Origin of the sequence: Rhizobium sp. 862_C5_N1_2 (genome assembly GCF_051811205.1) — a bacterium.
Lineage (GTDB): Bacteria > Pseudomonadota > Alphaproteobacteria > Rhizobiales > Rhizobiaceae > Rhizobium > Rhizobium leguminosarum.
Genome location: NZ_JBPWPT010000001.1, coordinates 2642995 through 2753523, shown reverse-complemented (window position 1 = coordinate 2753523; position 110529 = coordinate 2642995). Strand labels below are relative to the sequence as shown.

Here is a 110529-nt window from a genome sequence, read left to right as displayed (position 1 = left end):
GGCTTCCTGCAGACGAAGCTTGCGCTTGCCGATTCCGATCTTTCCGGCGTCGTCTGGCTGCGCGACGGCGCGCCGATCGCCAACGGCAAGTTCGGATTGTCGCTGTCGATGGAGGCCTCGGGCAAGACGATCGGCGAGATCGCCAGCTCGCTCAATGGTTCGGGCGAACTGAAGCTCGGCGATACCAGCATACGCGGGCTGAATCTTGCCATCCTTCCGCCGCTGCTTGCCGCGACCGATACGATGCAGGAGCAGATCAATGCCGGCAAGGTGCATCCGATCATCGAAACGCTGCTCAGCAACGGCGAGGCGAAGCTGCCGCCGCTCGGCGTCCCCTTCAACATCACCGACGGGACGCTGAGGGTGCAGAATGTCACCGTCGCCAACGATCTCGCCCGCATCACCGCCGATGCGCAGATCGCGCTGCCGGAAGAGCGGGTCAGCGCGACGCTGGGTGTCGGGTTCAATCCGGGCACCGAAGCGCTTTCTGGTGCGGAGCCGGCGCTCAGGCTGAATTTTTCCGGCATGCTGCCATCACCCGGCAAGACGATGGATGTGACCGATATCACCAGCTATCTGTCGCTGCGCGCTTTCGAGCGCGAGCGCCGGCGGGTCGAACGGCTGCAGGCGATCGTGCTCGAAAAACAGCGGCTGCGCCGCGAGGTGGCGCTCTATCGGTTCAACGACGCCGAGCGCATCAAGGCGGCCGAGATCGAGCAACAACGGCGGGCGGAGGAAGAGCGGCTGCGTGCACTGGCGCAGCAAGCAGCCGCTGTGAAGGCTGCTGCCGAGGCAGAGGCTGCACGCGCGGCGGAAGCCAAAGCGAAGGCGGATGCGCAAGCGAGGGCTGCCGCCGAGGCGGAAGCGGCACGGCGCAGCGGGCAAGCACAGCCGGGTCCGCTCAATTTTGACCAGTTGCCGGGCGTTCAGGCGCAGTGAGATTGCATAGAATTTGATTCATGCAAGGCGTATCAGATCTCTGTTTTCATTGATTTTTCGCCCAAAATCGCCCCACGGTTTTGTGCAGCGTGCATCAGGCCCGGGTCACGGCTGGCGGTCGCCCTCAGCCTTCAGCCAGGAAAGCACATGCAAGCGCAGCGCCGAGGACAGGTTGCTGTCCGGCGGGCGGTGGTCGTCGATTTTGGAGATCAGGGCGGCGAGCGGTATCGAACGGCCCGCGGCAATCATCTTCAGCTCGGCCCAGAACTCATCTTCAAGCGAAAAACTGGTGCGATGGCCGTGCAATGTCGCCGAATGCTTGCGGATCATGGAGCGCCTTCACATCCCGGTTAGAGCGCCGAGCGTCCGCGAGGACGCGCTCAGGACGTTTTGTCAAATCATGCGTGGGTTGGCAGATCGATTCAAGGAAACCGCGCAAGTGGCTGATCGCAGAATCCATTCCAGCTTTCAAGCTTTGCGTGAAACCCTCACGCGCCGTCGTCATCAGTCTCGATCCGGCCGTCGCGATGGGTCTTGTCGGCCTTGTCGTTCAGGCTGCGGGTCAGTTGCTTTTCGGCCTTGACGCGGCCGAAGGAAATACGGTTCTGTTCGGCCTGCTTCTCCTTTTCGGAGCGAGCCTGCTTCTTGCGGAACTGGCGCAGATTGATGATTTCGGCGCTCATGCGTTTGCCTGAATTCCCTATGAAAAAGGGAGGCTTGGCCTCCCTTCAAATCACTGTTTCTTGCGGAAGGAGTCGAGTGAGACGACGGAGCCCGGTTTCTTCTCTTCGCCATCGACGGGTTTTGCGCCCGCAGCGTCATCCGACTTTCCAGCCGCATCCACCGGATAGGCGGTGATTTCACCGGACGGCAATTCCTCGCCATCGGCGAGAGGCACGTCGAATTCGAGCTCGAAGTTGACGGAGGGATCGTAGAAGCCGCGGATCGCATTGAATGGGATGACCAGCTTTTCCGGAACGTCGGAGAAGGAAAGGCCGATCTCAAAATGCGTTTCGGTGATCTTCATGTCCCAGAACTGGTGCTGGATGACGATGGTCATCTGCTCGGGGTATTTCGACTTCAGATGCTGGGAGATGCGCACCCCGGTCGCGCCCGTGAGGAAGGTGATGAAGAAGTGATGATCACCGGGCAGGCGGCCCGTGGCTGCGACTTCCGCCAATACCTTGCGGATGACGCCGCGAAGTGCATCCTGTGCCAGAATGTCGTAGCGGATATGATCCTGCCCCATGCTTTTCCTGTCTTTCGTCGGTTCGGAGTCTTTTCACAAGGTTGTATGCCACGTCCGGGCGCCTTGGGAAAGACCGGAGCCGAGTCACGTTTTTAAGCAGCATACATGATTTCGGCGGCAGGGAGAAGGTGAAGGCTTCTGTTGCCAGGTGCCTTCGGACCCCGCCTAGAGGTGCGAACCACTAGGACTTTGATTGAAGTGTCACACCGCGATTAAGCAGCGAGACGAGCTTCCGCATAGTTGTCGTTTGCAACTACAATTTTAGCCCGATAACGGCGGTACAATGCCGAGCAAAAAGACGATCTTTACACCCTTGTCGATCCTGTTTCGCCCCCATCAAAAGCCGGCCTTCGAGACCGCCGGTTTTTGGTGGAGGCGCCGGGTACCGCCCCCGGGTCCAATAGGTTTATTACACCGCTCATTTATCGCCATAGCCGGCCCGAAAGCCGGCATGGGTGATATAGTGGTTTCCTCAGCCCAAGGAAAGGGCAAACGTCATAAAAGCGTTATGCGACCTATCAGAAACATTGGGAAAATGCCCGGCGGTGATTGGTTTCCCGGTTCTGAAGGCTTAAATTAGCCGAAACGGAATCAGCGCGACATGAAGCAATATCTCGATCTCTTGAATCATGTGATGGAAAAGGGCTCCGACCGGGGCGACCGCACCGGCACCGGCACACGCTCAGTCTTCGGCTACCAGATGCGCTTCGACCTGGAAGAGGGCTTCCCCGTCCTCACCACGAAGAAGCTGCATCTGCGCTCGATCATCCACGAGCTTCTCTGGTTCCTGAAGGGCGAGACGAATATCCGCTATCTCAAGGAGAATGGCGTTTCGATCTGGGACGAATGGGCCGATGAAAACGGCGATCTCGGGCCTGTTTACGGCGCCCAGTGGCGCTCCTGGCCAGCGCCCGATGGCGGCCATATCGACCAGATCGCCAATCTCGTCAAAGGCATCGTCAACAATCCGAATTCGCGCCGCCACATCGTCTCGGCCTGGAATCCGGCCGAAGTGGACGAAATGGCGCTGCCGCCCTGCCATTGCCTGTTCCAGTTCTATGTGGCTGATGGCAAGCTTTCCTGCCAGCTCTACCAGCGCTCGGCCGATATCTTCCTCGGCGTGCCGTTCAATATCGCTTCCTATGCGCTGCTGACGATGATGGTGGCTCAGGTGACCGGACTGAAGCCTGGCGATTTCGTCCACACGCTCGGCGACACCCATCTCTATCACAACCATTTCGACCAGGCGAAACTGCAGCTTGCACGCCGGCCGAAGCCGCTGCCGTTCATGCGCATCAATCCTGAGGTGAAAGACATTTTCGGCTTCACCTTCGACGATTTCGAGCTGATCGGCTACGAGGCCGATGCCAGCATCAAGGCGCCGATCGCCGTCTGATCCAGGATATTCCATGGCCGACATCCGCAGGACCATTATCGCCGCCGTTGCCCGCAACGGCATTATCGGCCGCGACGGCGACATGCCGTGGCGGCTTTCGAGCGACCTCAAGCGCTTCAAGGCGCTGACATTGGGCAAGCCTGTGGTGATGGGCCGCAAGACCTACGATTCGATCGGCAAGCCGCTGCCGGGACGGCCGAACGTCGTCATCTCGCGGCAGGCGGCGATAGACCATCCTGATGTCTCCATGGTCCATACGCTGCCGGAGGCGATGACGGCGGCCGAAAGGCTGGCGCTCGAAACCGGCGTCGACGAAATCTGCATTCTGGGCGGCGGGCAGGTCTATGCCCAGGCGATCGGCCTTGCCGACCGGATGTGCATCACGCATGTCGAGGCTGATCTCGATGGAGACGCGTCGTTTCCCGTGATCGATCCCGACACCTGGCAGGCGGGGGAGGCGATCGCGGTTCCGGCCGGCGAAAAGGACAGTTATCCCACGCGTTTCATCGTCTACGAACGCCGTCACGCCTGAAAATGAACTATTTTCCAATTAAATTGACCAAGTTTCTCACGCTGCGTTGAAAGCCGATGCGGCGATACCTATAACGGTCACCAACGCGTCCGCCGGTCAGCCCCCACGGTTTCGGATGCGTGGAGACTTAACGAACAACGAGGTTTTGATGCCCTGGAGCAATCAGAATGGCGGCGGCGGCCCTTGGGGCGGCGGCGGCGGTAATAATCAGGGACCATGGGGACAGGGGCCGAACCGGCCGCGCGGTGGCGGCGGCAAGGGCGGACCGCCTGATCTGGAAGATATCATCCGGCGCGGCCAGGACCAACTGCGCAACATCATTCCCGGCGGCTTCAACGGCGGCGTGGCGGTGATCGTCGTGGCGATCGTCGCCGTCTTCTGGCTGATCCAGTGCATCTATGTCGTGCAGCCGGACGAACGCGGCGTCGAACTGCGGTTCGGCAAGCCGAAGGCCGAGATTTCCATGCCGGGCCTGCATTTCCACCTGTGGCCGATGGAGACCGTGGAGACGGTCAAGGTGACCGTGCAGCAATTGAACATCGGGGCGACTTCGGCATCGTCTTCGAACGGCCTGATGCTGTCCAGCGACAAGAGCGTCATCAACGTGCAGTTCGCTGTCTTCTACACCGTCAGCGATCCCAAGGCCTATCTCTTCAACGTCGAAAATCCGGCAGAGACGCTGCAGCAGGTTTCCGACAGTGCCATGCGTGAAATCGTTGGCCGGCGTCCGGCGCAGGACGCCTTCCGCAGCAATCGCCAGCCGATCGAAGTGGATGTGCTCAATATCCTGCAGGACACGATGAACCGCTATGGCGCGGGCGTGACCGTCACCGGCGTGACGATCCAGAACGTGGCGCCGCCGCGGGAAGTCGCCGATGCTTTCGAAGAAGTGCAGCGTGCCGGCCGTGACCGCGATAGCACGATCGAAGAGGCCAATCGCTACACCAACCAGAAGCTCGGCCAGGCGCGAGGCGATGCGGCGCGAATCCGCGAAGATTCAGCCGCCTACAAGGACCGTGTGGTGAAGGAGGCGGAAGGTGAAGCGCAGCGGTTCACGGCGATCAACGACGAATATTCCAAGGCGCCCGACGTGACCCGCAAGCGGTTGTACCTCGAAACGATGGAGCAGGTGCTGAAGAACTCCCGGAAGGTCATCATCGACGAGAAGCAGGGCGTCCTGCCCTATCTGCCGCTCAATGAGCTCGGCAAGCCGGCGCAGCAGGGAGGTTGAGTCATGACATCGAACAGACTTCCCATCATTCTTCTCATCCTCGCCATTGTGCTGGTCGGGCTTTATTCGTCCATCTTCGTGGTGAATGCACGTGAGCAGGCCATCGTCGTCCGCTTCGGCCAGATCCAGTCGGTCAAGACCGAGCCTGGGATTTATTTCAAGCTGCCTTTCGGCTTCATGGATGCCGACCGCGTTCAGCTGGTCGAAAAGCAGGCGCTGAGGCTCGATCTCGACAATATCCGCGTTCAGGTCCAGGACGGCCAGACCTTCGACGTCGATGCCTTCGTGATCTATAACATCTCGGATGTTCGCCGTTTCCGCGAAACAGTATCGGGCGATCGCGAAGCCGCGGAAGCGCGGTTGAGGGCGCAGCTCGATTCATCGCTTCGCCGCGTCTACGGTCTGCGTGACTACAATGCCGCGCTCTCGGAAGAGCGTGTCGCAATGATGCTGGAGATTCGCGACGATCTGCGCACGGATGCCGAAAATCTCGGCCTGCATATAGACGACGTTCGCATCCGCCGCACCGACCTTTCGCCGGAGGTTGCGCCGAACACCTATAATGCCATGCGTTCGGAACGCCTTGCCGAGGCGGAGCGCATCCGTGCCGAGGGCAATGAGGAAGGCCAAAGGCGGCGCGCCATCGCCGACCGTCAGGTTGTCGAGCTCACCGCGGGCGCCCAGCGTGATGCGGAAATCCTTCGAGGCCAGGGCGATGCGGAACGCAACCGCGTCTTCGCCGAAGTCTTCAGCAAGGATCCAGCCTTCTTCGAGTTCTATCGCTCGATGGCGGCCTATTCCTCCGCTCTCTCATCGCAGGACACGACGCTGGTGCTGTCGCCGAATTCGGAATTCTTCCGCTATTTCGACAATGCCGCCGGCACCCTGCAGCCGTCGCCAGCAAGCCCGGCAGTGCCGGCTCCGGCAGCGCCTGGGGCACCTGCCCAGCCGACGAATTGAAGCAGGGGATACCCCGATAATCCTGGAAGGGCCGGCCCGAGTGCCGGCCCTTTTTTCGTGGAATGGTCGCGATAATTGGGCTTTTGCGAGGCCACGTCACATTGCACGGGGATTTCGCGAAAAGGTGATTTCGCCCTCCATCATTCCGCCTTATGCTGGTGCTCAATGTGCGCATGACCCCTTATGAGGAAGCTTGATGGCCCCCACGATTCGCTCGCCCTTCAGACGAACGCTCGCGCTTATGGCCAGCGCTGCAATTCTTGCGCATGCCGGCATGAACGGGGTCGCCTACGCCCAAACCGCGCCTGAGACGACAGCACCCGGGGTTGTGACGCCCGCTCCGGTTACTCCTGAGCCGGCTGCTCCCGCACCCACACCGCCGGCCGCGGCTGCACCGGGAACAGCTGCTCCCGCTCCTACGCCTCCCGTACCCGCCGCACCGCAGCAGGCCGCCGCGAGCCAGGCCGTCGTGCCGAATAACGGCCCGGCTTCGGTCGCCGATCTTGCCGAGGGGCTGCTCGACGCGGTGGTCAACATCTCGACCTCGCAGAATGTGAAGGACGACGAGGGTGCAGGCCCGGCGCCGCGCGCGCCCGACGGCTCGCCTTTCCAGGAATTCTTCAACGATTTCTTCAACAAGCAGCAGGGCAACAAGGGCGGCAACCACAATGTCAGCTCGCTCGGCTCCGGCTTCGTTATCGATCCGGCCGGCTATATCGTCACCAATAACCACGTGATCGAGGGCGCCGACGACATCGAGATCAATTTCGCCAACGGTTCGAAGCTCAAGGCGAAGCTGATCGGCACCGATACGAAGACCGATCTTTCGGTGCTGAAGGTCGAGCCGAAGGCACCGCTGAAGTCCGTGAAATTCGGCGATTCCAGCAAGATGCGCATCGGCGACTGGGTGATGGCGATCGGCAATCCGTTCGGCTTCGGCGGTTCGGTGACGGTCGGCATCATTTCCGGGCGCGGCCGCAACATCAATGCCGGCCCCTACGACAACTTCATCCAGACGGATGCGGCGATCAACAAGGGCAATTCCGGCGGCCCGCTCTTCAACATGAAGGGTGAAGTGATCGGCATCAACACGGCGATCATTTCGCCGAGCGGTGGCTCGATCGGCATCGGTTTCTCGGTGCCGTCGGAGCTTGCCTCCGGCGTTGTCGACCAGTTGCGCGAATATGGCGAGACGCGGCGCGGCTGGCTCGGCGTGCGCATCCAGCCGGTGACTGACGATATCGCCGACAGCCTCGGGCTCGACACTGCAAAGGGCGCGCTGGTCGCCGGCGTCATCAAGGGTGGCCCAGTCGACGACGGCTCGATCAAGGCGGGTGACGTCATTTTGAAATTCGACGGCAAGACCGTCAGCGAAATGCGCGACCTGCCGCGTGTCGTGGCGGAAAGCACAGTCGGCAAGGAAGTCGATGTGGTGGTGCTGCGCGACGGCAAGGAGCAGACCGTCAAGGTGAAGCTTGGCCGGCTTGAGGACAGCGATCAGGCGGCTGCATCCGATGATGCGGCGCCTGATGGTTCGCAGGATGACGGCGTGATCACCCCGGACCCCGGCGAGAACAACGACATGGACCAGCCGGATACCGGCGATCAGGCCCAACCCGCACCTGATACACCCGACCAGCATAAGGGCCAGGTGTCGCCGGATGCTGCAACGCCGAAGAACGTGCTCGGGCTGTCGCTGTCGCTGTTGAGCGCCGAGACGCGCAAGGCCTTCGGCATCGCCGAGAGCGTCGACGGCGTCGTCGTCACAGAGGTGACGCCCGGCTCCGCCTCCGCCGAAAAGGGGTTGAAGCCCGGCGACGTGATCGTCGAGGTGGCGCAGGAGTTCATGAAGTCGCCGGATGCGGTCGCCGCCAAGGTGCAGGCGCTGAAACAGGAGGGCCGCCGCAACGCCCAGCTGATGATCGCATCGGCGAATGGCGATCTGCGGTTCGTGGCGGTGCCGATGGAATAAGGGAGCTACGGCGGTAGTGAATTAGCCGCCGTACTCTCCAACTCTCCCTCATTCCTCTGCTTGTCACAGGAATCCAGTGCGCCCAAGTCCTTGGGCGCAGAAAACTCTTCTCTCCTGACGTAAGTCACTCACCGCGCAGACGCGCGGTGGCTGGTTTGCTGTGACGAGCACAGGAATGAGGGCGGAGAGGGTGTGCCGGGGGGCCTTTCGAAACGGAATCGGTGGCCTAACGGCCCGGAGATGACAGGCTATTTGGCGGGTTTACGGAGGTTGCCTTCCGTACGAGCCACCAGCGATCAGCCCCGATTGGGAATGTCGCTGGTATCGCCTTCATGCCGTCACGAAATCCGTCTTCCGGTAGCCCTGGATGTAGAGCAGTGCGGTCAGGTCGCCGTGGTTGATGCGCATCTGCGCTTCGGCAGCGACTGCCGGCTTGGCGTGGAGGGCGACGCCGGAGCCTGCAAGGTGCAACATGCCGAGATCGTTGGCGCCGTCACCAACGGCGATCGCTTCTTCCGGCGAAATGCCGAGGCGAGCCGAAATCTCGTTCAGCGCATCGACCTTCGCCTGCTTGCCGAGGATTGGTTCGGCGACGAAGCCGGAGAGAATGCCGCCGTCTTCGAGCAGTGTGTTGGCGCGGTTCTCGTCGAAGCCGAGAGTGGCGGCGATGCGGCTGGTGAAGACGGTGAAGCCGCCGGAGACAAGCGCGGTGTAATGGCCTTTCGACTTCATGGTGGCAAGCAGTTCCGGGCCGCCCGGGGTGAGCGTGATGCGCTTGGCGATCACCTCGTCGACGACCGATATCGGCAGGCCCTTCAGCAGCGCGACACGCTCACGCAGGGCAGGCTCGAAGGCGATCTCGCCGTTCATGGCGCGGGCGGTAATGGTCGCGACCTTGTCTTTCAGGCCGACTTCGGCGGCGAGTTCATCGATGCATTCCTGGCCGATCATCGTCGAATCCATGTCGGCGATCAGCAGCTTCTTGCGGCGGGTTTCCTGCTCCTGGATGACGAGATCGATCGGTGCGTTTGATATGACGGCAAGGATATTGGCCTCGGCCGCTTGCGCATCGGTGCCGTCGCGCAGCGCGATGTCGCAGGCAACGCCATCGGCCAGCCAGTAGAGACCGGAAGCTTTCACGGCCTCGGCCGCCTGCTCGGCGATTTCGGGTGTCAGCACGGGATTTGACGGATTGGCAACAAGCGTGGCAACGAGGGCCATGATGGAAAACCTTCTGAGCACAGTGAACGCGATCCTGATAACCGGGCCGACCGCCAGCGGCAAGTCCGCGCTCGCCGTCGAATTGGCCAAGCGCCATGATGGCGTGGTCGTCAACGCCGACAGCATGCAGGTCTACGACACGCTGCGGGTGCTGACTGCGCGCCCGTCGGAAGAGGAGATGCAGGGCGTGCCGCATCATCTCTACGGCCACGTGCCGGCCGGTGCGGCCTATTCCACAGGCGGCTGGCTACGGGATGTCTCGGCATTGCTGCCGACGCTCAGGGCCGCAGGGCGGCTGCCGGTCTTCGTCGGCGGCACGGGGCTTTATTTCAAGGCGTTGACCGGTGGTCTCTCAGATATGCCCGAGATACCGGAGGCCCTGCGGAAGGCACTCAGGTCGCGGCTGCTGGAGGAGGGCACGGACGGGCTCTATGCCGAACTCGCGGTGGCCGATCCCGCCATGGCGGCAAGCCTCAACCGCCAGGATGGGCAGCGGATCGTGCGGGCGCTGGAGGTGATGAAGGCGACGGGGCGGTCGATCGCCGATTTCCAGGGCCAGTCGGGACCGGTGATCATCGACGCCGCCCAGGCCCGCAAGATCGTCGTGCTGCCGGATAGGGCGGTGCTGCATCAGCGCATCAACGGGCGTTTCGAAAAGATGCTGCAGCAAGGCGCGGAAGACGAAGTAAGGGCGCTGCTTGCGCTCGACCTGCCGGCCGAGGCGCCTGTGATGAAGGCAATCGGCGTGTCGCAGATTACGGCGATGGTCAGGGGTGAGATGACGCGCGACGAGGTGCTGGAGAAGGGGGCTGCGGCGACGCGGCAATATGCCAAGCGGCAAATGACATGGTTCCGCAACCAGATGGACGATAGCTGGGAACGGCTGACAGTTTAGGTTTCAGTTTGTTGCGGGCCTCCCGCTTGAGACATCTGCTGGCTCAACAGTTCGACGAGTTCGCCAACCGCCGCCTGTAGCTGGTCCGCCAGAAATCCGCCGAAGCCCAGCATCAGGCCGGGGCGTGCCGGCCGCGCGGAATACATCGGGGAGATCGCGCGCACGGCAAGGCCGGCCGACAGGGCACGGGCTGCGAGTTGCACGTCATCGACCTCCTCGGGCAGCCATAGAAGAATATGCATGCCCTGGTCGCTCTGCTGGACGCAGCACCCCTCCGGCAAGGCCCGCTCGAGCGCCGAGAGCAGAACAGCGCGGCGTTCGGCATAGAGGCCACGGATGCGCCGGATATGCGCTTCGAAATAGCCTTCCCGCATGTAGGCCGCCAGAACGTGCTGTTCGGCGATCGGCGAATGCCGGTCGAGAATGGCACGGGCGCCGGCAAAGGCTTCTGCGAGTGGAGGAGGGGCGATGACGTAGCCGAGGCGCAGGGAGGGAAAGAGCACCTTGCTGAACGTGCCGAGATAGATGACGCGTGACGGACGCAATCCCTGCATTGAGGGAAATGGGTGTCCGGCATAACGCAGCTCGCTGTCGTAGTCGTCCTCGACGATCCAGGCACGATTTTGGTCGGCCCAGGCTGTCAGGGCATTGCGTCGGGCCATGCTGAGCGGCATGCCGATCGGATATTGGTGCGAAGGGGTCACGAATGCGGCGCGCGCCTGGGGACATAGCTCGAGGCCGCGTTCCACGTTCATTCCCTGTGCATCGACCGGCAGGCGGTGCGTCCGGACGCCGAGATCGTCGAGCACTGCCGTCAGACCGGGATAGGCCGGGTCCTCGGCCCATACCGGATCGTCACGCGAGAGAAGGACCCGCCCCGCCATATAGAGACCTTGCTGAGTGCCTGATGTGACGATGACCTGTTCCGGCTCGCAATGAACGGCCCGCGCACGGCGGACGTGGTCGGCAATGGCAAGCCTGAGTTCGAGCAGACCCATCGGGTCGTGGTAACCCGAGGGTGCGGCCTGTCTCGACGCGCGCACGCGGTTGCCGAGACGGCGCCAGTTGTCGTCGGGCGCAATGCCGGAAGCCGGGACGGCGATGGCAAAGGGAACGGGCGGGTGCGGGGTGAGCGCACGGGCGATGGCGATCAGCCGAGCAGCCTGGGAAGGCAGATCGACGGCATCCACGGCAGACGGCACCGCCGGTGCAGGCGGGGGCGCCGGCGTGGTGTCAATCAGATCAGCGGCAACACGGGTTCCGGCTCCGACCCGCGCTTCGAGATAGCCTTCGGCGGTCAACTGATCGAACACCTCGACGACAGTGCCGCGCGCGATCTTCAGCGAAGCTGCAAGGCTACGCGTCGAAGGAAGGCGTTCGCCTGGCCTCAGATCACTGCAGGCGATTGCGTTCCGCAGGGCCTGCGCAAGCTGGCGACCGACATTGTCCGTTCGGTCGATTGCGTTGAGCGATGGGATTTCGATAGTGCTGCGCCGTTTGGACATCGCAAAATGGTCCATAGAGATTCTTCAAAAATGGCGCTTCATGGTGAACCAATTTTCGAAGAAAAGGAAGCAGATCGTCGGCTTCCCGATGGCGCATTCTTCGTCTTCGCGGTCGTGCCGTGCGCGGGCGCAAACTTCTGGAAAAACGCAAATGCAGGATCTTCTCGTCGTCTACATCGCCTACGCAATCGCTGCAGGCAGTCCCGGACCAAGCAACATGGCCATCATGAACGTGGCGATGCGGCAAGGGCGTCGACCGGCGCTCGCCCTTGCTGCCGGGGTTATAACGATGTCGACATGCTGGGGGCTGGTCGCTGTCACCGGCATTTCCACACTCCTGGTCCGCTATGCCCATGCGCTGCTGTTCCTCAAAGTCGCAGGCGGGCTTTACCTCCTCTGGCTCGCCTGGAGGGCGGCCCGCTCGGCAGCCACCCCGGATAGGCCGGCAAGCGAGGCCGTCCAACCTGCCGCGCAACTCGGCGCGCTCTATCGTCGCGGCGTTCTGATGCATCTCGGCAATCCGAAGGCGGTTCTGGCCTGGGTCGCGATCATGTCTCTCGGCCTCAAGCCCGGCGCTTCACCGGAGATGGCCGTCACAGCTTTCGGCGGCTGCGTGCTGCTCGGGATCTCGATATTTACCGGCTATGCCGTGCTCTTCTCGATGGCCCCGATGGTGCGCGGCTACGCCCGTGCGCGGCGGTGGATCGAGGGAAGTCTCGCCGTCTTCTTCGCGGGCGCCGGATCACGTCTTCTGTTCTCACATTGACCGATTTTTCAGGATCGCATCATGTCTGTCGTTTCTCCGTTTCATGGACTTTCGGCCTTTCCGCCAACGCCTGCCGATAGGGGTGGCCGGGTCGACACGGAAGCCCTCTGCCGCCTGCTGGAACGCCTGTGTGATGCCGGCGTCGCTTCGATAGGCCTTCTTGGCAGCACCGGGATCTACGCCTTTCTCACACGTGAGGAGCGACGGCGAGCCGTCGAGGCCGCGGTCGAGTGCGTGCGCGGTCGTGTTCCGATCGTCGTCGGTGTCGGTGCTCTGAGGACAGACCACGCCCAGGCCCTGGCGAGTGATGCCGAGGCCGCTGGTGCTGACGCGCTCCTGCTTGCGCCGGTGTCCTACACGCCGCTTACTCAGGAGGAGGCCTATCAGCATTTCCTTGCCGTCACGCAGGCGGCGAAGCTGCCGCTTTGCATTTACAACAATCCCGGCACGACCCACTTCACCGTCAGCCGGGATCTTCTGCAGCGCCTGTCGGACATCGAGACGATCAGGGCGGTGAAGATGCCTCTGCCAGTTGACGGCGATTTCGCAGGCGAACTGGCGGCATTGCGTGAGAAGAGCAAGCTTGCGATCGGCTATAGCGGCGACTGGGGCGCTGGTGAAGCGCTGCTTTCAGGTGCCGACGCCTGGTACAGCGTCATCGGCGGCTTGCTTCCGCGCGTCGCTTTTGCCCTGACCAAGGCCGCGATTGCAGGCGAGGACGGCGAAGTGCGTCGGCTCGATGATCTTCTCCAGCCGCTCTGGCAAACGTTCAAGGCGTTCGGAAGCCTTCGCGTGATCTATACGCTGATCGACCTTCTCTCGCTCGCCAAGGCCGAGCTCCCACGCCCTCTCTTGCCGCTCGGACCGATGGATCGGCAGCGGGTACTCGCGGCGGTCGAGCCTCTGATCGCACTGGAGAGCGAGTGGAAGGCTTATTCCTTGTTGTAAAGGCTGCTCAGCGGTTTTTTCAAAATGCTTTCGCGCAGCGACGTGCCGGGCTCGCGGCGGGAGATCGCAGGCTGATCCGTCGCGGGTGCCGGCCGGGGAAAGACCGGCTCCTCGCGGCGCATTTCGCGACGCAGCGCGTCCAACCGGGGATCGATCGCCGGCACCGCAGCCGGGTCCAGCCGCGGCGTTTGCGGCAGCAGTTCCCGCCGATAGGTTTCGAGCGGCGCAGCGGTGGAGGCGGGTGGCGCGTACGGCTTGGCGTCGAGATCCTCGTCGGCCGGATCAGCCTCGTCCAAGCTTGCCACGGACGCGGCATAGCTCTGCTGAAAATTCGAAATGTCGGGTCCGACCGTCACCGCCCGCATGCGGGTGACGATCTTGCGCAGATCGACCGTATCCGGATCTTCCTCGCTCTGCTTGCTGTTGGCGCTGCTGGCCTTCGGCAGGAGGTTTTCGTCGACGCGGGAAAAGCGCATGCGCATCGGCACGCTGATCGCCTCGCCGAAAGCGATCGCCTCGCCGTTGCCGATCGAGGAGATGAAGCTCGTCGTCGAGATCGACGAATTCGGAATGGCCGAGCGGATGATTTCCTGGTCTCGGTCGTTGGCGAGGCGCATGGCAAAGAGCGTCGAACACTGCGACAGGATCGTCTGGTCGAGTTCGCCCGGCCGCTGGGTGATGATGCCGAGCGAGACGCCGTATTTGCGGCCTTCCTTGGCGATGCGGGCGATCGCCTGGCGCGTCGGCACGAAGCCGAGGCTCGGATCGGAGGGGATGTAGCGGTGCGCTTCCTCGCAGACGACGAGCATGTGGATGGCGCCCTCGCTCCACAGCGCCACCTCGAAGGCCATGCGGCAGAGCACGGAAGCGACCGAATTGACGACTTCTGAGGGGATGCCGGCAAGCTGGAAGGTGCAGATCGGCCGGTTCTCGCCGGGGATGCGGAAGATCTGCGCGATGGTTTCGGTGATCGTGTCGCTGATCGTGTTGTTGGAGAACATGAAGTGATAGCGCGGATCGTTGATCGCAGCGATGAGGCGCATCTTCAGCGACCGCAGGAAGGGCTTTTCCGAGCGGCCTTCCAGGCGGCCGATGCGCTCGTCGATCAACGCCAGCAAATCGGCCATACGGTAGGGGACCGGCGTATCGGCGGTGATCGAACTCTTTTCGGTCGTGCGGCGCACCAGCGAGTTGTCGCTGCCGCGGAAGGCGCGTTTGGCCTCCGGCAGGATATCGCGCAACATGTCGAGCTCTTCGGGCACCGGCGGGCGGCCGCGAAACACGACCTCGGCAAATTCCTCGAGCCGCATCAACCAGAAGGGCAGGTCGAGCGTATCGGTATCGATGGTGACGGCGTGCTCGGGAAAGGCGGCCGCGAATTCATTATGCGGATCGAGGATCAGCACGCGCAGCTTCGGATCCGCCGCGATCGCCTTGTGCAGGAGCAGCGAGACAGCCGTCGACTTGCCGACTCCGGTGGAACCGACGACGGCGAAATGCTTGGAGAGCATTGAGGGGATGTGGATCGCCGCATCGATGCTTTCGTCCTGCGTCAGCTTGCCGATAACGGCGGTCGTACCCTCGCCGGCGTCGTAGATGCGCATCAGGTCGGCGGATCGGATGCGGTGGGCGATGGCGCCGAGATAGGGATAACGCGAGATGCCGGTCGAGAATTCCTCGCGCCCGTCCTCGTCGACACGGACTTCGCCGAGCAGTTCCGTCTCGATCCTGAACGTATTGTCTTCGCCTTCGCCCCAGGCATGGCTGCCGGTGTTCATCTGATAGACGAGGGCGACGACGCGGTTGCGGCCGACGCTGATCGAAATCAACCGGCCCACGGACCACAGTTCCGTCAGATCGGTGCCGCCCTGTTCGGCGACGGCGGCGATGGTCGCCCGCGAACCGCTGCATGCAACGACGCGGCCGAGAAAGCGGTTCCCCGGTGTATGGCCATCGCGGCGATCCTGTTCACCCGCCTTACCAGGCGCGTGCAAGTCGTTGTTAAGCAAAGGGCCTACTCCTGCAATGGGAAGCGAGAATAAAGCCCTTCCTTTAACAAATCCTTCCGGCCATGGATTTTAGGGATGCGGGGAGCCGGGAGTTTTTTATTGCGGCATGCGTTGACGCTGCGAAATTTTCTGTCTATCACTTCCGACCATGAAAATCGCAACGGCTCTTATCGTGGTGGGAAAGCGCATGGGCAGGATGGTGTAACCATCCGGCGATAGCCACCCATGCGCTAGATGACAGGCTCCTCCGGGGCCTTTTTTTATGCCCGAAATTCGGGCTTCCGGCCACAAACGCAATCCCAGCATCAAACGGAACAGACAGATGAGCACGGACAATCAGGCGGCAGGCAATCGGATGACGGGAGCGGAGATCGTTCTCAAGGCGCTGAAGGACAACGGTGTCGAACATATCTTCGGCTATCCCGGCGGCGCGGTCCTGCCGATCTACGACGAGATCTTCCAGCAGGAGGATGTCAAGCACATCCTCGTCCGCCACGAGCAGGGGGCAGGCCATGCGGCCGAAGGTTACGCCCGCTCCACCGGCAAGGTCGGCGTCATGCTGGTCACCTCGGGTCCGGGCGCCACCAATGCGGTTACGCCGCTGCAGGACGCGCTGATGGATTCGATCCCGCTCGTCTGCCTGACCGGCCAGGTTCCGACCTCGCTGATAGGCTCCGACGCTTTCCAGGAATGTGACACGGTCGGCATCACCCGGCCCTGCACCAAGCACAACTGGCTGGTCAAGGACGTCAACGAGCTCGCCGCCGTCATTCACGAGGCTTTCCGAATCGCCCAGTCCGGCCGTCCAGGACCTGTCGTCGTCGATATTCCGAAGGACGTGCAGTTTGCGACCGGCACCTACACGCCGCCCGCCGACTACACGATCCAGAAGAGCTACCAGCCGAAGATCCAAGGCGACCTCAACCAGATCCATGCGGCGATCGAGCTGATGGCGAATGCGCGCCGTCCCGTCATCTATTCCGGCGGCGGCGTCGTCAATTCCGGCCCCGAGGCTTCCAAGCTGCTGCGTGAGCTGGTCGAGCTCACCGATTTCCCGATTACCTCGACGCTGATGGGCCTCGGCGCCTATCCGGCTTCGGGCAAGAACTGGCTGAAGATGCTCGGCATGCACGGCTCCTACGAGGCCAACATGGCGATGCATGACTGCGACGTCATGGTCTGCATCGGCGCCCGTTTCGATGACCGCATCACCGGCCGTCTCAATGCCTTTTCGCCGAACTCGAAGAAGATCCATATCGATATCGATCCATCCTCGATCAACAAGAATGTCCGCGTTGATATCGGCATCCGCGGCGATGTCGGCCATGTCCTCGAAGACATGGTTCGCCTGTGGCGGGCGCTGCCGAAGAAGCCGGAAAAGGGTCGCCTGGACGACTGGTGGACCGATATCGCCCGTTGGCGGGCACGCAACTCCTTCGCCTATACGAAGAGCAATGACGTCATCATGCCGCAATATGCGCTGGAGCGGCTCTTCGCCCACACCAAGGACCGCGATACCTACATCACCACCGAGGTCGGCCAGCACCAGATGTGGGCGGCGCAGTTCTTCGGTTTCGAGCAGCCGAACCGCTGGATGACCTCGGGCGGCCTCGGCACGATGGGCTACGGCCTGCCGGCCGCACTCGGCGTGCAGATCGCCCATCCCGATAGCCTCGTCATCGACATTGCCGGCGATGCCTCGATCCAGATGTGCATCCAGGAAATGTCGGCGGCGATCCAGCACGATGCGCCGATCAAGATCTTCATCATGAATAACCAGTATATGGGCATGGTGCGCCAGTGGCAGCAGCTGCTGCACGGCAACCGCCTGTCGAACTCCTATACGGAGGCGATGCCTGACTTCGTCAAGCTGGCGGAAGCCTATGGCGCCGTCGGCCTGCGCTGCGAAAAGCCGGATCAGCTCGACGACACCATTCTGGAGATGATCGAGGTCAGAAAGCCTGTCATCTTCGATTGCCGCGTCGCCAATCTCGCCAATTGCTTCCCGATGATCCCCTCGGGCAAGGCCCATAACGAAATGCTGCTGCCGGACGAGGCCACCGACGAAGCGGTCGCCAATGCGATCGACGCCAAGGGCCGCGCGCTCGTCTAATAAGGGAAGGGACCAAGGACATGAACGCTCACCTACAGCCCACGGGCTCCGCTTACTTCATTTCGCCGGAAACGGCGGCCGTCGAAAGCCACACGCTTTCGGTTCTCGTCGACAACGAACCGGGGGTTCTTGCCCGGGTCATCGGCCTGTTTTCCGGCCGCGGCTACAATATCGAGAGCCTGACGGTCTCTGAGACCGAGCATCAGGCGCATCTTTCCCGCATCACCGTCGTCACACGCGGCACGCCGCAGGTGCTGGAACAGATCAAGGCGCAGCTGGAACGCATCGTGCCGGTGCATCGCGTCGTCGACCTGACGGTGCGCGCCCGCGAACTCGGCCAGGACCGGCCGATCGAGCGCGAAGTGGCACTGATCAAGGTGATCGGCGAGGGCGAGATGCGCGCCGAGACCCTGCGCCTTGCCGATGCCTTCCATGCCAAGGTGGTGGATGCGACGGTCGGTCACTTCATTCTGGAGATCACCGGCAAATCGTCGAAGATCGATCAGTTCGTGGCGATCATGAAGCCGCTTGGCCTCATCGAGGTCTGCCGTACCGGTATCGCGGCGATGAATCGCGGCGTGCAGGGCATGTAAAGATTACAGCCCGGGCATGTAAGCCCGTTTCGCATGCGGACGCCGGTTTCGGCGTCCGTTTCAAATCTTCTCGTTCACCGGCGACGTGCGCGGATCGATCCAGTCATGCTTGACGATCAGGTCGCCGACTAACGGCCTATTTCTCATCTCCAGGCCGTTGGCCCTTTCGCCGCGATAGATCCGGAAATGCGTTTCCTCTTGCGGACTTAATATCGGCTTATATTCACCGAAGACGCAATTGTATGAAATGCAGTGAATCCGGATGTCGTCGCGATTGGTGTTTTCATTGCCCAAATTGATGGTGATCTGCATGTCGCCACCACTGGCGCCGTAGACCACACAATTCTCGCGAAGCTTGCAGGTTGTTTCAGAGAGGATTTTCTGGCCACTCTCCAGCAACAGGGCATATCTGACCCGATAGCTATCTCTCTTTACGCTGTCGGCATGCGCCGTCGCGACGAGGCTGCCGCTAAGGCTCAGCAATATGGGAATTAGGCCACGAACCATCCCTGTAACGCATTCCACGATGATAACTGACTACCGTTTTTATTCAGCTTTATGGCGAAATTTCATCGGGTTCGCTTAGAGCATCTCCAGCGGTTTTTTTCTTGCCGGCGGCGGAAAGGTGGCGTCGAGGGCATCCCAGTCGTCGTCGGTGATATCGAGCGAGACGCAGTCGCGGTTTTCTGCCGCGCGTTCGGCATTCGAGGTCTTCGGGATGACGATGACGCCGTCGCGTTCCAGCAGGAAGGCGAGCGCCAGCTGGGCGGGTGTCGCCTGATAGGCCTTGGCGATACGGATCAGTTCGGGATGGTGCAGGATATTTCCCTGTTCGATCGGGGAATAGGCCATGACGGGAATGCCGCGGCTCTGGCACCAGGGCAGCAGATCGAATTCGATGCCGCGGCGGGAAAGGTTATAGAGCACCTGGTTGGCGGCGACATTGGCGCCGTCGGGCACTCTAAGCAGTTCCTCCATGTCATCGGTGTCGAAGTTAGAGACGCCCCAAGCGCCGATCTTGCCCGATGCCTTCAACGTTTCGAAGGCCGCGACGGTCTCAGTGAGCGGATAGTTGCCGCGCCAGTGCAGCAGATAGAGATCGATGCGGTCGGCGCCCAGCCGTTCGAGACTGCGCTCGCAGGCTTCGACCGTGCCTTTCAGGCTGGCATTCCAGGGATAGACTTTGCTGACGATGAAGACCTCGTCGCGCCGTCCCCTGATCGCCTGACCGACGATCTCCTCGGCGCCGCCGTCGCCGTACATTTCGGCGGTGTCGATCAACGTCATGCCGAGATCGATGCCGGCCTTGAGGCTTTCGATCTCGGCCTTGGCATGGCCGGCATCCTCGCCCATGGCCCAGGTGCCCTGGCCGAGCGCCGGCACCTCAGTGCCGTTCGGAAATGTGATCGATGGAATCGGGTCGTTCTGCATGGGTTTCTTCCTACAGCGCCGCGCGTCCTTGAGATGGACGCTGTAGCACTTTGAATTGCTGCATGATTTTATCCTTAAATCGATGCCGATTTAAGGAATTATGCAGTCGGCAAGAGATTGGGCCGGGTCGCCATCTTTCAAGTAATCCTGTCACCATGACAATGATGCAATGGTATCGGCGGTTTAGGACAGTTATGCTGACCTAAATAAACAGGCCGCGGAAAAGCTGGCTTCGGGAGGTCGCATGCCGCTGGATACATTTCTCGCTCTCGTTCTGTTTGCCTTCACGACCTCGATCACGCCGGGGCCGAACAATATGATGCTCTTCGCATCGGGCGTGAATTTCGGCTTCCGCAGGACGATTCCGCATATGTTCGGCATCGGCGTCGGTTTCTTCTCGCTGCTCATCGGCGTCGGCCTTGGGCTCGGCGCGCTGCTGCACACGGTGCCTGTGGTCTATACCGCGTTGAAATTTGCGGGCGGCGCCTATCTCGTCTGGATCGCCTGGAAGATCGGCTCGTCGCGCTCGCTCAGCGAAGGCAGGAGCGGCGTCGAGCCGATGTCCTTCCTGTCGGCGGCTGCCTTCCAGTGGGTCAATCCGAAAGCCTGGGTGATGGCGGTCACGGCGATGGCGACCTATACCAGTCCGCAACTCTACCTCGTGAGCGTGCTGATCGTCGGTCTCGCCTTCGCGGCGGTCAATGTGCCCAGCGTTTCGACCTGGGCAGGCTTCGGCTCGGCGCTGAGGGAATGGCTTTCCGATCCGGTGCGGTTGAAGTGGTTCAATATCAGCATGGCGATACTCTTGGTGCTAAGCCTCTGGCCGATGCTAAAATAAAGTGATCGCCGGCTTCGTCAGCATCAGCCAGAAAATGCCGAGGACGGCTGAGAAGGCTGGAAATCCGAAAGCAAACCAGATGCGGTAGAGGCTGAAATAGGCTGGCGGCAGGGCTTTTCCCGCCGCTGCTGCGGCGCGGGCGAGGTCGCGCAGCCGGATCTGGATCCAGACGACCGGCAGCCAGAACAGGCCGGTGACGACATAGAGCAGCAGCGACAGCCCAATCCAGCCCTCCGACAGGTCCCAGCCGATCGATCGGGCCAGCAGATAGCCGGTCACCGGCTGGAGGATGGCCGCGGTCGCGGTGAAGATCGTGTCGGCGATGACGACGGTGCCGGCGACATGCGCAATCAGTCTGGGATCGCGCGTCCGGTGCGCCATCACCATGAAGAAGGCGATGCCGGCGCCGGTGCCGAAGAGTACGGTCGCGCCAATGACATGGGCGAGCAGTAGCCATTCTTCAAGCATCAGCGTTCATCCAGGGTGGCAAGGGCTACGAGCGTCAACAGGATCGACGGCAGCACCTTGACGAGGACCCCGAGCGGATCAAGTCACAGCGCGGGTTCGAGTAGGCTGGCGCCGGCGAGATAGGCGAGCGATACGGCCAGCATGCCGAGAAGGGCGCGTTTCGCCAGGGGACGGACAAGGACGGCGGCACCGAGGACGACGTCGGTCAGGCAGGTCGCAAGCGTCAGCGCCGTTGCCGAGGCCTCAGGCATGAACGGCAAGAAGCGAGCAGACGTCTTCTCCAGTGCCAGCAGCGGGATCAGACCGGACAGCAGCCAGAAGACGGATAGGCCCGATATGACGAGTGGCTTCAGGAGATAGAGCCTGGCAAACCAGAGATCCTGGACGCCGGAGGGATTGGCCGAGAGCGCTGCGGCCGCGGATGTCGCAGCAAGGCGGCTTCCTGATTTCGAGCTTCGCACGCCTTCCGACATCACTGTCAGCGCTGTCGAGCGCAACGGCGAACGCCAGCCGAGCAGGCCCGATAGATCGGCGAACCACGTCACCGGCCTGGCCAGCCAGGGGGCAAGAGAAAACACGCGGGCGGGCGGCAGGCCCAGCCATTGCCGGTGCAAGCGGACGAGATCGGCGAGCGTCAGGACTTCATTGGCGGCGAGATCGATATACTTTGAAGGAAGGCCGCCGGAGACTGCCCGCGACACGGCTTCCGCCACATCGTCCACCGAGAGTGTTTCGACCGGGCTTTCGGCATGGACCAGGGGCAGCACCAGGGGAAAGGCGGCAAGCGCCCGCAGCAGCGCCGAGCCGCCATGGGCATTGCGGCCGAGCACGAGGGCAGGGCGCAGGATGAGGTAAGGCAGGCCGCTTGCCCCGAGCGCCTCGTCGGCGCGGCGCTTCGTGGCGAGAAAGGGAAGGTCGCCGGCCGCTCCTGCCGTCCTTGCCGATATCTGCACGATGAGCGGGCGCGACGAGCACTTTGCTGCAGCATAGAGCGCCAGCATCGCCGCTGCCTGGGTGGCCGCCAGATCGTCCGACATGCCGTCCTGCAGGGCGCCGGCGCAATTGACGACGACATGCTGTTCCTTGAGGATATCGTCCCAATCCGCGGGTTTCGTCATGCGCGATAGATCTGCGCGCCGCCAGTCGATCGCCGGCTGTTTCAAACGGGCACGTACGGGATTGCGGCCGAGCCCGGTTACGACGTGGCCGTCGGCAACGAGCCGGGCCGCGACGACGGAGCCTATGAAGCCGGTTGCGCCGAGAATCAGGATGTTCATGGCAGGAGATTAGCGGAAAAGCGCATGAGAAATAGAAGGGCTTGGCGGGCCTGCGGCATATGTTAGAAAGAGCGGGCAGTTTCGGGAGGGCATCGCTTTGCACGACCATGACGACGACCACGCTCACGCAGATGAGCACGCCCATGGGCACGATCATGACAATCATTATTCCGACATGCAGGCGCGCGTGAAGGCGTTGGAAACGCTGCTGACGGAGAAGGGGCTGATCGATCCGGCGGCGATCGATGCGATCGTCGATACCTACGAGACCAAGGTGGGACCGAGAAACGGCGCCCATGTCGTCGCCAGGGCTTGGAGCGATGCCGATTTCGCCGACTGGCTGAAGCGCGATGCGACGGCGGCGATATCAAGCCTCGGTTACACCGGTCGGCAGGGCGAGCACATGCGTGCCGTCTTCAACACGGCCGAGACCCATAACCTCGTCGTGTGCACGCTTTGCTCCTGTTATCCCTGGTCGGTGCTCGGCCTGCCGCCGGTCTGGTACAAGGCGCCGGCCTATCGCTCGCGCGCCGTCATCGATCCGCGCGGCGTGCTGGCCGAATTCGGGCTGACGCTACCGGAGAACCAGAAGGTCCGCGTGTGGGATTCGACGGCAGAGTTGCGTTATCTCGTCATCCCGGAGCGGCCCGAAGGTACGGAAGGCATGGATGAGCAGTTGCTTGCCGATCTCGTCAGCCGCGATGCGATGATCGGCACGGCCATTGCCCGCAGCCCGGAGGCTCTCGCATGAACGGACCGCACGATCTCGGCGGGCAGATGGGCTTCGGGCCTGTCGCGCCTGAGAAGGACGAGCCCTATTTCCATGCCGAATGGGAAAAGCGGGCACTCGGCATCACGCTTTCCTGCGGCGCTTTCGGCGCATGGACGATCGATGAAAGCCGGCATGCGCGCGAGAATATTCCGCCGGCCGATTACCTCGCCGCCAGCTATTACGAGATCTGGATCCGCGGCATCGACAAGCTGCTCGAACGGCACGGCTTTGCGACGCGTGAGGAGCTGCTTTCGGGGCGGAAGCTGCAGGACGGCGCGTGCCAAAGCGGGTGCTGAAGGCGGACATGGTGCCCACCGTGCTGGCCAAGGGTGGGCCTTGTGATCGTCCTGTCGAGACCGCGCCGCTCTTCGTGGTCGGTGAGACGGTGAGGACGAAGAACTTCAATCCGGCGACGCATACGCGCCTGCCGCGTTATGCCCGCGCCAGGACCGGTGTGGTCGAGGCGGTGCAGGGTTCGTTCGTCTTTCCCGACGACAATGCGCATGGCAAGGGCGAGAACCCGCAATGGCTCTATACGGTCGTTTTCGACGGTGCGGAGATCTGGGGCGAGGATGCCGATCCAACGCTGACGGTGTCGATCGATGCCTGGGAGGGCTATCTTGAGCCGGCATGAGACATCGCCGCTGATGCAATCGTCCGGGCTGCCGAGGTCGCCGAAGGGCGAGCCGGTTTTTCCCGAGCCGTGGGCGGCGGAAGCTTTTGCCATGACCGTGCACCTGCACGCAAAAGGCCTCTTCAGTTGGAGCGAATGGGCTGAAACGCTTTCCGCGCAACTGCACAAGCCTGGCCGGGCCGAAGATGGCAGCGACTATTTTGACTGCTGGGTGGCTGCTCTCTCGGACCTCATCGTCAACCGCGGCATCGCCGATGCGGATACGATCCAGGCACTGCAACAGAGTTGGCAGCGGGCGGCGGAAGCGACGCCGCACGGCCGGCCGATCGAGCTCGGCAACGATCCCTCACGCTGATCCTCACGACGGGAATTGCTTGTAGCACTCTTCTGCTACCTCCCGCAGCGTCTCGCGGGAGATTTCGCCGGTGACGGCATAACCGAGTTCGCCGTCGATCCAGTAAAAGGTCTCGATATTGCCTGATGAGGCGAAGCGGAAGCTCGTCGTGCTATTTTCCGTGTTGCGGCCAACCAGGACAGTCAGGCGCTCGCCAGCCTGGTTCTCGTACATGAACATGGCGCCTGGCCGGCCATCGACCGGCAGCAAGCGGCCGCCAACCAGCTTGAAGCCGAGCGGCTGCAGGTTCGGGATCTTGAGATTCTGGATTGCCAGACGCTTGCCGAGCCACGTGGCAAGATGAGCCTCCTCGTCGGCGAAGACCTCGACGGGGTGGCGAACCTCGGCGGCATAGACCGTGAAGGCGGTCTCAGCCTGTTTCGGCAGGGTTTCGGAGCCGGCAAGCTGCAGCTCCGGCTTTTCCAGAAGTGCCGGGCCATAATGGCCGCTGAGGGCGCCGAGCGTGAAGACGAGGAGGGCTGATGCGGCGATCGCCCAGCGTTTCGGCCCCGATGAGACGGCGCGCGGTGGGGCGACGAGCAGACGATCGGTGTCCTTCGCCTTCTCATAACCGGCAAACAGCGACCGGATGGCCCCATTCTGCGCCTGCCATTCGGCGAGCATCGCCGCCTCGTCGGGATTGTCGGCCAGGAAGGCCTCGATGCGGGCGCGCGCCGTTTCCGGCAGTTGGCCGTCGGCATAGGCGTGGAGGTCGGCTTCGGTGACGCTCGGATTGGTCTCGTTCATTTCGGTCTCCGAAGCGTAATGATGTTGTCGGCCTTCAATCGCTCGGCGACGCGCCGGCGGGCGCGTGACAGGCGGGACATGACGGTGCCGATCGGGATATCGAGCGCGGCGGCGACCTCGCCATAGGTGTATCCTTCGATGACCACGAGCATCAGCACGGCGCGGTGCTCCTCTGAAAGGCTGTTCAGCGCATCATCCAGGCGGGCGCGCTCCAGCGGATCGGCCGGCGGTTCGGACGCGGCCAGATCCTCTGCGGCGTCAAGCTCGACGAGGCCGTCGCGCGCCTTGCCGCGTCGGCCGTTGCGGTAGAGATTGGTCATGATGGTCAGGACCCAGCCGCGCAGGTTGAGGCCGCGCCATTGGCCGCGGCGCGTGAGAACCTTCTCGACGCAATCCTGGAGCAGATCCTCGCCATCGGTATCCGAGCGTGTCAGGCTGCGCGAATAGCGCCTGAGCGAGGGCAGGAGGGCCAGGATCTGGCCCTCGAAGGTTTCGGGTGCGGGTGTTTTCACGCCGGCAGCTTTCTTGTGATCGGGGTCTTCGCGATCAAGGTTTGGCAAGATCCCAGTTGCCGCCGACGCCATCGCCGGTGATGTCGCCGGCCTTCTTGTCCTTGACCCAGAAATAGAGCGGCATGCCGTCCTTGGCCCATTGTTTCGTGCCATCCTTGCGATCGACGATCGAATATGCACCATCGGCCTTGGCATCACCAGCGGCCATCAGCGGCGGCCAGTTCTTGGCGCAGTCGTCGTTGCAATTGGAAACGCCCTTGACGTCCTTCTTGAAGGTGTAGAGCGTCATGCCGTTTTCGCCGGCAAGCACCTTGCCCTTTTCGGATTCGACTGTTTTGACAGGAGGCGCGGCGAGAGCAGCGGTCGCGGCAAAGGTGGCAGCCGCCACGACGGACAGAAATTTCACGGATTTCATGGTGTCTCTCCTCAGATTGGGCACGCAGTCTTGCGATACCTGAGATGAGACACGAGGCGAGGCGGTTTTATTCCATAGCGTCGGAAAAGTTTTGATGGCGGGCGTGGTGGGCCGAAGGCGGTTTCGTCGCGCACATCGCGCCCGGCGCCTTGCCGGCTATTCTCCAGTGGCGGCCGCCGCCGCCATGTCGACCCACACTGCTTCGAATATATGGCCATCGGGATCCTCGAAGGCGCGATTATAGAGCCAGCCCATGTCCGTCGGCGCGCGCGGATCGGCCTTGCCGCCGGCCACTCCGGCCGCCTCGACGATGGCGTCCACATCTTCACGGCTGTCCATCGTCAGCGCGATCAGCACCTCGCTTGCCTTCTGCGCTTCGGCAACAGGTTTTGGCGTGAAGCTCGCGAAGAAATCGCGCGTCAGCAAGTGGAAGATAATCGCCTCGGACCAGACCATGTTCGACGCCTGGCGATCGCTGAACTGTTCATTCTTGCTGCACCCGATCGCTTCATAGAAGCGGGTGGCAGCAGCAAGGTCTTTCACCGGCAGGTTCACGAAGATCATCTTGGGCATGGCAGTTTCCTCCTCTTCCTTCCCCATTCGGGGCGACGGTTTCTTCTCACACAAACTCCTGCACGATCGTATCGCTGGCATGAATGCAGACGATTTCGAGCCGTCCGGTGCCGACATTCTCGAAACGGTGGGGAATGTTGGCGGCTACTACGACGATATCGCCTGGAAAGGCGCGGGTTTTGGCGTCGCCTACGGTGAACTCGGCTTCGCCCTTCCTGACCGCCCATGTCTCGGAATAGGGATGGACGTGCAGGTCGGGCCCCTGGCCGGGCTCGTTGTCGACGAGGAAGAGCGATATCTCGCCGCCATAGTCGCGGCCTTCGAAGCGGACAGTGCGGCTCTGATTGGGTCGCACTTCCTGGTGGCGAAGAATCCTGAACATCACGTGCCTCCCGCTCGTTCTGTCTATGAACACAAAACTATCTTCGCGAGAAGATATATTCTTAAAACTATCTTCTTGTCAAGATATCTTCCGTGACTCGGGTGGAAGGTGTATGTCTCGTTTGTGGTGATATGAGGCAGAGAATGATGAATGGAACTGAACGGGACCGCGACCGCCCGGGGGACGAGGACCGCCCCGGGGATGACCATGTCGACCGGCTGCGCCGGCAATGGGCGGTGGAACTGCCGGACCTCGACACGGAGCCGATGGCGATCCTGGGGCGGGCCTTTCGGTTGTCGAACCTGGTGCGCCCCAGCATCGAGGCGACCTTTGCCGATTTTGGCCTCGACCGTGGCGAATTCGACGTGATTGCAACGCTTCGCCGTTCCGGAACGCCTTACCGGCTGACGCCGACGGAGATGTATTCGGCGCTGATGATCTCCTCGGGAGGCCTGACCCACAGGCTTGACCGGCTGGAGAAGGCGGGGCTGATCCGCCGGGAGAAATCACCACGCGATGGGCGCAGCGTGCTGGTGGCATTGAGCGAAGCGGGTGCGGCACTCGCCGAACAGGCTTTCCGCACCGACATGGCGAGCGAAGCTTCTTTTCTGCAGGCTCTTGACGGAAAGGAGCGCGAGGCGCTCGCTGCGCTGCTGCGCAAGCTGATCGCCGGAATTGAAAATGAGCAGGCGCGGGGAGAGGATGAGAACGCGGGCTGAGGGGAGATCGGAGCCCGCATCGCCGTTCAGGCAACAACACACTGCTTTTGCAGCTCATTTACATCGTGCCGGTTTTCGGATATGATATGTCCTTAATTCAATTGGCAGAGCCAGCCATCACACGAGTTGCTAAATGATCCTGAAAAGCCAGGTCGAGTGGGCGCTTCACTGCTGCGCCATTCTCGCGGGCCTGCCGGAGGGCAGGTATCTTTCCACCAAGGCGCTCGCCGAGCTTCATGGTCTGCCGAAGGAATATCTCTCCAAAGCACTGCAAAGCCTTTCGCAGGCATCGCTTGTCGAGACCACCCTCGGCCCGAGTGGCGGCTACAGGCTTGCCAAGACCCCCTCGGATATCAATTTTCTCGAGATTGTCGAGGCGGTCGAGGGGAAGGCCCGCAGCTTCACCTGTACGAACATCCGGGCGAACAATCCCTGCCGGCCGGAAGGATACTGCGACAGCAAGCCATGCGCGGTCGCGCGCATCATGTGGGAGGCCGACGAGGCCTGGCGGGATACGCTGAGGCGCGTCCGGCTTTCCGATCTGGTCGGCACCTTGTCCGAGGAAGTGCCGGCCGACATTTGGCGCAGCACGTTCGAATGGGTGCTCAAGCGCGCCGGCTGAGCGGGGGTGCCGATCTCTACGCCTTGAAGATGGTCCTGATGGTCTTCAGGATGGCATGCGCACTGCGGGCATGTTCCGGGGGCAAGGAGGCGCCGTTGCGGAAACGCTCGGCGCGGCTGGCGAGATGGTCGGCGACTTCTTCCGCCAGCGCGGGGCGTTCGCTTAGCAGCGGCGCGAAGGCCTCTTGATCGATTTCATACGCGGTCACGGAGGTCAGAGCTTCCAGGGTGCAGGCTTCCTGCATGCCGGCGAGCAGGCCGGTCTCTCCGAAAAAATCACCCGGCGCGAGGCGCCCGCGCTCCTCATCTCCGTGCCGCGCCGCGATGATGCCCGCCCGCACCATCATCAGCGACGGGAGCATTTCGCCCTCCCGCACGAGGACATCGCCCTTGCGGAATTCCCGCACGGCCGTGGTCTCGGCGAGTTTCTGCTTTTCATCTGATGTCAGCGTCGCAAAGATCGGAATGGCCTCGATCAGTTCGAGCGGCGTTACACGGGGCGGCCGTGCGCTTTCTTCGGTCGGCAGATCGCCCGTCAGGACTGAGGCCGCGGCCGGAACAGCCAAAAGCAGGCCGGCCGATTTGCACTGACGATAGACGAGATCGAGCACCTCGTTTCGTGCCGGCACCCGTTGGCTCGGGCTCGTCACCCGGAACTGCAGCTCGACCTCCAGCGCCGTGGCATCCAGCCCCTTGAGCGCCACGACCGGCGGCGGCTCGCGCACGATCGAATTGCAGCTCGCCAGCGCCGTTGCCATGACTTGGCGGACCGATGCCGGCATCCGCGTCGGAGCGATGCGGATAGTGAGGACCAGGAGATGGGTCTCGTCCGGCCGGCTTACATTCGTGAGGCCGAGCTTTGCCAGAAAACTGTTCGGCAGAACGACAACATTGTTTGCGCTGGTCAGGATGTGTGTCGCGCGCCAGTTGCTTTCGACGACGCGCCCCTCCGTACCGTCGCTGAGAAGGATCCAGTCGCCGATGATGTAGGGCCGGCCGAGCGTCAGCGCGATGCCGGAGAAGACGTCGGCGAGCGTGTTCTGGAGCGCCAGGCCGAGAATAATGGCGACGACGCCCGAGGTCGCGACGAGCGTGCCGATCGGCACGCCGAAGACGAAGGCCAGAACTGACAGGGCCATGCCGATATAGACGACGCCGATGACGAGATCCTGGAGCAGGCGGGCCTCTCGCGGACTGCCCTCCAGCACCAGATACAGCCTGATGAAACCGATGACGGCCCATGCCAGATGGATCCACCAGAGCGATTTCGCGACGATGACGAGCAAAGCCTGCGGATCCTCGGACTCATATCCTTGAAACCGGTGTGGTTCGATGCCGCTGACGACGAGGATCAACGTCATCATCGCGAAGAAGAGGATTTGCACCACCAGTCGCGTCGTCGGCCGTTGGCGGGAGAGAAGATGCCAGACGACGATACCGGCCAAACCTATCGTAATGAGGGATATCAGAGGTTTACCGAAGAGCGCGTCGTCAATCATCTCTCTGTCTCCGGAATGGGGCGAGCCGCCCATGATTCAGCATCTAGACCGCCCGCGCAAGCATCGGGGCTTGCGCAGGCGGTATCGCATCGGCCCGAAAATCGGAACCGGTTTTTGGAAAGCACGATGCGAGGGTTGAAAATGTTACAGCGTCCTTTGCGCGTCTGAAAGACGCGCGGCGCTGTAATGCGGATCATCACTTCTTGAGCGGATAGGTCAACTCTTTCTGCTTGGTATCGACGACAAAGACGGCGAGCAAGCGGGCTGGCTTCGTTTTGCTGCCGTTGGCGCTGACACCATGGCGGTCGCCCGGCATTTCGGAGAAGCTCTCTCCGGCATGATAGACCTTGACGGGGCCGTCGTTGACCTGGCTGCGGATCGCTCCTTCGAGCACGGTGGCGTAGATGAAGGCCGTATCGGGATGGGTGTGGCCTTCGGAGAAGCCGCCTGGGCCGTACTCGACCAGCACGCCCTTGATGCTCTTGCCCGGTACGTTTGGAAGTTCGTGTTCATAGACGAGCGTCACCTTGGCAGCTTTGCTGCCCTCATCGGCGCTAGCGCCCGTGGCTGCCAGAAGGGCGAGCGCACCGGCGAGGAATGATGTTCTGATCATCGGAATCTCCATGGTTGCAGGGTTGGGGCAGGATGCGCCCGAGTGGCCGCGTCCTCAGGGCAAGTCGGATCACTTTGGTTGGGCGGACTTTGCGAACCACTGCTCGAAGGTGATCGAGCCGAGCCGCGGGTTGTTGTCGGAAACGAGCGACTGATCGTTGAGTCTCGCGCCGAAATATTTCGCCTCGGCATCGGCCTCGACGGTGCGCGAATCTTTCATGGCCTTCAGATACCGGGCGACGAGTTCGCTGAGGCGCGCCCGTTCCGGACCTGATATCTCGATCGTCGCATTGGCGGGCGGTGCGAGAGCCACATCCGCCATGACATCGGCGACGTCGTCGGAAACGATGGGCTGCACATAGGCCGGCGACAGGCGGACCGTCTGGCCGACCGTCCCCGATTGGGCGATGCCGCCGAGGAATTCCATGAACTGCGTCGAATGCACGATGGTATAGGGAATGCCCGATGCCTTGATCAGCTTTTCCTGAGCGAGCTTGCCGCGGAAATAGCCGCTTTCCTGCAGACGCTCGGTGCCGACGACGGAGAGGGCGATATGGTGCCTGACGCCGGCGAGTTTTTCGGCGGCGAGAAGATTGCGGCCCGAGGTCTCGAAGAATTCGAGCACGGCCTTGTCTTCGAAGGAGGGCGAATTGGCGAGGTCGAGCACAACTTCGGCGCCTGAGAGCGCCTCCGCCAATCCTTCCCCGGTGATTGTGTTGACGCCGGAGTTCGGCGATGCGGCAATCACGTCATGTCCGCGCTTGCGCAGGCGTTCGACAGTCTTCGAACCGATGAGGCCGGTTCCGCCGATGACAACGATTTTCATAATGGATCTCCGTTCGCCGCCGGGGTGCGGCAGCGTCCAAGGTGAATCTTCTCAAGGAATTGCGCGGTTTAGTTCAGGCCGGCCTTATCGAGGCCGTAGGCCTTGTCGGCCGTGCCGGGCACGGTCTTGAAACCGACATTGACACGGTTCCAGGCATTGATGGCCATGACGACAAAGGTCAGGTCCGAGATTTCCTTCTCGGAAAGCTGGCCGCGAACCCGTTCGTAAATCTCGTCTGGAATGCCGCCCTCGGGAAGGTTCGTCAGCGCTTCGGTCCAGGCAAGGGCTGCACGCTCGCGGGGAACGAATAGGTTCGATTCCCGCCAGATGGCGACGTGATAGAGACGCAGTTCGGTCTCGCCGTGGATCTTTGCCTGCTTGACATGCATGTCGAGGCAAAAGCCGCATCCATTGATCTGCGAGGCGCGGATTTCGACGAGGGCCTGCAGCTTCTCGTCGATCACGCTGCTGCGCAGAGCCATGCTGAATTCCATGAACTTCTTGAAAAGCTCGGGGGACTGCTGGGCGTAGTTCAATCGCTGGGTCATGTCATTTCTCTGTAAAGCCATTCTCGCTTAGGCTGGCGGCATAAAGCCTATGCGCAGAAGTATGAGGGGGCAGGGATGGATATCGTTTCGGCATTGCGGACCTTTCAGCGCGTCGTCGAGACGGGCTCGTTTTCGGCGGCGGCGCACGATCTCGATGTGACGCAGCCGGCGGTCTCGCGACAGGTCGCGGCCCTCGAGGGCCATTTCAACATCCGCCTCCTGCATCGCACGACGAGCGGCCTGTCGCTGACGGCGGAGGGGGAGCGCATGCTGCCGATGGCGCTCCGGATTCTCGAAGCCGTGGAGGAGCTTGGCGATGCCGCCGGATCGGATGGAGCCATGGCTTCGGGAAAGGTGAGGCTGAGCGTTCCCGCGCCGCTCGGCCTCTATCTCAGCGAACGGCTGGGCGATCTTCTTGCCGCCCATCCGAAACTCTCTGTGGAACTGCTCCTCAGGGAACAAAGCTCCGATATGATCGAGGAACGCCTCGACGTCGAAGTGCGTCTGGGTTCCGTCGCAGACAGCAGCCTCGTTTGCCGGCGGATCGGCTGGACGACGGCATTCCTCGTCGCCTCGCCCGCCTATCTCGCGCGCAAGGCGTCTCCGAGGACGCCGAAGGACATCAAGGACCATGAATGCCTGTGCTACAGCAGAGCCGGCGATGCCTGTTCATGGTCGTTCTCGAACGGCTCGGAAGACATATCCGTCAGGATCTCGCCGCGGCTGACCGCGTGCAGCGCCGTCGCTATTCACAGGGCGGCCCTTGCCGGCGCAGGACTGGCGGTGCTCTCCCACATCGTCGCCGTGCCGGATATCGTCGCCGGTCGGCTGATCCCTGTCATGAACGACTTTCAACCGACCCGGCTGCCGATCTATGTCGTCTATCCCTCACGAAGAAACATGCCGTTGCGCGTCAAAGCGGTTCTGGACTTTCTGACCGATGCCATCGGGCAGGACCCGTCAATGTGCGCGAGCAGCGCGGGCCGGCGGTGGGAGGGATGACTGTCGGCGGGCGGCTTATCGTGCACGGCGGAAGCTGCAGCGGGTTTGGCGCCGGGCGGATTTGCCGTCATTGGCCTTGCCTCGCCAGTTTCCGCCTTGCCTAAAGGCCGCGAATCCTGCCAAGTCCTGCGATCATGCAATTTGCGCCGCAACAAGACGAAGCCCTGAAGGCTGTTTCGAAATGGCTGAAGGAAGGGCGCTCGCCGCTCTTTCGCCTGTTCGGCTACGCCGGGACAGGGAAGACGACGCTTGCCAAGCATTTCGCCGAGAATGTCGATGGCGACGTGCTGTTTGCCGCCTTTACCGGCAAGGCGGCGCAGGTGCTGCGCTCGCGCGGCGCCTCCAACGCCCGGACGATCCATTCGCTGATCTATCGGCCGCGCGGCGAGGAGGCGGTGGAAGACGAGGAAACAGGCAAGACCTCGATCGCGCCGATGTTTTCGATCAACCGGCAGAGCCCGGTCGCGAAGGCGGCGCTGATCATCGTCGACGAATGCTCGATGGTCGACGAGGCGCTCGGCAAGGATCTAATGAGCTTCGGCACGCCGATCCTAGTGCTCGGTGATCCCGGCCAGTTGCCGCCGGTTACCGGTGGCGGCTACTTCACCAATCAGGAGCCGGACTACCTGCTCACCGATATCCACCGCCAGGCGCGCGACAATCCGATCATCAAGCTCGCCATGCAGGTGCGCGAAGGCAATGAGGTGATGTACGGTGACTACGGCACGGCCAAGGTGATCTCGAAGAACGAGGTGACGCAGCAATTGGTCCTCGACGCCGACCAGGTGCTCGTCGGCACCAATAGGACGCGTCGGCGCTACAATCAGCGCCTGCGCGAGCTGAAAGGCTTCAATGCCGATTATCCCCAGACCGGCGACAAGCTCGTCTGCCTGCGGAATGATCCAGCCAAGGGCCTGCTCAACGGTTCGCTCTGGCAGGTAATGACCTCATCCAAGGAAACGACGAAGCCCGGCATCAATCTGCTCGTCCGCCCCGAAGACGATGACATGGACCGCGGGGCTGCGAAGATCAAGCTGCTGAAACAGGCCTTCGAGGACGTCGAGGGCGAGATCCCCTGGAACACCCGCAAGCGCTATGACGAGTTCGACTACGGCTATGCGCTCACCGTTCACAAGGCGCAGGGTTCGCAATGGAATGATGTCGTGCTCTTCGACGAGAGCTGGGCGTTTCGCGACACGCGGGAACGCTGGCTCTATACCGCGATCACCCGCGCGGCGGAGACGCTGACGATCGTTCGCTGATCCCATCGCACCCGCAGGTCGCATCTGCTGATCGGACAGAAGAAAGAGGAGACGGTGGCGGCCGTCGGGGCGTGATTCAGGCCTGCACGATGCCGAGCAGAACTGCCTTGGCGATGGCCTGGAAGCGGTTGTTGGCGCGGAATTTCAGGATGATTCCGGCCTCCAGGTCACGGGTTTCGTCATGCTTCAGGTCGAGCGCCCGGGCGATGCGTTGGGTGGAATAACCCTCCGCCATCAGTTCCAGGCAACGCCGCTCCTCTGCGGTCAGGCTTGCACTGTCCTGATTGTCGTTTAACGGCGGCTCCTCGACGCTGCCGTCGTAATCCAGGAGGTCGCCGACCTGCTGGAGCTGGCGGTGCAGCGTCGACATCTCCGCCGTCAGTTCGCGTTTGCGTACCTGCAAGGCCTCGCGGAACATCGCCTCGGCCGTTTCCTGCGAATCAGCCTTGCGGAGTTCGTCCATCAGTTCCTGGATGACGGCGATCGGCATGCCTGTATCGCGGCAGACTGTGATGACGGCCATGCGCATCACATCATCCTGGCCGTAGACCCGCATCAGGCCGATGCGGTTGGCTGAAATCAACCCTTTCTCTTCATAGAAATGCAGTGTCCTGTGCGTGACGCCGAATGCGTTTGCCATGTCGGCAATGGGCACCGGACCGTCCGGTAGATCCGGCGGTAGCGCGGCTGAAGGCAGGAACCGATATTTCGATCGGGCCTCCGAAGCGATACCGGCGGTGGCAAACAGGCGTTTGGAACCGTCTGGCATGAACCCTCCTGGGGCATGTTGTTGCACCTCATGCGGTTTTGCCAGTTGCTTCCCATGCGCGGCGAGTGGGGTTTCCTCTAGGCGTTCTTCTCAGTGGGAAAGAAGCAGTACGCGGCGTACTCTACGCGATACGATGTCCACGTTATGCGTGAACGATCTTTTTTATAAGTGCTAAAAATAATCTCTTTTAAATGGGATAGCAACTTTGCCGGCATATTTTGCCGGGTTCTTGGGTGTGTTGCACAAAAACAGGTGCTGCACTGCGGGATCTGGTGGTCCTCTTCAAAGCCGACGGGATTTACTATCTGCGGTACGCGCGCGGCAAATGCTCAGCGTAATTTCGGTGCCCATCAGCGATTGGCATCGCATCCATTTGTGAATCTCGTTGGCCATCGCGGAGCACTTGGCTTAAAAGCAGGGGCCTCCCATTTCCGTGACCGATGGATCTCGCCATGCCCGCCAAGCTCTCCGTGAACCTTAACGCCGTCGCCATGCTGCGCAACCGGCGCGACCTGCCCTGGCCGAGCGTCGAAGCGCTCGGGCGTATCGCGCTGAAATCTGGTGCGAGCGGCCTGACGGTGCATCCGCGCCCCGACCAGCGGCACATCCGCTTTTCCGACCTGCCGGTGATCCGCAACCTGATCGACGACGAATTCCCCAAGGCCGAGTTCAATATCGAGGGCTATCCCACAGAGGAATTCTTCGAACTCTGCGCCGGGGCGGCACCCGAGCAGGTGACGCTGGTGCCTGACGATCCCGCCCAGGCGACCTCCGATCACGGCTGGGATTTCCGCAAGCACCAGGCGTTCCTGACGGATGCCGTCGCGCGGCTGAAGACGATGGGATGCCGGGTGTCGTTGTTTGCCGATGGTGACGGGGACGCACAGGCGGTTGAGATCGCCAAGGCGGTCGGCGCCGATCGGATCGAACTCTATACCGGCCCCTATGGCGGTTGCTTCGACGCGCCGGAGCGGGCAGGCCCGATTCTTGAAGCGCTTGGACGGACGGCCGATGCAGCCGTCGCAATCGGCCTCGCCGTCAATGCCGGCCACGATTTGACTGTGGAAAACCTGCCAGCGCTGGTGAAGCGCGTTCCCGCTCTTGCCGAGGTTTCGATCGGTCACGGGCTGACCGCCGATGCGCTGGAATACGGCATGGCGGAAACGGTGCGGCGCTTTTGCCGGGCCTGCGGGCAGGCGGTCTGATCAGGGCGTCTCTTTCAGTGCTTTGACTGGAATCGAACCGCGACGCTTCTGATCGCGATTCACACAATGCGCCGCGCAGGAAGAGTCTGAAATGAAGAAGTTTTTCGCGTCTAAAGTCCGGTGGCGCTGCATCCCTGCAGCAAGCGCAGGGATGCAGCGAAAGGCTCAATGGGCGGCATAGCCTCAGGCGGTCAGGGCCGCCTTGTGCTCTACGAAGAAATCCTTCAGCGGCTGCGGCTGTTTGCCGGTCAGCTTGGTGAAGTCTTCGGTGACGATGTCGAACTTGCCGGCACGGGTGTTGGCGTCGGCAGAAACCAGCATGTCGGCGACGAAACCGGGAAGGCCGGCGCCGCGCATGCCCTGGCCGAGTTGTTCATCATTGACGTCGATCACCTCTAGCGGCTTGCCGGCGACCTCGGAAACGATGGCGGCGATCTGCCGGTTGTTCAGCGATTGCGCGCCGGTCAGCGTATAGGTGGCGCTCTCCGAGGTGCCAGAGGCAAGGGCTGCGGCAATCGCCAGGGCGCAGTCGTCACGCGAGATGGTCGAGACCTTGCCGTCGCCCGTGGCGCTGTACCATTTGCCACCCTGCAGGTTGTGCGGCATGCCGTGCAGGTAATTGTCGTGATACCAGGCGTCGCGGATGATCGTATGGGCGATGCCGCTTGCCTTGATGGCGTTTTCACTGCCGAGATGATCGGGCGCGAAGGTGACAAGCGAATCCTCGGGCGCGGGCATCGAGGTGTAGGCGATGTGCTTGACGCCAGCCTTGACGGCCGCTGCAACGGCGCCCTTGTGCTGGGCGAGGCGCTTGCCGGGAGTGTCGAGCGCATCGGTGCTGATGATCAGCAGCCGGTCGACGCCGGCGAATGCTTTTTCCAGGCCTGCCGCGTCATCGAAATCGGCCTTGCGGGTGACGACGCCCTTCTTTTCGAGTTCGGAGAGCTTTTCCGGGCTGCGCGTCGCCGCGACAATGTTGCCGGGAGCGACCTTGTAGGTCTCGATGAGGTGATGGATGACACGCTGGCCGAGCTGCCCGGCAGCGCCGGTGACCAGGATGATTTCGCTCATACGTCGTTTCCTTCTGTGTTGTGCCAGTGGTCTCAAAAAGAGAGTAACACTAGAATAGGAATTGACTTAACGATGTAAAGGAGGCAGTTTTTCGGCTCTACGTTACCAAAAGGGAACCAGCAGATGAGCGGTGCGGTCGTCAGTCTGAAGAACAGGATGCCGGGCGCGCGGCGCGAGATCGATCTCGCCGGCCTCGATTTCGGCAATTGCCCGGTCAGGGACATGATGCAGCAGATCGGCGGCAAATGGTCGACGCTGCTACTCGAGGTGCTGGCGGATCGGCCTTATCGCTTCGGCGAGCTGCGGCGGATGATCCCCGATATTTCGCAGCGCATGCTGACGCAGACGCTGCGCGACCTGCAAAGGGATGGTTATATCGACCGCGACGTCTTCCCGACCAAGCCGCCGAGCGTCGAATATTCGATGACCGAACTCGGACGCTCCCTCTACCAGCCGCTGTCGCAGCTTCTGAACTGGGCGGAAGCGAACCATGATGCCGTTCGCGCCGCCCGTTCTCATTTTGATTCCGCCGACAAATAGGCCGCCTTCCTCTACTTGCCGCGTCCTTCCGTCAGGAACAGCAGGAAGGCCAACGCCGGGAAGCAGAAGCCGATCCAGGCGGTCATCGTCCAGCCTCCGGTCGCATAGGCCCAGCCGCCGAGCGCCGAGCCGAGCGCGCCGCCGGCAAAGAAGGTTGCCATGAAGAGGCCGTTGAGCCGGCTGCGGTGTTCCGGGTTCAGCGCATAGATGGCGCGCTGGCCGCAGACGAGATTGGTCGTCACGCCGAAATCGAGAAGGATTGCCGCTGCCGTCAAGAGCAGCAAAGCACCAAGCGAGCCATCGCTGGCGAAATGGCCGATCAGGAAGGCAGCCATGCCGAGCAGCATGGCAAGCGTCGAGGCGATCTTCGTCATGCCGCGGTCGGCAAGCCGGCCGGCGATCGGCGAAGCGACGGCGCCGGCCGCACCTGCAAGCGCGAAGAGGGCGATGCCGTTCTGCGTCAGGCCGAAGGCCGGGCTTGCGAGCAGCAGCGGCGTCGTCGTCCAGAACAGGCTGAAGGCGCCGAACATGCCGGCCTGATAGAGCGCCCGGCGCTGCAGGACGCGCGAGGTGAGCGCCAGATGGCCCATGGAGGCGAGCAGCTCGCCATAGCGCAGCTTCGTTTTCGGCACGCGAACCGGCAGGTTGATGCGCAAGACGACGGCGAGCACGAGCATGAGCGCTGCGGTGACGTAATAGACCACGTGCCAGGAGGAGGCCTCGGCGACGAAGCTTGCGAAGGGGCGGGCGAGCATGATGCCGCAGAGCAGGCCGCTCATGACGTTGCCGACGACCTGGCCGCGTGTTGCATCCGGCGCCATGTTGGCAGCGAAGGGAACCAGGACCTGAACTGCGACCGATGAAAGACCGATAGAGAGCGAGGCGACGAGGAAGGTCGTGGGCGTCGACGACAGCGCCGCGCCGATGAGCGCGACCGCGGAGACAGCGATCAGCGTCAACACCAGACGGCGGTTTTCGGTGAGGTCGCCGAGTGGCACGATCAGCAGCAGGCCGAGGCCGTAGCCGATCTGCGTCAGCGTGACGATCAGACCGGTGGCGGCAGGCGTGAAGCCGAGATCGGCACTGATCGGGCCGGCCAGCGGCTGGCCGTAATAGAGATTGGCGGCCACCAGCCCGCAGGCGGCGGCGAAAAGGAAGGTTAGCCAGGGCGATAGCGCCCTGGGAATGGCCTCATCCGGCGTGGTGGCTGAAATGCTCATCAGAAACTCCGGTATTCAAAGGTTGAAAGGATTGAATGCAAAAATGCTGGCTGCGGCCACCCGATCCTTGACCGAATGCCGGTATTTCTCTCGTCCACGGTGTGGATTGTTCAGGTCACGAGCTTCATCGCGGCCTCGGCCGCAGACAGCATCTCTTCCCTGCTGCGTCCTGTTTTGCCGATGACGCGCAGGCCCTTGGTAAAGCAGAGGAAGGCGAGGGCGGCGGTATCCGGGTCTACTGTCTTCGGAATGGTGCCATCTGCCTGGCCGGTGCGGATGAGATCGGCCATCAGCTTTTCATCCGCGGCAAAGGCCGTCACGACGTGGGCAGCGGCTTCTTCGTCAAGCAGGGCGAAGTCGTTGGCGCCGCCAACGACGAGACAGCCTTTGCGGCCGGCTTCGCCATAGGAGAGCTCGGTATAATACATCACCATCTGGAAGACCTTCTCGCGACCGGTCTTCGCAGACGCGATCATCGCTTCCAGCCGCCGTCGGCCGAGTTTTCGATAATGGGCGAAAGCAGCGAGAAAGATGCCGCGCTTATCTTTGAATGCTTTGTAGATGCTCCCGGAAGCAAGGCCCATTGCTTCGGTCAATTCGCTGATGGAGGCGGCATGGTAGCCGCGTTCGGAAAAGACGCGCAGCGCTGCATCGAGTGCTGCGTCCATATCGAACTCACGCGGACGGCCACGGCTGCGGGTCTTTGCTTCTGGTGTGAGAGTGGCAACGGTCATGGCGCTTAATTAGGGAATGAACGTTTCCAAATCAAGTGAAATTTCTGCGACGCAGCAAATTCAGAGATCGAGCACCCAGTTCTGGCCGTTCGCCTCGGGGCCGAACATCTTATGTCTCTCCTCGGAGACAAGACGAAAGCCCGCCTTGACGTAGATGGCGCGGGCGGTCTCCAGCATGTCGTTGGTCCAGAGCGAGAGTTCGCGGTAGCCCTTCTGCCGGGAGAAGTGGATGCATTCGTCGACCAGCAGTTTGCCGAGCCCGAGACCGCGGGCTGATTTGTCGACATAGAGCAGGCGAAGCTTGGCGATGCCGTCGCCGCCATTGGTGACGAGGACCGAACCGACATTGATGCCGCCGCGTTCAGCGATCCAGCAATATTCTTTGGCCGGATCGAAATTGGCGAGGAATTTTCCGGCGACCTCGGCGACCAGCGCCTCGAAGCGCAGATCCCAGCCATACTCTTCTGCGTAGAAGCGGCCCTGGCTCTGAACGATCCAGCCGATATCGCCGGCGCGGTGGGCGCGGATGATGGCCGGCGCGGGCTTCGCCGCCGGGTCGAGCAGCGCGCGGATCGTGTGCATGGCGGAGACGGCGGCCTCCGGTTCGCCAGTCGCCAAGCGATCGAAACGGGCGGCGATCTGCGCATTGGAGCGTCGGCCGAGTTCCTCGAACGTCTCTCGTCCCTGATCGGTGATAATGATGACCTGGCTGCGAAGATCTGCCGGGTCGGGGCTGGTTTCGATCAGCCCTTCGGCGCGAAAACGCTTTAGGATGCGGCTGAGATAGGCCGGGTCGAGCTGCAGGTCGCGGGCAAGCGCTACAGCGCTGATGCCCTCATGCGAGCCGATCTCGAAGAGGATGCGGGCATCGGTCAGCGTGAAGGGCGTGTCGAGATAGGCCTTGTTCAAGAGGCCGAGGAAGTTCGTATAGAAGCGGTTGAAATCGCGGGCGGTTTCAATGAGCGATAGGTTAGACATGATGATCTCCAAATGGAGATCTTGTCAGACCGCTGATAAAGTCGGCCAACTACTCTCGTCATGCTCGGGCTTGTCCCGAGCATCTGCAGCGGGTGCAGCAGATCCTCGGCATGAGGCCGAGGATGACGCCGAGTCAAGAACGAGGTTTGTTAACAAGCCGACAAGAATCTCCATATGGAGATCTTGTCCTGCATTTAATGGACTGAGTCAACTAATTCGCTGATGTCAGGCCGCTTCTTCTTCCGCGGTTTCGTCTGCACCGAGCGCGAAATCGACCGCCGCCCGCGCATGGATCGCTGTGGTGTCGAAGCCCGGCAGCGGCAAATGGTCGGGATCGAGGATCAGGCAGATCTCGGTGCAGCCGAGGATGATGCTGTCGGCGCCGTTGTCGATGGCGTGTGCAATCACCGCCATGAGTTTGTCGCGAGAGCTGTCGAGCACCTTGCCGGCGCAGAGTTCGTTGAAGATGATGTCGTGCACGGTCGTGCGGTCGCCAGCATCTGGCACCATAATATCAATACCAAGGCTCTTCATGCGGTCGCTGTAGAAGCCGTGCTCCATCGTGTAGCGAGTGGCGAGCAGCAGCGGGCGCTTCCGGCCGGCCGCATGCAGCGATTTCACCGTCTCGTCGATGATATGAATCAGTGGCACAGAGATCTTCTCCGCGACCTTGTCGGCAATCAGATGCATGGTGTTGGTGCAGATGAGGATGCAGCCGGCGCCGGCGATCTGCAGGCGCAGAGCCACGTCGGCGAGGCGGCGGGCAGCCATATCCCAGTCGCCGGCCTTCTGAAGGGCGACGATCTCCTCGAAGTTGACCGAATGCAAGATGAGTTCGGCCGAGGCGAGGCCACCCTTGCGGTCACGCACCATCTCGTTGACGAGGCGGTAATAGACCGCCGAACTTTCGAAACTCATGCCGCCGATCAGGCCGATCGTTTCCATTTCTTCATGCTCTCCATGCTTCTGAACTTCGAAAATGATGCCGCAATCCCGGCGCGGCGTGTTTGCGTTGTTTGTCTCTCGTTTCAGATGGGTGATGGGATTTTGCGTCATTTTATGAAATCATGCAAAAAATAGGCGAGAGGTTTATGTTCGACACATGCTTGATGATCGCGACAGACGCATTCTGGACATGCTGCAGAAGGATGCGGGCATATCCGTGACCGATCTTGCCGAGCGCGTGGCGCTTTCGGTGTCGGCGTGTTCGCGGCGCATCCAGCGGCTGGAGGAGAGCGGCCATATTGCCCGGCGCATCGTCGTGCTCGATCGGGACAAGATGGGTGTGCCGACAACGGTCTTCGCGCTGGTCAAGACGGCGCATCATTCCGACGAATGGACGGAGACCTTCCGCAGGATCATCAGTGACATTCCCGAGATCGTCGAAGCGCACCGGCTGACCGGCAACCATGATTACATCCTGAAAATCGTGCTGCCGCGCGTCGAGCATTACGATGTGATCTACAAGCAGATCGTGCGCAAGATCGAGCTCTTCGACGTCTCGGCCTCGATCTCGATGGAGCTTCTGAAGGGCGGCACGGCAATCCCTGTGGGGTACGCCGATTGAGTTCCACCGACCGGGATGCAGGGGAGGTATGCCGAAACGGCAGTTGCAACCTTTGCGGCGAAGGCCACATTGACTTTGAGCGAAATGGCGCAAAGGGGCAGGTCATGAGCGATCATCATGTCGTCGTTGTCGGCGGCGGTTTCGGCGGGCTGCAGCTCGTCAACGGGTTGAAGGGGGCCGGCGTCAGGATCACGCTGGTCGACCGGCGCAATCACCATCTCTTCCAGCCGCTGCTCTATCAGGTGGCGACCACCATTCTCTCCACCTCAGAGATCGCCTGGCCGATCCGCCGCCTCTATGCCGACCGGCCTGACGTGACGGTGCTGCTCGGCGAGGTCACGGGCGTCGACAGTGGCGCGAAGACTGTTTCCTTACGCAACGGCATGACTCTTGGTTACGATACGCTGGTGCTGGCCACCGGAGCGACGCATGCCTATTTCGGCCATGACGAATGGGAGCCGGTGGCGCCCGGCCTGAAGACGCTGGAGGATGCGACGACGATCCGCCGGCGCGTGCTGCTTGCCTTCGAGAAGGCGGAGATGGAGGCCGATCCGGCCGTGCGCGATGCGCTTTTGACCTTCACCATCGTCGGGGCCGGGCCGACCGGTGTCGAGTTGGCCGGCATCATTGCCGAGCTTGCGCATTTCACGCTGCCCAAGGAATTCCGCAACATCGATACGCGCAAGACCCGCGTCGTGCTGGTCGAGGCTGGGCCGCGGGTGCTGCCGACCTTCGCCGAAGAGCTTTCGGCCTATGCGCAGAAGGCGCTGGAGAAACTCGGGGTCGAGATTCATCTCGGCAAGCCGGTGACCGAATGCAGCGCCGACGGCGTGAAGATCGGCGAGACCTTCGTTGCCAGCCGGACGATCGTCTGGGCAGCCGGGGTCACCGCCTCGCCGGCGGCGCGGTGGCTTGATGTTGCAGCCGACCGGGCAGGGCGCGTCGTGGTCGAGAAGGATCTGAGTGCGCCGGGGCTGCCCGACGTCTTCGTTGTCGGCGATACCGCGTCGGTCATGCGCGAGGACGGTAAGCCGGTGCCGGGCATTGCGCCCGCCGCCAAGCAGCAGGGCGGTTACGTCGCCAAGGTCATCCGCGCCCGCATATCCGGCAAACCGGCGCCGGCGCCTTTCAAATATTGGCACCAGGGGAGCCTGGCGACAATCGGCAAGAGTGCGGCGATCATTGACTTCGGCCGCATTAAGCTGAAGGGCTGGATCGCCTGGTGGATCTGGGGTCTTGCCCATATCTACTTCCTGATCGGCACCCGCTCGCGCTTTTCCGTCGCCTGGAGCTGGCTGTGGATCTATCTGAGCGGCCAGCACAGCGCCCGGCTGATCACCCAGCGGGAGACGATGCGGGAGGAGGGATAGACGGGAGATTTTTATTCGCCGTGCAAATACGGTGTTGGATTCCTGTGACATATCTTGGGCAAGCCTTAAGGGCGCGGGCATGACAAAGCAGAGGGGTATTCCACGGCCCCCGACACAGGAAACCACTCCCGGCGCGCCCGCACCGTAAATGCAATACACCCAACCTTGACATATCTCCGCACACACCCTTAGCATTTCACCCGCGTCTCCCAACCACCGGGAGTTACGCATCCAGCCGTAGCAACGGGTAGAGGTTTCAATGCGCCGATTCACTTCTCACGAAAATCACATCCGAAATTCCGAGAAGTTGGTGGTTTATGCGCACTTTGAATCTGGGCATCCTCGCCCATGTGGATGCAGGCAAGACTAGCCTTACCGAAAGACTGCTTTTTAACGCCGGGGTGATCGACAAGCTCGGCAGCGTCGATACCGGCAATACACAGACGGACACTCTCGAACTCGAGCGGCAACGCGGGATCACGATCAGGGCCGCGGTGGTGTCTTTTGTGATCGGCGAGAGGGTCGTCAATCTGATCGACACACCTGGGCATCCCGATTTCATCGCCGAGATCGAGCGAGTGCTGGGATTGCTGGATGCTGCGGTCGTCGTCGTTTCGGCGGTCGAAGGCGTGCAGGCGCAGACGCGCGTGCTGGTCCGGGCGCTGCGGCGGCTCGGCGTTCCCTTCATCTTCTTCGTCAACAAGGTCGATCGTCCCGGCGCGCGCTATCGGGATGTGATGGAGGTTCTTGCCGCGCAGCTGGCGGTCCGCCCCATCGCTATGTCCTCGGTGATCGACGCCGGAGCCAAGCTTGCCCGTGTGGAGGCGCTCGCTCCGGGAGACGAGCCGCTGTTTTCGGCGCTCTGCGAGACGCTCGGGGAAAATGACGAGGCGCTGCTCGATGACTATGTCGTCGCTCCCGATCGGCTGACGGAGGCAAGGCTCTGGCGCTGCCTGGCTGACCAGGTAGCGAGAGGCCTCGTGCATCCCGTCTTCGCGGGCGCCGCGATGACCGGCGCCGGCATCCCCGCTTTGGCATCGGCCATTGCGACGATCCTGCCCGAGCGGCGCCCCGATCCGGATGGTCCGGTGGCGGGCAAGATCTTCAAGATCGAACGCGGCTGGGGCGGGGAAAAGCTCTCCTACATCTACCTGAACTCCGGCACGGTGCGGCTCCGGCAATCTCTGGGCCTGCCCAAAGGCCTGGAACGGGTTACCGCGATCCATGTGTTCGAGGCCGGCCGGGTTCATGGCGCCGAGAGCCTCCGCGCCGGGCAGATCGCGCGCGTCAGCGGCCTTGCCGGCGCCCGCATCGGTGATGCTGTGGGCGGAAATCCTTTGGGCGAGTGGGCTCACTTCGCGCCGCCCGCGCTCGAAACCCGCGTTCTTGCCCGTCGGCCTTCCGACAAGGCGGCGCTCTGGCTGGCGCTTAACCAGATGGCCGAACAGGATCCCTTGATCAATCTGCGCCGGAACGAGGAGGCGGACGAAGTCTACGTGTCGCTTTACGGCGAGGTGCAGAAGGAGGTTATCCAATCGACCCTGCTGACGGATTTCGGCCTCGAAGCAAGGTTCGAGGAGAGCACGGTCATCCTGGTCGAGAGGCCATTAGGGACCGGGAGCGGCCTGCAGATCCTCTTCAAGGAGCCCAATCCGTTTCTCGCGACCGTCGGCCTGCGCGTCGAGCCGCGCGCCCCTGGAGCAGGCAACAGCTTCGCGCTCGAAGTAGATGTCGGCCAGATGCCGGTCGCCTTTTACCGGGCGGTCGAGGAAACCGTGTTTGAGACGTTGAAGCAGGGGATTTTCGGCTGGCAGGTCATCGATTGCCACGTGGCGATGACGGCAGCCCGCCACAGCTCGCCCGCAAGCACCGCTGCCGATTTCCGGCAGCTGACGCCGTGGGTGCTGGCAACGGCGTTATCGGCCGCACAGACCGTCCTCTGCGAGCCGGTCGACCGCTTTCATCTCGTCGCGCCCATGGAGAACTTGAGCGGCGTGCTCACCCTGCTTGCAAAATCGGCGGCGGCGACGACGGATTCGGTGATCGCCGATGGCGTCGCACGGCTCGAGGGCACCATGGCGTCTCAGATGGTCCAAAGCGTCCAGCAGCAATTGCCGGGCCTGACGAGCGGGGCGGGGACCATGGAAACCTCTTTCGATCACTACGCCCCGATCGCCGGCCCGCCGCGCCTGCGGCGGCGTTCGGGGCCAGATCCGTTCAACGGCACCGAATATCTGCTGCGCCTAAGGGTTGTTCCCATTTAAGTACAGTAGTGTGGCGACGCATAGAGAACGTAGATGTAGACCTATTCCCTCGCCAAAGGTCTCTACATCGAATAACCATAGCTCGCTGGCCGGGAAGAGAGCGTGAGATCTTTGCATGACAAGCGACGTATCTGCTGACGGAAAGAATCGTTTCTGGATGCTCGACTTGTTGCGTGGAGCGTCCGCAATACTCGTGCTTATCTATCACTCCAGCAGTGCGTTTCCCGTCGCTTATGCTGCCGTCGATCTTTTCTTCATGTTAAGCGGCTTCGTTTTGGCGGAAAGATACGGCGAGAGCCTGTTGCAGGCGGACGGCTGCCGAAACTTCATTAGCCACCGTATTGCGCGATTGTACCCCGTCTACCTGGTTTGCACGTTGCTGGGCGCTGCTTCGGTTTTCCCACTGATTGGTCATCTTGAAAACTGGAGCTTCAGCACTTTTGCCGTTTCCTCCGTTGCCAGCCTGCTCATGCTTCCCGCGCCGTCGGACACTGTTCTCGGCATTCTGCCCTTGAACGGCCCGGCGTGGTCGTTGTTCTTTGAGGTCGTGTCCAACGCAGTCTTTTTATTCACTGCGGCTCGTCTCCGAGTGGCCGTTTCTATTGTCGCGTTATCGGCGCCGGCGTTCGTCGTTGCGCTGTGGTACTTTCGGTACCCGCCGGGCTCTGTTTGGGGTGATATTGTCGGGGGCTTTCCCCGGGTTCTGGCATCTTTCTATGGCGGAGTGCTTCTCAGTTGTCTTTGGCGACGAGGCTTCCGCATCAGGCTTGCAGCCTGGCCTGGCTGGATTTTGGTGGCTGCTCTTGCGGCGCTTTATTCGGGATTCGTCCTCACCGAGAGAAAATACTATCTGCTCCTGACATTTGCCGCTCACCCAATAATTATGTGGCTTGGCTTGTGTCTGGCAAGAAATGCACGGTTTGAACGCATCGCCACCTGGATGGGCGAGATATCCTACCCTCTCTATCTCGTGCACGTACCGCTGCTCATTCTTCTCGCAACGTACGGAGTGGGCGATTGTTTTGCTTTGCGCAATTATCTCGGGCTCGGAAACACCTCCTGGGGCGGCGAATGCCATCGAGACGCAATTCCCCTGGTGGCATTCCTTTTGCCCCTGTCATTGTTGATGGCGTATCTCATTGCTATCTCGATACAGACCCCTGGTCGAAAATTGTGGCTTCGTTGGAGGCCTATCTAGCCGTCAAGAATTGACGGCCTACACTACGAGACGGCGGGTTGCAGGTAGTCCGCGCCGGATGGACAGGCGGCCCCCGAAGGAGCCGCCCCTCGTTCCTCAAGCCGCCAGCGAGGCGATGTCGATGACGAAGCGGTAGCGGACGTCGCTCTTCAGAACGCGTTCATAGGCTTCGTTGACCTGCTGGATGTTGATCTTCTCGATCTCGGAGACGATGTTGTGCTCGCCGCAGAAGTCGAGCATTTCTTGGGTTTCCTTGATCGAGCCGATCATCGAGCCCGAAATGCTCTTGCGGCCGGGGATGATCGAGAACGCATGCACGGGGATCGGGTTTTCCGGCGCGCCGACCACCACGAAGGAACCATCCACCTTCAGGAGGCCGAGATAGGCATTCCAGTCGATCTCGGCGCTGACGGTGCAGATGATCAGGTCGAAAGTGCCGGCAAGCTTCGTGAAAGTTTCCGGGTCGTTGGTGGCGTAATATTCCTTGGCGCCGAGCTTCAGCCCATCTTCCTTCTTGGAAAGGCTCTGGGAGAGAACGGTGATATCGGCGCCCATGGCGGCGCCGAGCTTGACGCCCATATGGCCGAGGCCGCCCATGCCGACGATCGCGACCTTCTTGCCGGGGCCGGCATTCCAGTGGCGCAGCGGCGAATAGAGCGTGATGCCGGCGCAGAGCAGCGGCGCGGAGGCATCGAGCGGCAGATTGTCCGGAATGGACATGACATAGCCTTCCCTGACGACGATCGAGTCGGAATAGCCGCCCTGGGTGCGTGTCTTGCGGTCGGCTTCGAAGTCATTGTAGGTGCCGGCGAGCCCGGGCATATACTGTTCCCGATCGAGGTCGCGCTCGGCGCAGCCGATGCAGGAATCGACGAAGCAACCGACGCCGACGCGATCGCCGACCTTGAACTTGGTCACATCAGAGCCGACGGCCGAGACGATGCCGGCGATCTCATGGCCCGGCACGATCGGATAGACGGCGTTCTTCCATTCGTTGCGGACAGTGTGGATGTCCGAATGGCAGATGCCGGCAAACTTGATGTCGATAACGACGTCATCGGGGTTCGGATCGCGGCGTTCGAAGGTGAAAGGGGTCAGCGGCTTGGAAGCGTCGGTCGCGGCGTAGCCTCTTGCAATAGGCATGGGAACCATCCTTTTCGATTGTGGGTAGGGGTTGAAAGAGATGGTGGACTATTGCCCGGAACGGCGGCAGAGGGTTAGAGCGATCCTCTCAGCTTTTTGCACGATCCTGCAAAAGTGAGGCGCCAGCCTGTTTGCGAAATGGCGAAGGCACTCTAGATAAGAGCGGTATCGCCGGTGTCAGAGAGTTGACAGAAAGAGTTGCCGCATGACCTTGCCCTTCAGCCCCTATCAGGAAATTGTCGATATCGCGATGCGCTTCGCGACCGGTGACGGCGAGTTCGCGACTGATATCGGCAATCTTCACATCAGCCGTCGGTCCAAGCCCAGCGATCCGCTGCACAGCAGCTATCGGCCCTGTTTTGCCTTTGTCCTGCAGGGGGCTAAGAGCCTGCGCCTCGGCGCGGAACTTATCAGCTATGGGACTGGCGACTATCTGCTGACCTCGCTCGATCTGCCGGTCGCCTGGCGCGTCACGGAGGCGAGCCCTGAGGTTCCGCATCTCTGCCTGGGGCTGGCAATCGATTCCGAAAAGCTGCTGGAGTTGCTCAGCCGCATCGATATTCCGCGCCCAGCCGCCGATACCGACGGGCAGCGCGGGATGGCGGTGAACGTCGCTCCGCCGGAGCTCCTGGATGCTGCCGTCCGCCTGTTGCGCTTGCTCGATCGTCCAGGCGACATTCCTGCCATGGCGCCGCTGATCGAACAGGAAATCCTCTACCGGGTGCTGACCGGGCCGGATGGCGCGCGGCTGATCAACATCGCCACTGCAGACAGCCACAGCAACAGGGTTGCGCGCGCCGTCGCATGGCTGAAGGAGAATTTCGCGCGGCCACTGCGCATCGAAGACCTTGCCGAGCGCGTCAGCATGAGCGTGTCGTCTTTCCATCATCACTTCAAGTCGGTCACGGCGATGACGCCGGTGCAGTATCAGAAGCAGCTTCGCCTACACGAGGCGCGCCGTCTGATGCTCGTGGAGCGCCTCGATGCGGGCACGGCCGGCCACCGCGTCGGTTATCAAAGCCCGTCACAGTTCAGCCGCGAATACAGCCGCCTCTACGGCGCCTCGCCGGCCCGCGATGTCGACGGCGCCCGCGACGTCATGGCGGCGGAGTAGCGCGGCGCGCGTCTGGAAGCCAAGTATTGTCGAGTTTTGTCGTCTGATCAGTCGAAGCAAAGCGACGATGGCGAGAGCTGCGGTGATGACTGCTGCGACCATCTGGTATTTCATCGGCTTTCCCTCATCGCCAGATTTCAGTTGTTGATCGCGATGATCGCCCAATGGCTCGCCTCGCAGGCGGTGTCGTCGCAGACCGCGCCCATCCAGACGGCGCCGTCGGCCATCATGACGCCGTCGCTGTTGACGAAGAGATCCTCGTATTGCTGGCGTCCGACAGCGCGGCGCGTCTCGGGCGTCACGAGATCGTCGAAATTGTCGATGAAATCCTCAGCGTTCTCGACGTCGTAGGTCTCGCCGTTGGCCTTGACCGTCAGCGGGTATTCGGCAAGGCCGGCGATGGTCTCGGCGTCGCCTGAGCGCATCGCCCGAACAAGTTGGCGCAGCGGCCGGTCGAAGCTTGCGGCATCGCCGTGTAGTTCCTCGATGCGGTTATAGACGTCGCTGTCGGACTGCGCGAGAGTGCTTGAGCCGCCAAGGAGGATTGCTCCGAGCAGGAGAAGAGCTGCAGACAGGCGTGACATCGAAGCCTCCGGGCAAATGGTATAGCGCGACATTATGCGGTCGCCGAGGATTCGCGCCTATCCAATTCTGGTGTTTCATCGCGGTTTCACGTATTAAAAAAATCTATCTGGACTTCTTGACGACCTGATCGGTTTATCGCATAAACCTCGCGAACCGTACCGTACGGTACGTATATGGGAGTCATGACCGTGTCTGTCGATACCGCAGAGCCGAGCGAATTTTCGCCGCGCCAGAACGCCGTTCTGGAGCAGGCGCTGCGATTGCTCGTCGATGGCGGCGAGAAGGCGCTGACGACTTCGGGCGTCGCGCGCGCCGCCAATTGCTCGAAGGAAAGCCTCTACAAGTGGTTCGGCGATCGCGACGGTCTGCTATCGGCGATGATTGCCTATCAGGCGAGCAAGGTGCGCACCTTCGAGCGCAATGGAGAGCGGCTGACGGCGGCGAGCCTGCACGACCATGTCGTCATTTTCGCGCGTGACCTGCTCGAGGTGCTCGCCGGCGACGTCTCGCTGGCACTGAACCGGTTGGCGATCGGCCAGTCGAACCGTGACGGCTCGAAGCTCGGCAAGCTGCTGCTCGAGCGCGGCCGTCGCCAGATCGACCGGCGCGCCATGGCGCTGATCGATGCCGGGAAGAGGGCAGGGCTCCTGCGTTTTTCCGATGCCGACGAGGCCTATCACACGCTTTACGGCTTGATCGTTTCCGACCTGCATGTGCGCATGCTGCTCGGTGAGCCAGGCCTCAAGGATACCGCGCGCCAGGCGGAGAGGGCGGTCACCGCCTTCCTCAGGCTTTATGGCACGGACAAGGTTCTGGCGGAGATGCCGGTTCTCGGTTGATTCCGCTTTAATGACAGTCAACAAGACAAGCAAAGGGAAGGAACTTCAAATGCGCGTCTATTACGATCGTGATGCCGATCTCAACCTCATCAAGTCCAAGAACGTCGTCATCGTCGGCTACGGCTCCCAGGGTCGCGCGCACGCGCTGAACCTCAAGGACAGCGGCCATGCAAACGTGGTCATCGCTCTCAAGGCCGGCTCGCCGACCATCAAGAAGGCAGAGGCCGACGGCTTCAAGGTCATGACCGTTGCCGACGCTGCCAAATGGGGTGACCTCCTGATGATGGCTACGCCTGACGAACTTCAGGCCGACATCTACAAGGCCGACATCGCCGGCAACATCCGCGACGGCGCTGCGATCGCTTTTGCACACGGCCTCAACGTTCATTTCGGCCTCATCGAGCCGAAGGCATCGCTCGACGTCGTCATGATCGCGCCGAAGGGTCCGGGCCATACGGTTCGCGGCGAATACCAGAAGGGCGGCGGCGTTCCCTGCCTCGTTGCCGTTCACCAGAACGCGTCCGGCAATGCGCTTGAACTGGCGCTCTCCTACGCCTGCGGCGTCGGCGGCGGTCGCTCGGGCATCATCGAAACCAACTTCCGCGAAGAATGCGAAACCGACCTCTTCGGCGAACAGGTCGTTCTCTGCGGCGGTCTGGTCGAGCTCATCCGCGCTGGCTTCGAAACGCTGGTTGAAGCCGGCTACGCGCCTGAAATGGCCTATTTCGAATGCCTGCACGAGGTGAAGCTGATCGTCGACCTGATCTATGAAGGCGGCATCGCCAACATGAACTACTCGATCTCGAACACGGCCGAGTGGGGCGAATACGTCTCCGGCCCGCGCATCATCACCGCCGAGACCAAGGCCGAGATGAAGCGCGTGCTCAAGGACATCCAGACCGGCAAGTTCACTTCCGATTGGATGCAGGAATACCGTGCCGGCGGCTCGCGCTTCAAGGGCATCCGCCGCATGAACGACAGCCACCAGATCGAGGAAGTCGGCGCCAAGCTGCGCGGCATGATGCCCTGGATCGGCAAGAACAAGTTGGTCGACAAGTCGGTCAACTAAACGGTTTCAAGATTCTGCGGTTGGAGGCCGGGGCGAAAGCTCCGGCCTTTACCGTTCTGCGCTCACGGTAAGCCAGCGGGTCGGCTTGCCGTCATAGCCGCCGCCGTCGCTCTCGCTGATGGCGATGTTCCCCCAGCCGCCGTTCGTCAAAAGCTCCGACAGCCATTCGGCGGAGGGATAGTTGTAATACCGCCCAAAGCCGTCATGGCCTTCCGCATCGCCTGCCTTGAAGGTCGCATGAATGATGCCGCCTGTCCTCAGGGCGCGCCGGATGCGGGCGAAGACATCGGGCAACCCGGGCCTCGGGACGTGGAGAAGGCTTGCCTGCGCCCAGACACCGTCGAAGGCGCTGTCGGCGTCGAGCTCTTGGAACAGCATGACCCTGACCGGTCTGCCGATCAGAACTTCCGCTTGTCTTGCAAGCTTAGCCGAGCCGTCCGTCGGCATAACGTCGAAACCCTGCGACAGCATGTAGGCGCTGTCCTGCCCGCCGCCGCAGCCGAGTTCGAGGATTGCCGCACCGGGTGCAAGGCCAGCGAGGAAGGCATCGAGCCGCTGCTTTGGCAGGCTGCGCGCCCGGCTGGCATACGTCTCGGCATTTTCCTCGTAGAAGGCGGAGGTGCAGTCAGGAGGCATGCTGTTCGGCCGATCGCGGGCGTCGGTTGGATTGAAGATGTTTTTCGGGAAGCCGGTCCGCGTCGATGATGTCAATGACGACAATCCCTTCCGATGCCACCCGGTAGAAGGCGACGTGGCGCATGTGGAGGAGCCGGCGAAGGCCAGCGCCGAGTTCGTCGCACTCTTCTCCCATGGAGGGAGCGTGGGAAAGAAGCACGAAAATCCTGTCCCAGTCGAGAAGATAGGCGTCTGCCTGCGCCTCGCCGAAGTTGAGGCAAGCATATTCGTCGATGCCTGATAGCACGGCGTCCGCGGTTCGGGTCAGCCTATAGGTTGTTGTCACGCAGCTTGGCCTTCGTTTCCGACAGGATGTCGGGAATGCGTCGATCGCTCGGGCCGCTTTCCTCAGCCTGCCTCAGGATGTTGCGCAGTTCTTCGTCGTCTAGTTTGTGATGGAGCTGATCCTTCAGAATGAGCTCCGCCAGGAATGCGCCGGCACTGCTGTATCTGCCGCTTGCGACACGATTTTCGACGTATTCCGCCAGATGATCCGGAAGCGAGATCGTCATTTTCGCCATTGGATTCGTGCCGCCCGCACATGCCGGTTTTCAGCCATTTCAGATGCCAGATTACCATTTTCCATTTTGTGATAGAAGCGTTGTGCTGCGCCGTCGAGGGCTTGGGTCACATGAGGATAAGTCTTTTTATCGATAGGGATGGCGCGTTCGAGATCCTTGAAATGGGCGTCGCACGTCAGGATATCGGCATCATGGCGTTCCGCGGTCGCATAAATGATCGCATCGACAGTGGCGAATTTATGAGTTGCCGATATTTCGGCAGCACGGCGGGCAAGTGTCGTGTCGAGCGAAACAACCATGCATGTCGCGGTATAGGCGATGAAGCTGTCGACGGCTTCTTCGTCCTTTTCGCGTGCCAGCCATTTGGAAAGCTCGCGCGGAATATATCGCCAGCCCGACGACTTTGCGGGCGAGGCGGAGAGCGGCGCCCACCATGTGGGTGTTGACGCCGCCGTTCGCGTGGAACGTCTGGAGTTCAGGTCGGGATGAGGCGGGTCCAGCCGTGCTCATCGTTCGTTACGCCCTTCTGCAGACTGACGAGCTGCTGGCGCAGTTCGCTGGTCAACTTGCCGGTCTGTCCGTCTCCGACCAGAAACTCGCCGCCGGCATGTCGAACCAGGCCGATGCCCGCCAGGACTGCGGCAGTGCCGCAAGCGAAGGCTTCGACGAGCCTGCCACTGGCAGCGTCTTCTTGCCATTCCGCGAACGAGTAGGGGCGCTGCTCGACGCGCAAGCCCCTTTCTTCGGCGAGCACGATCACGGAGGCCCGGGTGATGCCCGGCAGGATCGTGCCGCCAAGGGGCGGGGTCACCACTGATCCATCGTTCATCACGAAGAAGACATTCATGCCGCCGAGTTCTTCGACCCAGCGATGCTCTGCGGCGTCCAGGAAGACGACCTGATCGCAACCCTTCTTCGACGCCTCGGCTTGCGCCACGAGGCTGGCTGCGTAGTTTCCGCCGCATTTTGCAGCGCCAGTGCCGCCGCTGGCTGCACGGGTGTATTCGGTCTCGACCCAAAGGGAGACGGCCTTCGCGCCACCCTTGAAGTAGGCGCCGACCGGAGAGGCGATGATGCAGAAGACATATTCCAGAGCCGGACGAACGCCGAGAAACGCCTCATTGGCGAACATGAAGGGGCGAAGGTACAGGCTGGCGTCGCCGGACGGAATCCAGGCCTTGTCAACGCGGACCAGTTCTTCGACCGCCTTCAGGAAGAGTTCTTCGGGCACAGGAGGCATCGCCATGCGGGTCGCCGACTGCGCGAAGCGGCGTGCGTTCTCTTCAGGCCGAAAGAGCAGGATCCGGCCATCGTCTGCCTTGTAGGCTTTCATGCCCTCGAAGATTTCCTGAGCGTAGTGCAGCACGGCACTCGCAGGATCGAGCTCCAGAGGGCGCCTGGGCGTAACCTTCGCATCGTGCCAGCCCTTGTCGGCAGTCCATCGTGCCAGAACCATATGATCCGTGAAGACCTTGCCGAAGCCGGGCGTCTCCAGTGCCTGGATGCGATCGGCGTCCGAGACGGGAGACTTGTGGAGTTCGATTTTAATTTCAGGAGAGGCCGACGTTACGGTCATTGCTGGCACCTTGATAGTAAATTGAATAGTGGCGGCGACACTACCGCCGCCGAGCTGGTCTTGGAAAGGTCTGAATCAGCCGGTTTCGGCTTTGATCAGAGGAATAATCGCTTGATGTGGCTGACGTCGAGCAGCAAATTCGGGATCGAGCGCCGTCGCAAAGACGTTCGCTCATCTCGCACCAAGGCTTTGGAATATAAGATTTCCAACTTGTCACCATGACAAGAAAATAGGTCAGCATTATTGACATAATTTCCACCGCATGGTTTGTCGACGGTATAGAAAATACGAGGAAACCCCATGCTGAACTGGGACACCATGTTTGCGTCGCGCTCGTCGCGCATGCGCGCATCCGAAATCCGTGAACTCCTGAAGCTTCTCGACCGGCCCGACATCATCTCCTTTGCCGGCGGCATTCCGGATCCGGCGCTCTTTCCGGATCGGGAGTTCAAGCAGGCCTATGCCGATATCTTCGACGGCGCCGCCGTCAATTCGGCGCTGCAATATTCGGTCAGCGAAGGCTACAAGCCGCTGCGCGAATGGCTGGTCGGGCAGATGGCTGCTCTCGGCATTCCTTGCGAACTCGACAATGTCTTCATCGTCTCCGGTTCGCAGCAGGGCCTGGATTATCTCGGCAAGCTCTTCCTGTCACCAAACGACACCGCGCTCGTGACATGGCCGACCTATCTCGGCGCGCTGCAGGCCTTTAACGCCTATGAACCGGCCTACGACCAACTGACGCCGAACGGCAACCGGACGCCCGAGTCCTACCGCGCGGCCGCTTCCGCTGCCGGCGGCAAAGTGAAGTTCGCCTATCTCTCCGCCGACTTCTCCAATCCGACCGGCGAAACCGTCGATCTTGATGGCCGCAAGAAGGTCCTGGCGCTGGCGGAAGATCTCGACATCGCCGTCATCGAGGATGCGGCCTATCAGTCGCTGCGTTACGACGGCGATCCGATCCCGCCGATCCTGGCGCTCGAAATCGCCGAGAAGGGCCATATCAACGATACGCGCACGATCTATTGCGGCAGCTTCTCGAAGACGCTGGCGCCCGGCCTTCGCGTCGGCTTCATCGTCGCCAATGCGCCCGTCATCCGCAAGCTGGTGCTGATGAAGCAGGCGGCCGACCTGCATTCTTCGACGATCAACCAGATGGCGATATCAGATGTCGCCGAGCGCGGCTTCGATGCGCAGGTCGCCAAGATCAAAACCGCCTACAGCCAACGCCGCGACTGCATGCTGGCCGCACTCGAAAAATACATGCCTGAAGGCATCAGTTGGACGAAGCCGGAAGGCGGCATGTTCATCTGGATTACGCTGCCGGAGGGCATGGACGGCGCCAAGCTGCTGGCGAAATCACTCGAAACCGCCAAGGTCGCCTTCGTGCCCGGCAAGGCTTTCTTCGCCGATGGTTCCGGCGCCAACACCTTCCGCGTCAGCTTCTCCTGCGCCAACGAGCAGATGATCGAGGACGGCATCGGCCGCTTGGGCGCGCTGATCTCAGCCGAAATCGGCGGCTGATCCAGGCTGTCAAGGGGCGGGCGCCGATCAGAAGATCGTCGTCCAGCCTTCGTTCGCCGTCTCGCTCTTGCCGTAGCCGACCCGGTCCGCTACGGCGCCGTCGGCATTGCGCAGGATGATGTCGCCGCCCCTGTTGGCAAGCTGCGGGCCGCCGGCTGCGGCATCGAGCGCTATGGTGCGCAGCTCGCCCGCGCTCAACGACCCCGATAGCGTCTGGGTCCTGCCGTTTTCGTCCTCCAGCTTCCAGCCGTCGAGCGACGCCTGCATGTCGGAGCGGTTGATGATCGTCACTGTTTCGGCCTCGGTGCCGCCTTCACCGTTCACCGGGTTGATCAGCGCGGCGACGATGCGCAACGACGAGGCTACGATCGGCTGCGGCCGGCGTGTGCCTTCGCCGCGGCCCTGGCCGCCGCGACTGTCGGAAACCGGATGGCCGGTCGCCGCATCGGTGTTCCAGTTCTGCGACTGGAAGCAGAGGAAGATCGCCGCCCATTCGTCGGTATCGTTGAAATGGACGAGCAGGGCGCCGTCCTGGTTCGGCCCGTTGGTGGCCTTGAAGCTGCCGCCGTCGCCCTGGTTCATGTGAATGTCGTGGATGCCGTTGCCCGGCTCGAAACGGAATATTGGTCCGGCTTGTTGTTCTCAGGACCCCAGGCTTCGCCGAAGGCGTAGAAATGCACGTCGGAATCGGCAATGCCTTCCTGGACGATCGGCTCGATGAAGTCACGCAGGTCGTTCTTCGGCCCGGAGAGCTGGAAGGGCGCGACATTCATGTCCTCGCGCTCGATCAACCCGCCGCGGACATAATCGATGGCAAGCTCCGGACGGTCCTTGCGGATGTCGGTCAGGCCCATCGGCAGCGCCTCGAGTGCCTCCGTCAGCGACGAATGCTTGAAGTCGACGATATTGGCGTAGAGCAGGTCGTGCGGCGATTCCTTGGAGCGGACGTTGAGCGCGATACGGTAGCTGATGCCGTTCGCCTCAATGCGGATTTCGATATGGGGATCGTTGTCGTCGTCGAGGGCAAGGGCGCTCGCCGTACCCTTCAGGACCTTGTAATTCTTCAGCATGGAGAACCTCGCAGCGGGTGGCGGGGTTTTACGATAACACGGCGAAAGTGCATCTTTTGTGACGTCTGTCTTTCGCCGTGCAATGCTTGATCCATGATCGGCTATTGCTGGAGATGCGGACCGAAAAGCTCGAGATCGGCTTCACCAAGCCGGTCGCTAACCGTGTTCAGCTGGTGCCAATAGGGATAGATCACTGGCGGCAGGCTGACCGCGTCGAGGCGCTTGCGCTCCTCGTCCGTGAGTTTCAGCTCGGCGGCGGCGATGTTGTCGCGGAACTGGGCTTCCGTGCGGCCGCCGATGATGACCGAGGTGACCGCCTTGCGGCCGATCAGCCAGGCGAGCGCCACCTGTGCGGCCGAGACACCGCGCTCTTCGCCGATCGCGACCAGTGTCTCGACGATGTTCCAGAGGCGGTTCTCATCACGGATCGGCGGTTCGGTCCAACCGGCGAACTGGCGCGTGCCTTCTGGCGCTGCCTGGTTGCGGCGATGCTTGCCGGACAGCAGACCGCCGGCGAGCGGGCTCCAGACCAGTACGCCGAGGCCCTGGTCGATCGAGATCGGCAACAGCTCGTATTCGGCGTCGCGCGCTTCCAGCGTATAATGGATCTGCTGGCTGACGAAGCGTTGGTACCTGTGATCTTTGGCGATGCCGAGCGCTTTCATGATGTGCCAGCCGGAATAATTTGAGCAGCCGACGTAACGCACCTTGCCCTGCCTGATCAGGGTGTCGAGCGCTTCCATCGTCTCTTCCAGCGGCGTCTGGCCGTCCCATTCATGCACCTGGTAAAGGTCGATGACATCGGTCTTCAGACGCTTGAGGCTCGCCTCGCATTCGCGGATCAGGTGGTAGCGCGACAGGCCCTGGTCGTTCGGGCCGTCGCCCATGCCGAAGCGGGCTTTGGTGGCGAGCAGCACGCCCTGCGGCCGCTTGCCGGAGAGCACATCGCCGATGATGTTTTCGCATTCACCCGCTGAATAGGCATTGGCGGTGTCGATGAGGTTGATGCCGGCATCGATGCATATATCGATCATCTTGCGGGCCTCGGAGACGCCGAGGTCGCCGACGGTCTTCGCCCAGCCGACGCCTCCGAAGGTCATCGTGCCCATGGTCAAAGTCGAAATCTTCAGGCCGGAACGGCCGAGTAGACGATATTCCATTGAAATTCCTCCTTCATCGAAACGTGAGTGACGTAGCGCAAAGCCCGGCAATGGCAAATCGCCGGGTGTTCACGCCTGTGTGAGATCGCTTGCGCGCGAGGATACCAGATGATCGCCTCTTTCACAGGGTTGAAGACAACGCCGGCGAGATTGCGGGAAAGGCGATCGCCCCGATTGTGGGCACAGCCGGTGGACATCAACGAGGGTTGTGAAACCGGGGCCCGGTGGGCTGCGGCGCGCTGTCACATCTCTGTCAACGACCCCTAATAAGGGAGGGGTATCGAAATCGAGGATCCTTCCCATGAAAACGATCGTTTCCGCCGCAGCACTTGTCGCTGCGAGCCTCTTTGCCATTCCGGCTTCGGCCGCAAACCTCGTTCTCTATACTAGCCAGCCGAACGAGGACGCGCAGGCGACGGTCGACGGCTTCATGGCCGCCAATCCCGATATCAAGGTCGACTGGGTGCGCGACGGCACGCCGAAGATCATGGCGAAGCTCCAGGCCGAGATCCAGGCCGGCAACCCGGTGGCCGACGTCCTCCTCATCGCCGACGTGGTGACGCTGGAGCGCCTGAAGGAAGACGGCAAGCTCCTGGCCTACAAGTCGCCAGAAGCTGCCCAATACGACGCCGCCCTTTATGACACCGACGGCTATTACTACTCGACCAAGCTGATCACCACCGGCATCATGTATAACACCTCGGCCGCGATGAAGCCTGCGAGCTGGAAGGACCTGACGAAGCCGGAAGCCAAGGGCCTCGTCACCATGCCGAGCCCGCTTGCCTCGGGTGCGGCCCTGATCCACGCTCAGACGCTTGCCGCCGTTCCCGGCCTCGGTTGGGACTTCTACAAGTCGCTTGCCGAAAACGGTGCGATCGCGGCCGGCGGCAACGGCGCCGTGCTGAAGTCCGTCGCCTCGGGCGAAAAGGCCTACGGTATGGTCGTCGACTACCTGCCGATCCGCGAGAGGGCCAAGGGCGCGCCGGTCGAATTCGTGTTCCCGAGCGAAGGCGTTTCGGCCGTCACCGAGCCGGTCGGTATCCTTGCCAGCACGAAGAACGCCGATGCCGCAAAGAAATTCGTCGATTACGTGCTCTCCGAAAAGGGCCAGGAAGGCTTCCTGAAGCTCGGCTACATCCCGGCCCGCAACGGCATGAAGCTGCCGGAAGGCTTCCCCGCGCGCGACACCATCAAGGTCCTGCCGATCAAGGCCGCAGACGCTCTGAAGAATACCGATCAGGATCTCAAGACCTTCTCGGGCATCTACGGCTCGAACTGATCCTTTCATGCACGGATATATCAAAACCGGAAACAGCCAGCCCGCCTGGCTGTTTCCTTTTGTCGTCATCGTCGTCCTGATCCTCAGCGTGCTGCCGCTCGCCCGCCTCGCCATGGTCGGGATAGCGGCCTTTGCCGATGGCGGCGTGATGGCGGTTCTCGGCGACGCCTCGCTGTGGTCGGCGACCTATTACACGGTCGTCACCGCCATTCTGGGCACAATCATATCGCTCATCATCGGCTGCCTCTTTGCCTTCCTGCTGACGCTGACCGATATCCGCGCCAAGGAGCTGCTCAGTTTCTGCTTCGTGCTGCCGATGATGATCCCGCCGCAAGTAACGGCGCTTGCCTGGGTGCTGATGTCCGGCCCATCCAGCCCGCTGTTGAAGGCGCTGCATATCGCCCCGCCGCTCGGCTCGCCGCAGCCGCTCTATTCGGTGGGTGGCATCGCGCTGCTTTATGGCGTGCAGCATGCGCCGCTGGTCTACCTGGCGCTTCGGGCCGGGCTGATGACGCTGCCCCGCGACGGCGTCGAGGCAGCACGGCTTTCCGGCGCCTCCAGCCTGCGGGTGTTTCGCGACATCATCCTGCCGCTGTCGCTGCCCGGCATCATCGCGGGAGCGGCGATCTCGTTCGTCTCCTGCACCGGCAATTTCGGTATTCCCGCCATTCTCGGCATTCCGGCCTCGATCTTCACGCTTCCGACGTTGATCTTCACCAAGTTTTCCGCCTTCACCAGCCGTACCTTCGGCGACGTCGCCGTGCTCTCGGCGATCATCGCCGTCATCTCGGTCGTCGGGCTGATGATCCAGGACCGGGCGCTGCGCGGCCGTGACTACCGCGTCATCGGGTTATCCGGGGCGAGTGCCGCCTTCGAACTCGGCATCTGGCGGTTTGCCTTCACGCCGCTCGTCTGGGTGATCCTGTTTTTCATGCTGGCCGCGCCGTTCTTCGCGCTCCTTGCCGGTGCGCTGGTGCCGGCCTATGGTGTGCCGCTCACCTTCAAGACGATGTCGCTGCATGCTTTTGAGGAGATCCTGTTCCGGCAGGCGGTGACGCGCACGGCTTTTATCAATTCGCTGTCGCTTGCCGGCGCCACTGCGCTTTGTCTCCTCGTGGTGACGGTGCTTGCGGCCTATGCGCTGACGCGGCGCAAGGATGTGGTTTCCCGTATCGTTTCCAGCCTGATCGAAATACCCTATTCGCTGCCCGGCATCGTCATGGCCGTTTCCTTCATTCTGGTGTTCGCTGCACCCATCCCGATCCTGCACGTCTCGCTTTACGGCACGATCTGGATCATCCTGATCGCCTATTTCTCCTCGTTCTTCGCCGTCAGCCTGAAACCCGTGGTCAGCGCCTTCCACCAGCTCGACCCGGCGCTCGAGGAGGCGGCGCGGCTTTCCGGCGCCGGCTTTTTCCGCCGGCTTGCCGATATCATCGTGCCGCTGATTGCGCCGGCCGCCGGCGCCTCGGTCATCCTGGTCTTCCTGATCGCCTGCAACGAGCTGACGATCTCGGCGCTGCTCTGGTCGGCCGGCACCCAGACGCTCGGCGTCGCCATCTACAATCTCGACGACAGCGGCAGTTCCGACCTTGCTTCGGCGCTCTCGGTGCTCGTCGTCGTCATGGTCGTCGTGCTGATGCTGCTACTTGAGCTTCTGGCCAAACGACTGCCGAAAGGAGTGGTCCCGTGGCGAGGCTGATCCTCAACCAGCTCGGCAAGGATTTTGGCAGCGGGCGGGCCGCCGTCAGCGGCTTTTCGCTCGAGGTGCGCGAGGGCGGCTTCCTCGCGCTGCTCGGGCCTTCCGGCTGCGGCAAGACAACGGTGCTGCGCATGATCGCCGGTTTCGAGACGCCGAGCGATGGCTCGATCCATCTCGGCGAGCGGTTGCTTGCCGATGCCGCGCAGTCGCTGCCACCGGAAAAGCGCAACATGGCGATGGTCTTTCAGTCCTATGCGCTGTGGCCGCATATGAGTGTCGCCGACAATGTCGGCTACCCCCTCAAGGTGCGCGGCATCTCGGGCGAGGTCTACCGGGCGAAGGTGCGCGACGCGCTCGGCACGGTGCGGCTTGCCGATTATGCCGAACGGCGGCCGGCCGATCTCTCCGGCGGTCAACGTCAGCGCGTGGCGCTCGCCCGCTGCCTGGTGACATCGCCCGACGTGGTGCTGCTCGACGAGCCGCTTGCCAATCTCGACCGGCACCTGAAACAGGAGATGGAGGAAACCTTCCGCGAATTCCACCAGCGCTCGGGCGCGACGATGATCTACGTCACCCATGACCAGAGCGAGGCGATGGCGCTTGCGACCGACGTAGCCGTCATGTCGGAGGGTCGGCTGCTGCAAGTGGCCCCGCCCGCTGAAATCTATGCCCGGCCGGAAGGCCGCGTCGTTGGCGGGCTGATCGGGCGAGGCGCGATCGTGACGCTGCCTCGTCCCTTCGGCGATGGCAGGGCGCTCGACTGGCCTGCGCTGGAGCCGATGTTTGCTGCTGCTGCCGGGGCAGCCAGTGGCGACAGGGTGGATGTCCTCGTCCGGCCGGAGGATGTCGTCTCCGGCGAGAATATCGCCGCCGGCGAGGGGATCGCGGCGACGGTCGAGTCCGTTCTCTTCGAGGGTGAGCGTTACGCGCTGAAGCTGGTCCTCGCCGATAGTCAGGTGCTGCGGGCCTATACCCGCTTTCCCGTCCGAACGGGTGACAGCCTCCGGCTATCGGTGCGCGCGGCGTGGCGGCTTTGAGGCGCCGCACTCAACCAGAATCATTCCTACTCCGAACATTGCCAGCGGATGACGCGGCAGCTGCCGGTTTGTTTTCGGCAGCTGCGGATTGCCTGACGCTGGGCCTCACGGTTGTCGTAACCCCAGCCGGAGCCCCAGCCGCCGCGATGGCCGACGGCCACCGCGCCGCAGGCATTGCGGAACCAGATGGCGATCCGGCAGTCATTGGCGCTGCTGTCGCAATTGCGCCGGGCAACGATTTCGGCGTCGCCGCGATTGTCATGGGCATAGGACCAGCCGAGAGCGCCTGTTGATGGCGAATAGGCGATGGCACCGTAGCTGTCGGCAAGTGCCGGGCCGGCGCCGGCGAGGACGGTCAGAATCGCCAGCGATGCAGAAATCCGTTTCATGAAATGCCTCCCGCCGGAACTGGTGAATGTCGTCCGGGACGAATTATTCGGGGCTTGCGGGAGAATGTCAGCGGCCTAAGTCACAGGCAATCGCGTCCGGGGCTGCAAGAGGGGTGGTTGTCCGCATATTTCTTGGCCTCGCCATCTTTTCCTGCGGCTTCTGCTGGTTAAGGTACTCCCCGCAACCGGATCCTTCCCATGTCGCTTCGCCTCGCCACCTTCAATGTCGAAAATCTCCTGACCCGTTTCGATTTCACCGGCTTTCGCAACCAGCTGCGCCAGGACCGCGTCATCAAGCTTTTCCAGGTGTCGAGCGAGGGCGTCTATCAGCAGCTCGAGCAGGCCCGCGTGATCGCGGCGACCGACGACACGCGGCAGATGACGGCGCTTGCGATTGCCGACGCGGATGCCGATATCCTCTGCCTGCAGGAAATCGACAACATGGCCGCCCTTCAGGCCTTCGAATACGGCTATCTCTTCCGGATGGTCGGAAATGGTTACCGGCAGAAATACCTTGTCGAAGGCAATGACAGCCGTGGCATCGATGTTGCCGTCCTGATGCGCGAGGAAACGCGCGACGGCCAGAAGATCGAGCTCAGGGACATCAAAAGCCATGCGATGACGACCTATCGCGATCTCGATCTTTTCGACGAGGAGCTGGCGCTCACCAACCGTATCGACGACAAGATCTTCAAGCGCGATTGCCTGGAGCTCGATCTTCTGATCGGCGGCCGGCCGCTTTCGCTCTACGTCGTGCATTTCAAGTCCATGGGCAATCCGCGCGACGGGCTGGACGGGCGGCAATCGACCATGCCGATCCGCCGCGCCGAGGCGCGCGCCGTTCGCCGCATCATCGAGGACCGCTTCGGGGCGGATCAAGCCGGCACGAAGAGCTTCGCTATCTGTGGCGACATGAACGATTATCAGGAGCGCGTCGATGTCATCGGCCGCCGGGGCGCTGGCTATCGTTTCGAGCATCAAGATGAGGCCGAAAGCGCACTCGACGTTTTCAGCCGCGATGGCTTTGCCGAAAATGTGGTGCGCCGTCGCACCGACCTCGACCGCTGGACGCTCTATCACGCGCGCGGGCCGCAGGAGCAGTGGCTCTGCCAACTCGATTATCTCTGGCTCTCGCCAGCACTCGCCGCCCACAATGTCGGCCGCCTGCCGGAAATCATCCGCAGTGGCCAGCCTTACCGCACCATCTTCCCGCCGGGGCAGGAGGTGGAGCGTTATCCGCGTACCGGCTGGGACAGGCCGAAGGCGTCCGATCACTGCCCCGTCGTCATGACACTGGATCTCCCATGAATGCGAATTTGAACGCGAATTTCACCAACAGCAATTTTTCCGATGATTTCGCCGGCTGGCCGCCGGAGGCCACGGTCTTCCCGATTGCCGGCGTGGATCTGCGCATCCTGCCCGGCCCCCATCCTTTGGTCGCCGCCGAGGAAGCAGCGATCCGCGAGAACTGGGCGCGGGAGACCGCCGCCAATCCGGCGCTGTTCGACGGGCGCATGGTGTTTCAGCAACGGCTCTCGCTCAGTGAAAACGGGATTGCGGGCGAGGGCCACGTCATTCCCTTTTCCGCCTTCATGTGGTGGCGCCGACAGCCGCGGCGTCAGGGCGGCGTTCACATCTTCGCCTATCCGGTGCTCGAAACCTCGGACGGCGCGCTGGTGGCGATCCGTATGGGCGCCCATACCGCCAATCCCGGCCAGGTCTATTTCGCCGCCGGCTCGCTGGAACCGGAGGATATCGTCGACGGGCGTTGCGACATCGAGGCGAACATGCGACGCGAGGTCCATGAAGAAACCGGATTGGATCTTGGCCGTTCGGTGGCGGGGCAAGGGCTCTTTGCCAGTCATGCCAACCGAACGGTGACGGTGTTGCGGCTCTTCCGTTTCGATATGACGGCGGACGAGATGGTCGAACGGATCGAGAGCCACATGCTCGTCGCCGAGGATAAGGAGATCGCGGGTGCAGCGGCGATCCGCTCGGCCGATCACTCGGCGCACCCTTATAATATCGCCATGCTGCCCGTGATCGACTGGTATTTCGGCAAGGTCGAGCGGAGTTGATCTATGCCGCCTAAAGCCGTGTAGCGTTTTGGGATAACGACATGCATCACGTAAAGATCGAAAGCGCGACATGTGAATCCGGTTGGCGTGACGCGTTTTAGCGCCTTGCACTCGCTCGTCCGGTCGGGCAGGTTGGCGGCGCGATGACGATTCAGGGAGGCCGATGTGGCGCGAAGCTACAGCGTCTATGACGTGTTCACCGATCGAAAGCTTGCGGGCAACCCGCTGGCGGTGATCTTCGACGGAGACGATCTCAGCGACGAGGCAATGCAGGCGATCACCCGGGAGATCAATCTCTCGGAGACGGTCTTCGTGCAGCCTTCAACCAACCCCGCCTATGCGGCGCGTCTGAGGATATTCACGCCTGGGCGCGAGCTGCCGTTTGCCGGCCATCCCACGGTCGGCACGGCGGTGGCGCTGGCCGAACGGGCGCACGGTGCCGCGACGCGCGATCTCGTCACGGTGCTCGAGGAAAATGTCGGGCCGGTGCGTTGCGCGGTGCGGCTGAGGGAGGGCGAGGCGAGCTTTGCCGAATTCGACCTGCCGCGCAAATCGCAGCCCGCTGTCATGCCGCTCGACAAGCTCGGCATCGCCGATGCGCTATCGCTGAAGGTGACCGAGATCGGCTTCGAAAATCACGTCCCGTCGATCTGGAGCGCCGGCGTTCCCTTCCTGCTCATTCCGGTGCACGATGTCGGAGCCACGCAGCGGGTGGAATTCGATCCGCAACTCTGGGAAAAGATCGTGCCCTTCGTCGATGGCGCTCTTGCCTCGGCTTATGTGTACTGCCGCGGCGGCGTCAACCACGTGGCAAAGTTCCATGCGCGCATGTTCGCAAGCGGCATGGGCATCGTCGAAGATCCGGCCACCGGCTCGGCGGCGGCCGCACTCTCCGGCGCGATCCACCATTTCGACCGGCTGACGGACGGGCATCACCCGATCATGATCGAGCAGGGCGTAGAGATGGGCCGGCCGTCCTTCATCCACCTGCATATCGATGTCGACGGCGGAGCGATCTCCAACGCGCGGATCGGCGGCCAGGCAGTGCGGCTGGCCAGCGGCACGCTCGACCTTTGATTTCACCAGACCGCCGCGGCGTCCGACAGGACGCGCTTAGGACGCTCTATCACTTTGAATCGGCGCATAATCCTTTCCGAAAATGGATTCGGATTTTCGGGGTTGTGCGCCGCATTTCAGCCATGCCGAAAAATCTTCGCGATTAACCAAAGAAATTTCGCCTATGCGCTGGACAAGCCTGCCGATCCTGTTTATACGCCCCGTCACACCGCGCAGCCAAGCGCGAACGGGTGATTAGCTCAGTTGGTAGAGCAGCTGACTCTTAATCAGCGGGTCGTAGGTTCGAGCCCTACATCACCCACCAAATCTCTTGAAAAGATTGACATATTTGAACACAGACCGGATTTTCCGGTCTGTGGGAAACTGTCGCGAAGCAAGCGGCATGGTTCGCGTCATCCGCAGGACTGGCCGCGTCGATCCGCGCGCCCTATCTCCCTCTCGCGTATCAGGAGGGGTCTATGAGAAGCGTTGTTTTTGCCGTCGCATTGTCTCTGCCGTTGCCTGCCTTTGCCGCAGGCGCAATGGAGGTCAAAGCGGGCGATCATAGCTGCGGCGAGCTCGCGCAGATCATTCGTCAGAATAAAAAGGTCTTTGTCCGCGTCGGCTTCGGCGGTCGCAGCTTCCGCTATCCGCCGGCCCAATGCAGCATGGGCGAAAAACGCACCACGACCAGTTTTCGCGATGCCGAGGGAAAGCAGTGCATGCTCGATTATGCCTGCGTTTTTGACCCTGCGTCGCCTTATAATTTTCCCTAGCGCATCGTGCTTTGTGCGTCCGAAAGGACGCACGGGGTTCTCGGCGCTTCCGGTTGAGACGGGGAGCGAGCGAGAAGTGCATGCGGCTGTGCCCAGGCGTACAGTTCGGAGGGTTTCTGGACTGGCGGCATGGGGTGCGATGCCCTAACTTCGCTCTCTCACATTCAGGAGTTTCCATGAAAAGCGTTGTTCTGGCCGTCGCAGTGTTGTTTCCGTCCGCAGCTCTTGCCGTCGAGGCGGTGGAGGTCAATGCCAGGGATCACAGTTGCGAAGAGCTTGCGCAGATCATCCGCAAGGACAAGGCGGTTTTTGTGCGGATGGGCTTTGGCGGCCGCAGCTTCCGTTATCCGCCGGCCAGGTGCAATCTCGGCGACAAGTACGACACCGCACGGGTGAGGGATGCCAATGGCAAGCTTTGCCTCCTCGACTACGAGTGCGTGTACGATCCGCAGTCCTTCTATAACAGGATTCCCAAATAATATCCCGATCCAGGCGTTGCCAAAGCGCTGTTCGGCATGGATGACGAGGACAAGAAAAAAGGCCGGGCGAAATTCGCACCGACCTTCCTCGACCGGTCTCGATAACGACTGCCAGTACCTCCGCGGTCAGCCGCCAGAGACAGATTCAATATCCCTTAAATAGGGTTTGCTTAAACATCTTCAAGAGCTCGCAGCAGAAAGGAAGCCGGCATATGGCCGGCTTCTTTCGGCCGAGCAGTCGTTACTGCTGGGCCGGGGCAGCCGGCGGAGTGGCCGGTGCTGGTGCCGGTGCGGGCGTTGCGCTGTTGTCGGTCGGAGCGATCGGCTTGGCCGGCGCCGGCTCGGATTGGGTCGTGGAGGCTGTCGTGTCCGGCGATGTGCCGGGGGTGCTCCACTGCGAATAGGCGAATGCAGCGACAGCGATCACGGCCAATGCAGCGACCCAGACAACCCACGTGTTAGTGCTGCGCGCGCTCGGCGTGGTGCGCAGATCGAGATTTGGGTTCAGTGGGCGGTTGGGATCGTTGGCATTATTGGGGTCGTACGTCATGGTACTTTCTCCTCTTTCGGTGAAACAATAATGGCGGAGCTGGCTTTTTGTTCCATATGGGTGCAGGGAAGCGGTTGTTATCAGGGATTTCCGGGCTGCCACCGGCCAGAATCGGCGGCCAATGCCGCTCGGCTTCCCGAGGCGAAGGGCCTCCACGGAAGTTCATTTCGTCTCGACACGAACATTGTGCGTGCCGGTTCGATGCAAGCGCGCTTGACACGCCGGTGTCTGTTTGCGCATGATTTCTGCATGGGGTCGCGATCACCCCACGAGGCGTCATGCTGAAGAATCGCGTCCAGTAAAACCGATCAACGGAGGGACGCGTCATGCCGTCATTTCTCGAAATTTCTCCCGACAAGCTGAGCCGCCTCATCGGAACCCCCGGTGCGCCCTGCATTATCGACGTTCGCACTGAGGAGGACTTCGCGCTCGATCCGCGATTGGTGCCGGGCTCGATCCGGCGCGCTCATTCCGACGTCGCGTCCTGGTGTGGCGGCGTCGATGCCGAAGCCGTCGTCGTGGTCTGCCAAAGAGGCGGCAAGCTCAGTCATGGTGTTGCCGCCTATCTCCGCCATGCCGGGATTGACGCGGAAAGCCTCGAAGGTGGCTTCGAGGCGTGGATCGCAGGCGGACAGGCCGTGCCCGATGCAAAGCTGCCGCAACGCGACGCTGGAGAGCGCACCGTCTGGGTGACGCGGGCGCGGCCGAAGATCGATCGCATCGCCTGTCCCTGGCTGATCCGGCGCTTCGTCGATCCGAACGCCGTGTTCCTGTTTGTGCCTGCGCCCGAGGTTTTGGCCGTCGGCGAGCGCTTCGGGGCGACGCCCTTCGATATCGAAGACGTGTTCTGGAGTCATCGCGGCGAATTCTGCACTTTCGACGTCATGATCGAAGAGTTCGGACTGGCGTCGGAACCGCTTCTGCGCCTGGCGCGGATCGTCAGGGCGGCAGATACAGCGAGGCTCGACCTCGCGCCTGAGGCGGCGGGCCTGCTTGCGGCATCGCTCGGCCTCTCCAGGATGTATTCCGACGATCTGGAGCAACTCGAGGCTGGGATGCTTCTCTACGACGCTTTTTTCCGCTGGTGCCGCGATGCGACCGAGGAAACCCACAATTGGCCCGCGCCAAAGAAGAGGGTGTGAGATGGTCGAGATGACGGATAGTGCTCCCGGCGGCAAAATGGCGGAGGAAGACGCGGGAGAGGGGCATCACCACGGCGTTTCGTTTGGCGAGGCCTTCAGGGTGTGGCTGCGCGTCGCCGCCCTGAGTTTTGGCGGCCCCGCCGGCCAGATTGCCGTCATGCACCGGATCATCGTCGATGAGAAGCGATGGATCGGTGAGCACCGTTTTCTGCATGCGCTGAACTATTGCATGCTGCTTCCCGGACCGGAGGCGCAGCAGCTCGCCATCTATATTGGTTGGCTGATGCATCGAACAGTGGGCGGTCTCGTCGCCGGCCTGCTGTTCGTGTTGCCGGGCTTCCTGTCGATCCTCTGTCTCAGCTATATCTACGCGGCCTACGGCAACGTCGGCATCGTCGCCGGCCTCTTCTTCGGGCTGAAGGCGGCAGTGCTTGCTGTCGTCGCGCAGGCCGTCATCCGCATCGGCGGCCGTGCGCTCAAGAATCGCGTCATGGTCGGAATCGCGGCCGCGGCCTTCATCGCCATCTTCTTTCTCCATGTCCCGTTCCCGCTGATCGTGCTCGCGGCCGCCATTGCGGGCTTCCTCGGCGGCAGGTTCGGGCTTGCCGCCTTCCAGACGGGCGGCGGCCACAAGGCCGGGAGCGGCCCGGTGCTGTCGGATGCCGAGTCGGCGCTCGGCGAAGGCATACCGGCGCATGCGCGCCCGAATCTCGCCTGGTCGCTGCGTATGTCGGCCGTGCTGATCGCCCTTTGGCTAGCTCCACTTGCAGCGCTCTACGTAACCTTCGGTGCTGACAATGTCTTTACCGAGATCGGCCTGTTCTTCAGCAAGATGGCGGTCGTCACCTTCGGCGGGGCCTATGCCGTACTTGCCTATGTCGCGCAGGAGGCTGTGCAGCATTTCGGCTGGCTGAAACCCGGCGAGATGCTGGATGGTCTCGGCATGGCCGAGACGACGCCGGGGCCGCTGATCATGGTCGTCCAGTTCGTCGGCTTCATGGGCGCCTACCGGGATCCGGGAGCGCTGAACCCGATGCTTGCGGCAACCCTTGCGGCGATACTGACGAGCTGGGTCACCTTCGTGCCCTGTTTCCTCTGGATCTTCCTCGGCGCGCCGTTCATCGAAAAACTGCGCGGCAACATTGCGCTCGCCGGCGCGATGTCGGCCATAACCGCGGCGGTAGTCGGGGTCATCCTCAACCTCGCTATCTGGTTTGCCCTGCACACGCTGTTTGCCGAGGTTGCGACCGTCCGCCTTGGCGGCTTGCGGCTCGATATTCCCGTGCTGCAATCGGCCGTGCCGGCGGCAATGGCGCTGTCTGCCGCCGCCGCCGTCGCGATCTTCCGCTTCAAGGCTTCCGTGATCGCGACGCTGCTAGCCTGCGCAGCCGCAGGGATGATCTGGACGCTGGCAGTCGGCTAGGCCTCCGCCCCATCCGCGGGAATGCGCGTCGCGAGCATCTTGTCGATGCGCATGCCGTCCATGTCGAGCACCTCGAAGCGCCAGTTGTCGAAGACGAAGGTTTCGCCGGCTTCGGGGATGTGCTGGAGCTGATGCAGCGCGAAGCCCGCCAGCGTATGGAAATCGGCATCTGGACGATCGCGCAGGCCCAGCCGTTCGAAGGCGTCGAAGGCCGGCATCATCGCATCGATCAAGAGCGACCCGTCTTCCCTGACGACGATGTCGGGCTCTTCATTGGATCCCGGCAGATCGCCGGCGATAGCTTCGAGCAGGTCGGTCTGGGTGACGATGCCTTCGAGGCTGCCATATTCGTCGATGACGATGGCGAGGCGAACGGGTGAGGCCTTGAAACTGTCGAGCACGCGGACGACCGAGGTGCCCTCATGCAGCACCAGCGGCTGCTTGATCACCTCCATCGGCCGGACCTTGCCGCCGTCGAGAACCTGGTCGAGAAGGTCCTTCTTCAACACCATGCCGATCGGCTCGTCGATCGAGCCGCGGGCGACCAGCAATTGCTCGTGGCTGCATTCGCGGATGGTCTTCAGGATTTCGGCCTCGCTGTCGTCGGCGTCGAACCATTCGATGTCGAGACGCGGGGTCATGATATCGGAGATCGGCCTGTCGCCGATGTTGAACACCCGCTCGACGAGCTGCTGCTGCACCTGGTTGAGAAGGCCGGCCTCCTGGCTCTCGGCGACCAGCAGCTTGAGCTCCTGCGGCGAATGAAACGACGATTCGCCGGTTCCGGCGCGAAGACCCACACCCCGCAGCACGAGGTTGCCCATGCCGTTCAGGGCAAAGATCGCCGGCTTGAACAGCACCAGGAAGAACCCGAGCGGACGCACCACGGCAAGCGAGGTGGCTTCGCTGCGCTGAAGCGCCAGGCTTTTCGGCGCGAGCTCGCCGAGCACGATGTGCAGCGCCGTGATGATGACGAAGGCAATGACGATGGCGACGGTATGCGCGCCTGTTGTCGCCCATTGCCCCGGCAGCCACGACAGCAGAGGCTCGATAAGGTGGGCAAGCGCCGGTTCGCCGACCCAGCCGAGGGCGAGCGACGAGATGGTTATGCCGAGCTGGGTGGCTGCAAGGTTGGCGTCGAGATTGTCGACGGCGCGCTGAAGTGCGGAGGCATTCATCCGGCCTGCCGCGGCAAGTTCGGTAACACGGCTGCGTCTCACAGATACCAGCGCGAATTCGGCGGCGACGAAGAAGCCATTGGCGGCCACGAGAAGTAACACGGCTAGTATCCCGACATAGTCGAAGAGCCCGCCCGCGGATTCGGACATATTTCCCTACCTCTGAATTGATGCGAGTCCGACCCTACACGCTCGCACACCGGTGGCAAGGCGCAGCTGGTATTCTCGCGGCGGAGCCCGCCGTGATCGAGATCAAGGCACCGGTCTGCGGATGCGGAGCGCAGTTGTGTCGCGCACCGCATGATCGGGCTTATGCGCGTTGATGTGGAGCGCAAAAATGTGTGGCAAACGACGTGACCGGCGTCGCGCCATTCATCGCTTGGGCGCCTCGAAGAGCTCGATCGGGTTTCCGGCCGGATCGTCGAGCAGGATTTGCTTGCCGCCTATGCCCTGCACGATCTCGTTGCGGAAACGCGCGCCGGCCTGACGCAGCGCGACGACGTCTGCTTCCAAATCCTTGACCTCGATCTGGACGCGATTCCAACCGCCGGGCTCCGGCTTTCTCCCATCTGGCATTGCTTGAGATGCTCCGCCGGGTCCCGTCATGCCGCTGACGAACAGACGAAAACCGTCCCTGGTCAGGATGGCGAAACTCGGCGCGGGACGAAGCGCCACAGAGAAGCCGAGATGTCTCGTGTAGAATTCCACTGCGGCGTCGACGTCGTCGACGATGTAGCGCATGCTGATACCGGGCATGTTTTCCTCCATTGTGGTCTTCGTTGTCTTGATCTGATCGTCCTTTCGCGGGGGCGCATCCAGAACTCTCCTGTTCCTAGGATGTGTCGCTTCGAAACTCGATTATGCGCCCGTTTCAAGTTTTTTATGTATCTCGTTATGCCAAATCGCTGAGCACCTTTGGGCGAGACTAGATCGAATGGAGAGCATGCCGCCTGCCGCAGGGCAACCCTCCACGACCGCGCCTTCTAGGCGATGAGCACCAGAGGCCGAAGGGCTTCAGAGGAACGAAGCCAGCCGGCCGCGCTAAAACCCCGATCACCGTGTATAAGCTTAACCTAAAATATAAGCTTCGACCCGTAGCTATTGGATTCCATTACAAAAGTTTAATTTTTGTTTCAGTTTCAGTTCATCTTTTCGGCCCTAGTTTGGTCACGTGCCCAACACGAGGAACCCCACATGAAAAAGATTTTTGCAGCTCTTCTTTCCGCCTCCTTCCTTCTTTCCCCGATGGTTGTTTCCCAGGCCAGCGCCGACGATCATCGCCGTTCCCCCGTCGTCGTGCAGAAGAAGGTGATCGTCCGGTCGCATTGGAAGAAGGGATACCGCGTCAACGCCAGCGAACGTCGCCGGTTCTCCGATGTCAACGACTACCGCCGCTACCGGCTGGCGCCTCCGCCCCGCGGTTATCGCTGGGTGCGGGCCGATAATGACTACCTGCTGATCGGCGTCACCAGCGGCATCATCTCCAGCATTATTGCCGGCCGTTGATCGGTCGATATATGAGGAAAGGGCGGCTTCGGCCGCCTTTTTGACTCTGGGAGGCGCGTAGCCGTTTCGCACCCTCCTCCTCCTTCATTCCTGTGACGAGCATAGGAATGAAGGAGGAGGAGGAGGAGGAAGGGCCGGCGGCAGGTATGACCTGCTTTAGGATTGCCTGCGTGAAGGTATGACCCGTTCAGCAATGATGCCGAGAAAACCTCTTGGTCTTCCGACTTCAGCGTCGGTGTCCTGCTCGTGCGTCAGCGGATGAAGCCCTTCGATCGGCGGTAGCGGCTCGCATTCGGTGCAGACGCAGCGATAGCGTTTGATTGCCTTCGCCTTCATGCCGCCTGCCGGTTCCAGCTGGCGAAAGGATCGGGCAGGTCGCGCCAGCGCTCGGGCGCGAAGGCATCTGTCCTGATAAGACAGGCGTCGAGTTCCTTCCTGATCCAGGTCTCGTCCATCGGATCGGCGCCGATAAACACGATTTCCTGGCGGCGGTCGCCCCAGACGGGGTCGAGATAGGGGCCGATGGCGCGCATGAAGGCCGGTTCCTCAGGCCATTGTTCGCGCGGCACTGCCGCCCACCAGAGGCCCATCTTGCCGGTGCGCACGATCGCGCCCGCCTGGCTGATCTCGCCGACATGGTGCGGGCGCGTCGCCAGCCAGAAGAAGCCCTTGGCGCGCACGACGCCCGGCCATACGCTATCGAGGAAGGCCTGCAGCTTTGCCGGATGGAAGGGCCGCTTCTCGCGATAGACGAAGGAGCGGATGCCGTATTCCTCGGTCTCCGGCAGGTGGTCGCGGAAGCCGTGCAGTTCCTTGTACCAGAGCGGATGGGTCTCGGCCTTGTCTATATCGAAGCGGCGAGTGCCGAGCACGTCTTTCAAGGCGACCTTGCCGAAATCCACCTCGATCAGGCGTGCATCCGGGTTGAGACCGGTGACGATCTTGCGCGCGGCGTCGCGCTCCTCCTTGGCTGCCGTGCCGATCTTGTTCAACACCACGACATCGGCGAATTCGATCTGCTCGACCAGCAGGTCGACGATGGTTCTGTTGTCGCCATCGCCTGCCGTTTCACCGCGGTCGGCAAGGAAATCGGCCGAAGCATAATCGGCAAGCAGATTGGCGGCGTCGACGACGGTCACCATGGTGTCGAGCCTTGCGACGTCGGAAAGGCTTTGGCCATTCTCGTCGCGAAATTCGAAGGTGGTGGCGACGGGCAGGGGCTCGGCGATGCCGGTCGATTCGATCAAGAGGTAATCGAAGCGGCCCTGATCGGCGAGTTGGCGCACCTCCTTCAGCAGATCGTCGCGCAGCGTGCAGCAGATGCAGCCATTGGTCATCTCGACGAGCTGTTCCTCGGTGCGGGAGAGATTGGCGCCGCCGTCGCGCACCAGGGTGGCATCGATATTCACCTCACTCATGTCGTTGACGATAACGGCGACGCGTAAGCCTTCGCGATTGGTCAACACATGGTTGAGCAGTGTCGTCTTGCCGGCGCCGAGGAAGCCTGAAAGCACCGTGACGGGAAGTCTGTTGTCCATGGGAACCTCATAAGATCATAGTTTATGTTATATCATTACCTTTGATGTGCCGAAAAAAAGGCGGAACGGGGTTGTCCGTTTTCCGGTCTCTCCTGAGCGTCGCGTGTCCGGCAGGACGCGCGGAGCGCGCATGAGAGTCATGTGCTGGAGAGGCAGTCCTTCATGCTGTCGGCGATGCCGCGCATGAGGGTGAAGTAAAGATCGGGGCCGGCCTTCAGTGTTGCCGCTTCGGGATCGAGCACGCCTGACTTGGCGCGTGTGCCTTCGATGACCACATTGACGAGGCGCGGCTCGAACTGCGGCTCGGCAAAGACGCAGGTGGCGCCGAGTTCACCGACCTTGTGGCGGATTTCCGAAACACGCTCGGCACCGGGAATGGTTTCGGGGCTGACGGTGATCGAGCCGGCGACGCGGATGCCATACCGGTGCTCGAAATACTGGTAGGCGTCATGGAAGACGATGAAGGGCTTGCCCTTGACGGGAGCGACGATACCCTTGATCTCGGCGTCGAGCGCATCCAGCCTGTCGTTTAGCGCCTTGGCGTTGCCCTGATAGGTCAGTGCATTGGCGGGATCGGCGGCAACCAGTGTCGTGGTGATCAGCGCCGCCATTGCCTTTGCATTCATCGGGTCGAGCCAGAGATGTGTGTCGAAGGCGTCGTGGTCGTGGTCAGCCTCGGCGTGATCGTGTTCGTGCTCCGGGGCGTCGGAAGCACTGTCGTGCTGACCGGAAGCACTTTCGTGCTCCGGGGCGTCATCATGCGGCTCGAAGGCGCCGCCTTCGCGGAACGGCAGCTTGACGAGGCCGGGGGCATTGTCGAGTTCGGCGATGCTGGCATCCCGACCCAGCGCCTGCAGCGGCTTTTCGAGAAAGGCCTCGAGGCCGGGACCGACCCAGAAAATCACCCTGGCATCCTGCAGGGCGCGGGCGTTGGACGGCTTGAGATTGTAGGTATGCGGGGAAGCGGCGCCGTCGACGATCAGCTTCGGTTCGCCGACACCCTGCATGATCGCCGAAACCAGCGAATGGATCGGTTTGATCGAGGTGACGACGACAGGCGCATCGGCTGCGCGCATAGTGCTGCCGAAGAGCAGGACGGGGATCGCCAGGGCCGGGATTGCGAGGGTGGGCATTCTGAGGGCCAAAATTTTAAGGGCAGGCCCCAAGGCGCGTTTCATCAACATGCTCCGCTTGAATTGCAACTGTTATGTTATTACATCAATTGCGTTATGCTATAACGTGTGCAATAGCAGGACGCAACAGCACTTTCGGAAAATTTGATGCTCTCTCCCGCAAAGACCGCCGCTGGTATCAGGGCCGAACCGCTGGTTTCGCTTGAAAATGTCGGCATCCTGCGCAATGGCCGGTGGCTGGTGCGCGGCGTCGATTTTTCCGTCTCGCGGGGCGAAATCGTCACGCTTATCGGGCCGAACGGCTCGGGCAAGTCGACCAGTGCCAAGGCGGCGATCGGCGTGTTGAAGGCGGATGAGGGCAGGGTGGAGCGCAAGGCCGGCCTCAAGGTCGGCTATGTCCCGCAGAAGCTGTCGATCGACTGGACGCTGCCGCTTTCGGTGCGCCGGCTGATGACGCTGACAGGACCGCTGCCGGAGCGCGACATGCTCTCTGCGCTCGAATCCGCCGGCATTGCCCATATGCTCGATGCCGAGGTCCAGCACCTCTCCGGCGGGGAGTTCCAGCGGGCGTTGATGGCCCGGGCGATTGCCCGCAAACCCGATCTGCTGGTGCTCGACGAGCCGGTGCAGGGGGTCGACTTTTCCGGAGAGATCGCGCTCTACGACCTCATCAAATCGATCCGCAATGCGACTGGCTGCGGCATCCTGCTGATCTCGCACGATCTCCACGTCGTCATGGCCGAGACCGACACGGTCATCTGCCTCAACGGCCATGTCTGCTGCCGCGGCACGCCCGAAGCCGTCAGCCGCAGCCCGGAATATGTGCAGCTGTTCGGCAGCCGGGCGGCGCAAACACTTGCCGTCTATAGCCATCACCACGATCATACGCACCTGCCGGACGGCCGCGTGCAACATGCCGACGGCACGGTGACCGATCATTGCCATCCCGATGATGGCCATCACGCGCACGGGCATGGGCATGACGGTCATGAACATGGTCACGATCATACCGACCATGCCCATCCGCACGCGCATGCAGCGGGAGAGCGCCATGCTTGATGATTTCTTCGTGCGCGCCATTCTTGCCGGCGTCGGCCTGGCGCTGACGACGGGGCCGCTCGGCTGCTTCATCATCTGGCGGCGCATGGCCTATTTCGGCGATACGATCGCCCATTCGGCGCTGCTCGGCGTCGCACTGTCGCTGCTCTTCGAACTCAATCTGACACTGGCTGTCTTTGCCGTCGCCGCCCTCGTGTCGGTGCTGCTGCTCTTCCTGCAGAAGCGCCAGGCGCTGTCGGCCGATGCTCTGCTCGGCATCCTCTCGCATGCCACGCTGGCGATCGGCCTCGTCATGGTCGCCTTCATGAGCTGGGTGCGGATCGATCTCATCGCCTTCCTGTTCGGCGATATCCTTGCTGTTTCCACGACCGACATTGCGCTGATCTGGGGAGGCGGGCTCTTCGTGCTCGTGGCAATGGTCTGGCTCTGGCGGCCACTCTTGGCTGCGACCGTCAATGCCGAGCTCGCCGAGGCCGAGGGGCTGAAGCCAGAGCGGGCGCGGCTGTTCTTCATGCTGCTGATGGCCGTCGTCATCGCCATCGCCATGAAGATCGTCGGCATCATGCTGATCACCTCGCTGCTGATCATTCCGGCGGCTGCGGCCCGGCGCTTCTCGCCGACGCCGGAGATCATGGCGGTGCTCGCCTCGCTGATCGGGGCGGTCGCCGTCGTCGGCGGGCTGTTCGGCTCGCTTACCTACGACACGCCCTCGGGTCCCTCGATCGTGGTCGCGGCGCTGATCCTCTTCATGCTCAGCCTGCTTCCCGTCAGGCGCCACCGCGCGCTCATGCAAGGACAAGGCTCATGACGACACCGCAATTGACCAAGAACCAGTCGCTGGTCTTCGACGTGCTCGAAAAGGCCGAAGGGCCGCTCAGCGCCTACACCATCCTCGACAAGCTGCGCGACCACGGTTTTCGCGCGCCCCTGCAGGTCTACCGTGCGCTCGAGAAGCTGCTTGAATACGGCGTCGTGCACCGGCTCGAAAGCATCAACTCCTTCGTCGCCTGCGCCCATCCGGGCGACGACTGCCACAGCCACGGCATCGTCGCCTTCGCCATCTGCGAAAGCTGCGGCCAGGTGACGGAGTTCCACGACCATGAGATCGACCACAGGCTGATGAGCTGGGTGCGCGGGCAGAAGTTCAAGCCCGAGAAAACGACGATCGAGATCCGCGGTCTATGTGAGGCTTGCGCGGCGTAAGTTCGGCTCGTGTTCGCTAGACGATCGCCACGCGCTCGCCGAAAGGCGTGTCGTGAACTTGCGGGTGTCGATCCGTTCATAGGCATGATCTGCCGCGGATGGCTCGATGGCCGAGGACACTATTGCCTGACGGGCGGGTATTGTGATGGCCGAGCCGCCGGGTCATCCCGCTAGGCTCGCTCCTGCGTCTGGCCGCCTTCCCGATCTCGCTTGCCATACAAAGCCGACGATCCCCAAAAAGGTGAGGCCGGAGACCGGCCTCACCTTTCACGTTTTTTCGCTGATCGGCTTAGTTCGGCTTAGATCCCGAGCCGCCTTTGCCGGAACCGCCTTCGTGCGAACCGTCATTGCCACCCTTGCTTGGGCCGTCATTGCCACCCTTGTTTGGGCCGTCATTGCCGCCCCTGCTCGGACCGTCGTTGCCGCCATTGCCAGGGCCGTCATTGCCGCCCTTGCTCGGACCGTCGCTGCCGCCATTGCCAGGGCCGTCATTGCCGCCCTTGCTCGGACCGTCGCTGCCGCCATTGCCCGGACCGTCATTGCCGCCCTTGCTCGGGCCGTCGTTGCCGCCATTGCCAGGGCCGTCATTGCCACCCTTGCCTGGGCCGTCGTTGCCGCCATTGCCCGGACCGTCATTGCCGCCCTTGCTCGGGCCGTCGTTGCCGCCCTTGCCAGGGCCGTCATTGCCACCCTTGCCTGGGCCGTCGTTGCCGCCCTTACCCGGACCGTCGTTGCCGCCCTTGCCTGGGCCGTCGTTGCCGCCCTTGCCAGGGCCGTCATTGCCACCCTTGCCTGGGCCGTCGTTGCCGCCCTTGCCGGGACCGTCATTGCCGCCCTTGCCTGGGCCGTCGTTACCGCCCTTGCCGGGACCGTCATTGCCACCCTTGCCGTGACCGTGATCTTTTCCGCCCTTGTCGTGGCCGTGATGATCGCGGTCCTTGCCGCCGTGATCGTCTTTTCCGCCGTGGCCCGGACCGTCCTTGCCGTGCCCGTGATCTTTCCCGCCCTTGCCGCCGCCGTGATGATCATGGCCCTTGCCGCCGTGATCGTCCTTTCCGCCATTGTCGCCGTCGCCGTCACCATTGCCGTCGCCACTGCCACTGCCAGTGCCATTACCATTACCATTACCATTATCGCCATCATTCCCATTGCTGGCGAGGGAGCCGGTGCTGGATGTCTTCTTGCCGCCGCCAATGTTTGGGCTGCCGCGATCGTTATCGTTCGGGCTGAACCTGTTATCGGACTGAATTGCTCTGGTCGGCATGCACAGTCTGTATTCGAGTGTACCGCGAACTGCGGCCTTGCAATTGACCACTGCCGGGGCTGCCGTTGCCAAGCTGCTGCTTGCCAGAAGGGAAGCAACGGCGACGCTGAATTTCGCTGCTCTGCTGATCATTTCAATCCAATCCCAAGGTTAACTGAATGTTAATGGGGAGAACTCTTATACTAACAATCAATTAACCTGAAGAATAGATAATGGTTAATCTGTCTCATTCGTCTAATACAGTTAAATTCGCAAGTATAAAATTTTACTAAATTTTTATTTCGCCTATGTTATCGTCTCGCAATAAATAAAAGGAATCGGCTATGAAGCGCCTCTTTTCGCTCGCTGGCTTTTTATTCATTCTTCTGCATTTTCAAGCTGTTGCGGGATCATCGCTTCCTGTGACGCGAAGCATCGGCGCACCCGTGGGATTCGCCGCAGCCTGCGCCAAGTACAAGTGGCTGTGCGGCAGGATGGCGGCGCAACAGCTGAATGATCAGGCAGGAACAGCGCTTCTTCAAAAGGTCAATCGTGCCGTAAATGGACGTATCATTCCCGCGGAAGATCGCCCGTCTTCCCGAAATAAGGATGTTTGGTCTCTGCCGGTTGCCGGCCGTGGCGACTGTGAGGACTACGCTCTCCAGAAGATGAAGGACCTGATCGAAGCTGGTTTTCCATCGAACCGGTTGGCGCTTTCCGTCGTGATTGGACCGCACGATCAAAACCATGTCGTTCTGATTGCCCGGACGGACGGCGGCGATTATGTGCTCGACAATCTGACCAGTGCCGTGAGGCTCTGGCGCACGACGGGCTATACGTTTCTGGCCACTCAGGATTTCCAATCGCGAACGGGCTGGCGCGTGACGCTTGCTGGTCCCCGCGCAGGTGAGTTCTCTTGAACTGAAAGTCTCAAGGCGGTGCGCTCGCCGCTGGCAAGTGCAGATCCTGGCGCTATCTTTGCCGCAGAGCGCAAGCCAGGGACGATCGGGTGACGAAAACCGAACTCGCGGAGATATACCGCGGCTACATCGCCTGCCTGAACAGTCAGGACTGGACCAATCTCGGGCAGTTCGTCGGCGACGATGCGGTTCATAATGGCCGGCGGCTCGGGCTGTCGGGTTACGTCGCTATGCTCGAGCGAGACTTCGATGAGATTCCCGATCTTTATTTCAAGGTGCTGATGCTCCTTGGCGATCCGCCATACATAGCCTGCCGGCTCGGCTTCGATTGCAGGCCGAAGGCAAAATTCCTCGGCCTCGATGTGAACGGCAGGCGCGTTGCCTTCAGCGAGAACGTGATCTACGAATTTCGTGACGGAAAGATCGTCGAGGTCTGGTCGGTCATCGACAAGGCGGCGATCGAGTCCCAGCTCGCGGGCTCGAATTGATCGCGCGGACGATTTCCGGTCTGCGTTTTGATCAGATGATGGCGACGCGTTCACCGAAGGGCGTGTCGTCGTCGAAATTGCGAGTGCCGATCCGGTCGCTTTCGCCTGACAAGACCGGCTCTTCCGCCTGTTCGCCAGCCTCTTCCTCTTCTTCCAATGCCGCATGCCCGTGCCGCTTTTGCGGATGCGCCTCGTTTTCGACGATCAGATCCGCGTGCGGGATGAGATCGCTTGCGGCTTCCTTCTCCACGGCCCTCTTCGCTGCCAGTTGATCGGCGGTGATCTGCGACTGGCGGGCAGCGACCCAGGCATTGTCGGGTTCGGAGCCGATCGAGGTGCTGGTACCGACCTTGGTGGGTTCGGACGGGGCGGTGGCGGAGATGGGGTTGATCGCGTCGACCATGAAACTCTCCTGCGGTGACCAACTGGCGAAACAGCCGGCTGTTTCGTGGGATGAAAAACGGCGCGGTCTTGGGACCAATCAGGGAGACATATCGAGCCCGCGCCGAAAAACACAAGGGGACATTGACGTGACTGCCACCTCGGACAATGACGAAATCGGTAGCAGGTCGCGGGAAATTCGACGAAGAATTGTGTGCACAAGGGGATGCTCGGCGCGTGGTTAATGTAAGAATCGGAAACACTTTGTGACTAAGTGTCTCCAAAAGCAGCGTTTTTTGACTTGCTGCGCGCGAAAACATGACGGATATTGTTTAAACGTTGAGGAAGCCGTCATGATTAGAATGATTGAAAACCCTGCCGAACTGGCTGGCGAGGATATCACCGGCAAATATATTCTCCGGAGGCTGAACTATCATTGGTTCGCTTACGGCAAGGCGGCTATCGTGACCGCCTGCAAGGGAACGATCCTGCAGCTCGAGCGGGAAGAGACGGTCTATTCCGAGCGTTGGGGCCGCCGCGCCTACACGGGCACCGGCAAGCGTTATCCCGGCGGCATCTGTCCCATTTCGGCGGTCGCCTGCGTTTGCGATACGCCCGACGACGTCAATGCCGTTATTCAACTGGATGTCGAAGCGCAGGACGAATTTTATCAGCTGATCGCCAAGGCCGAAGCCAGAGTTCAGGCTCTTGCCTCTTCATCACGAAACAGCCAGTTTCTGGAAGCTGCCGAGTAGGCGGCTCTTTACCGAATCCGCCCTGAGCCGTTATTGCGGCAACGGCAGAATTTCTCCAACATCTCGAATCCTGGATGCAAAGGCGTCGCTGCGATCAAGGCAGCTTTCGTCGCTACGCTGCCATTAGGGAGCGTTCCGTCTCCTCAATCCGGTGCGGTAGTGTTAGACTCGGGCGGCAGCCGTTGGGATGCAAACAGCTCGTTCCCGGTTGAACGGAGAGCGGTCATGACAGAGCAAGACACTCGGCCCAATCACTCGTTCGCAGCGACGGCGCCATCGCTCGGCTCGCTCGCCATCACCATTGCCGTGATGTTTGCCGCGCTATTCTGGCCGGCCGGTACGCTCGACTGGCCGCGTGGCTGGATCTTTCTGGGCCTCTTCCTTGCACTGACATGTGTCGCGATCGCGGCGCGCAGCCGATATCAGAAAGGCACCAGGCCCTGGGACGCGGTGGTGGCGACGCTGACAATCATTCTCTTTGCCGCCATTCTTCCGGTCGGCGCGTTCGACGATGGGCGTTTCCATTGGGCGCCGCAGCCCGGTTGGATCGTCCTCATCGGCTATCTCCTGATGACATCAGGTTATCTCGGCCTAACCTGGGCGCAATCCGTCAACCGGCATTTCGAGCCGACGGTGCGCATCCAGACCGACCGCAACCACAAGGTAATCGACACCGGACCCTACGCCGCCATCCGCCATCCCGGATACGCAACCGCTATCGTGCTCAGCATCGGCATGGCACTGTCGCTTGGATCGCTCTACGCGCTGATCCCCGCCGGCCTGCTCGTTATCGTCCTCTTCGGCCGTACGCTCGGCGAGGAAGCCGAACTGCGCAAGGGCCTCGAAGGCTATGCGGACTATATGGCGCGTGTGCGTTGGCGCTGGATTCCGGGCGTGTGGTGAACGCCTTGGCGGGCGCAAAGGGCGCCTGACCACCAGCCTCGCGTTATCCTATCAACCGATCTGCCTGAGATCGCGCGCGAAGCGTTGCCAGTTTGCGACGTAGTTTTTTGCCGAGCGGCGGATGGCTTCGATTGCCGCCTCGTCGAGCACGCGCACCGCGCGGGCAGGTGTTCCGACGATCAGGGAATTGTCGGGGAATTCCTTGCCTTCGGTCACCAGCGCATTGGCGCCGACAAGGCAGTTGTTGCCGATCTTCGCACCGTTCAGGATGGTCGCACCCATGCCGATCAGCGTGTTGTCGCCGATGGTGCAGCCGTGGAGGATGGCGTGATGGCCGATGGTGCAGTCTTTGCCTATCGTCAGCGGGAAGCCCATGTCGGTATGGGCCATCACGCCTTCCTGGATGTTGGTGCCTTCGCCGACGGTAATCGGCTCGTTGTCACCGCGCAGCACGGCGCCGAACCAGATACCGACATTCTCGCCGAGCTCGATCTGGCCGATGATATTGGCGTCCGGTGCGATCCAATAGAGGCCGGCGGCGGGCAGTTTCGGCGTCGATCCGCCAAGTGCGTAGACGGGCATCCCTTTCTCCTCAGACGACCTCGACCGATAGGGTGGCGACGCCGTCGATGCCGCAGTTGATGCGATCGCCCCTGGCCACCGCGCCGACGCCGGCGGGCGTACCGGTCATGATGATATCGCCTGGTGCGAGGGTGAAGAGCTTCGACAGTTCTGCGATGATCTCCGGCACCTTCCAGATCATCTGGTTGAGATCGCCGTCCTGCACGCGCTTGCCGTTCTGTTCCAGCCAGATCTTGCCTTCAGCGGGGTGGCCGAGGCGGCTTGCCGGAATGATCGACGAGACGGGGGCGGAATGTTCGAAGGCCTTGCCGACTTCCCAGGGACGGCCGAGCTTCTTTGCCTCGCCCTGTAGGTCGCGGCGGGTGAAATCGATGCCGACGGCATAGCCGTAGATGCAGTCGAGCGCGTCGGCGGCCTCGATGTTCGCGCCACCCGATTTCAGCGCCAGCACGCACTCGACCTCGTAATGCACGTCGTTCGACAGCGGCGGATAGGGAAAGGCCTTGCCCGCCGGCAGCAGGTTGTCGGCATTCTTCTGGAAGAAGAAGGGCGGCTCGCGGCTGGGATCATGGCCCATCTCGAGCGCATGGTCGGCATAGTTACGCCCAACGCAATAGACGCGGCGCACCGGAAAACGCTCGGCGCTGCCCTCGACCGGCAGCAGCACCGGTTGCGGAAGCGGGATAACGGTGACGGGATCGGACATTGGCGGGTTCTTCCTGTTTACGAGTCTTGCGCCATCTTAGACGGAAAACATCGCGCCGGGAAAGCCGTCCTTGGCGTCCGGCTTCGGTGCATTGACGCTCTCACGGTGGCGGGTTAACCTTAGCCATGAGCAGGATTTTTGCAATTTCGACGACGTCTACGACCACCGCGCCGCGGTGGGTGGTAGACGCGTGAACTGAATTCCGTTCATCGCTGCTAAGACCAACCCGCCGGAGACGAGCGGGTTTTTTGTTCCCGCCCGTGTCCGCATTCGAGGACGAGATCGTGGACGATATCCAGAAGCATATTCTTGCGGAGCGGGCGCTGGCCGCTGCCCGCAACTGTGTCGCCAGCCGCTTTGCCGGGGCTGCTTTCACTTATGTAGCCGGCTCCCTCATGCGCGGCGAAGGGACCGCCTTTTCGGATATCGATCTGGTCGTCGTGTTCCCGTCTCTCGAAAGAGCCTGGCGGGAATCGTTCACTGAGGACGGTTTCCCGGTCGAGGCCTTCGTCCATGATCCGCAGACGCTGGCGCATTATCTCCATCAGGATGCCGACAGCGGCTATCCGATCATGGCCAACATGGTCGCGACGGGCTGTATAATGGGATCGGATATCGACAGCGCGCGCGTCATCCAGGCAAAGGCGGCAAGGATGCTTGCGGCGGGGCCGAAACCTCTTGCCGGGGTAGATTACGACTTGCTGCGCTATCAGGTCACCGATCTGGCCGACGACCTGCGCGGAACGCGCCCGCCCGAAGAGATCGCCGCCATCGCCGCGCTGCTCTATCAGAAGCTCGCCGACCTGATCCTCCTCGGGCGTGGCGCGTGGGCTGGCCGGGGAAAGTGGGCGCCGCGTCTGATGAGAGAGCTCGACGCGCAATTGGCGGCCGAATTCGACATGGCATTCGGGCTGGCGGCAGCGGGTGACGGCGCTCGATTCCTGGCTTTGGCCGACCGAGAGCTTGCCGTGCATGGTGGCCGCTATTTCGAGGGATTCAGGCAGAACGCGCCGCTGGAAGCGCGCCGCCTGGAATAGTTTGGTATCGGTCACATTGCCGCGTTTTGAAAATTGGATGGAAGATGCTTGAGTATGAATTCAAGGGTGCCTTGCCGTCGGCGGTAAGGCGTACCGCCAGATTGCGTCTCAGAATTCCCGTGGAAGGGGATATCGATTTCCTGACCCGACTTTTTTCGCAGCCGGAATTGGTCGCGCACCGACCGGTACCACGGCCGGACTCGCGCGAGGAAAGTGCAGCGCGGCTTGCGCGCGACATCGGGCATTGGAAAGATCACGGGTTTGGGCGCTGGGCCGTCGAGGCGAACGGTGCGCTGATCGGTTTCGGCGGCGTAACCCTTTCCAAGGAATTCGACGGCCTCAATCTTTCCTATCATCTGCAACCCGAAAGCTGGGGGCAGGGATATGCCACGGAATTGGTCAGGGAAGCCCTGGTGTTTGCCTTTGATGATCTGCATGGGGAGCGGGTGATCGGATTGGTTCGTACCGCCAATGCCGCTTCAAGACGTATTCTTGAGAAGTGTGGCTTCAACTTCGAGCGGGAGGTGATGCTGCATGGCGCGCCAACCAACATGTACGCCTTTGGCAAAACGAGCGGCTTATGAACGAACATCCGTGCGCAATTATCAGGCGTGACGAGACGTCGCCGCCGGTCATTCCTCGCCGGATTCAGCCAGCGCATCGCGGACGATCGCGTAATAGGGGGCAAGCTCGGGGATATCGGCGGCCAGCCTGTCGAAGGCGGAGTCGGATGGCGCAAGGGTGCCGGCGTATTTCGCTTGCGTGAAGGCCCGATGGGCGGCAAGGGCTTCGGCCTCGGCCTTGTGCACGACGGTATAGACGGGCGAGGGGACAGTGCGGCCTTTGACGATGATGCGATCGAGCTCGACGACGGTGTGGGTGCCGGCGACCAGCCTTGCGGTCTCCTCGCCGAGCAGCAGTGCTACGCCATAATTCTTCGAGGCGCCTTCGAGGCGGGAGGCGAGGTTGACGCTGTCGCCGAGGCAGGAATAGTCGAAGCGGCGGGTCGAGCCCATGTTGCCGACGATGCATTCGCCGGTGTTGATGCCGACTCCCATCTTCAGCACGTGCGGCTTGCCGCCGCGCGCCGCGGCCTCCCGTTCCAGCTCACGGTTCAGGCTCGATATCGCCGCCTGCATGGCGAGCGAGGCGGTGACCGCGTGGAGCGCATGGTCGGGATCGTCGAGCGGGGCGTTCCAGAAGGCCATGATGCAGTCGCCCATATATTTGTCGATCGTGCCGCCATGATCCATCACGACGTCGGAAAGCGGCGTCAGCAGCCGGTTGATCAGGCCGGTCAGTTGCTCCGGATCGTCCTTCAGCGTCTCGGCGATGGTTGTGAACCCACGCACATCCGAAAACAGCACGGAGAGCGTGCGCCGCTCGCCGCCAAGCTTCAACTGCGAGGGATCGTTCGACAGGCGCCGGACCAGATCGGGCGAGATATATTGGGCGAAGGCGCGGATGATCTGCCGCTTGTTGCGGCGCTCCTCGGCATAATCGAAGGCGGCCTGGCCGAAGGCGACCGAGACATAGGCAACGACTGGCCCGAGTGGCGAGACGAAGACATGGGCAAAGCGGATACCCGCAAAACTCGCCGCTGCGAAGGCAAGCACTGCCGCGGCGCTGGCGACGATCGTCAACCATCCCGTCGAGCGCCAGACGGTGGCGGCGGCAAGCAGCACGGTGATCAGGATGCAGGCGGCGACCAGCGGCAGGCGGGCTTCCGCGGTCGACAGGCCACGACGGATATTGTCGTAGATCGTCGCCTGGATCTCGACACCGGAGACCAGCTTGCCGGTGTGAACGGTATAGGGCGTGGCAAAGGCATCGACGCCACCCTTGTCGATGGCAGGCGCATTCTGCAGGCTGAGGCCGACCAGCACCACGCGGCCCTTGAAATAATCCGGTGGCAGCAGGTTCTCAGGGTCTAGCGCCTGGTAGTAGGAGACGGTGGGATAGCTGCGGGCCGGGCCGAAGGATTGGATGAGTCGGCCGGCCGACAACACCTCGGCCGGACCTCCGGACGCCTTTGCCAGCATAGCGGCGAAGCCGTCCTTATAGCCGGGAATACGCCGGAACGTGCCGTCGCCGCTGAGATCGATCGAGGCAATGCCGGTCACAGCACCCGCTTCGGTCAGTTGCGGCAGCGGCGTCGCGCGGATCAGCTGCGAAGCCTGTGGCGTCTCGATTAGTGTTTCGTCGCCGGCGAGCACGACATCGGGGCCGACGGCCTTGGTGATCGCATCGTCGTTGTCGGGGTTCGAGGGTTCGGCCATGATGATGTCGAGGCCGATGACACGGGCGCCGGCCGCGCGTAACTGCCTGATGAGTTCGGCATGCAGGCTGCGCGGCCAGGGCCATTGCGCATTGATATCGGCAAGCGAAGGTTCGTCGATCGCGACGATGACAGGCCCGCCTTGCGGTGGGCGTGGATCGTCGACGGTCGAGAGATAGTCGAAGCTTCTGAGTTCCAGCAACGACCATGCCGGCAGGCGCGACAGCAGCGAGATGGTGACGAGGGTGGCGAGCGCCAGCACCAGCAGCCTGAGATGACGGCTTTCAGCTTGCCCGCCGGCCGGCCGAGGCTTGCCTCGCACCGGCATCAGAAGCGGACTTTGAGCGTGCCCTTGAAGGCGCGGCCCCAGCCGGGCACGCCGGGCGTGAGCTCGAAATCCTCATCGAGCAGGTTATAGGCGGCCGCTTCCAGCGCGATGCGTTTGTCCAGGGGTTCCCAGATCAGGTGGGCATCGAGACTCCAATAGTCGTCGAGTTTCGTGCCGAGGTCGTCACCATCGCGCTCGCCGACATAATTGGCCGCCACAGTCGCCTTGACCTTGGCCTCATTGACCCAGGTCAGCGCGATCTGGCCAGAGTTGCGGGGAATGAACGGCAGCGAGCCGCCGTAGTTCGGCTCCAGCGGGTCCTTGTTCTCCGATTCCATGTAGGCATAAGTGGCGGAAAGGCCGAAACCATAGCCGAGCGCGACGTTGGCAGTCACGGCGGCGCGGTCGACGCTGCCGCGCGACAGCGGCAGGCTGTCGGCCGCCGGAAGCGAGATCAGCGGAAAGTCGATCGAGAAATCATGCAATTCCTGGTGCTGGTATTCGACCGAGGTGAAAAAACGATCGGTCCACTCGGCATCCCATTGCAGCGCGACCGTATCGCTATAACCTTCGATACCGACCGAGAACTGGTTCGGCTGCAGGCCGAGGATGCCGATCGGGGCGAGGGTGGGAACGCCGGTATCGACGCTCTGACGCATGAAGGCGGCGCGCAGCCAGTGGTTCTGAACGGGCGACCAGGCAAGGCCGAAGCGCGGCTCCAGCCGGCTGACATCGACGCCGTCGCCTGACATGTGCGTGCCGAACAGCGCATATTCGCCCTTCAGATCAGGCGCGATCTCGTGCAGCACGTCGACATAGGCGCGGGCGATATCGACGCGATTGTCGGCCTCCGTGGGGCCAAGCGTCGTGCCGTCGAGGAAGCCCGGAACGATATCCTCGATGTGCAGGAAGCTGCTGTTGTGGGCATCGATCCAGCCGCCCTCGATGCCGTAGCGGAAGGTCAGCGGTCCCGCCCCAATGTCGTGATTGAGGGCTGCGACATAGGTCTTCGAGCTCTGGTCCTGGCTGATCTGCGCGAAAGGGCGGATATCGGTGCCGGGACCGCCAAGGAACGGCACAGTCTCCCAATCGAACGCCAGTTCGTCGGTGGTCTTCGTTCGCGTGCCGGAATAGAGCAGCGCTGCATTCAGCACGTTTTCGTAGCCAAATGTGTGGCTCCAACCGATGCCGGCATTGGTCGCCGTAATGATGTCGCGCCGGGTCTGATAAAGCGGCAATTCGTCGGGCACACGCGGGATGCCGAAAAAGGGGACGAGGATGGGATCGAACAGCCCGTCGTTCAAAATGGTCGACAGCTGGGAATTGCTGCTCAAGGTATCGAGGTCGAAATCGCGTTTGGCGCCGTTGAAATAGGCGACGACACGATCATCAGGGGTGATCGTCGCTGTGAGATAACCGTTGCCGCTCAGGATCTTGTTCTCGGTGGAGAAGCCGCCGAAATCCGTATAGTCGCCATCGCGGGCGATCTCCTCCCAGTTCAGGTTGCCGTAGAAGCTGAGCGGGATGGTCTCGTTAGAGAAGCCCTGGATCTCGGCCTCACCGATGCGCCTAGTATGGCCATCGACGCTGTTGATGCCGCCGCCGAGTGAACCTTCGATGAAGGGGGTGCGCAGAAGCGTTGCCGAGCGCGAACGGCCCGACAGCATGTGCGGATCGAGCAGCAGTCCCTGGAACAGCGAGGAGAAGCTCGACGTGTTGACGCGATACTGGCTGATGTTGTCGTCGCCGAAATCGGTCGCATTATTGAAGGGGAAGATGCTGCCCTTGATCGACTGGTCGGTATAGCCGCTGCCTTCGAAGGGACTGAAGACGGCATCGCCATAATAACGGCCCCACGCGTCCAGGCCCTGCAGGCGGAAGGCGTTGTTCAGCGTCGAGCCGGCATCCTGGTTGGCGCCGAGCGCGCTGTAGTCGCCGCCGCGCGCCCTGGAGCGGCGGAGAAATTCCTGGGCGTTGCGGATCGCGCCGTCGGCGTCGTAGTCGTCGATGTCGACGGCGGTGCGGAAGGAGGAGATGACGGGATCGTTCTTGTCGAGCCTGTCAGCATTGTCGACCGCCTGTGCGGAGGGGATGCGGTCACCCTTTTCGTAATGGGCGGCGGCGAGCATCAACTGTGACTGCGAATGGGCCGGATTGGCGGTGCTGGCGGCCAGCAGGTCCGCCAGCGCCTTGTCGCGTTCGCCGGTCTGCAGGTAGTAGCGGCCGCGGGCGAGGAGAGCAATGTCGTAGGACGGATCGACCGCGAGCGCCGCATCGATCTCGCGCTTGGCATCCTTCATCCTGGACTGGTCGAGATAGAGAATGGCAAGATTGCCGTGGGGAACCGGGTCCTGCGGATCGAGCGCGATCGCCTTCAGGAAGGCCGCCTCGGCCTCGCCATTGGCGTCGCGGGCGCTCTGCAGCAGGCCCATCGAGTTCAACGATCCTGACGCCCCCGGCGCAAGCTCGATGGCGCGGTTCAGATCGGCCAGGGCGCCGTCGATATCGCTTTCATAGCTCGCCTTGTAAGACGCACGCGCGGCAAGGGCGATCGGATGGTTCGGATCGAGCGAGAGGGCGCGGTTCACCGCCTCCTGCATCTGGGCGCGGTCATCGATCAGCTGCGCCAGCTGTGCGCGGATCGCGGGCAGGGTGGGATCGTCGGGAAAACGCTTCTCGGCGTCCCTGATCACATCGACAGCGGCGCGCGGGTTTTGCAGAAAGCCGGCGGTGTAGGCCTGCATGATCGCGCCATAGGGGCCGACAGCTGATGACGGCGGCTTTTCGACATGGGCGGGATCGGCAAGCGAACGGGCGAAATAGCCGCCATATTGCGCCATGTTCCGGCGGTTGGCGTCGAGATGCGGCTGTGCTGCCGCAAATAGCCTTGCGGCTTCGTCGTATCGTTTTTCGGAGCCGGCGATCGTGGCATCGATCAGGTCGACGCGGGCCTTCTGGGCGGTCGTCAGCTTACGGCCCCGAACTTCCTGAAGCGTGGCGGCTGCAACCTGCCGGCCATCGAAGGCGCTCTGCACTTCGGCAAGCTCCAGCCAGTCCTCGGTGGTGCGACGCTCCGGCGGCAAAGCCAGCAGCCGGCGGCGCTCGTCGGCCATGCGGCCTGCCGGCAGCGGCGAGGTCGGCATCAGGCCGAAGCCGTCACGCAGGTTCAGGTAGAACAGCATCTGCTCGCGATCGTCGGGTGTGACGATGACGAGCTTGCGCGGCGCCTGGCCGATCGTGGCGACCGCTCCTTCCCCCTCGTTCACCTCGACGCTGCCCTGCGGGTTGGTGAGCGCGACGCGGCCTTCGAGCACGATCATCGAGGTCTTGGCGCCCTCGACGGTCATCGTCCAGTCGGTGCCGCGGATGGCGGCTGCGGCCGCCGGCGTTTCCACCGTCAGGCCCTGGCCGCCGCGCTCGGCGCGCGCCCAGATCGTTCCCGATTGCAGCTCCAGCGTCGTGTCGCCGCTCGCGGCCATCTTCTTGACCTGCAGCGAGGAATTGCGGCCGAGACGGACCTGGGTGTGATCGGAAAAGACGATGGCGAGCTGGCCGTTGGCATTGGTGCGCAGCACGTCGCCAGTCAGGAGATCCTGATTGATGTCGACGACACGCCAGTTCGACACTTCGATGAAGCGGACCTCCTCGCCGGTCTTGCGGGCAATGACGGATCCGGCAACCGGTGTTGCACGCTGAACGGGGTCGGCCGCCGCCGGCGGCGAAAAGCCTGGCAAGACGAGCGCAAGCGCCACCCCGGCGCGACAGATGTTTTTCCAGCGACCCAGCATGACCCAACCCCAACTCCCACATCCCCTTTGTCCATGTAGAAAAGAAAAGTCAAGCGCATTGCACACGTGTTCTTGAATTCGCCGTGCAGTGTAATATCAGGGAAACACTTTGTAGGTGGAGTATTCAGGTGAGCGATTTCGAAAATGCAACTGATCTTATGCTGAGCGCGCCGTCGAGCGGTGATATCAGTTCCGAGTATTTTGACCATATCAAGAAAATCAACGACATATTCTACGACCAGGTCAAGATATCTGACCAGAAGGCCGCCTATATCTTTACTTTCATGCTAGCCTTCCTGGTGAGTTCGAGCGAGGTGAGGGCAGTCTTCAGCCCGGCACGCTACGCGAGCGGGGCGCCAGGGAGCATGCTGTTCTCGGGCCTGCTTGCTGCAGCCTCGGTCTTTTCCATCCTTTCGGCGATCCTCGTCGTGTTGCCGCGCCGTTTGGACAGCTCGACCTCGCTGTTTTGGGGCGCCTGGCAGAACCACCGCGACCTGTTCTTCGAGGCGGCACTGCGGCGCGACGAACGCTATCTCTTCGACCAGTATCTCGAAAACGCCAACATCCTCTCCGCCATCGCCCGCAGCAAATATCGTTGCGTCACCTTCGCGTTCCGCGGGCTGATGGTGAGTGTGATCGCTTACGTGCTGCTGTTGGTGGCGGTGTGAGCGCAACATGGCTCAAGAGAGCCTCGCCCAGAGGTGGCCCGCAAGGGCTTCGAAGGGCGAGGCATGCTTTCGCCGGGCACGCAGAAAAGTGCCCGGCTACTTTCAATCCTCGACTTCGAGGATGAGTTCAAGTTCGATCGGCAGGCCGAGGGGCAGGCTGGCGACGCCGAGCACGACGCGGCCTGAGAGCTTTTCCTCGCCGAAGACCGCAAGCAGCATTTCGGATGCTCCGTCCGCAACCTTCGGATGGTCGCGGAACTCGCCTTCGGTCGCGATATAGACGCCCAGCTTGACGACCCTGACGACCCTGTCCAGTGAACCGAGATAGTCCCTGGCGGCGGCGAGCGCGCTCAGCGTTGCCGTTTCGGCCGCCTTCTTGCCGTCTTCGGCCGTCAGAGCACCGCCGACGCGGCCGATATAGCGCGGCGCATGGCCGACGACCGGCAGCATCCCGCTGAAGAAGACCAGGTTACCGGTCCTTATCGCTTCGACATAGGCCCCAAAGGGTGTCGGCGGCGGGGGAAGCGTGATGCCGAGTTCCTGCAGCCGCCGTTCCGCGCCGGCTGCCTGCGCTTTCGCATGGTCTACCATCTGCCCAGATGTGCGCCGCCGTCGACGTGCAGCACCTCCCCGGTTACGCGCGGCGCTTCGGTGAGGAAGACGACTGCGTCGGCGATCTCCTCGACGTTTGATATGCCTGCCATCGGCGACAGCGTCTTCAGGAAATCCTTCGGATTATCCTTGTGCAGCGGGGTGTCCACCACACCGGGAGCTACAATATTGAAGCGAATTCCTTGGTTCGCATATTCCATCGCCAGGTTCTTGGAGATGGCGTTTATACCGCCCTTTGTCATCATTGACACCGAAGCGGAGAAACCGGCGATCGGATGATCGGTCAATGGCGTGGTGATGCTGACGACGCTGCCGCCCGTTTTCTGTGTGAGCATTTGCCTGACGACCAGTTGGGTCAGGTGGATGAAGCCCTCGAGATTGGTCGAGGACAATTTTTTGAAGTCGGCCATGGTGAAATCGACGAACGGCTTGGCCAGGAAAATGCCGGCATTGTTGACGAGGCCGTCGATCGAGCCGAACCGGTCGATTGCGGTCCTTGCCACCAGCGCTGCGGTTTCGGCATCGCCAATGTCACCGTCGACGAGCGCCAGCTTGTCGGAGGCTTGGAAGGCGTTCGAAGTGCTGACCTGGCGCGAGGTGGCGACCACATTATAGCCGCGCTCGATGAAGGCGTTAACGAGGCCGGCTCCGATACCCTGCGAGGCGCCCGTGACGATGACTGTTTTTTTCGTAGTCATGCTGATCTCCATAAACTGGTTCGGGCAACGCGGGCCTTGCATTTGCGAAGGCCGGGTCGCTCGAGATGGGGCTGCTGCGAATGCGCCTCCATCGGGTTGTCTTGTTTTCGCAAGGTGAATATGGCGAAAACTCCATTACCCGATTAGATGGAAATATCTGGATTCTCTTTTGCATCCATGCAAAAATATCGCGATGGCTGATCTGAACGATATCGCAGTCTTCGTGAAGGTGGCGCAGTACGGCAGCTTCAGCCGTGCTGCCCATTCCCTCGGCATGCCGGTATCGACGGTCAGCCGGAAGGTGACGTCGCTGGAGGAGCAGCTGGGCGTGACGCTGCTGCAGCGGACGACCCGCAAGTTGAGCCTGACCGCCCAGGGCCGGGCCTATTACAACAGGTGCAGCGAACCGCTCGCCCATCTCCTCGACGCCGAGCAGGTACTCACCGAGGCACAGAGAAACCCGGAGGGTTTGCTGAAGATCTCCGTGCCTGTCATCTTCGGACAGGAGGTCTTTTACGAATTCGTCTCGGCCTTCCTGAAGGCATATCCGAAGATCCAGGTCGATCTCTTCGTCACCAACCTGTTCCTCGATCTGATCGCGGAGAACATCGACCTCGGCATCCGTTTCGGCGAACTCAAGGATTCGACCATCGTCGCGCAGCGGCTCGGGAAGAGCGTGCGCTATCTGGTCGCTGCGCCCGAGTATCTGAAGGGCAGGGTGCTTCCCTTGAAGCCCGAAGACCTGAAGGACCATCAGTGCATTCTGTTGAACGGCCGCAACGGCGAAGCGGAATGGGATCTCGTGAACGGGCGCAAATCGGTTCGCCTGCATGTGTCGGGGCCGGTATCGAGCCGGGATTTCGATGCGGTGAGCGCCTTCACCTATCGCGGACACGGCATCGGCCTGCTGCCTTCGACCTATTGCGACGAACAGATCAGAAGTGGCGAACTCATCCGCCTGCTGCCAGACTGGTCGTCCGAGGAAATTTTCGTGCACGCCGTCTATCCCACCCGCCGCTTCCTGCCTTCCCGGTTGCAGGTGTTTCTCGATGCGCTGAAGGCATGGAAGACCCCCTTGTGGCTTCCCTTGCATTGAAGGCCTTCCGATCCATCACCGAAAATTGAAGCCGTGGGCGTGGGCGAGCGTCCTGCGTCCGCCAAGCTATGTTAGAGTTTGCTGGCTTGGATGGCGCAGGGATTGGATTACCAATGCTGACGACACTTGCGTTGCTTATGGGGCTTACAGGCATTACCCCGGCCGCGCAGGCGGGGGGGAGCGAGGTCGACGTGACGCTGGTGCTCGCCGTCGACACCTCGCGGTCGATGGATTTCGAGGAGATCGGCATCCAGCGCGAGGGCTATGTCGAGGCGCTCAAGCACAAGGAATTCATCGACGCGGTGAAGGGCGGGCTGACCGGCCGCATTGCCATCAGCTATTTCGAATGGGCAGGCTATGTCGTCCAGGATTCCGTGATCGACTGGCAGGTGATCGAGACGGAAGAGGATGCGATCGCGTTTGCCGACAAGCTCGAAGCCCGACCGATTGCCACGCAACGGCGCACATCGATCTCCACCGCGATCGCTCAGGGCGCCAGTATGATCGTTTCCAGTCCCTTTCAGTCCAGGCGGCAGGTGATCGATGTCTCCGGCGATGGGCCGAACAACTCAGGCGATCCCGTCACCCCCGCCCGCGACAAGGCGGTGGAAGCAGGCATGATCATCAACGGCCTGGCCATCATGCTGCGGCCCTCCGATGCGCCGAACGGGCTCGACAAATATTATGCGGATTGCGTGATCGGCGGGCCCGGCGCCTTCGTGCTGCCGGTCCGCAAGATCGAGGATTTCGCCGTTGCCGTGCGCCGCAAGCTGGTGCTGGAGATCAGCGACCTTTCCCGGCCAGCGACGGTGCAGAAGATCGCTGGCGCTGAGGCGGGCACTGACTGCCTGATCGGTGAGAAGCAGTGGCGGGACATCTTCGACCGCTGATGCCAGAACAGGATGATTTTAGGCCGGGTCGGCCTAAAATCTCAATCCTGTCCTGAATTACATAGTTAGAGCATGATGTCGTCCGAAAACCGCGCACACTTTTCGGCATCATGCCCTACCGGGTTAGCGCGCCGAAGTTATATCCGTCAGTATTTGGTAAGCGGCAGAGACGCGATCCTCGTTGGGATAGTTTTTATTGGCCAAGATGACGATGCCAACTCGCTCTTTCGGGATGAACGCGACATAGGCGCCAAAACCATTCGTTGAGCCGGTCTTATTGATCCATACATCGTCGCGTGGTTCCATTGCGGGCATCAGTTGCTTGACGGGAATGGTTTTCAGCATCGCGCTGGAATTGTTTTCCATCAACGTCGTCAGCGTCACGGGATAAGAATACTGCTCCCAAATAAGGTCTTGGGTCATTGCGCCGACATCGAAGTATTCCCTATGCGTATTCGTGATCGCCTGCCGGAGCTTTTCGTCCAGGTCGACGAGGCCCATGTTCGCGTCGATGAACCGGATCATGTCGCTTGCTGTGGATTTCACTCCATAGGCTTCGGACGAAAGAATGGCGGGTGTCATCCTAGCCGGTTCACCGCTTCGCTTGTAGCCTTGGGCATAGTCCGCCACCCGCGATTTCGGCACATTGATATATGTGCTCTTCAACCCGAGAGAGGGAAACAATTCGTCCTGCATAAGCGCCGCGAAATCCCGCTGCATGCTTTTCGCCGTTATATAGCCAAGCATCCCGATGCTTGGATTGGCGTAAGTTCGATGGGTTCCAGCCTCGTATGAAGGATGCCAGGCTTCAAAATAGTCCATCAGTTGTTTTTCGGTTTTGACGTCATCAGGAATTTGCAGCGGAAATCCGCCACCCGTGTGCGTGCCCAAATTCATCAGCGCGACATCGCCGAAGGGGCTTCCCTTCATCGATGGAAGATATTTGCTTGCCTTGTCCGACAGCGAAAGTCGGCCGGTCACCTCAGCGTAGGATGTGAGGGTCACTGTAAACGTTTTGCTGATTGACCCGAGTTCGAACATGGTGGCCGCAGTGACGGGCTTGTCGGTGTCCTTCGACACGACGCCGTAGTTGAAGATGTGGTCCTCTCCGTCAACGGTAATGGCAACGGCCATGCCTGGGATGCCGTATTTATCCATGATCGGTTTGATCGCGCTGTCCGAGATGGCTTTCAGTTTCATCTCGTCAGCCGCAAAGCCACTTGAAGAAATGCATGTCGCGACCAGGGCGGCTGATAGAATTCCTATCCAATCACGCTTCATTTTTTCATCCTCCAGACGCGGTTCAATCAGCGCAAAGGCGCATGAGGACGGCATTTAATGGCACTGTTTTGCGGCAGCAAACTATGATATCTCGGAGGAGATACAAGAAAATCTAGGGCTAAGATGGTTCGGCAATTCCTCCCATTGAATGGCTTGAGAGCTTTCGAAGCTTCGGCGAGACATCTCAGCTTCACCCGCGCCGCAATCGAACTTTGCGTTACCCAGGCCGCCGTAAGCCAGCAGGTCAAAAGCCTCGAGAAGCGATTGGGCGTTGCGCTTTTCCAGCGCCTCCCAAAGGGTTTGAAAATCACCGCGGAAGGTGAAGCTCTTTTGCCGACGTTGACCAATTCCTTCGATCAAATGGCAATTACGCTGGACAGGATTGAAGCCGGGCAAGTTCGGGAATTGCTGTTTTTGGGCGTGGTTGGAACCTTTGCTGTCGGCTGGTTGTTGCCAAGGCTTCCGGATTTTCAACAGCAGCATCCATTCATCGACGTGCGCATTTCGACAAACAATAATCGCGTCGATATGGCCGCTGAGGGGTTGCATTTTGCCATTCGCTTCGGCAGCGGCTCCTGGCACGGCACAGAAGCACTGCGTCTGTTCGACGCTCCGCATTCGCCTCTGTGCACCCCCAGACTGGCAGACCGTTTAAGCTCGCCCGCAGATCTTGCCGAAGCGACGCTTTTGCGGAGCTATAGGGCCGACGAGTGGAGTTCCTGGTTCGCGGCAGCTGATGTTCCGCCGGCGGCACAGGTCAACGCAGGGATCGTTTTTGACTCTTCCCTCGCCATGATGGAGGCGGCCATGCAAGGATTGGGAATTGCTCTGGCGCCGCCGTCGATGTTTTCCAGGCATCTGTCATCAGGGGCTATATTACAACCTTTTCCCACGACCATATCATTGGGCAGCTATTGGCTGACTCGACTTCAATCAAGGCCGCCAACGGCAGCCATGCTCGCATTTTCAGATTGGATAACGTCGCAGATCTCTTCCGCATCTCAATGACAGCTTCTGGCGGATCGCAATCCTCGAACTGACGTCGGCAAGGAGATCGGTGAATTTGGTGAGGCATAGACACGATAAAACATTTCGGTATGGCGCGCGCCATACCGAAATGCCCTTGCTTCTCAGAGGATGTTGCCGCCTTTGCCTATAAGGGCAGCTGCTTGCCGGCCTGTTCGCTGACCATGTATTCCGCGTACCAGTCCGGCCAGCCTTCGTCGTGCTTGCCGCCGTTTCGCTTCTCGTGTTCACCATGGGCAGTTGCCGCACGGCGGAGTGCTGACGCAAGCTCGGTCGACGTCGTGAATTTCGTCTCGTCGGCGTCGATGCGCCCCGGTAGCCGCGTGGTGACTTCCTGGAACAGCCAGCCGTTGCCGTCGGGATCCTTGAATGAGGCGAAGGAGCGATAGCTGCGGTGATCGGGATCGCGGCCGGCGATCCGCAGTCGGCCGAACAGATAGGGTTCGTCCTTGCCGGCATAGACGCCGGCAGCGTCATGGAACACTTCGCTCACCTCGATGCCGCGGGCGATGAGATCGCGGCGGGCGGCCTCGATGTCGGAGACGATCAGGTAAAGCCCCTGGGCGGAACCGGGGGCCGCGGCGGTGACGTTCTTGCCGAAGATGATCGCGCAGCCGGAGCCGGGCGGGGTAAACTGAATTACACGGAAATCGGCATCATTGGCGAAGTCGGCGTCGAGCCGCCAGCCCAGGCCGTCGTAGAAACGTTTGGCACGATCCACGTCGGAAACAGGGATGACGACCACCTCGAGCTTGGTGTCGACGGGCTGTGTTCTCGGGGTCTCAATGGGGGTTTCACTGCGCATTGCATTGCTCATCTTCAGCTCCTTGGGGTTTTGGATGCGTTAAGAATGGCGATACATGTCAGTGGCCAGTGGACCACAGTGCGGTGAGGCCGTCGAATCAATTATTCTGTCTGATTTGGCCGTGTAGCGGAGTTGTATCGAAGCGGCGGGACTGTTCCCGCCGTCTTCTGTTCGTCGAACCGCTGACTACGCGGCAAGAGCGGCGCGGGTTTTGCCGATCGTCAGAGCTGCCTTTGCCGCTTCACGGCCTTTCTCGATGAAGTGCGCGCGGTAGATCTGCTTGTGATGCTCGGTTTCCTGATACTGGTGCGGCGTCAACGACACCGACAGGACCGGCACGCCCGTATCCATGCCGGCGCGCATCAGCCCATCGACGACGGCCTGGGCGACAAATTCGTGGCGGTAGATTCCGCCGTCGACGACGAAGGCGGCGGCAATGACGGCGCCGTAACGCCCGGTTGCCGCAAGATCGCGGGAAAGCAGCGGCATCTCGAATGCGCCGGGAACATCGAACACGTCGACCTGCTCGGGCGGAACGAGCTGGTAGAAGCCATCAAGGGCGCGGTCGACGATGTCGGCGTGCCAGCTGGCTTTGACGAAGGCGTAGCGGGTGGGTGTCACGGTAATCTCCTTTGGCAAACAGACACATCACCCAAGGCGATCACGAACGTCCCCGACAGCCGTAAGGGCGGCAGGAACGCACGTTCTCTTTCATCCGGACTATGACCGTCGGCTCAGGCATCTCACCTGATCTGCTGACCCTTCCTGAGAAGGCGCTCGCGGGCTCGCAATCAAAATTGCATACCGCCGGTAGGGACTTTCACCCCGCCCTGAGAACGGCACGAACAATAGGGGGAAGGCGGCGGGCTGGCAATAGGTCGAAATGCTTTCGCGGCCGGAGCTGGATCAGAGCTCCCCAAGCGGCGATTTCGCTCGTTCGTCGATGGCGACCGGCAATCCCTCTTGCGGAGGAGAGGCATGCGCCTACATGCTCTCTGTGAGGACATCTGGGTCAGAAATACCACGACAAGACAGGACGCGCTGTCTCCGCCTGGGCGGGGCCGTGACAACCATGGGAGAGAGTGATGCCAGAATCTTTCGTCGTTCACCGCGAGGCGCATATCGCGGCGCCGCCGGCCGCGGTGTTTGCGCTGATGACCGATCCGGAGAAGATCCTGCGCTGGATGGGAACGGAAGCGCAGGTCGAGCCGCAGCCCGGCGGACTCTATCTCGTCAACGTCACCGGCGCCCGCTTTGCACGCGGCTCGTTTCGTGAGGTGGTGCCGGTTCATCGCCTTGCCTACAGCTTCGGCTGGGACGGCAGCGAGGTGGTGCCGCCGGGGTCGAGCCTGGTCGAGATCGACCTGATCGAGCAGGGGGGCGGAACGCTGTTGCGGCTCACCCATAGCGGTCTGCCCAGCGCCGATCAATGCGCCGGCCATGCGGAAGGCTGGGCGCATTACCTCGGGCGGCTGACCGAAGTCGCCGCCGGGCGTGATCCAGGTCCTGACCCTTTTTACGGCAGGACGTAGCCCAGCGTTTCCGCCTTCAACATCGCCCGCTGCCAGAACAGGATGATTTTAGGCTGGATCTGCCAAAAGTCTGAATTCTGTTCTAAATTAAAGAGTTAGGGCATGAGGTCGTCCGAAAACCGCTCACACTTTTCGGCATCATGCTCCAGCGCCAAACATGAACGCGCAGTTCATCTCCAGTTCAATTTAGCGGCCATAAAGTGGGGACGGCTGGATTGAAAATGGAGTTCTCGATGAAAGCGCTTTCTATCGCGGCCGCCTTGCTCGTTGGCGGCCTCTCGATCGGCACAGCTGAGGCGACGCCGATGGGGACAATCAATGTCCAGAGCAATGTCACAAAGGTCGACTACGCCTGCGGTCGCGGCTGGCATCTGACGCGCTGGGGCGAATGCCGGCGAAACTGGAGACGCCCGCCGCCGGTAGCTTTCTACGGTGGTCCGCCCCGCTGGGGCTGGGAGCGGCGTCACCGGGATTGGGATGATGGCCCGCGCTGGCGCCATGAGAGGCGCTGGGATCGCGACCGGCGTTGGCGGGATGACGACTAAAGGTCTCGCTTAGATGTAATGGATGAAGGCCGGAGCGATTTTCGCCCGGCCTTTTCTAATGAAACAGCTTCGCCGACGCTGACAGCCAGCGTTCTCCCGATTTGCCCGAGAGGGTCAGATCCTGCCGACGAGCCAGTGCTTGTCGTCGATCAATTCCTCGAGCTCGATGGGATCCTTGACGCCGAATTCGAACCATTCGACGAGTTCTTTCGCCTTGCGGCTGCTCTCCTCCGCCGTCAGCTCGACCTGATACCTTTCGCACCATCGCCGAAGGATCGACGTCAGCAGCGTCATGTCATTCCCATCCAGCGGGTCTTTCGGCCAGAATATCGTGCCCATCGTACCCCTCAATCACACGATGACGAACGGCCCTATAATGGAATCAAAGTCGCGCAAGTTTAAAGTGTTTATTTTTTGTTTTCCACCGTGGCGAATGGTTTTCGACAGGGGAGCGGACGTCCTTTTTCGAACCAGGGGATGACCGCAAGCGGTCACTCCGGGGATGTCCTTGCGGCCGCCCCGGTGAGCGTGCGATGTTAAGCCATGGATCTGCCGTCCCCCCTTGCCTGGCTGATTGACGAGGCCGGCGCCTCGCCTGGTCCCGAACGGTTTCTGGCCGAACTCGGGCGCCGGCTGCTGGCCGATGGCCTGCCGCTTTCCGGTGGCGCGCTGACGCTTTCGGTGCCGCATCCGATCATCGCGCGGCGCACCTGGCTGTGGCGGGCCGAGACCGGTGCTGTCATCGAGGCGTTGGCCTTCGCCGCGGCTCCGCAGAGTGAGGCCGGGCGCGAGTGGCTGGCCGGGCTGGGACCGGTATGGGAGGATAGGATCGGGCCTGTACAGGACAATCAGATATCTGACAGACCGGTGCTCGGCTGGGCGGGTATCGCCAATGGGGCGGGGGCCGGTGCATTCGGCCCGGCTGAGGCTGGCCTGCTGCGCGAGGTCGCGCGTTTTGCTGGAGCGCCGCTCGCCGCCTTGGCGGCGCGGGAGGCGAAGGCCGCGCTGCTTGAAGCCTATCTCGGCCGCCGCAGCGCCGCCCGGGTGCAGGCCGGCGCCCTTGCCCGCGGCACCGGCGAGACCATCCGCGCAGCCCTTCTCTGCGCCGATCTGCGCGACTTCACCGCGCTCTCCGAAGTGACCGAGCCTCACGTGATGATCACCGCACTGGATGCCTGGTTCGACCGCGTCGCCGGCGCCGTGCATGCCTTCGGGGGCGAGGTGCTGAAGTTCATCGGCGACGGCGTGCTGGCGATCTTTCCGGTCACGGCTACGTCGAGCGAGGGCGACGCCGCTCGAGGGGATTGCGAGGCCTGCGAGGCAGCACTGCGCGCGGTCGCCGCCAGCCGCGCTGGCATGGCCCATCTCGATCAGGTGCGCCAGGCGCAGGGGCTGGCGCCGCTGCCCTTCGGCGCAGCATTGCATTTCGGCGAGATCCTGTGGGGCAATATTGGTGCTGCCGACCGGTTGGACTTTACCGCCATCGGCCCCGCCGTCAATCTGGTCAGCCGGCTGGAAGGGCTGTGTAAGCCGCTCGGCCGAAGCGTGCTGATCTCGGGCGCGGTTGCGGCGAATACGGCGACGGCACTGATGCCGCTCGGAGAGCACACCTTGCGTGGCATCGCCGACCCTTGCGCGGTCTTCACCCTGCCTGAGGATTGAGCTGCGGACAGGGCACTTGCATTTATGCAAAGAAAGCTTTGCAAAGATATCTTTGCAATAGTATGCTTCCGGCATGAAAAATCCGCGCCCGCAGCCTGCTCAATCCGTCACCGCACCCCGCACCCTCAGCCGTGTCGTGCCCGATCCAACCGCGCTGAAGGCGCTGACGCATCCTGTCCGGCTGCGCATGCTCGGCATGCTGCGGGTCGATGGCCCCGCCACCGCGACGCAGCTTGCGGCGCGGCTCGGGCTCAATAGCGGCGCGACCAGCTATCACCTGCGTCAGCTCGCCCAGTACGGATTCATCGAGGAAGCGCCGCATGCTTCGCGGCGCGACCGCTGGTGGCGCGCCAGCCACGAGCTCACCTCGGTGCCGGCAAGCGAGGTTGAGGGCGAAGCGCTGGATCTCGATCTCGCCTTCAACCAGGCGATACTCTCTCTGCAGGTCGGCCAGATGCAGCAGGCGCTGGAGGAATATGCCGAACTGCCGGCGGAATGGCGCAAGGCGAGTACGGCCAGCGACATCATCATCCCGATGACGGCGGAACAGGCCGAAGCCCTGACCAGGCGGCTGACCGATATCATTCTCGAAGCGATGCGGGTGGCGCCGCCTTTGGGAGAGCTGGCACCCCCGGATATGGTTCCTTTCTCTATCATGCTGCACGCCTTTCCCTATCCGGGCCGGCTCCCGCATCGCGAGGGGGATGATGGGTCATGAAGAAGGGCGGGCCATTCCTGGCGCTTGCCGCGGCCGAGACGCTTTCGCTTTCCGGCACGCGGCTGTCGACCATCGCTATTCCCTGGCTGGTGCTGAGCACGACCGGCAGCCCCGTTTTAACAGGGCTGACGGCGATGATGGAGATGCTGCCCTATGTCGCCGCCAAGGCGCTCAGTGGGCCGCTGATCGACCGCGTCGGCCCGAAGCGCATCGCTGTCGTCTGCGACATCGCTTCGGTGGCCGTGGTGATGCTGGTGCCGATGCTCGACTGGTTCGGCCTGCTTGTTATGCCGCTGCTGCTGCCTGTTGTCTTTGCCATGGGTGTGCTGCGCGGTCCATCCGATGCTGCCAAACAGGCGATGGTGCCGGATATTGCCGAATTGGCGGCCGTGCCGATCGAGCGGGTGACCGGCGTCGTCGGCGCCATCGAGCGGCTGGCCTCAACGGCGGGTGCTGCGGGTGCCGGAGCGCTGATCGGCTTGATCGGCCCGGGCCAGGCGCTCGTCGTCAATGCCATTACCTTCGCTGCCGCGGCGCTGATCGTTGGAGTGGGCATCCCCCGGCTCAGGAGTATGTCTGAGCTACGCGACGCGCCCGAGGCCCGGCCGGGCGGGATGTCGTCCTATCTCGGCGATCTCAGGGAAGGCTGGCGCTTTCTGCGCGGCGACGCGGTGCTCGTCAGCATTGTCATCATGGTGGCGACCACCAACCTGCTGGACCAGGCCTATCACGCGGTGCTGCTGCCCGTCTGGACGCAGAGCTCAGGCCATGGCCCGGAATTGCTGGGGGCGATGTTTTCGGCCTTCACCGGCGCCTCGATCGCGGGTGCTGCGATTGCCGCTGCGATCGGCGAGCGGATGCCGCGCCTGATGGTTTATACCGTGGCCTTCCTGCTGACCGGATTTCCGCGCTTTCTCGTTATTGCGCTGGATGCGCCGCTCTCCCTCATCTTCCTCACCCTGACAATCGCGGGATTTGCCTCGGGCTTCCTCAATCCGATCCTGTCGGCGGTGATCTTCGAGCGCATCCCCAAGCCGCTGACCGGCCGTGTCACCGCGATGAACGCCGCCCTCTGCTTCGCGCTCATCCCCTTCGGCGGCCTCGTCGGCGGCGCACTGATCAGCATGATCGGCCTTGCCGCGGCGCTCTCGCTCACCGGGCTCGCCTATCTCGCCGCAACGCTCTTTCCCCTGGCGCTGAAGAGCTTCCGCGGCTTCGACAAGCCTATCACCCAGAGCTAGCGTCGCGGTTGCTTGCCTGGCCCAGGTGCCCAAGCTCCTCGACCATCAGATCGATGAAACGGCGGACACGCGGTTCCAGCAGGCGCTTGTCGGGATAGAGAGCGACGATCTTTGCGTCGTCAGTTTCGAGGCCGGGCAGGACCTGCCGGAGGCGCCCGGCGAGGAGATCATCGGCGACGAGAAAATCGGGAAGGAGGGCAATCCCTAGTCCCGCCAGGGCGGCGTCGCGGATCGCCTCTGCGCTGTCGAGCCTCAGACGGCTGCGCCCTTGCGCTTTGACCCAGGGACCGCCTTCCCCGCGAAAGCGCCAGCCCTGCCTTTGATTGCGGCTGGCAAAGATCAGGCAGTCGTGGGCCGTGATATCGTCGATATCGCCCGGCTCACCACGCTCGGCAAGGTAAGACGGCGAGGCGCAGAGCCGCGCCTTGTATCTGGCGACCGTGCGCGCGATCAGGCCGGTGTCCGTCGCCGTCGCACCGATCCGGATTGCCAGATCGAAGCCGTCCTCGACGATGTCGGCCGGGCGATCGGTGAAGCTCACTTCGACCTGGATGTCGGGCCAGGCCCGAAGATATTTTTCGAGCAGGGGCAGCATGACGAGCCGCCCGAAGGCATCGGGAACGGTGAGCCTGAGAATGCCTCGCGGCGTGCTGTTCTGCCCTGCCACGCTCGCCTCCGCCTCGTCGACCGATTCAAGGATCTGCAGCCCGCGCTCGTAGAACATCCGGCCTTCGTCGGTCAGGCTCAGCGTCCTCGTCGTGCGGTTGAGCAGACGCGCGCCGAGCCGGTCTTCCAGGCGGATGACTGCCTTGCCAGCCGCCGAACGGGACAAGCCCATGGCTTGGCCGCCGGCGATAAAGCTCCCCGCATCGACGACGGCCATGAAGATCAGGATATCGTTCAGGTTCGTACGCGGCATGAGGCAACTCGAGCGGTTCGGCTACATCAATAAGTCGGGCAGTCATGGGATCGTTCAAGGCCCGGACCATCAACGCCCATCGCGGCAGTAAGGTCCCCACGCTTCGCTTCTATGTAGACGTCCCTTCGCCAATCAACCTGCCATAGCGGCCATCGCACCGGATAGCAGGTCAAAGATGGGCACTGGAAAGCCGGGCTACAGCATGTCGCCGAGGCTCCAGTGGTTGTTCCATCGGACGTCGATCTCGTCGTCGACATTCTGATATCTTATGTCGGTGGAGAGGCGCAGCCGCCGGCTGCGGTCCTGATTGGTGGTCGAGGCGTGGATCATGTAGGGAGAGTGGAGCACCACGTCACCGGCCTCATAATCGGCCGCGAGCCAGCGGGTGTCGAAGCGCTCCGCCATATCCGGGAGATCCTTCGACACCCAGCCGCCTTCCGCCATGTGGCTGTTATAGGCGCTGATCCGCTCGTCCGGGGAAAGATCGCCACTCCTGGCCCGGAACTCGGCTTCCATCTTGACGCCCAGCGCGTGCGAGCCTTCGAGGTAAACCAGGCCGCCCATCTCGGTGGGGATGTCGCCGATTGGAATCCAGGCCGTCACCAGGCGGCTGGTGCCGCCGCGGAGATAGACGAGATCATAGTGGGCGGGCGTGGCCGTCGACGATCCCGGCTGGACGAAACGCATGAGCTTGCGCTTATGCAGATAGGAAATGCCCTGCAGGAAATCGTCCATGAAGCGGGCGAGCGGCGGTTGCGCACAAAAGCCTTCATAGGCGGCTGAGCGGACGAGCGACATCAGGCGGCGATCCGCCAGGCTCCTGTCGAAGTCACCGGCAGACGCAATGCCAAGGGAAAAATCGCTGCCGGGCTCGATCAGTCCGGTTTCGGCGAGATGTTCGAGGACCCAGCGGCGGAAGTCGATCACGCCAGCCTTCGGCAGAAGGCCTTTCAGCCAGACATAGCCATCGTCCTGGTAGCGGCGGCGGATGGCGTCGACGCCGATGGCGGGATCGGTCGGCGTGAGCCAGCCCGTTCGCTCCGCAGGCAAGGTCTTGCCATGGGCGGCAAGGGTAAATTCCGGCCTTCTGACCTGCATGGCCTCAGCAGCAATTGACATTTCGCTCCTCCGTCGCTTGAGTTGGTTTGTCGTCAATTACCTGATCCTGCGCGCCAACCGACATAGAGGAAATTCATACCTGGACTTTTCGCTCATCATGAGAAACACCGAAGCCATCTATAGAACGCCGCCTGCCGCTGCCGGCGGACTTGCTGTCACCGGCAGCGGCAGGCAGCAGGCCCGCCGCGCGGTGACGGAGCGAAAACTGCCGAGTTTCGCCGTCGTCCTGGTAGAGCGCGGGCAGGGCTGGCTAGAAACCGCCGCCAGCGGCCGGCTGAGCCTGACCGGACCTGCATTGTTCTGGCTGTTTCCCAACCGGGTGCATTCCTATGGCCCCGACGAAGGCGGCTGGGACGAGCGCTGGGCGCTTTTCGAAGGATCTTTCATGCGGGACTTCGTGAGGATGAGGATCATCTCCGAGCGACATCCCGTCGTGGCTTTGCATCATCTCGATGAGGTGGTCCGGCTGTTCGGCAAGCTTCATGCCGATCTGCTTGACGATACCAATCTCGGGCAGGCATCGGCGGCATTGATGCTGCATCGCATCGTCATATCAGCCGCCAGACAGGCAAGCGGCGCGGCCGATCGACGCCAGGAAAGGCCCGACATGGCGAAAATCGTGGAAACGCTACGGCGGAGGGCGATGCAACCGTTGGACCTCGCAGCCTTTGCCGCCGAGCACGGCATGTCGCCGGCCACGCTGCGCAGGCGGTTCACGCTCGAAACCGGATTGCCTCCCAAGGCATTTCAGCTTCGGGCGCGCATGGATCATGCCAAACAGCTATTGGCAACCACCGACGAAAAGATCGAAACGGTGGCCGCCATGATCGGCCTGGACGATCCGTTTTATTTTTCGCGTGTTTTTCACGAACGTGAAGGCTGCAGCCCTCGCGAGTTCCGCGCGAGGTATCCGCGAGTTTGAGAGTCCGGCAGCTGTGGCCGGAGCGTCAGTGCCAACCCATCGCAGGCGCGACGTGGGTCAGGATGGCTTCGATGACATGAGCGTTGTATTCGACGCCCAGCTGGTTGGGGACGGTGAGCAGCAGCGTGTCGGCTTCGGCGATTGCCTCGTCCTCGGCGAGCTGCTTGATCAGGGCATCGGGTTCGGCGGCATAGCTGCGACCGAAGATCGCCCGGGTCTTCTCGTCGATGAAGCCGATCTTGTCCTCACCGTCGTTGCCGTAGCCAAAATAGGCGCGGTCGCGGTCATCGACCAGCGCGAAGATGCTGCGGCTGACCGAGACGCGAGGCTGGCGCGTGTGGCCGGCTTCTTTCCAGGCCTCGCGGTATGCCCGGATCTGGTCGGCCTGCTGGACTTGGAAGGGCTCTCCCGTCTCATCGTCCTTCAGCGTCGAGCTCTGCAGGTTCATACCGAGCTTGGCTGCCCACACGGCGGTGGCATTGGAGCTGGCGCCCCACCAGATCCGTTCGCGCAGGCCCTCGGAATGCGGCTCGAGGCGCAGCAGGCCAGGCGGGTTCGGAAACATTGGCCGCGGGTTCGGCTTGGCAAAACCTTCGCCGCGCAACACTTCGAGGAAGACTTCGGCATGGTGGCGGGCCATGTCGGCCTCGCTCTGACCTTCGGGCGGGGCATAGCCGAAATGGCGCCAGCCATCGATCACCTGTTCGGGCGAACCGCGGCTGATGCCGAGCTGCAGACGGCCGCCGGCGATGAGGTCGGCCGCACCGGCATCTTCGGCCATGTAGAGCGGGTTTTCGTAGCGCATGTCGATGACGGCAGTGCCGATCTCGATGCGGCTGGTTCTCGCGCCGACGGCTGATAGCAGCGGGAAGGGTGCTGCCAGCTGTCGGGCGAAGTGGTGCACGCGGAAATACGCCCCGTCAGCCCCGAGCTCCTCGGCCGCGACGGCAAGGTCGATCGACTGCAGCAGCGCATCGCCGGCCGAGCGCGTCTGCGATTGAGGCGAGGGCGTCCAGTGTCCGAACGAGAGAAAACCAATCTTCTTCATGCCGATGCCGCACCTTGATCCGTTGTATCTGGGTTCGACCGGTCATCGCACAGTTTCGGCCCGGAAGACAATCGGAACCGGATGGGTGTGGCCCAAAGGTCGCGCATCCAAGGCCTGAACTATATTGGCCGGTTGATTGCATCGAGCTTGCCAGTCAGTTGTTGAAGAAGGCTGGTTAGCAATCCCGTACCCATCCACGGATCGGCACCCTCGATGGCCGAGTCGGATTTTCTGTCGGCAGTATTGAGATCTGCCGCGGCGATCCGGACTTCACCTGACCCCCGACAGGCGCTAAAAATGAAACATGCGCTACACGTTCGCCATAGGTGATATCCACGGCTGTATCGATCCGCTGAACAGGATGATCGATCGGGTCGAGGCTTATGCGTCTGAAGGGACCGTCGTCTTCCTTGGCGACTATGTCGATCGCGGGCCTGACAGCAAAAGCGTCCTCGACCGGATCATCGCCGGTCCATCGGACCCGTGGCGATGGTTCTGCCTGAAAGGCAATCATGAGGACCTGATGGTTGCTGCCTATGCCGATAGCGACAGCAGAGACGTCTGGATCGGCATCGGCATCGGCGGACTTGAAACCGAAATGTCCTATGGCGGCAGAGTTCTGCCCCAGCATCTGCAATGGGCGGCCGATCTTCCCTTCATGCACATTGATCGATATCGCATCTTCGTCCATGCGGGCGTCGATCCAGCATTTCCGCTGCAGCAGCAGAGCGAGCACGATCTTCTCTGGTTACGGTTCCCTCCCGGTGAGTCCAGCGACTATTGGGGCAAGCACCTGGTCCACGGCCATACACCGTCGCTGTCTAACCCGGTGACGACAGGAAACCGCACCAACATCGACAGCGGCTGCGTCTTCGGCGGCAAGCTTTCCTGTGCGGTCTTCGACGACGATGTTGCCGGCGGGCCGATCGACTTTATCGAGGTGAGGGCATGAACTTGGTCGCGCCGGTAGCAGGTAAAGCCGGACGCGGCTGAGTGGGAGTGCGGCTTGCTCCCTCTTCTCCCCGCTGGGAAGAAGAGATACCGGTGGCGTCGTGGAGCGTTATGGGGGGCTTGTGCCCCGCCAGCCAGCGACGAGCCGCAGCCAGGGTGCCAAGTGGAAGCCGCTCATCAGCAGGTACATCGGCACCATTCCGCCGATCGGGAAGGCATCCGGCATTGTCGTGCAGATCATGTCGGCGCTGCCGGTCGTGGCTGTCAGCACCGCCATGATCGCGAATGTCGGAGCGGCTGCAAGCGACAGCCAATCGGCGGCGCGGCCGGTGATCCGGCTGCCTGGGCTAGCCCTGCCACCGCTCGGTTTCCCAGCTGATCCATCCGCGGCGGCAGCCAGCGAGAGCCATTCGGCGGCGTTGAGAGCGACGTTGCCGTCGCCTCTGCTTGGAGTGTGGGCGGAGAACAGCATCGGCGTCACTCCTTGCCGTACCGGTCGTGGTGGCGCCACCAGATGCCGGTTTCGTTGCGGCCCTTGGGGGCGCGGTCGAGCCATTGATACATGCCCCATAACCTGTCCAGCCCGCGCGCATAGCTGGAATAGCTGTGGTAGACGGCACCGTCGATGAGCTCGAAGGCGCTGACACCCGGGCGGTCGCGGGTATAGGTGGGGACATCGGTGCCGGTCATGGCGGCGATCTGGGTGATCGGCGCCTCGCTATCGCGGGGCTGCCGCTCCTGGACAGTCCTTGCGGTGAGCGGTTGGGGGGCGGGCGGTTCGCGGCGGTAATTATAGTCTACATCGCCCTGGTGCTGCTGCTCGGCAGAGAACCAGACGCTGAAATCGCCGTTGAAGTCGCTGCCAAAGGACGACGCCCAGGGAAAGCTCCAGTCCATCCGTCGCTTGAAAGCTTCGAGCTTTGCCAACGGCGCGCGGGAGACCGCCCAAAAGGCGACGTCGTGGTTCTCCAGGTGAACGAAGAAGCCGTTGAAGCCATCGGCGATCGACGAGCAGGACGGGCATCCCGCGGTATAATCCGGCCCAAACATGAAGTGATAGACGAGAAGCTGCGAGCGCCCACCGAAGAGATCCTTCAGCGAGACGTTGCCGCCGTCGGTGTCGAAGCGATATTGCTTGTCGATCCTCACTCGCGGCAATTGCTGGCGCTTCATCGCCAGCGCGTCGCTCTGCCGGGTCAGTTCCTTCTCCTCCTCGAGCAGATCGAGCCTTGCTGCCAGCCACTGCTGGCGTGTTGCGTTCAGCTGTTCCGTCATGGGTCTTCTCCTTTGCCTGTCTCTCGTCGTAGCATCCGGCGCAGGCTTGCTTGCCGGTCGACGACAAATCTAAGGCCAGGTGGAGAAACGGTGGGAGTGACAAGTGTGACGGGATTTGAATGGACTCGCTGATCACGGCGGCGGCGCAGGCGCTGGCAGCGGGCGATGCGCTTGGCGCGCTGAAGCGGGTGGCGCTGCGCGACGATGCGCCGGCGCTGGCGCTGCGCGGCATTGCGTTGGCGCAGCTCGGCGATCTCGTCCGCGCCAAGGCGCTGCTGAAGAGTGCGGCGCGTGCCTTCGGCCCGCGGGAGGCGATGGCCCGGGCCCGCTGCGTGGTCGCCGAGGCCGAGATCGCGCTCGTCTCGCGCGATCTCACCTGGCCGCCCAAGGCGCTGGAAGCGGCGCGCAAGGTGCTCGAAGCGCATGGCGACAGGGTCAATGCCGCCCATGCCAGGAATGTCGAGCTTCGCCGGCTGGTGCTAATCGGCCGGCTCGACGAGGCTGAGCGGGCGCTGGAAACGCTCGATCCAACGC

Annotated in this window: 115 protein-coding genes, 1 tRNA gene, 1 other RNA gene, 4 pseudogenes and 1 riboswitch (2 of these 122 cut by a window edge); of the genes and pseudogenes, 62 read left to right on the top strand and 59 right to left on the bottom strand. The window is 61.9% G+C overall.

The window, feature by feature from the left end; genetic code table 11:
- On the top strand, positions 1-939 hold the 3' portion of the coding sequence (locus ACD590_RS13935; RefSeq protein WP_439002790.1) for an AsmA family protein. It extends 2772 nt beyond the left edge of the window; only the last 939 of its 3711 coding nucleotides appear in the window; its start codon lies beyond the left edge, outside the window; it ends in the stop codon at positions 937-939.
- Between the two features lie 105 nt (positions 940-1044).
- Here ACD590_RS13935 and ACD590_RS13930 read toward each other — a convergent pair whose 3' ends face one another.
- From ACD590_RS13930 to ssrA, 4 genes are all read right to left on the bottom strand, one after another.
- Positions 1045-1269, bottom strand: a complete 225-nt coding sequence (locus ACD590_RS13930; protein WP_247265830.1) for a ribbon-helix-helix domain-containing protein — start codon at positions 1267-1269, stop codon at positions 1045-1047.
- Between the two features lie 158 nt (positions 1270-1427).
- Complete coding sequence (locus ACD590_RS13925) at positions 1428-1622, bottom strand: DUF4169 family protein (protein WP_130717157.1); 195 nt, start codon at positions 1620-1622, stop codon at positions 1428-1430.
- Positions 1623-1672: 50 nt separating this feature from the next.
- Positions 1673-2188, bottom strand: a complete 516-nt coding sequence (locus ACD590_RS13920) for an SspB family protein (RefSeq protein ID WP_018446518.1) — start codon at positions 2186-2188, stop codon at positions 1673-1675.
- 127 nt (positions 2189-2315) lie between these two features.
- Positions 2316-2678, bottom strand: a transfer-messenger RNA (tmRNA) gene (ssrA, locus tag ACD590_RS13915).
- A gap of 111 nt (positions 2679-2789) precedes the next feature.
- Here ssrA and ACD590_RS13910 point away from each other — a divergent pair.
- From ACD590_RS13910 to ACD590_RS13890, 5 genes are all read left to right on the top strand, one after another.
- A complete protein-coding gene (locus ACD590_RS13910) occupies positions 2790-3584 on the top strand; it encodes a thymidylate synthase (protein WP_018242815.1) in 795 nt (264 codons plus the stop codon).
- A 13-nt stretch (positions 3585-3597) separates the two neighbouring features.
- Positions 3598-4116: a dihydrofolate reductase gene (locus ACD590_RS13905; protein ID WP_439002789.1), complete on the top strand. Its 519-nt coding sequence runs from the start codon at positions 3598-3600 to the stop codon at positions 4114-4116.
- 148 nt (positions 4117-4264) lie between these two features.
- Positions 4265-5347, top strand: coding sequence for an FtsH protease activity modulator HflK (hflK, locus tag ACD590_RS13900; RefSeq protein WP_018242813.1), 1083 nt, complete (start codon positions 4265-4267; stop codon positions 5345-5347).
- Between the two features lie 3 nt (positions 5348-5350).
- Complete coding sequence (gene hflC, locus ACD590_RS13895; RefSeq protein WP_018242812.1) at positions 5351-6307, top strand: protease modulator HflC; 957 nt, start codon at positions 5351-5353, stop codon at positions 6305-6307.
- A gap of 196 nt (positions 6308-6503) precedes the next feature.
- Complete coding sequence (locus ACD590_RS13890; RefSeq protein ID WP_439002788.1) at positions 6504-8279, top strand: Do family serine endopeptidase; 1776 nt, start codon at positions 6504-6506, stop codon at positions 8277-8279.
- A 330-nt stretch (positions 8280-8609) separates the two neighbouring features.
- On the opposite strand, the gene serB is transcribed toward ACD590_RS13890, so the two are convergent.
- Positions 8610-9500: a phosphoserine phosphatase SerB gene (gene serB / locus ACD590_RS13885; protein ID WP_439002787.1), complete on the bottom strand. Its 891-nt coding sequence runs from the start codon at positions 9498-9500 to the stop codon at positions 8610-8612.
- Here serB and miaA point away from each other — a divergent pair.
- Positions 9499-10395, top strand: coding sequence for a tRNA (adenosine(37)-N6)-dimethylallyltransferase MiaA (gene miaA / locus ACD590_RS13880; RefSeq protein ID WP_439002786.1), 897 nt, complete (start codon positions 9499-9501; stop codon positions 10393-10395). The two genes, serB and miaA, sit on opposite strands and share 2 nt — an antisense overlap.
- Here the strand turns inward: miaA and ACD590_RS13875 are convergent.
- Positions 10392-11900, bottom strand: coding sequence for a PLP-dependent aminotransferase family protein (locus ACD590_RS13875; protein ID WP_439003536.1), 1509 nt, complete (start codon positions 11898-11900; stop codon positions 10392-10394). The genes miaA and ACD590_RS13875 overlap by 4 nt on opposite strands.
- Positions 11901-12051: 151 nt before the next feature.
- Here ACD590_RS13875 and ACD590_RS13870 point away from each other — a divergent pair, with 151 nt between their 5' ends.
- Both ACD590_RS13870 and ACD590_RS13865 read left to right on the top strand, forming a co-directional pair.
- The gene (locus ACD590_RS13870) at positions 12052-12666 is read left to right on the top strand and encodes a LysE family translocator (RefSeq protein WP_439002785.1); all 615 of its coding nucleotides are present in this window, start codon (positions 12052-12054) and stop codon (positions 12664-12666) included.
- Positions 12667-12687: 21 nt separating this feature from the next.
- Positions 12688-13614, top strand: a complete 927-nt coding sequence (locus ACD590_RS13865; RefSeq protein WP_439002784.1) for a dihydrodipicolinate synthase family protein — start codon at positions 12688-12690, stop codon at positions 13612-13614.
- Here the strand turns inward: ACD590_RS13865 and ACD590_RS13860 are convergent.
- Positions 13599-15623, bottom strand: coding sequence for an ATP-binding protein (locus tag ACD590_RS13860; protein WP_334544628.1), 2025 nt, complete (start codon positions 15621-15623; stop codon positions 13599-13601). The genes ACD590_RS13865 and ACD590_RS13860 overlap by 16 nt on opposite strands.
- Positions 15624-15945: 322 nt before the next feature.
- On the opposite strand from ACD590_RS13860, the gene ACD590_RS13855 reads away from it, so the two are divergent.
- Both ACD590_RS13855 and ilvN read left to right on the top strand, forming a co-directional pair.
- Positions 15946-17736: an acetolactate synthase 3 large subunit gene (locus ACD590_RS13855; protein WP_018242804.1), complete on the top strand. Its 1791-nt coding sequence runs from the start codon at positions 15946-15948 to the stop codon at positions 17734-17736.
- Positions 17737-17756: 20 nt separating this feature from the next.
- Positions 17757-18329, top strand: coding sequence for an acetolactate synthase small subunit (ilvN, locus tag ACD590_RS13850; RefSeq protein WP_003541288.1), 573 nt, complete (start codon positions 17757-17759; stop codon positions 18327-18329).
- Between the two features lie 60 nt (positions 18330-18389).
- On the opposite strand, the gene ACD590_RS13845 is transcribed toward ilvN, so the two are convergent.
- Together ACD590_RS13845 and ACD590_RS13840 are read right to left on the bottom strand one after the other, a co-directional pair.
- Positions 18390-18854, bottom strand: coding sequence for a hypothetical protein (locus ACD590_RS13845; protein WP_439002783.1), 465 nt, complete (start codon positions 18852-18854; stop codon positions 18390-18392).
- 57 nt (positions 18855-18911) lie between these two features.
- Positions 18912-19760, bottom strand: a complete 849-nt coding sequence (locus ACD590_RS13840; RefSeq protein ID WP_018242802.1) for an aldo/keto reductase — start codon at positions 19758-19760, stop codon at positions 18912-18914.
- Between the two features lie 244 nt (positions 19761-20004).
- Here ACD590_RS13840 and ACD590_RS13835 point away from each other — a divergent pair, with 244 nt between their 5' ends.
- Positions 20005-20598: a LysE family translocator gene (locus ACD590_RS13835; RefSeq protein WP_439002782.1), complete on the top strand. Its 594-nt coding sequence runs from the start codon at positions 20005-20007 to the stop codon at positions 20596-20598.
- Here ACD590_RS13835 and ACD590_RS13830 read toward each other — a convergent pair.
- Both ACD590_RS13830 and ACD590_RS13825 read right to left on the bottom strand, forming a co-directional pair.
- Positions 20590-21066: a DUF2269 family protein gene (locus tag ACD590_RS13830; RefSeq protein WP_439002781.1), complete on the bottom strand. Its 477-nt coding sequence runs from the start codon at positions 21064-21066 to the stop codon at positions 20590-20592. The two genes, ACD590_RS13835 and ACD590_RS13830, sit on opposite strands and share 9 nt — an antisense overlap.
- Positions 21066-22343 (bottom strand): annotated as a pseudogene (locus ACD590_RS13825) (SDR family oxidoreductase). Before ACD590_RS13825 ends, ACD590_RS13830 begins: the two are co-directional and overlap by 1 nt.
- Before the next feature lie 97 nt (positions 22344-22440).
- Between ACD590_RS13825 and nthA the strand changes: the two are divergent.
- The 3 genes and pseudogenes from nthA to ACD590_RS13810 all read left to right on the top strand — a co-directional run bounded on the left by nthA (position 22441) and on the right by ACD590_RS13810 (position 24104).
- A complete protein-coding gene (gene nthA / locus ACD590_RS13820; protein WP_439002780.1) occupies positions 22441-23094 on the top strand; it encodes a nitrile hydratase subunit alpha in 654 nt (217 codons plus the stop codon).
- Positions 23091-23749 (top strand): annotated as a pseudogene (nthB, locus tag ACD590_RS13815) (nitrile hydratase subunit beta). Before nthA ends, nthB begins: the two are co-directional and overlap by 4 nt.
- A complete protein-coding gene (locus ACD590_RS13810) occupies positions 23736-24104 on the top strand; it encodes a nitrile hydratase accessory protein (protein WP_018242796.1) in 369 nt (122 codons plus the stop codon). The pseudogene nthB and the gene ACD590_RS13810 overlap by 14 nt, the downstream one beginning before the upstream one ends.
- 3 nt (positions 24105-24107) lie before the next feature.
- Here ACD590_RS13810 and ACD590_RS13805 read toward each other — a convergent pair whose 3' ends face one another.
- The 5 genes from ACD590_RS13805 to ACD590_RS13785 form a co-directional block, all read right to left on the bottom strand.
- A complete protein-coding gene (locus tag ACD590_RS13805; protein ID WP_247265001.1) occupies positions 24108-24890 on the bottom strand; it encodes an anti-sigma factor family protein in 783 nt (260 codons plus the stop codon).
- On the bottom strand, positions 24887-25402 hold the full coding sequence (locus tag ACD590_RS13800) for an RNA polymerase sigma factor (protein WP_026230682.1): 516 nt from the start codon (positions 25400-25402) through the stop codon (positions 24887-24889). The genes ACD590_RS13805 and ACD590_RS13800 overlap by 4 nt, the downstream gene beginning before the upstream one ends.
- A gap of 34 nt (positions 25403-25436) precedes the next feature.
- Positions 25437-25817 carry a COG4315 family predicted lipoprotein gene (locus tag ACD590_RS13795; RefSeq protein ID WP_028732799.1) on the bottom strand — a complete coding sequence of 127 codons (381 nt, stop codon included), beginning with the start codon at positions 25815-25817 and terminating at the stop codon, positions 25437-25439.
- A gap of 156 nt (positions 25818-25973) precedes the next feature.
- Entirely contained in the window at positions 25974-26390 is a 417-nt protein-coding gene (locus ACD590_RS13790) for a VOC family protein (RefSeq protein WP_439002779.1), read from the bottom strand.
- Between the two features lie 46 nt (positions 26391-26436).
- Positions 26437-26772 carry a cupin domain-containing protein gene (locus ACD590_RS13785; protein ID WP_018446499.1) on the bottom strand — a complete coding sequence of 112 codons (336 nt, stop codon included), beginning with the start codon at positions 26770-26772 and terminating at the stop codon, positions 26437-26439.
- Between the two features lie 143 nt (positions 26773-26915).
- On the opposite strand from ACD590_RS13785, the gene ACD590_RS13780 reads away from it, so the two are divergent.
- Both ACD590_RS13780 and ACD590_RS13775 read left to right on the top strand, forming a co-directional pair.
- The gene (locus ACD590_RS13780; protein ID WP_439002778.1) at positions 26916-27491 is read left to right on the top strand and encodes a MarR family winged helix-turn-helix transcriptional regulator; all 576 of its coding nucleotides are present in this window, start codon (positions 26916-26918) and stop codon (positions 27489-27491) included.
- Positions 27492-27624: 133 nt separating this feature from the next.
- A complete protein-coding gene (locus ACD590_RS13775; protein WP_012758212.1) occupies positions 27625-28113 on the top strand; it encodes an RrF2 family transcriptional regulator in 489 nt (162 codons plus the stop codon).
- Between the two features lie 16 nt (positions 28114-28129).
- Here ACD590_RS13775 and ACD590_RS13770 read toward each other — a convergent pair whose 3' ends face one another.
- The 4 genes from ACD590_RS13770 to ACD590_RS13755 form a co-directional block, all read right to left on the bottom strand.
- Positions 28130-29611 carry a mechanosensitive ion channel family protein gene (locus ACD590_RS13770; protein WP_439002777.1) on the bottom strand — a complete coding sequence of 494 codons (1482 nt, stop codon included), beginning with the start codon at positions 29609-29611 and terminating at the stop codon, positions 28130-28132.
- A gap of 196 nt (positions 29612-29807) precedes the next feature.
- Positions 29808-30224, bottom strand: a complete 417-nt coding sequence (locus ACD590_RS13765; protein ID WP_018242788.1) for a cupin domain-containing protein — start codon at positions 30222-30224, stop codon at positions 29808-29810.
- Positions 30225-30293: 69 nt separating this feature from the next.
- The gene (locus ACD590_RS13760; protein WP_018242787.1) at positions 30294-31049 is read right to left on the bottom strand and encodes an SDR family oxidoreductase; all 756 of its coding nucleotides are present in this window, start codon (positions 31047-31049) and stop codon (positions 30294-30296) included.
- A 68-nt stretch (positions 31050-31117) separates the two neighbouring features.
- The gene (locus ACD590_RS13755; RefSeq protein WP_018242786.1) at positions 31118-31597 is read right to left on the bottom strand and encodes a carboxymuconolactone decarboxylase family protein; all 480 of its coding nucleotides are present in this window, start codon (positions 31595-31597) and stop codon (positions 31118-31120) included.
- Positions 31598-31672: 75 nt separating this feature from the next.
- Between ACD590_RS13755 and ACD590_RS13750 the strand changes: the two genes are divergently transcribed.
- Positions 31673-32599, top strand: a complete 927-nt coding sequence (locus ACD590_RS13750; RefSeq protein WP_439002776.1) for a LysR family transcriptional regulator — start codon at positions 31673-31675, stop codon at positions 32597-32599.
- Positions 32600-32733: 134 nt separating this feature from the next.
- Positions 32734-33861 carry an ATP-dependent DNA helicase gene (locus ACD590_RS13745; RefSeq protein ID WP_018074216.1) on the top strand — a complete coding sequence of 376 codons (1128 nt, stop codon included), beginning with the start codon at positions 32734-32736 and terminating at the stop codon, positions 33859-33861.
- Between the two features lie 76 nt (positions 33862-33937).
- On the opposite strand, the gene ACD590_RS13740 is transcribed toward ACD590_RS13745, so the two are convergent.
- On the bottom strand, positions 33938-34630 hold the full coding sequence (locus ACD590_RS13740; RefSeq protein ID WP_018242784.1) for a MerR family transcriptional regulator: 693 nt from the start codon (positions 34628-34630) through the stop codon (positions 33938-33940).
- Between the two features lie 452 nt (positions 34631-35082).
- On the opposite strand from ACD590_RS13740, the gene ACD590_RS13735 reads away from it, so the two are divergent.
- A complete protein-coding gene (locus ACD590_RS13735) occupies positions 35083-35835 on the top strand; it encodes a pyridoxine 5'-phosphate synthase (RefSeq protein ID WP_026188464.1) in 753 nt (250 codons plus the stop codon).
- A gap of 183 nt (positions 35836-36018) precedes the next feature.
- Here ACD590_RS13735 and ACD590_RS13730 read toward each other — a convergent pair whose 3' ends face one another.
- Entirely contained in the window at positions 36019-36906 is an 888-nt protein-coding gene (locus ACD590_RS13730; RefSeq protein ID WP_018242782.1) for an SDR family oxidoreductase, read from the bottom strand.
- Positions 36907-37029: 123 nt separating this feature from the next.
- On the opposite strand from ACD590_RS13730, the gene ACD590_RS13725 reads away from it, so the two are divergent.
- On the top strand, positions 37030-37446 hold the full coding sequence (locus ACD590_RS13725; protein ID WP_018242781.1) for a winged helix-turn-helix transcriptional regulator: 417 nt from the start codon (positions 37030-37032) through the stop codon (positions 37444-37446).
- A gap of 11 nt (positions 37447-37457) precedes the next feature.
- On the opposite strand, the gene ACD590_RS13720 is transcribed toward ACD590_RS13725, so the two are convergent.
- The 4 genes from ACD590_RS13720 to ACD590_RS13705 all read right to left on the bottom strand — a co-directional run bounded on the left by ACD590_RS13720 (position 37458) and on the right by ACD590_RS13705 (position 41323).
- Entirely contained in the window at positions 37458-38666 is a 1209-nt protein-coding gene (locus tag ACD590_RS13720; RefSeq protein ID WP_018242780.1) for an MFS transporter, read from the bottom strand.
- Between the two features lie 110 nt (positions 38667-38776).
- Complete coding sequence (locus ACD590_RS13715; RefSeq protein ID WP_439002775.1) at positions 38777-39400, bottom strand: TetR/AcrR family transcriptional regulator; 624 nt, start codon at positions 39398-39400, stop codon at positions 38777-38779.
- Positions 39401-39460: 60 nt separating this feature from the next.
- Positions 39461-40378, bottom strand: a complete 918-nt coding sequence (locus tag ACD590_RS13710; protein ID WP_439002774.1) for a bifunctional helix-turn-helix transcriptional regulator/GNAT family N-acetyltransferase — start codon at positions 40376-40378, stop codon at positions 39461-39463.
- A gap of 225 nt (positions 40379-40603) precedes the next feature.
- Entirely contained in the window at positions 40604-41323 is a 720-nt protein-coding gene (locus ACD590_RS13705) for an aspartate/glutamate racemase family protein (RefSeq protein ID WP_439003535.1), read from the bottom strand.
- A 157-nt stretch (positions 41324-41480) separates the two neighbouring features.
- On the opposite strand from ACD590_RS13705, the gene ACD590_RS13700 reads away from it, so the two are divergent.
- The 4 genes from ACD590_RS13700 to ACD590_RS13685 all read left to right on the top strand — a co-directional run bounded on the left by ACD590_RS13700 (position 41481) and on the right by ACD590_RS13685 (position 46777).
- Positions 41481-41945, top strand: coding sequence for an Lrp/AsnC family transcriptional regulator (locus ACD590_RS13700; protein WP_018446488.1), 465 nt, complete (start codon positions 41481-41483; stop codon positions 41943-41945).
- A 104-nt stretch (positions 41946-42049) separates the two neighbouring features.
- Positions 42050-43315 carry an NAD(P)/FAD-dependent oxidoreductase gene (locus ACD590_RS13695; RefSeq protein WP_439002773.1) on the top strand — a complete coding sequence of 422 codons (1266 nt, stop codon included), beginning with the start codon at positions 42050-42052 and terminating at the stop codon, positions 43313-43315.
- A gap of 317 nt (positions 43316-43632) precedes the next feature.
- Complete coding sequence (locus ACD590_RS13690) at positions 43633-45579, top strand: GTP-binding protein (RefSeq protein ID WP_439002772.1); 1947 nt, start codon at positions 43633-43635, stop codon at positions 45577-45579.
- Between the two features lie 115 nt (positions 45580-45694).
- The gene (locus tag ACD590_RS13685; protein WP_439002771.1) at positions 45695-46777 is read left to right on the top strand and encodes an acyltransferase family protein; all 1083 of its coding nucleotides are present in this window, start codon (positions 45695-45697) and stop codon (positions 46775-46777) included.
- Between the two features lie 96 nt (positions 46778-46873).
- On the opposite strand, the gene ACD590_RS13680 is transcribed toward ACD590_RS13685, so the two are convergent.
- A complete protein-coding gene (locus ACD590_RS13680; protein ID WP_018242772.1) occupies positions 46874-47920 on the bottom strand; it encodes an NAD(P)-dependent alcohol dehydrogenase in 1047 nt (348 codons plus the stop codon).
- Positions 47921-48125: 205 nt separating this feature from the next.
- Between ACD590_RS13680 and ACD590_RS13675 the strand changes: the two genes are divergently transcribed.
- Positions 48126-49034: an AraC family transcriptional regulator gene (locus tag ACD590_RS13675; protein ID WP_018446484.1), complete on the top strand. Its 909-nt coding sequence runs from the start codon at positions 48126-48128 to the stop codon at positions 49032-49034.
- A gap of 137 nt (positions 49035-49171) precedes the next feature.
- Here the strand turns inward: ACD590_RS13675 and ACD590_RS13670 are convergent, their stop codons facing one another.
- The gene (locus ACD590_RS13670; protein WP_439002770.1) at positions 49172-49651 is read right to left on the bottom strand and encodes a hypothetical protein; all 480 of its coding nucleotides are present in this window, start codon (positions 49649-49651) and stop codon (positions 49172-49174) included.
- 141 nt (positions 49652-49792) lie between these two features.
- On the opposite strand from ACD590_RS13670, the gene ACD590_RS13665 reads away from it, so the two are divergent.
- Both ACD590_RS13665 and ilvC read left to right on the top strand, forming a co-directional pair.
- Complete coding sequence (locus ACD590_RS13665; protein WP_183619152.1) at positions 49793-50458, top strand: TetR/AcrR family transcriptional regulator; 666 nt, start codon at positions 49793-49795, stop codon at positions 50456-50458.
- Positions 50459-50507: 49 nt separating this feature from the next.
- Complete coding sequence (gene ilvC / locus ACD590_RS13660; protein ID WP_026188461.1) at positions 50508-51527, top strand: ketol-acid reductoisomerase; 1020 nt, start codon at positions 50508-50510, stop codon at positions 51525-51527.
- Positions 51528-51575: 48 nt separating this feature from the next.
- On the opposite strand, the gene ACD590_RS13655 is transcribed toward ilvC, so the two are convergent.
- The 5 genes and pseudogenes from ACD590_RS13655 to ACD590_RS13635 all read right to left on the bottom strand — a co-directional run bounded on the left by ACD590_RS13655 (position 51576) and on the right by ACD590_RS13635 (position 54299).
- Positions 51576-52163, bottom strand: a complete 588-nt coding sequence (locus ACD590_RS13655) for a class I SAM-dependent methyltransferase (protein WP_439002769.1) — start codon at positions 52161-52163, stop codon at positions 51576-51578.
- On the bottom strand, positions 52153-52488 hold the full coding sequence (locus ACD590_RS13650) for a type II toxin-antitoxin system RelE/ParE family toxin (RefSeq protein ID WP_018242766.1): 336 nt from the start codon (positions 52486-52488) through the stop codon (positions 52153-52155). The genes ACD590_RS13655 and ACD590_RS13650 overlap by 11 nt, the downstream gene beginning before the upstream one ends.
- On the bottom strand, positions 52472-52723 hold the full coding sequence (locus tag ACD590_RS13645) for a ribbon-helix-helix domain-containing protein (protein WP_018242765.1): 252 nt from the start codon (positions 52721-52723) through the stop codon (positions 52472-52474). Before ACD590_RS13645 ends, ACD590_RS13650 begins: the two co-directional genes overlap by 17 nt.
- Before the next feature lie 122 nt (positions 52724-52845).
- Positions 52846-53097 (bottom strand): annotated as a pseudogene (locus ACD590_RS13640) (PIN domain-containing protein); the annotation flags it as partial.
- Between the two features lie 101 nt (positions 53098-53198).
- Positions 53199-54299 (bottom strand): branched-chain amino acid aminotransferase, encoded by a 1101-nt coding sequence (locus tag ACD590_RS13635; RefSeq protein ID WP_047623369.1) that lies wholly within the window; start codon positions 54297-54299, stop codon positions 53199-53201.
- 300 nt (positions 54300-54599) lie between these two features.
- On the opposite strand from ACD590_RS13635, the gene ACD590_RS13630 reads away from it, so the two are divergent.
- Complete coding sequence (locus ACD590_RS13630; protein WP_018242760.1) at positions 54600-55820, top strand: PLP-dependent aminotransferase family protein; 1221 nt, start codon at positions 54600-54602, stop codon at positions 55818-55820.
- Between the two features lie 27 nt (positions 55821-55847).
- Here the strand turns inward: ACD590_RS13630 and ACD590_RS13625 are convergent.
- A pseudogene (locus tag ACD590_RS13625) lies at positions 55848-56890 on the bottom strand (DUF2278 family protein).
- Positions 56891-56991: 101 nt separating this feature from the next.
- Positions 56992-58050 (bottom strand): aldo/keto reductase, encoded by a 1059-nt coding sequence (locus ACD590_RS13620; RefSeq protein WP_018242758.1) that lies wholly within the window; start codon positions 58048-58050, stop codon positions 56992-56994.
- A 301-nt stretch (positions 58051-58351) separates the two neighbouring features.
- Here ACD590_RS13620 and ACD590_RS13615 point away from each other — a divergent pair, with 301 nt between their 5' ends.
- Genes ACD590_RS13615 through ACD590_RS13605 form a run of 3 tightly spaced genes read left to right on the top strand, consistent with a single transcriptional unit; the run spans position 58352 to position 62068 of the window.
- Positions 58352-59329, top strand: coding sequence for an ABC transporter substrate-binding protein (locus tag ACD590_RS13615; RefSeq protein WP_439002767.1), 978 nt, complete (start codon positions 58352-58354; stop codon positions 59327-59329).
- Positions 59330-59336: 7 nt separating this feature from the next.
- Positions 59337-61031: an ABC transporter permease gene (locus ACD590_RS13610; protein WP_193445652.1), complete on the top strand. Its 1695-nt coding sequence runs from the start codon at positions 59337-59339 to the stop codon at positions 61029-61031.
- A complete protein-coding gene (locus ACD590_RS13605; RefSeq protein ID WP_130729219.1) occupies positions 61019-62068 on the top strand; it encodes an ABC transporter ATP-binding protein in 1050 nt (349 codons plus the stop codon). The genes ACD590_RS13610 and ACD590_RS13605 overlap by 13 nt, the downstream gene beginning before the upstream one ends.
- A gap of 26 nt (positions 62069-62094) precedes the next feature.
- On the opposite strand, the gene ACD590_RS13600 is transcribed toward ACD590_RS13605, so the two are convergent.
- Positions 62095-62457 (bottom strand): DUF4189 domain-containing protein, encoded by a 363-nt coding sequence (locus ACD590_RS13600; RefSeq protein WP_018242754.1) that lies wholly within the window; start codon positions 62455-62457, stop codon positions 62095-62097.
- 198 nt (positions 62458-62655) lie between these two features.
- Between ACD590_RS13600 and ACD590_RS13595 the strand changes: the two genes are divergently transcribed.
- The 6 genes from ACD590_RS13595 to ACD590_RS13570 all read left to right on the top strand — a co-directional run bounded on the left by ACD590_RS13595 (position 62656) and on the right by ACD590_RS13570 (position 66846).
- Positions 62656-63765: an endonuclease/exonuclease/phosphatase family protein gene (locus tag ACD590_RS13595; protein WP_018242753.1), complete on the top strand. Its 1110-nt coding sequence runs from the start codon at positions 62656-62658 to the stop codon at positions 63763-63765.
- Positions 63762-64535, top strand: coding sequence for an NUDIX hydrolase (locus tag ACD590_RS13590; protein ID WP_439002766.1), 774 nt, complete (start codon positions 63762-63764; stop codon positions 64533-64535). Before ACD590_RS13595 ends, ACD590_RS13590 begins: the two co-directional genes overlap by 4 nt.
- A gap of 165 nt (positions 64536-64700) precedes the next feature.
- The gene (locus ACD590_RS13585) at positions 64701-65612 is read left to right on the top strand and encodes a PhzF family phenazine biosynthesis protein (RefSeq protein WP_018242751.1); all 912 of its coding nucleotides are present in this window, start codon (positions 64701-64703) and stop codon (positions 65610-65612) included.
- Positions 65613-65840: 228 nt separating this feature from the next.
- Positions 65841-65916 (top strand) — tRNA-Lys (locus tag ACD590_RS13580).
- A gap of 154 nt (positions 65917-66070) precedes the next feature.
- On the top strand, positions 66071-66367 hold the full coding sequence (locus ACD590_RS13575; RefSeq protein ID WP_047623359.1) for a hypothetical protein: 297 nt from the start codon (positions 66071-66073) through the stop codon (positions 66365-66367).
- A 176-nt stretch (positions 66368-66543) separates the two neighbouring features.
- Positions 66544-66846 (top strand): hypothetical protein, encoded by a 303-nt coding sequence (locus tag ACD590_RS13570; RefSeq protein ID WP_130652722.1) that lies wholly within the window; start codon positions 66544-66546, stop codon positions 66844-66846.
- A 241-nt stretch (positions 66847-67087) separates the two neighbouring features.
- Here ACD590_RS13570 and ACD590_RS13565 read toward each other — a convergent pair whose 3' ends face one another.
- Entirely contained in the window at positions 67088-67396 is a 309-nt protein-coding gene (locus ACD590_RS13565) for a hypothetical protein (RefSeq protein ID WP_080764175.1), read from the bottom strand.
- Positions 67397-67722: 326 nt separating this feature from the next.
- Here ACD590_RS13565 and ACD590_RS13560 point away from each other — a divergent pair, with 326 nt between their 5' ends.
- Positions 67723-68538, top strand: coding sequence for a chromate resistance protein ChrB domain-containing protein (locus ACD590_RS13560; protein ID WP_439002765.1), 816 nt, complete (start codon positions 67723-67725; stop codon positions 68536-68538).
- Between the two features lies 1 nt (position 68539).
- Complete coding sequence (gene chrA / locus ACD590_RS13555) at positions 68540-69961, top strand: chromate efflux transporter (protein WP_130652720.1); 1422 nt, start codon at positions 68540-68542, stop codon at positions 69959-69961.
- On the opposite strand, the gene ACD590_RS13550 is transcribed toward chrA, so the two are convergent.
- A complete protein-coding gene (locus tag ACD590_RS13550; RefSeq protein WP_018446462.1) occupies positions 69958-71289 on the bottom strand; it encodes a hemolysin family protein in 1332 nt (443 codons plus the stop codon). The genes chrA and ACD590_RS13550 overlap by 4 nt on opposite strands.
- 222 nt (positions 71290-71511) lie before the next feature.
- The gene (locus ACD590_RS13545) at positions 71512-71895 is read right to left on the bottom strand and encodes a VOC family protein (RefSeq protein WP_439002764.1); all 384 of its coding nucleotides are present in this window, start codon (positions 71893-71895) and stop codon (positions 71512-71514) included.
- Positions 71896-72333: 438 nt separating this feature from the next.
- Between ACD590_RS13545 and ACD590_RS13540 the strand changes: the two genes are divergently transcribed.
- Positions 72334-72645 carry an RcnB family protein gene (locus ACD590_RS13540; RefSeq protein WP_247264983.1) on the top strand — a complete coding sequence of 104 codons (312 nt, stop codon included), beginning with the start codon at positions 72334-72336 and terminating at the stop codon, positions 72643-72645.
- A 156-nt stretch (positions 72646-72801) separates the two neighbouring features.
- On the opposite strand, the gene ACD590_RS13535 is transcribed toward ACD590_RS13540, so the two are convergent.
- The 3 genes from ACD590_RS13535 to ACD590_RS13525 all read right to left on the bottom strand — a co-directional run bounded on the left by ACD590_RS13535 (position 72802) and on the right by ACD590_RS13525 (position 75361).
- Positions 72802-72981, bottom strand: a complete 180-nt coding sequence (locus ACD590_RS13535) for a hypothetical protein (protein WP_018446459.1) — start codon at positions 72979-72981, stop codon at positions 72802-72804.
- Complete coding sequence (gene zigA / locus ACD590_RS13530; protein ID WP_247264982.1) at positions 72978-74183, bottom strand: zinc metallochaperone GTPase ZigA; 1206 nt, start codon at positions 74181-74183, stop codon at positions 72978-72980. Before zigA ends, ACD590_RS13535 begins: the two co-directional genes overlap by 4 nt.
- Positions 74184-74320: 137 nt before the next feature.
- Positions 74321-75361, bottom strand: coding sequence for a zinc ABC transporter substrate-binding protein (locus tag ACD590_RS13525; RefSeq protein WP_439002763.1), 1041 nt, complete (start codon positions 75359-75361; stop codon positions 74321-74323).
- 102 nt (positions 75362-75463) lie between these two features.
- On the opposite strand from ACD590_RS13525, the gene ACD590_RS13520 reads away from it, so the two are divergent.
- Genes ACD590_RS13520 through ACD590_RS13510 form a run of 3 tightly spaced genes read left to right on the top strand, consistent with a single transcriptional unit; the run spans position 75464 to position 77578 of the window.
- Positions 75464-76375, top strand: a complete 912-nt coding sequence (locus ACD590_RS13520; RefSeq protein ID WP_247264981.1) for an ATP-binding cassette domain-containing protein — start codon at positions 75464-75466, stop codon at positions 76373-76375.
- Positions 76368-77183, top strand: coding sequence for a zinc ABC transporter permease subunit ZnuB (gene znuB / locus ACD590_RS13515; protein WP_047623352.1), 816 nt, complete (start codon positions 76368-76370; stop codon positions 77181-77183). Before ACD590_RS13520 ends, znuB begins: the two co-directional genes overlap by 8 nt.
- Complete coding sequence (locus ACD590_RS13510) at positions 77180-77578, top strand: Fur family transcriptional regulator (protein WP_130729209.1); 399 nt, start codon at positions 77180-77182, stop codon at positions 77576-77578. Before znuB ends, ACD590_RS13510 begins: the two co-directional genes overlap by 4 nt.
- Before the next feature lie 289 nt (positions 77579-77867).
- Here the strand turns inward: ACD590_RS13510 and ACD590_RS13505 are convergent, their stop codons facing one another.
- Complete coding sequence (locus ACD590_RS13505) at positions 77868-78974, bottom strand: hypothetical protein (RefSeq protein ID WP_439002762.1); 1107 nt, start codon at positions 78972-78974, stop codon at positions 77868-77870.
- A 191-nt stretch (positions 78975-79165) separates the two neighbouring features.
- On the opposite strand from ACD590_RS13505, the gene ACD590_RS13500 reads away from it, so the two are divergent.
- Positions 79166-79741, top strand: a complete 576-nt coding sequence (locus ACD590_RS13500; RefSeq protein ID WP_247266292.1) for a transglutaminase-like cysteine peptidase — start codon at positions 79166-79168, stop codon at positions 79739-79741.
- Between the two features lie 89 nt (positions 79742-79830).
- On the top strand, positions 79831-80229 hold the full coding sequence (locus ACD590_RS13495; protein ID WP_018242737.1) for an ester cyclase: 399 nt from the start codon (positions 79831-79833) through the stop codon (positions 80227-80229).
- A 31-nt stretch (positions 80230-80260) separates the two neighbouring features.
- Here the strand turns inward: ACD590_RS13495 and ACD590_RS13490 are convergent, their stop codons facing one another.
- Complete coding sequence (locus ACD590_RS13490) at positions 80261-80632, bottom strand: hypothetical protein (RefSeq protein ID WP_439002761.1); 372 nt, start codon at positions 80630-80632, stop codon at positions 80261-80263.
- A gap of 331 nt (positions 80633-80963) precedes the next feature.
- Here ACD590_RS13490 and ACD590_RS13485 point away from each other — a divergent pair, with 331 nt between their 5' ends.
- Both ACD590_RS13485 and ACD590_RS13480 read left to right on the top strand, forming a co-directional pair.
- Positions 80964-81365: a hypothetical protein gene (locus ACD590_RS13485; RefSeq protein WP_032980478.1), complete on the top strand. Its 402-nt coding sequence runs from the start codon at positions 80964-80966 to the stop codon at positions 81363-81365.
- A gap of 225 nt (positions 81366-81590) precedes the next feature.
- Positions 81591-82268: a methyltransferase family protein gene (locus ACD590_RS13480; RefSeq protein WP_439002760.1), complete on the top strand. Its 678-nt coding sequence runs from the start codon at positions 81591-81593 to the stop codon at positions 82266-82268.
- Between the two features lie 51 nt (positions 82269-82319).
- Here ACD590_RS13480 and ACD590_RS13475 read toward each other — a convergent pair whose 3' ends face one another.
- Together ACD590_RS13475 and ACD590_RS13470 are read right to left on the bottom strand one after the other, a co-directional pair.
- Positions 82320-82850, bottom strand: a complete 531-nt coding sequence (locus ACD590_RS13475; protein WP_018242733.1) for a gamma carbonic anhydrase family protein — start codon at positions 82848-82850, stop codon at positions 82320-82322.
- 10 nt (positions 82851-82860) lie between these two features.
- Complete coding sequence (locus tag ACD590_RS13470; protein WP_018242732.1) at positions 82861-83556, bottom strand: fumarylacetoacetate hydrolase family protein; 696 nt, start codon at positions 83554-83556, stop codon at positions 82861-82863.
- Positions 83557-83840: 284 nt separating this feature from the next.
- Here ACD590_RS13470 and ACD590_RS13465 point away from each other — a divergent pair, with 284 nt between their 5' ends.
- Both ACD590_RS13465 and ACD590_RS13460 read left to right on the top strand, forming a co-directional pair.
- Positions 83841-84593 carry a nucleotidyltransferase domain-containing protein gene (locus tag ACD590_RS13465; RefSeq protein WP_026230657.1) on the top strand — a complete coding sequence of 251 codons (753 nt, stop codon included), beginning with the start codon at positions 83841-83843 and terminating at the stop codon, positions 84591-84593.
- Positions 84594-84637: 44 nt separating this feature from the next.
- Positions 84638-85177, top strand: coding sequence for a GNAT family N-acetyltransferase (locus tag ACD590_RS13460; protein WP_018242730.1), 540 nt, complete (start codon positions 84638-84640; stop codon positions 85175-85177).
- A gap of 48 nt (positions 85178-85225) precedes the next feature.
- Here ACD590_RS13460 and ACD590_RS13455 read toward each other — a convergent pair whose 3' ends face one another.
- Positions 85226-87199, bottom strand: coding sequence for a CHASE2 domain-containing protein (locus ACD590_RS13455; protein ID WP_439002759.1), 1974 nt, complete (start codon positions 87197-87199; stop codon positions 85226-85228).
- Positions 87199-90987: a FecR domain-containing protein gene (locus ACD590_RS13450; RefSeq protein ID WP_439002758.1), complete on the bottom strand. Its 3789-nt coding sequence runs from the start codon at positions 90985-90987 to the stop codon at positions 87199-87201. The genes ACD590_RS13455 and ACD590_RS13450 overlap by 1 nt, the downstream gene beginning before the upstream one ends.
- Positions 90988-91115: 128 nt before the next feature.
- Between ACD590_RS13450 and ACD590_RS13445 the strand changes: the two genes are divergently transcribed.
- The gene (locus tag ACD590_RS13445) at positions 91116-91655 is read left to right on the top strand and encodes a Pycsar system effector family protein (protein ID WP_018242727.1); all 540 of its coding nucleotides are present in this window, start codon (positions 91116-91118) and stop codon (positions 91653-91655) included.
- Positions 91656-91757: 102 nt separating this feature from the next.
- Here ACD590_RS13445 and ACD590_RS13440 read toward each other — a convergent pair whose 3' ends face one another.
- On the bottom strand, positions 91758-92246 hold the full coding sequence (locus ACD590_RS13440; protein ID WP_439002757.1) for a RidA family protein: 489 nt from the start codon (positions 92244-92246) through the stop codon (positions 91758-91760).
- A complete protein-coding gene (locus ACD590_RS13435) occupies positions 92240-92965 on the bottom strand; it encodes an SDR family NAD(P)-dependent oxidoreductase (RefSeq protein WP_439002756.1) in 726 nt (241 codons plus the stop codon). Before ACD590_RS13435 ends, ACD590_RS13440 begins: the two co-directional genes overlap by 7 nt.
- 193 nt (positions 92966-93158) lie before the next feature.
- Between ACD590_RS13435 and ACD590_RS13430 the strand changes: the two genes are divergently transcribed.
- Together ACD590_RS13430 and ACD590_RS13425 are read left to right on the top strand one after the other, a co-directional pair.
- The gene (locus ACD590_RS13430; protein ID WP_439002755.1) at positions 93159-94061 is read left to right on the top strand and encodes a LysR substrate-binding domain-containing protein; all 903 of its coding nucleotides are present in this window, start codon (positions 93159-93161) and stop codon (positions 94059-94061) included.
- A gap of 113 nt (positions 94062-94174) precedes the next feature.
- Complete coding sequence (locus tag ACD590_RS13425; protein ID WP_439002754.1) at positions 94175-94951, top strand: DUF1194 domain-containing protein; 777 nt, start codon at positions 94175-94177, stop codon at positions 94949-94951.
- 123 nt (positions 94952-95074) lie between these two features.
- On the opposite strand, the gene ampC is transcribed toward ACD590_RS13425, so the two are convergent.
- On the bottom strand, positions 95075-96232 hold the full coding sequence (gene ampC / locus ACD590_RS13420; RefSeq protein WP_439002753.1) for a class C beta-lactamase: 1158 nt from the start codon (positions 96230-96232) through the stop codon (positions 95075-95077).
- Positions 96233-96355: 123 nt separating this feature from the next.
- On the opposite strand from ampC, the gene ACD590_RS13415 reads away from it, so the two are divergent.
- On the top strand, positions 96356-97240 hold the full coding sequence (locus ACD590_RS13415; RefSeq protein WP_439002752.1) for a LysR family transcriptional regulator: 885 nt from the start codon (positions 96356-96358) through the stop codon (positions 97238-97240).
- Between the two features lie 145 nt (positions 97241-97385).
- Here ACD590_RS13415 and ACD590_RS13410 read toward each other — a convergent pair whose 3' ends face one another.
- On the bottom strand, positions 97386-98075 hold the full coding sequence (locus tag ACD590_RS13410; protein ID WP_028732774.1) for a VOC family protein: 690 nt from the start codon (positions 98073-98075) through the stop codon (positions 97386-97388).
- A 174-nt stretch (positions 98076-98249) separates the two neighbouring features.
- Complete coding sequence (locus ACD590_RS13405; protein ID WP_047610695.1) at positions 98250-98684, bottom strand: 6,7-dimethyl-8-ribityllumazine synthase; 435 nt, start codon at positions 98682-98684, stop codon at positions 98250-98252.
- A 78-nt stretch (positions 98685-98762) separates the two neighbouring features.
- Positions 98763-98905, bottom strand: a riboswitch (FMN riboswitch).
- A gap of 243 nt (positions 98906-99148) precedes the next feature.
- Between ACD590_RS13405 and ACD590_RS13400 the strand changes: the two genes are divergently transcribed.
- Complete coding sequence (locus ACD590_RS13400; protein WP_018242718.1) at positions 99149-99595, top strand: SRPBCC family protein; 447 nt, start codon at positions 99149-99151, stop codon at positions 99593-99595.
- 233 nt (positions 99596-99828) lie between these two features.
- Entirely contained in the window at positions 99829-100140 is a 312-nt protein-coding gene (locus ACD590_RS13395; protein ID WP_028732772.1) for a GCG_CRPN prefix-to-repeats domain-containing protein, read from the top strand.
- A gap of 114 nt (positions 100141-100254) precedes the next feature.
- Here ACD590_RS13395 and ACD590_RS13390 read toward each other — a convergent pair whose 3' ends face one another.
- Positions 100255-100479, bottom strand: coding sequence for a hypothetical protein (locus tag ACD590_RS13390; RefSeq protein ID WP_018446333.1), 225 nt, complete (start codon positions 100477-100479; stop codon positions 100255-100257).
- 204 nt (positions 100480-100683) lie between these two features.
- On the opposite strand from ACD590_RS13390, the gene ACD590_RS13385 reads away from it, so the two are divergent.
- The 3 genes from ACD590_RS13385 to ACD590_RS13375 all read left to right on the top strand — a co-directional run bounded on the left by ACD590_RS13385 (position 100684) and on the right by ACD590_RS13375 (position 103761).
- On the top strand, positions 100684-101802 hold the full coding sequence (locus ACD590_RS13385; protein WP_113544287.1) for an adenylate/guanylate cyclase domain-containing protein: 1119 nt from the start codon (positions 100684-100686) through the stop codon (positions 101800-101802).
- Between the two features lie 73 nt (positions 101803-101875).
- Entirely contained in the window at positions 101876-102520 is a 645-nt protein-coding gene (locus tag ACD590_RS13380) for a winged helix-turn-helix domain-containing protein (protein ID WP_028732770.1), read from the top strand.
- Positions 102517-103761, top strand: coding sequence for an MFS transporter (locus tag ACD590_RS13375; protein WP_439002751.1), 1245 nt, complete (start codon positions 102517-102519; stop codon positions 103759-103761). Before ACD590_RS13380 ends, ACD590_RS13375 begins: the two co-directional genes overlap by 4 nt.
- Here ACD590_RS13375 and ACD590_RS13370 read toward each other — a convergent pair.
- Positions 103748-104680: a LysR family transcriptional regulator gene (locus ACD590_RS13370; RefSeq protein WP_439002750.1), complete on the bottom strand. Its 933-nt coding sequence runs from the start codon at positions 104678-104680 to the stop codon at positions 103748-103750. The two genes, ACD590_RS13375 and ACD590_RS13370, sit on opposite strands and share 14 nt — an antisense overlap.
- Positions 104681-104875: 195 nt before the next feature.
- Entirely contained in the window at positions 104876-105799 is a 924-nt protein-coding gene (locus ACD590_RS13365) for a phytanoyl-CoA dioxygenase family protein (protein WP_439002749.1), read from the bottom strand.
- A 97-nt stretch (positions 105800-105896) separates the two neighbouring features.
- Here ACD590_RS13365 and ACD590_RS13360 point away from each other — a divergent pair, with 97 nt between their 5' ends.
- Positions 105897-106721 carry a helix-turn-helix transcriptional regulator gene (locus ACD590_RS13360; protein ID WP_027683884.1) on the top strand — a complete coding sequence of 275 codons (825 nt, stop codon included), beginning with the start codon at positions 105897-105899 and terminating at the stop codon, positions 106719-106721.
- A 25-nt stretch (positions 106722-106746) separates the two neighbouring features.
- Here ACD590_RS13360 and ACD590_RS13355 read toward each other — a convergent pair whose 3' ends face one another.
- Entirely contained in the window at positions 106747-107769 is a 1023-nt protein-coding gene (locus ACD590_RS13355) for an LLM class flavin-dependent oxidoreductase (RefSeq protein ID WP_439002748.1), read from the bottom strand.
- Positions 107770-108073: 304 nt separating this feature from the next.
- Between ACD590_RS13355 and ACD590_RS13350 the strand changes: the two genes are divergently transcribed.
- Complete coding sequence (locus tag ACD590_RS13350) at positions 108074-108721, top strand: metallophosphoesterase family protein (RefSeq protein ID WP_439002747.1); 648 nt, start codon at positions 108074-108076, stop codon at positions 108719-108721.
- Between the two features lie 108 nt (positions 108722-108829).
- Here ACD590_RS13350 and ACD590_RS13345 read toward each other — a convergent pair whose 3' ends face one another.
- Together ACD590_RS13345 and ACD590_RS13340 are read right to left on the bottom strand one after the other, a co-directional pair.
- Positions 108830-109192: a hypothetical protein gene (locus ACD590_RS13345; protein WP_439002746.1), complete on the bottom strand. Its 363-nt coding sequence runs from the start codon at positions 109190-109192 to the stop codon at positions 108830-108832.
- A 5-nt stretch (positions 109193-109197) separates the two neighbouring features.
- The gene (locus tag ACD590_RS13340) at positions 109198-109995 is read right to left on the bottom strand and encodes a DUF899 domain-containing protein (protein ID WP_439002745.1); all 798 of its coding nucleotides are present in this window, start codon (positions 109993-109995) and stop codon (positions 109198-109200) included.
- Positions 109996-110114: 119 nt separating this feature from the next.
- On the opposite strand from ACD590_RS13340, the gene ACD590_RS13335 reads away from it, so the two are divergent.
- Positions 110115-110529, top strand: partial view of a helix-turn-helix domain-containing protein gene (locus ACD590_RS13335; protein WP_439002744.1) — the beginning only. 806 nt of this gene lie beyond the right edge of the window; 415 of the gene's 1221 nt are visible here — the first part of the coding sequence; it begins with the start codon at positions 110115-110117; the stop codon falls past the right edge of the window.

Coding starts and splice junctions, on each gene's coding strand:
- ACD590_RS13930 (WP_247265830.1), bottom strand. CDS start 1,269: ATGATCCGCAAGCATTCGGCGACATTGCACGGCCATCGCACCAGTTTT.
- ACD590_RS13925 (WP_130717157.1), bottom strand. CDS start 1,622: ATGAGCGCCGAAATCATCAATCTGCGCCAGTTCCGCAAGAAGCAGGCT.
- ACD590_RS13920 (WP_018446518.1), bottom strand. CDS start 2,188: ATGGGGCAGGATCATATCCGCTACGACATTCTGGCACAGGATGCACTT.
- ACD590_RS13910 (WP_018242815.1), top strand. CDS start 2,790: ATGAAGCAATATCTCGATCTCTTGAATCATGTGATGGAAAAGGGCTCC.
- ACD590_RS13905 (WP_439002789.1), top strand. CDS start 3,598: ATGGCCGACATCCGCAGGACCATTATCGCCGCCGTTGCCCGCAACGGC.
- hflK (WP_018242813.1), top strand. CDS start 4,265: ATGCCCTGGAGCAATCAGAATGGCGGCGGCGGCCCTTGGGGCGGCGGC.
- hflC (WP_018242812.1), top strand. CDS start 5,351: ATGACATCGAACAGACTTCCCATCATTCTTCTCATCCTCGCCATTGTG.
- ACD590_RS13890 (WP_439002788.1), top strand. CDS start 6,504: ATGGCCCCCACGATTCGCTCGCCCTTCAGACGAACGCTCGCGCTTATG.
- miaA (WP_439002786.1), top strand. CDS start 9,499: ATGATGGAAAACCTTCTGAGCACAGTGAACGCGATCCTGATAACCGGG.
- serB (WP_439002787.1), bottom strand. CDS start 9,500: ATGGCCCTCGTTGCCACGCTTGTTGCCAATCCGTCAAATCCCGTGCTG.
- ACD590_RS13875 (WP_439003536.1), bottom strand. CDS start 11,900: ATGTCCAAACGGCGCAGCACTATCGAAATCCCATCGCTCAACGCAATC.
- ACD590_RS13870 (WP_439002785.1), top strand. CDS start 12,052: ATGCAGGATCTTCTCGTCGTCTACATCGCCTACGCAATCGCTGCAGGC.
- ACD590_RS13865 (WP_439002784.1), top strand. CDS start 12,688: ATGTCTGTCGTTTCTCCGTTTCATGGACTTTCGGCCTTTCCGCCAACG.
- ACD590_RS13855 (WP_018242804.1), top strand. CDS start 15,946: ATGAGCACGGACAATCAGGCGGCAGGCAATCGGATGACGGGAGCGGAG.
- ilvN (WP_003541288.1), top strand. CDS start 17,757: ATGAACGCTCACCTACAGCCCACGGGCTCCGCTTACTTCATTTCGCCG.
- ACD590_RS13840 (WP_018242802.1), bottom strand. CDS start 19,760: ATGCAGAACGACCCGATTCCATCGATCACATTTCCGAACGGCACTGAG.
- ACD590_RS13835 (WP_439002782.1), top strand. CDS start 20,005: ATGCCGCTGGATACATTTCTCGCTCTCGTTCTGTTTGCCTTCACGACC.
- ACD590_RS13830 (WP_439002781.1), bottom strand. CDS start 21,066: ATGCTTGAAGAATGGCTACTGCTCGCCCATGTCATTGGCGCGACCGTA.
- ACD590_RS13805 (WP_247265001.1), bottom strand. CDS start 24,890: ATGAACGAGACCAATCCGAGCGTCACCGAAGCCGACCTCCACGCCTAT.
- ACD590_RS13795 (WP_028732799.1), bottom strand. CDS start 25,817: ATGAAATCCGTGAAATTTCTGTCCGTCGTGGCGGCTGCCACCTTTGCC.
- ACD590_RS13790 (WP_439002779.1), bottom strand. CDS start 26,390: ATGCCCAAGATGATCTTCGTGAACCTGCCGGTGAAAGACCTTGCTGCT.
- ACD590_RS13785 (WP_018446499.1), bottom strand. CDS start 26,772: ATGTTCAGGATTCTTCGCCACCAGGAAGTGCGACCCAATCAGAGCCGC.
- ACD590_RS13780 (WP_439002778.1), top strand. CDS start 26,916: ATGATGAATGGAACTGAACGGGACCGCGACCGCCCGGGGGACGAGGAC.
- ACD590_RS13775 (WP_012758212.1), top strand. CDS start 27,625: ATGATCCTGAAAAGCCAGGTCGAGTGGGCGCTTCACTGCTGCGCCATT.
- ACD590_RS13770 (WP_439002777.1), bottom strand. CDS start 29,611: ATGATTGACGACGCGCTCTTCGGTAAACCTCTGATATCCCTCATTACG.
- ACD590_RS13765 (WP_018242788.1), bottom strand. CDS start 30,224: ATGATCAGAACATCATTCCTCGCCGGTGCGCTCGCCCTTCTGGCAGCC.
- ACD590_RS13760 (WP_018242787.1), bottom strand. CDS start 31,049: ATGAAAATCGTTGTCATCGGCGGAACCGGCCTCATCGGTTCGAAGACT.
- ACD590_RS13755 (WP_018242786.1), bottom strand. CDS start 31,597: ATGACCCAGCGATTGAACTACGCCCAGCAGTCCCCCGAGCTTTTCAAG.
- ACD590_RS13750 (WP_439002776.1), top strand. CDS start 31,673: ATGGATATCGTTTCGGCATTGCGGACCTTTCAGCGCGTCGTCGAGACG.
- ACD590_RS13745 (WP_018074216.1), top strand. CDS start 32,734: ATGCAATTTGCGCCGCAACAAGACGAAGCCCTGAAGGCTGTTTCGAAA.
- ACD590_RS13740 (WP_018242784.1), bottom strand. CDS start 34,630: ATGCCAGACGGTTCCAAACGCCTGTTTGCCACCGCCGGTATCGCTTCG.
- ACD590_RS13735 (WP_026188464.1), top strand. CDS start 35,083: ATGCCCGCCAAGCTCTCCGTGAACCTTAACGCCGTCGCCATGCTGCGC.
- ACD590_RS13730 (WP_018242782.1), bottom strand. CDS start 36,906: ATGAGCGAAATCATCCTGGTCACCGGCGCTGCCGGGCAGCTCGGCCAG.
- ACD590_RS13725 (WP_018242781.1), top strand. CDS start 37,030: ATGAGCGGTGCGGTCGTCAGTCTGAAGAACAGGATGCCGGGCGCGCGG.
- ACD590_RS13720 (WP_018242780.1), bottom strand. CDS start 38,666: ATGAGCATTTCAGCCACCACGCCGGATGAGGCCATTCCCAGGGCGCTA.
- ACD590_RS13715 (WP_439002775.1), bottom strand. CDS start 39,400: ATGACCGTTGCCACTCTCACACCAGAAGCAAAGACCCGCAGCCGTGGC.
- ACD590_RS13710 (WP_439002774.1), bottom strand. CDS start 40,378: ATGTCTAACCTATCGCTCATTGAAACCGCCCGCGATTTCAACCGCTTC.
- ACD590_RS13705 (WP_439003535.1), bottom strand. CDS start 41,323: ATGGAAACGATCGGCCTGATCGGCGGCATGAGTTTCGAAAGTTCGGCG.
- ACD590_RS13700 (WP_018446488.1), top strand. CDS start 41,481: ATGCTTGATGATCGCGACAGACGCATTCTGGACATGCTGCAGAAGGAT.
- ACD590_RS13695 (WP_439002773.1), top strand. CDS start 42,050: ATGAGCGATCATCATGTCGTCGTTGTCGGCGGCGGTTTCGGCGGGCTG.
- ACD590_RS13690 (WP_439002772.1), top strand. CDS start 43,633: ATGCGCACTTTGAATCTGGGCATCCTCGCCCATGTGGATGCAGGCAAG.
- ACD590_RS13685 (WP_439002771.1), top strand. CDS start 45,695: ATGACAAGCGACGTATCTGCTGACGGAAAGAATCGTTTCTGGATGCTC.
- ACD590_RS13680 (WP_018242772.1), bottom strand. CDS start 47,920: ATGCCTATTGCAAGAGGCTACGCCGCGACCGACGCTTCCAAGCCGCTG.
- ACD590_RS13675 (WP_018446484.1), top strand. CDS start 48,126: ATGACCTTGCCCTTCAGCCCCTATCAGGAAATTGTCGATATCGCGATG.
- ACD590_RS13670 (WP_439002770.1), bottom strand. CDS start 49,651: ATGTCGCGCTATACCATTTGCCCGGAGGCTTCGATGTCACGCCTGTCT.
- ACD590_RS13665 (WP_183619152.1), top strand. CDS start 49,793: ATGGGAGTCATGACCGTGTCTGTCGATACCGCAGAGCCGAGCGAATTT.
- ilvC (WP_026188461.1), top strand. CDS start 50,508: ATGCGCGTCTATTACGATCGTGATGCCGATCTCAACCTCATCAAGTCC.
- ACD590_RS13655 (WP_439002769.1), bottom strand. CDS start 52,163: ATGCCTCCTGACTGCACCTCCGCCTTCTACGAGGAAAATGCCGAGACG.
- ACD590_RS13645 (WP_018242765.1), bottom strand. CDS start 52,723: ATGGCGAAAATGACGATCTCGCTTCCGGATCATCTGGCGGAATACGTC.
- ACD590_RS13635 (WP_047623369.1), bottom strand. CDS start 54,299: ATGACCGTAACGTCGGCCTCTCCTGAAATTAAAATCGAACTCCACAAG.
- ACD590_RS13630 (WP_018242760.1), top strand. CDS start 54,600: ATGCTGAACTGGGACACCATGTTTGCGTCGCGCTCGTCGCGCATGCGC.
- ACD590_RS13620 (WP_018242758.1), bottom strand. CDS start 58,050: ATGGAATATCGTCTACTCGGCCGTTCCGGCCTGAAGATTTCGACTTTG.
- ACD590_RS13615 (WP_439002767.1), top strand. CDS start 58,352: ATGAAAACGATCGTTTCCGCCGCAGCACTTGTCGCTGCGAGCCTCTTT.
- ACD590_RS13610 (WP_193445652.1), top strand. CDS start 59,337: ATGCACGGATATATCAAAACCGGAAACAGCCAGCCCGCCTGGCTGTTT.
- ACD590_RS13600 (WP_018242754.1), bottom strand. CDS start 62,457: ATGAAACGGATTTCTGCATCGCTGGCGATTCTGACCGTCCTCGCCGGC.
- ACD590_RS13595 (WP_018242753.1), top strand. CDS start 62,656: ATGTCGCTTCGCCTCGCCACCTTCAATGTCGAAAATCTCCTGACCCGT.
- ACD590_RS13590 (WP_439002766.1), top strand. CDS start 63,762: ATGAATGCGAATTTGAACGCGAATTTCACCAACAGCAATTTTTCCGAT.
- ACD590_RS13575 (WP_047623359.1), top strand. CDS start 66,071: ATGAGAAGCGTTGTTTTTGCCGTCGCATTGTCTCTGCCGTTGCCTGCC.
- ACD590_RS13570 (WP_130652722.1), top strand. CDS start 66,544: ATGAAAAGCGTTGTTCTGGCCGTCGCAGTGTTGTTTCCGTCCGCAGCT.
- ACD590_RS13565 (WP_080764175.1), bottom strand. CDS start 67,396: ATGACGTACGACCCCAATAATGCCAACGATCCCAACCGCCCACTGAAC.
- ACD590_RS13560 (WP_439002765.1), top strand. CDS start 67,723: ATGCCGTCATTTCTCGAAATTTCTCCCGACAAGCTGAGCCGCCTCATC.
- chrA (WP_130652720.1), top strand. CDS start 68,540: ATGGTCGAGATGACGGATAGTGCTCCCGGCGGCAAAATGGCGGAGGAA.
- ACD590_RS13550 (WP_018446462.1), bottom strand. CDS start 71,289: ATGTCCGAATCCGCGGGCGGGCTCTTCGACTATGTCGGGATACTAGCC.
- ACD590_RS13545 (WP_439002764.1), bottom strand. CDS start 71,895: ATGCCCGGTATCAGCATGCGCTACATCGTCGACGACGTCGACGCCGCA.
- ACD590_RS13540 (WP_247264983.1), top strand. CDS start 72,334: ATGAAAAAGATTTTTGCAGCTCTTCTTTCCGCCTCCTTCCTTCTTTCC.
- ACD590_RS13535 (WP_018446459.1), bottom strand. CDS start 72,981: ATGAAGGCGAAGGCAATCAAACGCTATCGCTGCGTCTGCACCGAATGC.
- zigA (WP_247264982.1), bottom strand. CDS start 74,183: ATGGACAACAGACTTCCCGTCACGGTGCTTTCAGGCTTCCTCGGCGCC.
- ACD590_RS13525 (WP_439002763.1), bottom strand. CDS start 75,361: ATGAAACGCGCCTTGGGGCCTGCCCTTAAAATTTTGGCCCTCAGAATG.
- ACD590_RS13520 (WP_247264981.1), top strand. CDS start 75,464: ATGCTCTCTCCCGCAAAGACCGCCGCTGGTATCAGGGCCGAACCGCTG.
- znuB (WP_047623352.1), top strand. CDS start 76,368: ATGCTTGATGATTTCTTCGTGCGCGCCATTCTTGCCGGCGTCGGCCTG.
- ACD590_RS13510 (WP_130729209.1), top strand. CDS start 77,180: ATGACGACACCGCAATTGACCAAGAACCAGTCGCTGGTCTTCGACGTG.
- ACD590_RS13505 (WP_439002762.1), bottom strand. CDS start 78,974: ATGATCAGCAGAGCAGCGAAATTCAGCGTCGCCGTTGCTTCCCTTCTG.
- ACD590_RS13500 (WP_247266292.1), top strand. CDS start 79,166: ATGAAGCGCCTCTTTTCGCTCGCTGGCTTTTTATTCATTCTTCTGCAT.
- ACD590_RS13490 (WP_439002761.1), bottom strand. CDS start 80,632: ATGGTCGACGCGATCAACCCCATCTCCGCCACCGCCCCGTCCGAACCC.
- ACD590_RS13485 (WP_032980478.1), top strand. CDS start 80,964: ATGATTAGAATGATTGAAAACCCTGCCGAACTGGCTGGCGAGGATATC.
- ACD590_RS13480 (WP_439002760.1), top strand. CDS start 81,591: ATGACAGAGCAAGACACTCGGCCCAATCACTCGTTCGCAGCGACGGCG.
- ACD590_RS13475 (WP_018242733.1), bottom strand. CDS start 82,850: ATGCCCGTCTACGCACTTGGCGGATCGACGCCGAAACTGCCCGCCGCC.
- ACD590_RS13470 (WP_018242732.1), bottom strand. CDS start 83,556: ATGTCCGATCCCGTCACCGTTATCCCGCTTCCGCAACCGGTGCTGCTG.
- ACD590_RS13460 (WP_018242730.1), top strand. CDS start 84,638: ATGCTTGAGTATGAATTCAAGGGTGCCTTGCCGTCGGCGGTAAGGCGT.
- ACD590_RS13455 (WP_439002759.1), bottom strand. CDS start 87,199: ATGCCGGTGCGAGGCAAGCCTCGGCCGGCCGGCGGGCAAGCTGAAAGC.
- ACD590_RS13450 (WP_439002758.1), bottom strand. CDS start 90,987: ATGCTGGGTCGCTGGAAAAACATCTGTCGCGCCGGGGTGGCGCTTGCG.
- ACD590_RS13440 (WP_439002757.1), bottom strand. CDS start 92,246: ATGGTAGACCATGCGAAAGCGCAGGCAGCCGGCGCGGAACGGCGGCTG.
- ACD590_RS13435 (WP_439002756.1), bottom strand. CDS start 92,965: ATGACTACGAAAAAAACAGTCATCGTCACGGGCGCCTCGCAGGGTATC.
- ACD590_RS13430 (WP_439002755.1), top strand. CDS start 93,159: ATGGCTGATCTGAACGATATCGCAGTCTTCGTGAAGGTGGCGCAGTAC.
- ACD590_RS13425 (WP_439002754.1), top strand. CDS start 94,175: ATGCTGACGACACTTGCGTTGCTTATGGGGCTTACAGGCATTACCCCG.
- ampC (WP_439002753.1), bottom strand. CDS start 96,232: ATGAAGCGTGATTGGATAGGAATTCTATCAGCCGCCCTGGTCGCGACA.
- ACD590_RS13415 (WP_439002752.1), top strand. CDS start 96,356: ATGGTTCGGCAATTCCTCCCATTGAATGGCTTGAGAGCTTTCGAAGCT.
- ACD590_RS13410 (WP_028732774.1), bottom strand. CDS start 98,075: ATGAGCAATGCAATGCGCAGTGAAACCCCCATTGAGACCCCGAGAACA.
- ACD590_RS13400 (WP_018242718.1), top strand. CDS start 99,149: ATGCCAGAATCTTTCGTCGTTCACCGCGAGGCGCATATCGCGGCGCCG.
- ACD590_RS13395 (WP_028732772.1), top strand. CDS start 99,829: ATGAAAGCGCTTTCTATCGCGGCCGCCTTGCTCGTTGGCGGCCTCTCG.
- ACD590_RS13390 (WP_018446333.1), bottom strand. CDS start 100,479: ATGGGCACGATATTCTGGCCGAAAGACCCGCTGGATGGGAATGACATG.
- ACD590_RS13385 (WP_113544287.1), top strand. CDS start 100,684: ATGGATCTGCCGTCCCCCCTTGCCTGGCTGATTGACGAGGCCGGCGCC.
- ACD590_RS13380 (WP_028732770.1), top strand. CDS start 101,876: ATGAAAAATCCGCGCCCGCAGCCTGCTCAATCCGTCACCGCACCCCGC.
- ACD590_RS13375 (WP_439002751.1), top strand. CDS start 102,517: ATGAAGAAGGGCGGGCCATTCCTGGCGCTTGCCGCGGCCGAGACGCTT.
- ACD590_RS13370 (WP_439002750.1), bottom strand. CDS start 104,680: ATGCCGCGTACGAACCTGAACGATATCCTGATCTTCATGGCCGTCGTC.
- ACD590_RS13365 (WP_439002749.1), bottom strand. CDS start 105,799: ATGTCAATTGCTGCTGAGGCCATGCAGGTCAGAAGGCCGGAATTTACC.
- ACD590_RS13360 (WP_027683884.1), top strand. CDS start 105,897: ATGAGAAACACCGAAGCCATCTATAGAACGCCGCCTGCCGCTGCCGGC.
- ACD590_RS13355 (WP_439002748.1), bottom strand. CDS start 107,769: ATGAAGAAGATTGGTTTTCTCTCGTTCGGACACTGGACGCCCTCGCCT.
- ACD590_RS13350 (WP_439002747.1), top strand. CDS start 108,074: ATGCGCTACACGTTCGCCATAGGTGATATCCACGGCTGTATCGATCCG.
- ACD590_RS13345 (WP_439002746.1), bottom strand. CDS start 109,192: ATGCTGTTCTCCGCCCACACTCCAAGCAGAGGCGACGGCAACGTCGCT.
- ACD590_RS13340 (WP_439002745.1), bottom strand. CDS start 109,995: ATGACGGAACAGCTGAACGCAACACGCCAGCAGTGGCTGGCAGCAAGG.